Origin of the sequence: Luteolibacter sp. Y139, from assembly GCF_038066715.1 — a bacterium.
GTDB lineage: Bacteria > Verrucomicrobiota > Verrucomicrobiia > Verrucomicrobiales > Akkermansiaceae > Haloferula > Haloferula soli.
Map to the genome: position 1 here is coordinate 114,758 of NZ_JBBUKT010000002.1, position 115,343 is coordinate 230,100.

At 62.5% G+C, this 115,343-nt stretch carries 91 protein-coding genes and 1 pseudogene (2 of these 92 running past the window's edge); 32 read left to right on the plus strand and 60 right to left on the minus strand.

The window, feature by feature from the left end; genetic code table 11:
• Window positions 1-676, plus strand: partial view of a histidinol dehydrogenase gene (hisD, locus tag WKV53_RS05520; protein WP_341403357.1) — the 3' portion only. Its footprint begins 605 nt before the window's first position; the window shows 676 of its 1,281 coding nt (coding positions 606-1,281); its start codon lies off the left edge, out of view; it ends in the stop codon at window positions 674-676.
• A 326-nt stretch (window positions 677-1,002) separates the two neighbouring features.
• On the opposite strand, the gene WKV53_RS05525 is transcribed toward hisD, so the two are convergent.
• From WKV53_RS05525 to WKV53_RS05535, 3 genes are all read right to left on the minus strand, one after another.
• A complete protein-coding gene (locus WKV53_RS05525; protein WP_341403358.1) occupies window positions 1,003-1,857 on the minus strand; it encodes an ROK family protein in 855 nt (284 codons plus the stop codon).
• A gap of 7 nt (window positions 1,858-1,864) precedes the next feature.
• Window positions 1,865-2,494, minus strand: coding sequence for a bifunctional 4-hydroxy-2-oxoglutarate aldolase/2-dehydro-3-deoxy-phosphogluconate aldolase (eda, locus tag WKV53_RS05530; RefSeq protein WP_341403359.1), 630 nt, complete (start codon window positions 2,492-2,494; stop codon window positions 1,865-1,867).
• A gap of 148 nt (window positions 2,495-2,642) precedes the next feature.
• Entirely contained in the window at window positions 2,643-3,680 is a 1,038-nt protein-coding gene (locus WKV53_RS05535; RefSeq protein ID WP_341403360.1) for an alpha/beta hydrolase, read from the minus strand.
• A gap of 105 nt (window positions 3,681-3,785) precedes the next feature.
• On the opposite strand from WKV53_RS05535, the gene WKV53_RS05540 reads away from it, so the two are divergent.
• The gene (locus WKV53_RS05540; RefSeq protein WP_341403361.1) at window positions 3,786-4,208 is read left to right on the plus strand and encodes a YlbF/YmcA family competence regulator; all 423 of its coding nucleotides are present in this window, start codon (window positions 3,786-3,788) and stop codon (window positions 4,206-4,208) included.
• A 110-nt stretch (window positions 4,209-4,318) separates the two neighbouring features.
• Window positions 4,319-4,957 carry a DedA family protein gene (locus tag WKV53_RS05545; RefSeq protein WP_341403362.1) on the plus strand — a complete coding sequence of 213 codons (639 nt, stop codon included), beginning with the start codon at window positions 4,319-4,321 and terminating at the stop codon, window positions 4,955-4,957.
• A 3-nt stretch (window positions 4,958-4,960) separates the two neighbouring features.
• On the opposite strand, the gene WKV53_RS05550 is transcribed toward WKV53_RS05545, so the two are convergent.
• From WKV53_RS05550 to WKV53_RS05585, 8 genes are all read right to left on the minus strand, one after another.
• Window positions 4,961-5,962: an NAD(P)H-dependent glycerol-3-phosphate dehydrogenase gene (locus WKV53_RS05550; RefSeq protein ID WP_341403363.1), complete on the minus strand. Its 1,002-nt coding sequence runs from the start codon at window positions 5,960-5,962 to the stop codon at window positions 4,961-4,963.
• A complete protein-coding gene (gene plsY / locus WKV53_RS05555; RefSeq protein WP_341403364.1) occupies window positions 5,955-6,665 on the minus strand; it encodes a glycerol-3-phosphate 1-O-acyltransferase PlsY in 711 nt (236 codons plus the stop codon). The genes WKV53_RS05550 and plsY overlap by 8 nt, the downstream gene beginning before the upstream one ends.
• Before the next feature lie 54 nt (window positions 6,666-6,719).
• Window positions 6,720-8,522 carry a choice-of-anchor tandem repeat GloVer-containing protein gene (locus tag WKV53_RS05560; protein WP_341403365.1) on the minus strand — a complete coding sequence of 601 codons (1,803 nt, stop codon included), beginning with the start codon at window positions 8,520-8,522 and terminating at the stop codon, window positions 6,720-6,722.
• Window positions 8,523-8,669: 147 nt separating this feature from the next.
• Window positions 8,670-10,409, minus strand: a complete 1,740-nt coding sequence (locus WKV53_RS05565; RefSeq protein ID WP_341403366.1) for a choice-of-anchor tandem repeat GloVer-containing protein — start codon at window positions 10,407-10,409, stop codon at window positions 8,670-8,672.
• Window positions 10,410-10,558: 149 nt separating this feature from the next.
• Window positions 10,559-11,431, minus strand: a complete 873-nt coding sequence (locus tag WKV53_RS05570) for a transglutaminase family protein (protein ID WP_341403367.1) — start codon at window positions 11,429-11,431, stop codon at window positions 10,559-10,561.
• Window positions 11,432-11,464: 33 nt separating this feature from the next.
• The gene (locus WKV53_RS05575) at window positions 11,465-14,002 is read right to left on the minus strand and encodes a circularly permuted type 2 ATP-grasp protein (RefSeq protein WP_341403368.1); all 2,538 of its coding nucleotides are present in this window, start codon (window positions 14,000-14,002) and stop codon (window positions 11,465-11,467) included.
• Between the two features lie 73 nt (window positions 14,003-14,075).
• A complete protein-coding gene (gene miaA, locus WKV53_RS05580) occupies window positions 14,076-14,945 on the minus strand; it encodes a tRNA (adenosine(37)-N6)-dimethylallyltransferase MiaA (protein ID WP_341403369.1) in 870 nt (289 codons plus the stop codon).
• A 102-nt stretch (window positions 14,946-15,047) separates the two neighbouring features.
• Window positions 15,048-15,947: a hypothetical protein gene (locus tag WKV53_RS05585; protein WP_341403370.1), complete on the minus strand. Its 900-nt coding sequence runs from the start codon at window positions 15,945-15,947 to the stop codon at window positions 15,048-15,050.
• A 560-nt stretch (window positions 15,948-16,507) separates the two neighbouring features.
• Here WKV53_RS05585 and WKV53_RS05590 point away from each other — a divergent pair.
• The 3 genes from WKV53_RS05590 (at window position 16,508) to WKV53_RS05600 (ending at window position 19,054) form a co-directional block, all read left to right on the plus strand.
• Window positions 16,508-17,461, plus strand: coding sequence for a D-alanyl-D-alanine carboxypeptidase family protein (locus WKV53_RS05590; protein WP_341403371.1), 954 nt, complete (start codon window positions 16,508-16,510; stop codon window positions 17,459-17,461).
• A 56-nt stretch (window positions 17,462-17,517) separates the two neighbouring features.
• Window positions 17,518-18,591 carry a 6-phosphofructokinase gene (locus WKV53_RS05595; RefSeq protein ID WP_341403372.1) on the plus strand — a complete coding sequence of 358 codons (1,074 nt, stop codon included), beginning with the start codon at window positions 17,518-17,520 and terminating at the stop codon, window positions 18,589-18,591.
• 79 nt (window positions 18,592-18,670) lie between these two features.
• A complete protein-coding gene (locus WKV53_RS05600; protein WP_341403373.1) occupies window positions 18,671-19,054 on the plus strand; it encodes a hypothetical protein in 384 nt (127 codons plus the stop codon).
• 1 nt (window position 19,055) lies between these two features.
• Here the strand turns inward: WKV53_RS05600 and xseA are convergent, their stop codons facing one another.
• Window positions 19,056-20,420 carry an exodeoxyribonuclease VII large subunit gene (gene xseA / locus WKV53_RS05605; RefSeq protein ID WP_341403374.1) on the minus strand — a complete coding sequence of 455 codons (1,365 nt, stop codon included), beginning with the start codon at window positions 20,418-20,420 and terminating at the stop codon, window positions 19,056-19,058.
• 9 nt (window positions 20,421-20,429) lie between these two features.
• On the minus strand, window positions 20,430-20,825 hold the full coding sequence (locus WKV53_RS05610) for a DUF2721 domain-containing protein (protein WP_341403375.1): 396 nt from the start codon (window positions 20,823-20,825) through the stop codon (window positions 20,430-20,432).
• A gap of 128 nt (window positions 20,826-20,953) precedes the next feature.
• Here WKV53_RS05610 and WKV53_RS05615 point away from each other — a divergent pair, with 128 nt between their 5' ends.
• A complete protein-coding gene (locus tag WKV53_RS05615; RefSeq protein WP_341403376.1) occupies window positions 20,954-22,849 on the plus strand; it encodes an ABC transporter ATP-binding protein in 1,896 nt (631 codons plus the stop codon).
• A gap of 147 nt (window positions 22,850-22,996) precedes the next feature.
• On the opposite strand, the gene WKV53_RS05620 is transcribed toward WKV53_RS05615, so the two are convergent.
• The 6 genes and pseudogenes from WKV53_RS05620 to nuoD form a co-directional block, all read right to left on the minus strand.
• On the minus strand, window positions 22,997-28,372 hold the full coding sequence (locus WKV53_RS05620) for a LamG-like jellyroll fold domain-containing protein (RefSeq protein WP_341403377.1): 5,376 nt from the start codon (window positions 28,370-28,372) through the stop codon (window positions 22,997-22,999).
• Between the two features lie 401 nt (window positions 28,373-28,773).
• Window positions 28,774-30,180, minus strand: a complete 1,407-nt coding sequence (gene nuoF / locus WKV53_RS05625; protein ID WP_341403378.1) for an NADH-quinone oxidoreductase subunit NuoF — start codon at window positions 30,178-30,180, stop codon at window positions 28,774-28,776.
• An 88-nt stretch (window positions 30,181-30,268) separates the two neighbouring features.
• Window positions 30,269-31,909, minus strand: coding sequence for a cadherin-like beta sandwich domain-containing protein (locus WKV53_RS05630; RefSeq protein WP_341403379.1), 1,641 nt, complete (start codon window positions 31,907-31,909; stop codon window positions 30,269-30,271).
• Window positions 31,910-33,004, minus strand: a pseudogene (locus WKV53_RS28675) (RCC1 domain-containing protein); the annotation flags it as partial.
• Window positions 33,005-33,214: 210 nt separating this feature from the next.
• Window positions 33,215-33,787 carry an NADH-quinone oxidoreductase subunit NuoE family protein gene (locus tag WKV53_RS05635; RefSeq protein WP_341403380.1) on the minus strand — a complete coding sequence of 191 codons (573 nt, stop codon included), beginning with the start codon at window positions 33,785-33,787 and terminating at the stop codon, window positions 33,215-33,217.
• A gap of 15 nt (window positions 33,788-33,802) precedes the next feature.
• Complete coding sequence (gene nuoD, locus WKV53_RS05640) at window positions 33,803-35,050, minus strand: NADH dehydrogenase (quinone) subunit D (RefSeq protein ID WP_341403381.1); 1,248 nt, start codon at window positions 35,048-35,050, stop codon at window positions 33,803-33,805.
• 144 nt (window positions 35,051-35,194) lie between these two features.
• On the opposite strand from nuoD, the gene WKV53_RS05645 reads away from it, so the two are divergent.
• The 3 genes from WKV53_RS05645 to WKV53_RS05655 are packed head-to-tail and all read left to right on the plus strand — an operon-like array spanning window position 35,195 to window position 37,514.
• Entirely contained in the window at window positions 35,195-36,076 is an 882-nt protein-coding gene (locus tag WKV53_RS05645; RefSeq protein WP_341403382.1) for a sugar phosphate isomerase/epimerase family protein, read from the plus strand.
• 13 nt (window positions 36,077-36,089) lie between these two features.
• Window positions 36,090-36,968: an alpha/beta hydrolase gene (locus WKV53_RS05650; RefSeq protein WP_341403383.1), complete on the plus strand. Its 879-nt coding sequence runs from the start codon at window positions 36,090-36,092 to the stop codon at window positions 36,966-36,968.
• 60 nt (window positions 36,969-37,028) lie between these two features.
• Window positions 37,029-37,514 carry an Lrp/AsnC family transcriptional regulator gene (locus WKV53_RS05655; RefSeq protein ID WP_341403384.1) on the plus strand — a complete coding sequence of 162 codons (486 nt, stop codon included), beginning with the start codon at window positions 37,029-37,031 and terminating at the stop codon, window positions 37,512-37,514.
• 244 nt (window positions 37,515-37,758) lie between these two features.
• Here the strand turns inward: WKV53_RS05655 and WKV53_RS05660 are convergent, their stop codons facing one another.
• Together WKV53_RS05660 and WKV53_RS05665 are read right to left on the minus strand one after the other, a co-directional pair.
• Window positions 37,759-38,805, minus strand: a complete 1,047-nt coding sequence (locus tag WKV53_RS05660; protein ID WP_341403385.1) for a LysM peptidoglycan-binding domain-containing protein — start codon at window positions 38,803-38,805, stop codon at window positions 37,759-37,761.
• Between the two features lie 323 nt (window positions 38,806-39,128).
• Complete coding sequence (locus WKV53_RS05665) at window positions 39,129-39,884, minus strand: metallophosphoesterase (protein WP_341403386.1); 756 nt, start codon at window positions 39,882-39,884, stop codon at window positions 39,129-39,131.
• Between the two features lie 125 nt (window positions 39,885-40,009).
• Between WKV53_RS05665 and WKV53_RS05670 the strand changes: the two genes are divergently transcribed.
• From WKV53_RS05670 to WKV53_RS05680, 3 genes are all read left to right on the plus strand, one after another.
• On the plus strand, window positions 40,010-40,609 hold the full coding sequence (locus tag WKV53_RS05670; RefSeq protein ID WP_341403387.1) for a hypothetical protein: 600 nt from the start codon (window positions 40,010-40,012) through the stop codon (window positions 40,607-40,609).
• 135 nt (window positions 40,610-40,744) lie between these two features.
• Window positions 40,745-43,222 carry a serine/threonine-protein kinase gene (locus WKV53_RS05675; RefSeq protein WP_341403388.1) on the plus strand — a complete coding sequence of 826 codons (2,478 nt, stop codon included), beginning with the start codon at window positions 40,745-40,747 and terminating at the stop codon, window positions 43,220-43,222.
• On the plus strand, window positions 43,219-43,923 hold the full coding sequence (locus WKV53_RS05680; protein WP_341403389.1) for an RNA polymerase sigma factor: 705 nt from the start codon (window positions 43,219-43,221) through the stop codon (window positions 43,921-43,923). The genes WKV53_RS05675 and WKV53_RS05680 overlap by 4 nt, the downstream gene beginning before the upstream one ends.
• Here the strand turns inward: WKV53_RS05680 and WKV53_RS05685 are convergent.
• The 8 genes from WKV53_RS05685 to WKV53_RS05720 form a co-directional block, all read right to left on the minus strand.
• On the minus strand, window positions 43,920-47,843 hold the full coding sequence (locus tag WKV53_RS05685; RefSeq protein ID WP_341403390.1) for a CBM96 family carbohydrate-binding protein: 3,924 nt from the start codon (window positions 47,841-47,843) through the stop codon (window positions 43,920-43,922). The two genes, WKV53_RS05680 and WKV53_RS05685, sit on opposite strands and share 4 nt — an antisense overlap.
• Before the next feature lie 417 nt (window positions 47,844-48,260).
• Window positions 48,261-49,124 (minus strand): alpha-1,2-fucosyltransferase, encoded by an 864-nt coding sequence (locus WKV53_RS05690; RefSeq protein WP_341403391.1) that lies wholly within the window; start codon window positions 49,122-49,124, stop codon window positions 48,261-48,263.
• On the minus strand, window positions 49,121-50,320 hold the full coding sequence (locus WKV53_RS05695; RefSeq protein ID WP_341403392.1) for a hypothetical protein: 1,200 nt from the start codon (window positions 50,318-50,320) through the stop codon (window positions 49,121-49,123). Before WKV53_RS05695 ends, WKV53_RS05690 begins: the two co-directional genes overlap by 4 nt.
• A 16-nt stretch (window positions 50,321-50,336) precedes the next feature.
• Window positions 50,337-51,905 carry an MBOAT family O-acyltransferase gene (locus tag WKV53_RS05700; protein ID WP_341403393.1) on the minus strand — a complete coding sequence of 523 codons (1,569 nt, stop codon included), beginning with the start codon at window positions 51,903-51,905 and terminating at the stop codon, window positions 50,337-50,339.
• Window positions 51,906-51,922: 17 nt separating this feature from the next.
• A complete protein-coding gene (locus WKV53_RS05705) occupies window positions 51,923-52,855 on the minus strand; it encodes a hypothetical protein (RefSeq protein WP_341403394.1) in 933 nt (310 codons plus the stop codon).
• Window positions 52,824-53,189: a hypothetical protein gene (locus WKV53_RS05710; RefSeq protein ID WP_341403395.1), complete on the minus strand. Its 366-nt coding sequence runs from the start codon at window positions 53,187-53,189 to the stop codon at window positions 52,824-52,826. The genes WKV53_RS05705 and WKV53_RS05710 overlap by 32 nt, the downstream gene beginning before the upstream one ends.
• Window positions 53,186-54,127, minus strand: a complete 942-nt coding sequence (locus WKV53_RS05715) for an FkbM family methyltransferase (RefSeq protein WP_341403396.1) — start codon at window positions 54,125-54,127, stop codon at window positions 53,186-53,188. The genes WKV53_RS05710 and WKV53_RS05715 overlap by 4 nt, the downstream gene beginning before the upstream one ends.
• A gap of 144 nt (window positions 54,128-54,271) precedes the next feature.
• Window positions 54,272-54,661 (minus strand): hypothetical protein, encoded by a 390-nt coding sequence (locus tag WKV53_RS05720; protein WP_341403397.1) that lies wholly within the window; start codon window positions 54,659-54,661, stop codon window positions 54,272-54,274.
• A 180-nt stretch (window positions 54,662-54,841) separates the two neighbouring features.
• On the opposite strand from WKV53_RS05720, the gene WKV53_RS05725 reads away from it, so the two are divergent.
• On the plus strand, window positions 54,842-55,351 hold the full coding sequence (locus tag WKV53_RS05725) for a hypothetical protein (protein WP_341403398.1): 510 nt from the start codon (window positions 54,842-54,844) through the stop codon (window positions 55,349-55,351).
• On the opposite strand, the gene WKV53_RS05730 is transcribed toward WKV53_RS05725, so the two are convergent.
• The 13 genes from WKV53_RS05730 to WKV53_RS05790 all read right to left on the minus strand — a co-directional run bounded on the left by WKV53_RS05730 (window position 55,352) and on the right by WKV53_RS05790 (window position 64,579).
• Window positions 55,352-56,857, minus strand: a complete 1,506-nt coding sequence (locus WKV53_RS05730; RefSeq protein ID WP_341403399.1) for a nucleoside hydrolase — start codon at window positions 56,855-56,857, stop codon at window positions 55,352-55,354.
• A gap of 101 nt (window positions 56,858-56,958) precedes the next feature.
• Window positions 56,959-57,381: a GFA family protein gene (locus WKV53_RS05735; RefSeq protein WP_341403400.1), complete on the minus strand. Its 423-nt coding sequence runs from the start codon at window positions 57,379-57,381 to the stop codon at window positions 56,959-56,961.
• A 156-nt stretch (window positions 57,382-57,537) separates the two neighbouring features.
• A complete protein-coding gene (locus WKV53_RS05740) occupies window positions 57,538-57,891 on the minus strand; it encodes a hypothetical protein (RefSeq protein ID WP_341403401.1) in 354 nt (117 codons plus the stop codon).
• A gap of 79 nt (window positions 57,892-57,970) precedes the next feature.
• Window positions 57,971-58,243: a hypothetical protein gene (locus WKV53_RS05745; protein ID WP_341403402.1), complete on the minus strand. Its 273-nt coding sequence runs from the start codon at window positions 58,241-58,243 to the stop codon at window positions 57,971-57,973.
• Between the two features lie 85 nt (window positions 58,244-58,328).
• A complete protein-coding gene (locus tag WKV53_RS05750) occupies window positions 58,329-59,024 on the minus strand; it encodes a hypothetical protein (protein WP_341403403.1) in 696 nt (231 codons plus the stop codon).
• Window positions 59,025-59,257: 233 nt separating this feature from the next.
• A complete protein-coding gene (locus WKV53_RS05755; protein WP_341403404.1) occupies window positions 59,258-59,644 on the minus strand; it encodes a VOC family protein in 387 nt (128 codons plus the stop codon).
• Window positions 59,645-59,666: 22 nt separating this feature from the next.
• The gene (locus tag WKV53_RS05760; protein ID WP_341403405.1) at window positions 59,667-60,068 is read right to left on the minus strand and encodes a cytidine deaminase family protein; all 402 of its coding nucleotides are present in this window, start codon (window positions 60,066-60,068) and stop codon (window positions 59,667-59,669) included.
• A gap of 126 nt (window positions 60,069-60,194) precedes the next feature.
• Window positions 60,195-61,208 (minus strand): hypothetical protein, encoded by a 1,014-nt coding sequence (locus WKV53_RS05765; protein ID WP_341403406.1) that lies wholly within the window; start codon window positions 61,206-61,208, stop codon window positions 60,195-60,197.
• Between the two features lies 1 nt (window position 61,209).
• Entirely contained in the window at window positions 61,210-62,154 is a 945-nt protein-coding gene (locus WKV53_RS05770; RefSeq protein WP_341403407.1) for a carbohydrate kinase family protein, read from the minus strand.
• A gap of 27 nt (window positions 62,155-62,181) precedes the next feature.
• Window positions 62,182-62,862: a hypothetical protein gene (locus WKV53_RS05775; RefSeq protein ID WP_341403408.1), complete on the minus strand. Its 681-nt coding sequence runs from the start codon at window positions 62,860-62,862 to the stop codon at window positions 62,182-62,184.
• Window positions 62,863-62,910: 48 nt separating this feature from the next.
• A complete protein-coding gene (aac(6'), locus tag WKV53_RS05780) occupies window positions 62,911-63,378 on the minus strand; it encodes an aminoglycoside 6'-N-acetyltransferase (RefSeq protein ID WP_341403409.1) in 468 nt (155 codons plus the stop codon).
• 35 nt (window positions 63,379-63,413) lie between these two features.
• Window positions 63,414-63,848, minus strand: coding sequence for a hypothetical protein (locus WKV53_RS05785; protein WP_341403410.1), 435 nt, complete (start codon window positions 63,846-63,848; stop codon window positions 63,414-63,416).
• A complete protein-coding gene (locus WKV53_RS05790; protein WP_341403411.1) occupies window positions 63,845-64,579 on the minus strand; it encodes a phosphodiester glycosidase family protein in 735 nt (244 codons plus the stop codon). Before WKV53_RS05790 ends, WKV53_RS05785 begins: the two co-directional genes overlap by 4 nt.
• Window positions 64,580-64,741: 162 nt before the next feature.
• On the opposite strand from WKV53_RS05790, the gene WKV53_RS05795 reads away from it, so the two are divergent.
• Entirely contained in the window at window positions 64,742-68,935 is a 4,194-nt protein-coding gene (locus tag WKV53_RS05795; RefSeq protein ID WP_341403412.1) for a PVC-type heme-binding CxxCH protein, read from the plus strand.
• A gap of 158 nt (window positions 68,936-69,093) precedes the next feature.
• Here WKV53_RS05795 and WKV53_RS05800 read toward each other — a convergent pair whose 3' ends face one another.
• From WKV53_RS05800 to xylA, 5 genes are all read right to left on the minus strand, one after another.
• On the minus strand, window positions 69,094-70,566 hold the full coding sequence (locus WKV53_RS05800; protein WP_341403413.1) for a bifunctional 2-methylcitrate dehydratase/aconitate hydratase: 1,473 nt from the start codon (window positions 70,564-70,566) through the stop codon (window positions 69,094-69,096).
• 1 nt (window position 70,567) lies between these two features.
• On the minus strand, window positions 70,568-71,728 hold the full coding sequence (prpC, locus tag WKV53_RS05805; RefSeq protein ID WP_341403414.1) for a bifunctional 2-methylcitrate synthase/citrate synthase: 1,161 nt from the start codon (window positions 71,726-71,728) through the stop codon (window positions 70,568-70,570).
• Window positions 71,729-71,735: 7 nt separating this feature from the next.
• On the minus strand, window positions 71,736-72,578 hold the full coding sequence (prpB, locus tag WKV53_RS05810) for a methylisocitrate lyase (RefSeq protein ID WP_341403415.1): 843 nt from the start codon (window positions 72,576-72,578) through the stop codon (window positions 71,736-71,738).
• Window positions 72,579-72,651: 73 nt separating this feature from the next.
• Complete coding sequence (locus WKV53_RS05815) at window positions 72,652-74,463, minus strand: hypothetical protein (protein WP_341403416.1); 1,812 nt, start codon at window positions 74,461-74,463, stop codon at window positions 72,652-72,654.
• Window positions 74,464-74,632: 169 nt separating this feature from the next.
• Window positions 74,633-75,940: a xylose isomerase gene (gene xylA, locus WKV53_RS05820; protein ID WP_341403417.1), complete on the minus strand. Its 1,308-nt coding sequence runs from the start codon at window positions 75,938-75,940 to the stop codon at window positions 74,633-74,635.
• A 188-nt stretch (window positions 75,941-76,128) separates the two neighbouring features.
• On the opposite strand from xylA, the gene WKV53_RS05825 reads away from it, so the two are divergent.
• Window positions 76,129-80,955, plus strand: a complete 4,827-nt coding sequence (locus WKV53_RS05825; protein ID WP_341403418.1) for a lamin tail domain-containing protein — start codon at window positions 76,129-76,131, stop codon at window positions 80,953-80,955.
• A 10-nt stretch (window positions 80,956-80,965) separates the two neighbouring features.
• On the opposite strand, the gene WKV53_RS05830 is transcribed toward WKV53_RS05825, so the two are convergent.
• From WKV53_RS05830 to WKV53_RS05850, 5 genes are all read right to left on the minus strand, one after another.
• Entirely contained in the window at window positions 80,966-81,796 is an 831-nt protein-coding gene (locus tag WKV53_RS05830; protein ID WP_341403419.1) for a metal ABC transporter permease, read from the minus strand.
• 44 nt (window positions 81,797-81,840) lie between these two features.
• On the minus strand, window positions 81,841-82,641 hold the full coding sequence (locus tag WKV53_RS05835) for a metal ABC transporter ATP-binding protein (RefSeq protein WP_341403420.1): 801 nt from the start codon (window positions 82,639-82,641) through the stop codon (window positions 81,841-81,843).
• Window positions 82,638-83,039: a hypothetical protein gene (locus WKV53_RS05840; protein ID WP_341403421.1), complete on the minus strand. Its 402-nt coding sequence runs from the start codon at window positions 83,037-83,039 to the stop codon at window positions 82,638-82,640. Before WKV53_RS05840 ends, WKV53_RS05835 begins: the two co-directional genes overlap by 4 nt.
• Window positions 83,040-83,114: 75 nt before the next feature.
• On the minus strand, window positions 83,115-83,768 hold the full coding sequence (locus tag WKV53_RS05845) for a phosphoribosylanthranilate isomerase (RefSeq protein WP_341403422.1): 654 nt from the start codon (window positions 83,766-83,768) through the stop codon (window positions 83,115-83,117).
• 35 nt (window positions 83,769-83,803) lie between these two features.
• A complete protein-coding gene (locus WKV53_RS05850; RefSeq protein WP_341403423.1) occupies window positions 83,804-84,541 on the minus strand; it encodes a hypothetical protein in 738 nt (245 codons plus the stop codon).
• Between the two features lie 252 nt (window positions 84,542-84,793).
• Between WKV53_RS05850 and WKV53_RS05855 the strand changes: the two genes are divergently transcribed.
• Window positions 84,794-87,811, plus strand: a complete 3,018-nt coding sequence (locus WKV53_RS05855) for a sulfatase-like hydrolase/transferase (protein WP_341403424.1) — start codon at window positions 84,794-84,796, stop codon at window positions 87,809-87,811.
• A gap of 2 nt (window positions 87,812-87,813) precedes the next feature.
• On the opposite strand, the gene WKV53_RS05860 is transcribed toward WKV53_RS05855, so the two are convergent.
• From WKV53_RS05860 to WKV53_RS05875, 4 genes are read right to left on the minus strand one after another with little or no spacing between them, the layout of a single operon-like run.
• A complete protein-coding gene (locus WKV53_RS05860) occupies window positions 87,814-89,052 on the minus strand; it encodes a thymidine phosphorylase (RefSeq protein WP_341403425.1) in 1,239 nt (412 codons plus the stop codon).
• Window positions 89,049-89,450, minus strand: a complete 402-nt coding sequence (locus WKV53_RS05865; RefSeq protein ID WP_341403426.1) for a type II toxin-antitoxin system death-on-curing family toxin — start codon at window positions 89,448-89,450, stop codon at window positions 89,049-89,051. Before WKV53_RS05865 ends, WKV53_RS05860 begins: the two co-directional genes overlap by 4 nt.
• Window positions 89,447-89,674: an AbrB/MazE/SpoVT family DNA-binding domain-containing protein gene (locus WKV53_RS05870; protein ID WP_341403427.1), complete on the minus strand. Its 228-nt coding sequence runs from the start codon at window positions 89,672-89,674 to the stop codon at window positions 89,447-89,449. Before WKV53_RS05870 ends, WKV53_RS05865 begins: the two co-directional genes overlap by 4 nt.
• A gap of 47 nt (window positions 89,675-89,721) precedes the next feature.
• Window positions 89,722-90,519 carry an MlaE family ABC transporter permease gene (locus WKV53_RS05875; protein WP_341403428.1) on the minus strand — a complete coding sequence of 266 codons (798 nt, stop codon included), beginning with the start codon at window positions 90,517-90,519 and terminating at the stop codon, window positions 89,722-89,724.
• A 130-nt stretch (window positions 90,520-90,649) separates the two neighbouring features.
• Between WKV53_RS05875 and WKV53_RS05880 the strand changes: the two genes are divergently transcribed.
• The 7 genes from WKV53_RS05880 (at window position 90,650) to WKV53_RS05910 (ending at window position 101,814) form a co-directional block, all read left to right on the plus strand.
• Window positions 90,650-91,660: an AAA family ATPase gene (locus WKV53_RS05880; protein ID WP_345789640.1), complete on the plus strand. Its 1,011-nt coding sequence runs from the start codon at window positions 90,650-90,652 to the stop codon at window positions 91,658-91,660.
• Between the two features lie 20 nt (window positions 91,661-91,680).
• A complete protein-coding gene (locus WKV53_RS05885; protein WP_341403429.1) occupies window positions 91,681-92,610 on the plus strand; it encodes a DUF58 domain-containing protein in 930 nt (309 codons plus the stop codon).
• A gap of 3 nt (window positions 92,611-92,613) precedes the next feature.
• Window positions 92,614-95,439, plus strand: coding sequence for a PA14 domain-containing protein (locus tag WKV53_RS05890; RefSeq protein WP_341403430.1), 2,826 nt, complete (start codon window positions 92,614-92,616; stop codon window positions 95,437-95,439).
• A gap of 70 nt (window positions 95,440-95,509) precedes the next feature.
• On the plus strand, window positions 95,510-97,897 hold the full coding sequence (locus WKV53_RS05895; protein ID WP_341403431.1) for an MMPL family transporter: 2,388 nt from the start codon (window positions 95,510-95,512) through the stop codon (window positions 97,895-97,897).
• A gap of 79 nt (window positions 97,898-97,976) precedes the next feature.
• The gene (locus WKV53_RS05900) at window positions 97,977-99,206 is read left to right on the plus strand and encodes a DNRLRE domain-containing protein (protein WP_341403432.1); all 1,230 of its coding nucleotides are present in this window, start codon (window positions 97,977-97,979) and stop codon (window positions 99,204-99,206) included.
• Window positions 99,207-99,280: 74 nt separating this feature from the next.
• Complete coding sequence (locus WKV53_RS05905) at window positions 99,281-100,318, plus strand: methyltransferase (RefSeq protein WP_341403433.1); 1,038 nt, start codon at window positions 99,281-99,283, stop codon at window positions 100,316-100,318.
• Window positions 100,319-100,623: 305 nt separating this feature from the next.
• A complete protein-coding gene (locus tag WKV53_RS05910; RefSeq protein WP_341403434.1) occupies window positions 100,624-101,814 on the plus strand; it encodes a hypothetical protein in 1,191 nt (396 codons plus the stop codon).
• Between the two features lie 195 nt (window positions 101,815-102,009).
• Here WKV53_RS05910 and WKV53_RS05915 read toward each other — a convergent pair whose 3' ends face one another.
• The 3 genes from WKV53_RS05915 to WKV53_RS05925 all read right to left on the minus strand — a co-directional run bounded on the left by WKV53_RS05915 (window position 102,010) and on the right by WKV53_RS05925 (window position 105,293).
• Window positions 102,010-102,270 (minus strand): DUF2917 domain-containing protein, encoded by a 261-nt coding sequence (locus WKV53_RS05915; RefSeq protein ID WP_341403435.1) that lies wholly within the window; start codon window positions 102,268-102,270, stop codon window positions 102,010-102,012.
• A 26-nt stretch (window positions 102,271-102,296) separates the two neighbouring features.
• Window positions 102,297-103,289 (minus strand): LysR family transcriptional regulator, encoded by a 993-nt coding sequence (locus tag WKV53_RS05920; RefSeq protein WP_341403436.1) that lies wholly within the window; start codon window positions 103,287-103,289, stop codon window positions 102,297-102,299.
• A 78-nt stretch (window positions 103,290-103,367) separates the two neighbouring features.
• Complete coding sequence (locus WKV53_RS05925) at window positions 103,368-105,293, minus strand: hypothetical protein (protein WP_341403437.1); 1,926 nt, start codon at window positions 105,291-105,293, stop codon at window positions 103,368-103,370.
• 179 nt (window positions 105,294-105,472) lie between these two features.
• On the opposite strand from WKV53_RS05925, the gene WKV53_RS05930 reads away from it, so the two are divergent.
• The 5 genes from WKV53_RS05930 (at window position 105,473) to WKV53_RS05950 (ending at window position 110,544) form a co-directional block, all read left to right on the plus strand.
• The gene (locus WKV53_RS05930) at window positions 105,473-106,501 is read left to right on the plus strand and encodes a methyltransferase (RefSeq protein WP_341403438.1); all 1,029 of its coding nucleotides are present in this window, start codon (window positions 105,473-105,475) and stop codon (window positions 106,499-106,501) included.
• A 120-nt stretch (window positions 106,502-106,621) separates the two neighbouring features.
• Window positions 106,622-107,659, plus strand: coding sequence for an ROK family protein (locus WKV53_RS05935; protein ID WP_341403439.1), 1,038 nt, complete (start codon window positions 106,622-106,624; stop codon window positions 107,657-107,659).
• 168 nt (window positions 107,660-107,827) lie between these two features.
• Window positions 107,828-109,207, plus strand: a complete 1,380-nt coding sequence (locus tag WKV53_RS05940; protein ID WP_341403440.1) for an alginate export family protein — start codon at window positions 107,828-107,830, stop codon at window positions 109,205-109,207.
• Between the two features lie 52 nt (window positions 109,208-109,259).
• Window positions 109,260-109,805, plus strand: coding sequence for a PH domain-containing protein (locus WKV53_RS05945; protein ID WP_341403441.1), 546 nt, complete (start codon window positions 109,260-109,262; stop codon window positions 109,803-109,805).
• A complete protein-coding gene (locus WKV53_RS05950) occupies window positions 109,750-110,544 on the plus strand; it encodes a PH domain-containing protein (protein WP_341403442.1) in 795 nt (264 codons plus the stop codon). The genes WKV53_RS05945 and WKV53_RS05950 overlap by 56 nt, the downstream gene beginning before the upstream one ends.
• A 5-nt stretch (window positions 110,545-110,549) precedes the next feature.
• Here the strand turns inward: WKV53_RS05950 and WKV53_RS05955 are convergent, their stop codons facing one another.
• Window positions 110,550-111,578 carry a hypothetical protein gene (locus WKV53_RS05955; RefSeq protein WP_341403443.1) on the minus strand — a complete coding sequence of 343 codons (1,029 nt, stop codon included), beginning with the start codon at window positions 111,576-111,578 and terminating at the stop codon, window positions 110,550-110,552.
• A gap of 238 nt (window positions 111,579-111,816) precedes the next feature.
• Between WKV53_RS05955 and WKV53_RS05960 the strand changes: the two genes are divergently transcribed.
• The 3 genes from WKV53_RS05960 to WKV53_RS05970 form a co-directional block, all read left to right on the plus strand.
• On the plus strand, window positions 111,817-113,235 hold the full coding sequence (locus WKV53_RS05960) for a sulfatase family protein (protein WP_341403444.1): 1,419 nt from the start codon (window positions 111,817-111,819) through the stop codon (window positions 113,233-113,235).
• A 97-nt stretch (window positions 113,236-113,332) separates the two neighbouring features.
• Window positions 113,333-115,147 (plus strand): lectin-like protein, encoded by a 1,815-nt coding sequence (locus WKV53_RS05965; protein WP_341403445.1) that lies wholly within the window; start codon window positions 113,333-113,335, stop codon window positions 115,145-115,147.
• A 167-nt stretch (window positions 115,148-115,314) separates the two neighbouring features.
• Window positions 115,315-115,343 carry the start of a lectin-like protein gene (locus tag WKV53_RS05970; RefSeq protein WP_341403446.1) on the plus strand. The gene runs 1,801 nt beyond the window's last position, so the window shows 29 of its 1,830 coding nt (coding positions 1-29); the start codon lies at window positions 115,315-115,317; its stop codon lies off the right edge, out of view.

The window sequence follows — 115,343 nt, forward strand, 5'->3', positions numbered from 1 at the left end:
GGTGGACCGGTTGTTCGGTCCGGGGAACCGCTTCGTGGTGGAGGCGAAGCGCCAGCTCTTCGGTGCGGTGTCGATCGATCTGTTGCCGGGGCCGAGTGAGATTCTGATCATTTCGGATAAGACCGGGAACCCGGACTACATCGCTGCTGACTTGCTGGCCCAGGCTGAGCACGGTGGGGATAGTGTGATCGGTTTCATCACCGATTCGAAGGCCCTGATCGGGAAGGTGCTGAAGGCGGTGGAGCGGCAGCTTGAGACGCTCACTCGCGCGCGCTACATCCGTGACGTGCTGAAGCAGGCGACTTTCCTGCTGCATGTCCGCAACATGAGCGAGGCGATCGCAATCGCGAATGACTTCGCGGCCGAGCACGTGTCGTTCATTTGCGCGGAGGAGAAGAAGTGGCTGCCGCTGATTCGGACGGCGGGTGCGATTTACCTCGGGAATGATTCGCCGGTGGCGGTGGGGGATTTCCTCGCGGGGCCGAGTCACACCTTGCCGACGGGTGGGAGTGGACGTTCATTCTCCGGGCTGCGTGCGGACCAGTTCCAGCGGCGGACGAGCATCGTGAAGCTTGATAAGCGGTCAGTGAAGAAGTCGCTCGCGGTGGTGGAGGAGTTCGCGAGGATCGAGGGGCTGGATGCGCACGGTAGATCGACGGCGATCCGGTGTAAGTGAATGCTTTCCCGATCGACAAAAGAACAAGATGCCAATCCGGATCGATAAAGACGACGGATCGTTTGAGGGTATCGCACTTCTTTGCGATGGCGACTGGGAGCTGCCGTCTCAGTTGTATGCCCTTGAATCGTGGTTAACAGACAATGCGGCGAGCTTGCCAGATTGTGGAGCCATCGCAGACATTGGGTTTTCGATGAGGCCCGATGCGTCAGGTGGAGGCGGGGTATTGAGTGCGGAAGCGATGCGCCGTTTTGCGGATGCAGGCGTTTCAATCTGGTTTTCCGAGTATCCGCCAAGTGTGTGAACGGAGTGAAAGCCAAGCCAGATTAGACCGCAGCCAATAACAGCGCTCCTTTTATGCCTGCCTGCTGGCCGAGCATGGGAGGGACGATGTAGGGCTTCGCTTCGATAGGTGAGAAGTAGCCGGCGGCGATTTGGTTGAGGATGCGCTCGGTTTTCTCGTGGAAGCCTTCGGCCTGGGAGACGCCGCCGCCGATGATGACGCGTGATGGCGATACGATACCTAACAGGGCGAGCACGCCGTGGGCGAGGTACCATGCTTCGGTTTCCCAGGCGGGATGGTCAGCTGGGAGCTCCGCGGCGTCCTTGCCCCAGCGGGCGGCGATGGAGGGGCCGCTGGCGAGGCCTTCGAGGCAGTCGCCGTGAAATGGGCAGACACCGGGGAAGTCGTCGCCGGGTTTGCGCGGGACCTTGAAGTGGCCGGTTTCCGGATGGAGTGCGCCGTGGACCAAGTGACCGCCGCTGAGGATGCCGGCACCGATGCCGGTGCCGATGGTGATGTAGGCGACGTCGTCGAGACCTTGGGCGGCTCCGAGCCGTGCTTCGGCGAGGGCGGCGGCGTTGACGTCGGTTTCGATGGTGAGGCGGGCTTGCGGGAAAGCGGTGGCCAAGGTGTCGGTGATCGAGAAGCCAGCCCAGCCGGGTTTCGGGGTGGCGAGGAGCTTTCCGTAGGAGGCTCGACCGGGCACCACGCCGAGCGGGCCGAAGGCGGCGATACCGATGGCTTCCGGGGTGCCGCGTTCGTTAAGCCAGTCGATGGCGCGGCTGAAGGTTTCCTCCGGCGCAGTCGTGGGAAAGCGCCACTCCTCTTGCACGTCACCGGCGGCGGTGCCGATGGCCACTACGGTCTTGGTTCCGCCGAGTTCGATGCCTGCGATCATGATTCTCCTAACAAGCAGCCGCAGCGGCCAATGCCTCGCGGGTCAGACGGGAGATCTCATCCCATTTGCCCTCGTTGACAAGCTGCTTGTCCACCATCCACGAACCGCCGATGGCGGCGACGACCGGCAGCTTCAGGTAGTTCGCAAGGTTGGCGGAGGTGATGCCGCCGGTGGGGATGAATTTCAGGCCGGTGTGGCCGTAGGGACCGGCCAGGGCCTTGAGCATGCCGGTGCCGCCAGCGGTTTCGGCGGGAAAGAATTTCAGCAGCTTGCAGCCGAGGGAGAGTGCTTGCTCGACATCGCTGGGGGTCATGACGCCGGGGGAGAATTGCAGGCCGACGGCATTCGCCTTGGCGATGGTGCGCGGGTTCAAGCCGGGAGCGAGCCCGAAGACGGCACCAGCGTCCTTGGCACGCTGGACTTGCTCGTCTTCCAGCAAGGTGCCTGCGCCTAACAGGATTTCCGGAACGCTTGAGGCGATGCGCTTGATCGACTCCTCGGCCGCGGCGGTACGGAAGGTGATTTCCATGATATCGAGACCGCCAGCGAGGAGGGCTTCGGCGAGCGGCACGGCGTCATCGGCACGGTCGAGGACAACGACGGGGACGATGCGCTTGGAGAGGATTCGATCTAGCATGTGGACCAGTCTGAGAGAGTGGTGGCTTCTGCCAAGGTCGCGGCGTGCCAGTCATCGCTAAACGTGGAAACCCCTCCGGGCGTGCGGTGAGAGCGGGATTTCCTTCAATGATAGGCCCCGCTTTATGCCGGATTTTCAAGATGGGGATTCACTCCGTGCGTTCGATTGCTGCCGGAGAGGGATCGGGTTCGAGTGACTTGAGGAAGAATTGGGAGAGGTCCGCATAGAGGGCGAGCGAGCCGGTGGACAGGACCCGATTGTGATCGCCGCCTTTTACCACGCGGAATTGTTTCCGGTGATCGGGGACAGCGGCGAAGATCTCCTTCGCTTGGTCGATGTCGATGTAGGGATCGTGGTCGCCGTGGGCGATCATGACGGGCATGTGCAGTTTTGCGGCGGCTGCGACCGGCCGGACGTCGGCGGGCCAAAAGCCCGCCCGCAGCCTAGCCCCGCAGCCCACGCTGAAGGCGGCGACGGGGCAGCAGAAGTGGAGCGAATGGGGCAGGAGTTCTTCGGCGGAACGGAAGACCGGACGATCGAGCGAGGCAAAGGTGGAGACGCTGGCGACGGCAGTCCATTTCGCGGGCTCGCAAGCCGCGGCCTGCAGGGCGATGGCGCCACCTTGCGAGATGCCGAAGAGGAGGGCGGGCGAGGGCGGGAATTTGAACCGGGTGGTGGCTTCGGCCAGGACCTGCCCGGCGAGCTTGGATTCATTCAGGCCGAAGGAGCCGAAGGTGGCGGGGTGGTCGCCTTGGCCGGGAATATCGAGAAGCAGGCAGCGGAAGCCGGCGGCGCAGAAGCGCTCGCAAATCGGCAGGTGATCCTCCTTCCGGCCGCCGTGGCCGTAGAACATGACGATGGTGCCGAGCTGGGTTCCCCATGGCGGAACGGTGACGCCGCGGTGCTGGAGTTCGCCGCGGAGGAGGCGGCCCTTTTCCGCTTTTCCCGGTTCCCTCGTGCCGGTGACGAGCAGGCAGGGCGTCTGGTCGGCGGCGGTGAAAGGCTCGACCTTCAGGCCGAATTCGGGCGGCTGGGCCAGGATTTCGCGGTGGTAGTCCTGGAGCGGGCGGCGATTTGGCGACACCAGATGGCCGGAGCCCCACCAGCCGGTGACGACGAGGGCGACGGCCAATAGCACCAGCAGGATAACGGCGAAGACTCGGAGGACGCGGCGAAGTCGCTTCATCGGTGACCGCCTAGGAAACCCAGCCCGGTGAAATCCTCAAGTCGGCACCGTGAATTTCGCAAGATCGCGTTTGCCAGCAACGAGATCGGCGACTAGGGGATGCCCATGACATTGCTCGCCGAGACCTCCTCCGTGATGAACAAAACCCGCGAACTCTGCGCTGCGATCGCTGCGGATGAGCATTTCGCGAAGCTTCAGGGAGCCGTGGAGCGCTTCCTGAGCGATGACGGCGCCCGCCTGATGTACCAGACCGTGCACCAGCGCGGTGAGGAGCTGCACCAGAAGCAGCACTCCGGTGTGAAGCTGGCCCCGACCGAAATCCGCGAATTCGAAGCTGCCCGCGATGCACTGATGAGCAACGAGGTGGCCTCTGCTTTCCTCGATGCCCAGGACGAGCTCGAGTCGCTCCAGAAGACGATTGGCAAGTATGTGAACATGACCCTCGAGCTGGGCCGCGTGCCGACCGAGCAGGACATCGCCGAGTCTGAAAAGGGCGGCTGCTGCGGCGGCGGTTGCGGCTGCCACTGAGTTGGTGCCGTCTCCGACTTGAGACACTTTTATCGCGCGGGCGGCTTCTTTGCGGAAGCCGCCCGTTGCGTTTCCTTGCTTCCGGTCTGCCTGCCCTCTATCACCCGCGCGTGCTTCACGAACTGATCAACACGTGGTTCCACTGGGTGGAGCAGGGCGGCTACTGGGCGGTCATCGCTTTGATGGCGATGGAAAGTTCGATCTTTCCGGTGCCCAGCGAGGTCGTGATGCCGCCGGCGGCGTTCCTGGCAGCGCAGGGAAAGATGAGCCTGTGGGGCGTGATCCTGGCGGGCACCTTCGGGTCCTGGCTTGGCTCGGCGATCACCTATGGAGTGAGCCGTTGGCTCGGCCGGCCCTTCATCCTGAAGTTCGGAAAGTATTTCTTCATCAAGCCGGAGAAGCTCGAGCGTGCAGAAGTCTTCATGCAGCGCTATGAGGCGGGCGGGATCTTCTTCGCGCGGCTGCTGCCAGTGGTGCGGCATCTCATTTCGATTCCGGCGGGCATCGTGCGGATGCCGTTCGGGAAATTCAGCGTGATCACCGTGGTCGGATCGGCGATCTGGTGCGCCATCCTTTCCTGGTATGGCAAGGGGATCTACGAGCGGAATCCGAAGCTGATGGAAAGCCCGGATGAGCTGGTTCATGCGATCAAGCATGAGTCGATCGGCATGGTGGCCGGCATCGCCTTGCTCTGCGTGCTGTACTTCGTGGTGCTGCGCCTGACGGCGAAGAAGAAGGTCGAGGGCTGAGCGTCAGGTATTCTCCGGACGGGGATCGCGGCTCAGCAGCTCGTACATCGCATGCGCGGCGGGCTTGCCTTGATAGAGGATCGAGTAAACCGCGTCGATGATCGGCGTGCGGACGCCGGCCTTGGAAGCGGCGTCGTGAATCGAGAGTGTATTCGGCACACCTTCGGCGACCATGCCGAGCGAGGTGGTGGCTTCTTCGAGTGACTTACCGTGGCCAAGTGCGAGGCCGACGCGGTGATTGCGCGAGTGCTGCGAGAAGCAAGTGGCGATGAGGTCGCCGACGCCGGAGAGGCCAGCGAAGGTTTCCGCGCGGCCGCCGAGTGCGACACCGAGACGGGTCATCTCGGCGAGCGCGCGAGTGACGAGGGCGGCGATGGCGTTGTCACCGAGTCCGAGACCCGCAGCGATGCCAGCGGCGATGGCGTAAACGTTCTTGATGGCGCCGCCGAGTTCGATGCCTGCGAGGTCGTCGCTGGTGTAGCTGCGGAAATGTGGCGCGGTGAAGAGCTCCTGAAGATCGCAGGCGAGGGCTTTATCGGTCGCGCCGATGACCGCGCAGGTGGCGAGGTTGGCGGCGATTTCTTCGGCGTGATTCGGGCCGGAGACGACGGCGATGGGATTGTCCGGGAAGACGTCGTGGAGGATCTCGCTCATGCGCTCGCCGGTATTGCGCTCGATGCCCTTGGCGCAGGAAAGCAGGACGGTTTCGCGAGGAAGACCGGCGAGGTCATTGGCGCATTGGCGGGTGGCGGCGGTCGGCACGCCGAAGAGGACCAGCGAATGGCCCTTGGCATCGGCGAGTGTCGTGGAGGCGCGGACGTTTTCCGGCAGGACGATCTCGGTTAGATAGCGCGGGTTGCGGCGGTGAGTGTTGATCGACTCCGCGACAGCGGCGTCGCGTCCGATCATTACCACTTCGGAAAGCTTCGGCGCGAGCAAGACGGCCAATGCGGTGCCGAAGGAACCGGTGCCGAGGATGGCGGCGGAGGGAAATGCGTCAGGCATCGGTCTTCTTCTTGGGCTGGAAGCGGTTCTCGGTGCCGTTCATGAGGCGCTGGATGTTCGCGCGGTGTTTCCAGATCGCCAAGGCGGCGATAACGACGGAAAAGACAAATAGTGGTTTGTTCCAGTCACCCGTTGCGATCTTTCCGTGATACCACGAGCCGGAAATGATGATAAGAGGCAGCAGCGCGGCGGCGACGATGGAGGCTACCGATACGTAGCGGCTTACTTTGAAGGTGATCACCCAGACGAGGATCAAAAGGACCACTGCGGCGGGTGCCAAGGCGATGAGGACGCCAGCCGAAGTGGCAATGCCCTTGCCACCCTTGAAGCCGACCCAAGGTGAGTAGTTATGGCCGAGAATGGAGAGCAGGCCGGTGAGGACCTGAAGGGTCTGGGCTTTCCACTGGTCGACTGCCGGGAAGATATAGCCGTGGTCAAGAAGCCCGTGGAAGGTGAAGTTGGTGTCCTGGCCGACGAAGCGAATCAGGGTGTATGCGAGCAGGGTGGGGATGAAGCCCTTCAGTGCATCGAGGATCAGGCAGGTGATGCCGTATTTCTTCCCGACGACGCGAAGCACATTGGTGGCGCCGATGTTGCCGGAGCCGTGCTGGCGGATGTCGATGCCCTTCATCCGGGCGATGAACAGGCCGAAGGGGATCGACCCGAGAAGGAAGGCGATGAGCGGACAGAGCCAGAGCTGCATGGGCGCGGCTTGGGTAGTCGAAAGCGGGGGGGATGTCACCCCCCGATTCCGGCGTTACTTGCCGCCGACGGCCGTGCAAGTAGCGTGGTAGTCGGCTTCGCCGTTCCTGATGGTGGCGTCGAGACTGGCGGAGGGGCCGCGTTGGAGCTCCAGACGAAGGTTGAGCAAGGGTTGCTCCTTGGCGACCAGCGTGATGTTGGCGGTGTCGTCGACGTTCAGGCGGCCTTTGCCCTTGTATTTCACGCCGTTGAGGTCGAACGCGACGGTGAGCGAGTTGCCCTTGGCAAACTTCACGCTGAGAGGGGCAGCGTCGACCTCGCCGCCGCTGGCCAAACCGGAGAAGCTGCCGGTAACCGGAGATTCAATCGAGATGTAGCCCGTGGACAGGCCGCCTTGGCCGTCCGAGAGTTGATAGGTGATCACCCGGCCGGCTGGATACTGCTCCGCGGTGGTAAACTTCACCCGGGCTCCCTTTGACGTCGGGACAATCTCGGCGGTGCCTTCGCCGGGGGCCGCGCTCACGGCAGTCAGGCTCAAGCGATCGGAGTCCGGATCCTGATCGTTGGCGAGGACATCGATGACGACCTCACGTTTTCCATTCGTCGTCTTGGCGGGGAGCCAGGCGACATCGGGAGCGGCTACCGGAGCGAAATTCGCGGTGTCACCTTCGAGAAGCCGGAAGACGCGGGGCTTGGGAAGGGCGCCCTTGATTTCGGTAAGTTGTGCGAAGCCATACACCAGCCCATCAGTCCCTTGGCCCAGTGTCGGCCTGCATAGCCGGAAATTGGTGGGGAGGTGATGGATGATGCTCGTACCTCCCTCAGGGAGCGTGCGAGAGATGAACCCTCCGTTGTTCTGGCCTCCGGACGTCGATACCCCATAGATGCCGAGCGAGGTGGCCAGTGGTGCCCAGATCGTGCCGACATTACCCACGTGCATCGTGGCGAAATCGAGTTCCATGCCGATGGTGCCATCGAATCCGACGTGCAAGATGGCACCGTCAATGGTGACGAAGAATCCGTCGGTCACCGGGATCAAGGCGCTTGGGCTCTTCTTGTAAGGGTGGAAATCGCCGAGCACCGTGATATTGCCGCTATCCTCCAGACGGAAGAATGTGCCGTAGCTATAGCGGTATCTGCCGAAGGCCTGGACGGGGCCTCCCGAGCTGGTCGTCCCGTAGATTTTCCCGTCCTGACCAAAGACGAGATTGTTCGGATAGAAGGGCTCGAATCTGGCATCCGAAGGTACGGGCGCTTCCGGTGGAAAGGAAGGAGTGCGCTCGAAGGAGTGGATGGTCTGAAAGTTGCCATCCTGCGACAGCCGGAAAATCGTCCCGGAACCTTTGGGGCCGTTGTCTCCCATGATGCCGAGGAGGTCTCCATCGGGCAAGACGAGCAGTTTCGACGCTTCGGAGCCGTCCGTCGTCGCGTCGATGTCGTGAAGGACGCTGAGGACCCCATCAGGCGACCAGCGGAAGATGGTGCCTGCACCATGGGCGCCGCCATGGCTTGTGGTGCCATAGAACGAGCCGTCTTGACCGGCGACCAGAGAGCTGAGGGGGTTCGATCCGCTGGGGCTGGTAGAAGTATCCTCATCGGGTGCAGCAAACGTGAAGAGAATCTCCACGTTTTGGTCCGGAGCGAACCTGTAGAGGAAGCCCCCGGTGCTCTTTTGCGCCCACCGTGAGATGCCGTAGAAATGGCCATCGCCACGGGTCGCCAGGTTCCACATGGGGTCGATCGGCTGGTTGAGGACCTGAATGTCTTCAAAGGTGGCCGCCAAAGAGGCGGCCGGATTGAACGAAACGACCCCAGCGAGCAGGATGATGGAGGCGTGGAGAAGGTGGCGAGGTGGCATTAGTTGGAGGAAAGCTGTTGACTCAAGGATATTTGGTCAATGGCTTTCGTGTAACTTCATGGCCTGGTCCGGGCAAGCCGGGGGAAATCCTTGGAAGCTGTATCGCTCCCGCTTTCCGCGGGGAAAACGGGAGCGACAAGAGCTGTGCTAGTTGCTGCCGGACGCCGTGCAAGTGGCGTGGTAATCGGCTTCGCCGTTGCGGATCGTGGCTTCGATGCTGGCGGTCGTGCCGCGTTGAAGCTCAAGGTGGAGATTGAGCGAGGTCTCGTCTCGGGAGGATAGCGACAGGCTGGCGGTGTCGCCGGCGTCCAAGAGGCCCGTGCCCTTGTATTTCTTCCCGTTGAGCTCGAAGGTGGCCTTGATCTCGTTGTCCTTGTCGATTTTCAGGTCGAGGGGAGCATTTGAGACGCTGCCGCCGGTCGCCAGACCCGTGAAGCGGTCTTTGACCGGCGACTGGATCGCCACGTAGCCCTTGGAGAGACCTCCACGGCTGTCCGTGACCATGTAGGTGAGCATGCGGCTGGGCGGGTTTTCCTCTTGGGTGGTGAACCTCAGTTTGACGCCTTGCGGGGTCTCGAGGAGTTCGATGTGACCTGCTCCCTCACCATTGATGTGGGCGATCGTCAGAGGGTCGGAATCCGCATCCTGGTCGTTGGCGAGGATGTCGATGACGACCTCGCGCTGGCCATTTTTCGCTTTGCGGGGCAGCCAGGCCTCATCGGGAGCTGCCACGGGCACGAAATTGGGTGAAGTTGTGGATTCGTGAAGGCGGAAGAGGCGGGGGTAAGGCGGGTTTTCGCTAGAGTCGAAATCCAAGAGTCCGTGAGCCAGTCCGTCATTCCCTTCGACCAGCGCGGGGTGATACGGGCGGTGGTCAGCAGGGAAGGTTTGGACGATCGAGGTGCCTCCTCCCGGGATGGTGCGATAAATGAAGCCGCCGCCCTCAGGTCCTCCGGAGGGGGAAACGCCGTAGATGCCATGCGAGGTGTAGAGCGGGGTCCACAAATAGACATAGCCCAAATCCAAGAACCTGAAATCGGCTTCCACGCTGAGAGCTCCATTCAGGCCGATCTTGATGAGCGAATTCTGGGTGTTCCCGATGAAGCCGTCAGGGGTTACTTCCAGCCAGCTGATCTTATCCCGGAAGGGGTGGAACTCGCTGAGAACGGTGATGTCGCCATTGTCTTCCAAGCGGAAGAAATTGCCGTAGGTGAAGCGGGAGAAGAAGCCGGCCTCGATCGGTCCCCCAATGCTGGTAGTGCCGTAGATCCGTCCGTCCGAACCGATGGCCACATGGGTGGGCGACGAAGGGGGGTATTTCGCATCCGGGGGCACTGGGACGCCTGGTGGGTAGCCTGATGGAGCCTCGAAGGCGTGGACGGTTTGGAAGGATCCATCCAAAGACAGCCGGAAAATCGTGCCGCCGCCCAACGGTCCGCCGTCTGACATGACGCCGACAAGGTCACCGGATGGTGTGGCCGCCAGTCGCTGGACGCGGTAGCCCTCCGTCACAGGATTGACGTCATGAAGGACGCTGAAGACTCCATCGGGAGACCAGCGGAAAATGGTCCCGGCGGCGAAAGCACCTCCATAGGTGGTGCCGCCGTAGAATGCGCCATCAGGACCGGCAATCAGCGGGCAACTGGTGCCTGTGCCGGTTTGGTTGGTGGCACTCGCGTCATCGCTCTCGTCCAAGGCAAACAGGACCTCCGAGTTTTGGCCCGGAGCCACCCGGTAGATGTAGCCTCCTTGGTTTTCTTCCGACCAGCCGGAGAGCCCGTAGAAGTAACCATCGCCGCGGTTGACGAGGTTGACCATGGGCTGGATGACCTTATCGAGGGTCTGAATTTCCTCGTAAGTGGTCGCGGATGCGATCGTCGGAGACAAGGAAACGGCTCCGGCGAGAATGATTGAGCGGATGCAGGTGTTAGGGTGATGCACGCATGAAAGCTGTTGATGCGTGGGTGGTGGGTCAATAACTTTCCTGTAACTTATTTGAGTCTTTATTTATTATGAAGCTGGCGAGGACTCCCGGGTTAGATCGGGGTCACGTCCACCGAGACCTTCAGCGTGTGGCTCAGGCCGCCGACGGTGACGCCGCGGAGGGGTGAGACGTCGCGGTAGTCGCGGCCGGTGGCGACGGTGATGTGGCGTTCGCCGGGGCGGACGTTGTTGGTGGGGTCGAAATCGAGCCAGCCTTGGCCGGGCACGAAGACGGAGACCCAGGCGTGCGAGGCGTCGGCACCGACCAGCTTCGGCTTGCCTGGTGGCGGCAGGGTTTCGAGGTAGCCGGAGACGTAGCGCGCGGGCATGCCGATGGATCGCAGGGAGGCGATCATGATTTGGGCGAAGTCCTGGCAGACGCCGCGGCGGTTTTTCAGCACTTCGACGACCGGGGTGGCGACGGTGGTGAAGTCGGGGTCGAACTTGAACTCGTGGAAGATGCGTGCGTTGAAGGCGGAGACGGCTTCAAGCACGCAGCGGCCGGGAGTGAAATCCGGCCGGGCAAACTCGGCGAGTTCCGGAAGAACGGGGATCAGTGGAGAAGACAAGGCGAAGGCGCGGGCTTCGAGGGCGGCCGGTTCCTTGGATGTCTTGAGTCGGGCAGGCAACTGGTCCCATGGGCCGCCGGCTTCGAGTGGAAGCTGACCTGCGGATAGGACCTCCACTTCGCTCTCCGCCGTGATGATGAGTTCGGGGTGAGGGCGCTGGATGGAGAAGTAGTCGATGTGGTTGCCGAATGAATCACGGCGACTGCGGTGGAATTCCGGCAGGGGATCGATGCCCAGTTTCCACTTCAAGCAGCGCTGTCCCGGCAAGTCCAATGGCCGCAACCGGGCCTCATTGTGGCACAGGTTTGCGGGCGTGTCGTAGCGGTAAGTGGTCCGGTGGCGGATGCGGTAGCGCATGAACGAGGAGGAAGAGCGGAAGCGGGCAGGGACTTAGCCGTGCAGGAAGTGCGGGCGGTCGGCGTGGCGGAAATAGGTCAGGGTCAGCGCATTCGAAAGTTGACCGAGGGAGTGCAGCATGTGGTCGACGAAGGTCTCCAGCTTGCGGCGTCGTCCGCCATTGGTGCTGGTCAGCGTAGCGATGTCGGTGAGGCGCAGGCGGCTGGAGGTTTCCACGAGGATGCGCTGCTCGCTGGTCAATCGCGCGCCGTGTGCCTGGCGGGGCAGGCGGTCGATGTTTCCTTCAAGGCGCTGGATTTGATAGAGGAGTGAACGGGCGTTGTTCGGCTCTAACAAGAGGAGCTCGAGCACCAGTTCGATCCTCGGATAGGTGCGGTAGCGCTTGCGATAGGTGACCAAGCTGTCCGAGGCGGCGAGCACGGTTTCCATCACGAGAAGCTCTTCCTCCGGTGTGCGGGCTTCCACAAGGAAGTGGCGGATCACGGAAAGCTGGAACTGGGCGCGCTCGATCCGGCGGCCGGAGTCGAGCAGACGCCAGCCGGCGTCCCGGGTCATACTCTCGAGATTGAGACCCAGCAGCGCGGTGAGGTCGATGATCAGACGGTTCAGCGGGTCAGTGAAGTCATCGAGATCTGAAACGACATGGCCCGATCCTTCGATCCATTCGCGGATGATGGCTTCGATCACGCGCCACGAGTCGGGAGACCACAGGTCGCGCACGGCGTAGGCGGCATTCCGGAAGGAGCGAAGGTTGTAGGCCAAGGAGCCGATCCGCCCCGGCTGCGTGAGCAGGGACATGACCTCTTCCTCGTCGCTTACGACGGCGTGATCCTCCTCTTCATGAATTGGTGCTGCATTGGTCACACCTAACAGGCCTCCCATGAGGATTTCGCGATGGCGGCTGAGCTGGCTTTCATCGTCGCCGATGGATTCGACGAAGCTCATCACCGCGCGGCGCAGCAGGCGGGCGGTGCCTTCCGCGCGCTCGGCGTAGCGGCCGGTCCAGAAGAGGTTTTCACCGGAGCGGCTGGGTACGTTGCGCGAATCCGCGTCGCGGGCTGCGGCGTCGGCGGTGTCGTTCCAGAGGCTGACGAAGGGTTCGGAGTCGGTACCCTGGACCCAGGTGTCCTTCGAGGTGCTGCCGAGCTGACTGGAAACCACGAGTGCTTCCGGAGATGCCGCGACGCGGGTCAGGCCGCCGGGCATGACGATGTAGCGGCCATCGGCGGTGGCGGTGGCGAAGCCGCGGAGCACGCCGCGGCGAGCCTCGATCTGTGTGCCGTGGAGGCAAGGCTGGGTGGAGAAGCTGACTTGCTGTTGGCCGACGTAGCATTCCGGTGCGGCGAGGATTTTCGCGCGCAGGGTTTCCCGCTCCGCTTTGCTCAGCGTTCCGCCGAAGACGGAGCCGAAGGTCGGAGCACGGTGGATCGACTTCACAATGAGTGTGTCGAGGTTCGCGAGGACGTGATCGCAGGCTTTCTTCTCGCCGCACCACCAGGTGGCGGCTGCGGGGAGAATGAGTTCCTCGGTTCGCAGATGGCGGGAGATACCGGGAAGGAATGCCATGAGGCCGGGGTTCTCCAAGACACCGCTGCCGGGGTGGTTCACCACGGCGACATTACCGGCGCGCATTGACTCTAGCAAACCGGGCACGCCGAGCTGGGAATCTTCTTTCAGCTCCAGTGGATCGCTGAACCAGGCATCGACGCGGCGGATGATGACGTCGACGGGCTCCAAGCCACCGAGGGAGCGCAGCCAGACGCGGGCGTCGCGGACCGTGAGGTCATCGCCTTGGACCAGCGAGTAGCCGAGGTAGGAGGCGAGGAAGGCGTGCTCGAAATAGGTTTCGTTCTGAGGGCCGGGAGTGAGAATCACCACGCGTGGTTCGCGGGCACCGCTGGCGGTGGGGAATGACTCCAGCGTTTCGCGCAGCGTGCGGAAGAAGCCGGCGATGCGGCGGACGCCGCTGCGATGGAAGAGGCGCGGCATGGCGCGGGTCATGACGCCGCGGTTTTCCACGATGTATCCGCTGCCGGAGGGAGCCTGGGTGCGGTCATTGACGATCCACATGCGGCCGTCCGGACCGCGGGCGAGGTCCGCCGCGTAGAGGATGAGCTGGCGCTTCGAGGCGAGCTTCATGCCATGGCACGGACGAAGGTAGCCGCGATGGGCGTGGATGAGCTCAGGCGGAAGCCAGCCTTCGGCGATCAACCGCTGCTCGCCGTGGAGGTCGGTGAGGACGTGGTCGAGCAGCTCGGCCCGCTGGATGAGGCCGGCTTCGATGGTCTTCCAGTCCTGCTCGGAAACGACCCATGGAATGGCATCGATTTGCCAAGCGCGGTGCTCGCCATCGGGAGCGCCGTGGACGCTGTAGGTGACGCCGTTTTCGCGCAGGAGGCGGAGGATCTCGCCATTGGTGGCGATGGCCTGCTCGGGAGTGAGCCCGCCGAGCCATGAGGCGACGTGCGACCAAGACGGGTTCACGCTGCCATCGGCGGCGAGCATTTCGTCCCACGCGCCGCGGGCGTAGTCCGGTGGCAAGATGTTTCTCGGGGTGACCGCAGCCGGCATGACCGAGGATATGCCCGCATCCGCTTGATTTGGCAATGGTGGCGACTCCGGCGGCGTCATCGCGCCAGCCGTATCAGATGCCGTGCCGATCTTCCTTCAACCAGTGTTCGCGGCGGAACCAGGTGTCCTGGCGCTTGGCATACTGGCGGGTGGCGGCGTTGATGAGGGACTCGCATTCGGGGCGGTCGATCTCACCGGCGAGGTGGCGGCGGATTTCGCCGTAGCCGATGGCTTTTTCGAGGCCGGGTGCGGCGTTCCGGAGGGTGGCGACTTCCTGGATCGCGCCGCCATCCAGCATTTGACGGGTACGGCGGGCGATGCGGTCGTGGAGATCGGGGCGCGGGCGGGAAACGAGGATGCCACGGAGTTTTTCGGCCCTAGCGGATGAGGCGGCTTCCCAATCGTCGCGGAGGGTGGAGCAGGGGACTCCGGCGAGGAGGCAGACTTCCAGCGCGCGGGAGACGTAGCGGCGATTTTTCAGGTCGGTCCGGGCGGCTTCGACAGGGTCGAGGGCTTGGAGGCTGGTGACCAGGTCTTCGAGTGGGGCGGCGTCGAGTTCGGCGCGGAGGGTCGGTTCGCCGGGTGGAAGCGGGGATGGGCCGTGGGACAGGAATTTCAGGTATAGTCCCGAGCCGCCGGTGATGATGGGGGTTTTTCCGCGAGCGAGGAGTTCCTCGATGACTGGCACGACCAGCCGCAGGTAGGTCATGGCGTCGACCGGCTGGTCGGGGGAAAGGATGCTGTAGAGGTGATGCGGACGCTTTTCGCGGTCTTCTGGAGGCGGTGCGGCGGTCAAGACCTCGAGGCCGCGGTAGAGCTGGAAGGCATCCGCATTGACAATCTCGCCGTCGAGTTCGGCGGCGATTTCCAGGGCACGGGCGCTTTTGCCTGAGGCGGTGGGGCCGCAGACGAAGAAGAGGTGCTCGGGGGCGGGAAGGGTCATGCGGATGGGTCTAATAGGACCAAGAAGACCTCTATGCTGAGACAAAAACGCCCCGCCCGAAGGTTCCGGGCGGGGCGGGGAATGATTTGCGGAGGCTTCCGATCAGGCGGTCGGCTCTTCCGAAGTGGCCGAGGCCGCGGACTCAGCCGCGGCGACGGGCTCGGACTGGGCGACAGGCTGGGACGGGGCGGCGGGAGTCGAGTCAGCCGGGGCGGCGGTCTCTTCCTTCAGCGCGTCCTCGTGCTCCTTGGTCTTGGCACCGCTGACGACGAGCTGGCGGCCCATGAAGAACTGATCATGCAGTACTTCCACGGAGCGCTTGGCTTCGTCGACATTGAGCATGTCGACAAATCCGTAGCCCTTCGACTTGTGAGTGCGGCGGTTGTAGACGATCTCGACGTTGCGGACGGTGCCCACGCCCTTGAAGAGGTCCTTGAGGTCTTCTTCGGTGCAGTCGTAGGACAGATTGCCGAGGTAGATGCGAGCACTGGCGACATCGCCCCGTTCCGGGCTGCGGCGCTGGCGTTCTTCGCGGGGGGCGCGTTCTTCCCGTGGCGGGCGGTCCTCGCGAGCAGGACGGTCTTCGCGGGAACGTTGCTCGGACGGCTGCTTGGCGATGCGGACGTTCGACTTCGGCTCGCGTTGCTCACGTGGCGGGCCATCCTCGAAGCGGATGGGCTCGCGGCGTTCGCGCGGCGGGCGGACTGGCTCCTTGTAGAGGCCGAAGATCTTTTTGATCTTCTGCCAGAGGGTCAGCGGGGCGGGCTTGTATTCCTTGCGAGGTCCGCGATCAATACGATCACCGCGGTCGCCGCGTTCTCCACCGCGCTCGTTGCGATTGCGGTCTCCGCCACCATGGGAGCGTTTCTGGCCATGGTGCGAGTTGCTATTGTTGGGGTCTTGGTCCTGCCGGTTGCGATTCCGGCCTTTGCCTCCGCGGGAACGACGGCGGCGACGTTCTCCGTCGCCGGTGCCGCGGGTATCAGGTGTGGCGTTCGACATGTTTTCGTTTCGGTTGGCGGGCCGTTCTCGTGACGGCGGGCAGCCGCCCGCATTCGGGCGGGGCTGCAGGCTCGACCTGCCGTTTTCCGGGTCGACGGCTTTTTGGTGCCGGGAAGTTTCCGCCACTCGATGCGGGACGGGCGGAAAGTGTCCATGGACCCGGGAAAAGGCGGTTATCGCGCATTGGCCCGGTTTGGCAGGCATCTCCGCGGTATCCGCGTCCGCCGGAGTCCGATTGCGTCCGCCCAAGCGGAGCGCTGCTGCCAAAAACAGCGTTTTGGCCGGAGGCGGGCAGCCGGATGGGTGCGGGGCTGCCTGACGCGGGCAGTCTACGCTCCTTGGAATCAATGGCAAGGCGCGAATGGGCGGGTTTCCAAGAGTTTGCCGGGGAGTCGCGGAGGAATGCAGAGGGAGGAGAAATCCGGGGAAGGAACTCCAGTAATCCAGTATGCCTATATAGTGGAATTACTGGAGTGCTGGCTGCGGTGGAAAATGGCTCTGTCTGGCCCGGGGATTTGGGTTGAGCCGCGAGCTTGCCCCGGTAGAGTCCGGCCCGCCTGATGAAACGCGCGTTTTTGGTTCTCGTCGCCGTCCTTTTCGCCGCCGTCTCGCACGCCCAGGAAGGTGAAGCCTTCATGGTCGTCGAGGCGCACTCGGGGAAAGTCTTCTCTGCCGCGAATTCGGTGGTGAAACGGCCCATCGCTAGCCTCACGAAGATCGCCACCGGCGTGATCACCGTGGACTGGGCGGATGCCACCGGCACCGACCTGAGCAAGGTGGAGGCGGTCGTTCCGCCGTCTGTCCAAGCGGTGGGTGGGCCGAATCCGATGTCGCTCCAGCCCGGCGACCGGATTTCGCTGCGTGATGCTCTTTATGCTGCCCTGCTCGGCTCGGACAATCTCGCAGCCCTGACGGTGGCAAATCACGTCGGCCAGGAAATGCTCCGGGCCCGCGGCAAGACGGGTGATGGGGTGGCGGCCTTCGTCACCGAGATGAATGAGCTCGGCAAGGCGATCAACCTGACCAAGACGCGCTTTGTCACTCCCCACGGGCTGGATCCGGCGAAGGGAGGTGGATTCTCCACCGCGGCGGACGTGGCCAAGCTGTCGATCTACGCGATGCGCAAGCCGGGCTTCACCTTCATCACGCGTCAGAAGGATCGCCAGGTGACGGTGCAGGGAGCCGCCGGTCCGCGTTCTTTCAATGTGAAGAACACCAACGAGATGATCGGCGAACCGGGCATCCTGGGTGTGAAGACCGGAACGACCAATGCCGCAGGGCCTTGCCTGAGTGTCGCTTCCGATCGCGACCCGCTGGTGCGCGAGAAGCCGGATGGTGAAAAAGCTGTCACGCCGCGCCGCTTGATCGTCGTTGTGCTCAACAATCCGGATCGCTTCAACCGGGCGCGCGGACTGCTGCGCCAAGGCTGGGATTCCTATGATCGCTGGGTCGCCGCCGGAGCGCCGATCCAGGACCGGGAGAAGGAAATCCTGAACGTGCCGAATCCGCGCTGAAAGATGGCACTCTTTTGACTTATCGAACCTGTCTCAAACCACCAAACCCACCCGCGATGCGTATCGGTATTCTCAACAGCGGCGGCGACTGCCCCGGTCTCAATGCAGTGATCCATGGCGTCGTCGGCGCCGCGAGCCAACTCGGTTGGGAGGTCATCGGCTTCAAGGACGGCTTCGAAGGACTGCTGCCGCCGGGGGACTACAAGGTGCTGAAGCCGCAGGATACCCTGGGCATCCTCAAGCTGGGTGGCACCATTCTGGGTACCACCAACAAGGGCCACTTCGCGGCCAAGGTGGGCAAGGGCGACATCGCCGAGGTGCCGGCTGACATTGTTTCGAAGGCGAAGCGGACGATGGATCAACTGGAGATCCGCGCGCTGATCATCGTGGGTGGTGACGGTTCGCTGACCACCGGCCTGCAGCTCTATCGCGAAGGCTGGCCGATCATCGGGGTGCCGAAGACGATCGACAACGACCTGCGCGCGACTGCCATGACGTTCGGCTTCGACAGCGCGGTCAGCACCGTGGTCGATGGTCTCGACCGTCTGCATACCACTGCGGAGAGCCACAAGCGCATCATGGTGCTCGAAGTGATGGGTCGCCATGCCGGCTGGATCGCCCTGTGGGGTGGCATCGCTGGTGGGGCCGATGCGATCCTTCTCCCGGAGATTCCCTTCGATACCGAAAAAGTCGCGGAGCACGTGAAGCAACGCGATGCCCAAGGTCATCACAGCACGCTGGTGGTGGTGGCAGAAGGCGCGCACTTGCCGGACGGCGAGCTTGCGACCATCGCGGAAAATGCAGGCGGTGAAGTCCGTCTCGGCGGCATCGGTGAAATCATTGCGCGTCGTCTTGAACAGCTGACGGGCAAGGAAACGCGCTCTTGCACGCTGGGTCATCTTCAGCGTGGTGGTGCCCCGACGGCGCTGGATCGGATCCTCGGCACGCGCTTCGGTGTGATGGCGGTGAAGCTGGCTGAGGAAGGCCGCTTCGGCCGCATGGTGAGCTATCAGGCGTATCACGTGGACTCGGTGCCGATCGAGGAAGCGGTGAATCAGCTGCGACTGGTGGAGCCCGATGGTGAAATGGTCAAGGCCGCGAAGGCCGTTGGTATTTGCCTGGGGGATTGATTCGCGAATTGCCGGATTGAAGTTTTCCAAGGAGCGGGTAACCCAAGGGTTGCCCGCTCTTTTTTTCCGGGCACGCGCCATGAGCGAGAACCTTGGAACCTTTCACCGCTTGGGAGAGCCGGGAGGTCCCGGTTGTCCGGTTGGAGTTCTTCCGATAGCCCTTCGCGATGCTGAAGGTCGGCAGGCCTCCGGTAGTTTGTTAGACGCTGGGCCGGAAGCCACGGAGATTGAATTGCTCCGCACGATCGCATCACGCCTAGGCATCAAGTGGGGCAGCGACAGCCTCGGATGGTGGGCTGTGGTGAAGATCGAGTTTCCGACGTGGGCGGTCTGGCGTCAGGATGACCATGGCAATTCGTTCCTGGTCGAAGCCAATCTAACAAAGACGCAGGCCGAGGAACTTCAGGCCGAACTGGAGGCGAGGGGACACAAGCAGACCTACTGGGCGGCCGATGCTGCGTAGGCTATTTCACAGTGCTGCGGATCACACCGTCCTTGACCTTGGTGTGGATCTCTTCGCCTGACGCGACGTCGGCGGTGGAGCGGATGATGCGGCCGGTGGCGTCGAGGGCGATGGAAAAGCCGCGTTCGAAGGCGGACTCGGGGCCGAGTGTTCTGAGTAGCGAACGCAGGCGGTGGAGGCGTTGGTCGGAGTCGTCCAGGCGGCGAGTCGCGGCGCGTTCGAATTGGCCGCGGAGACGAAGGACGTGATCGAGCCGGAGCTGGAGTTGCCGCGCGGGATGGTGTGCGGCGAGGGTGCGGCCGAGTTCCTTGAGGCGTTGTTCGCGGTGACGGACGTTGCTTTCCAGGGCGGAGGAAAGAAGGCCGCGGAGGGAGTCGAGTCGAAGGACGGGCTCGCGTAGCAGGCGGTCGCCGCCACGGGAGAGGACGCCGCGACGGAGGTTTTCCAACATCATGGCGAGGCGCTCGGCGCGGTCGTGGACGCGGCGGGAGAGGCGGCGCTTGAGAATGCCGAGGCGGGCCTTGAGTTCTTCGCCGTCGGGGACTGCGAGTTCGGCGGCGGCGCTTGGCGTCGGAGCGCGGAGGTCGGCGACGAAGTCGGCGATGGTGAAGTCGATCTCATGGCCGACGGCGGAGATCACCGGGATCTGGCAAGCGGCAATGGCGCGGGCGACGACTTCTTCATTGAAGTTCCACAGGTCCTCGATGGAGCCGCCGCCGCGGCCGACGATGAGGACGTCACTACGAGGGATATCGTACTTCTCCGGATTCGACATCCGCTCGATGGCGCGGGCGATTTCGAGTTCGGCCCCTTTGCCTTGAACGCGGACGGGATAGAGGACGGGCTGCACCCATGGGGCTCGGCGTTCGAGGATATTGAGGATGTCGCGGATCGCAGCACCGGTGTCGGAGGTGATGATGCCGACGACGCGTGGGAAGGAGGGAATGGGCTTCTTCCGTGAGGTGTCGAAGAGGCCTTCGGCTTGGAGCTTACGCTTGAGGGCTTCGAAGCGGGCTTGCAGTTCGCCGACGCCGGCGCGTTCGACTCGTTGGACGATGAGTTGGAGTTGGCCGCGGGCTTCATAGACGCTGGGCTCGGCGAAGGCTCGGACCTTGACGCCGTCTTCCATGACCTCGGAGCCTGTGCGCTTTCTGGCGCCGAACATGGCGCATTGGATTTGTGCGCCATCGTCCTTGAGGGAGAAATACCAGTGGCCGCTGGCTTGCTTCTTGAGGTTGGAGATTTCGCCTTCGACCCAGACTTCGCCGAGCTCGATCTCCAGCAGGTTCTTCATCCGTCGCACGAGTTGCGTGACGGAGAGTGCCTTGGGTACTGGGGAAGGTTTTGGGGCGAAGAGGTCGTCCATGGTGGGATGTCAGCGCTTTTCTTGGACGGCGTTGAGGAGGATGCGGAGGGCACCGCCGGAGATCCAGACTTCGTAGCAGAGGCAGGCGAGGGAGCAGCCCATGAGGAGCAGGGCGGTGGTGAAGGCGGGGATGGCGATGGATTGCATGCCGGCGATCACGGCGAGCATGGCGACGACGCAAAGGAAGAGGCTGAAGGAGCCGAAGAGCTGCATCAGGCGAATGAGGGTGAGGCGGCGGCGGAGGTTGTCGATCTGGGCGCGCAGGAGGTCCTCGCCGTGCTCCAGCCAGTCCTTGTGAAGTTGGCGGATGAGGGCGGAGAGGTGGAGGAAGCGATTGGTGAAGGACAGGAAGAGCAGGCTGATCGCGGGGAACAGCAGGGCAGGGGTGGAGACTTCCAAGGTCACGCGAAAGGTCTAGCGGGCGGCGTGCCGGGTGGCAACCGTGGTCGCTTTGGCAAGCTTTTTCGTGTGTCGGGAGGTCATGTTACGGACTTGCTCCCGGGGGTCGGGGGGGTGAACCTCCGCCCCCACGGATGAAGCGATTCTATCCCTATTTCGCCCACCTCCGCAAAGTGAAGTCCACCTTCATTTGCGGGGTCATGGCGGGCATCATGTTCGCCATTCTCAGCGGCTTCGGCTTGCCGTTCATGGTCAAGACCGTCTTTCCGGTGATCTTCAACAAGGGGGAGCGGATCCTCGTGGTGGAGCAAGCGTTCGCGAAGCACGTCGGCGACGAGGAAGCCAACAAGCTGCTCGACTGGGCTTTCCACGATGAGATGGCGAACCTGAAGGCGACCGACAAGATCCGCCAATACTTCGTCGACCAAGTGGGAGAAAAGCGGGCACCGAAGGCGATGCTGATCGCTGCCTGCATCCTGATCCCGCTGGCGGCATTGCTGCGAGGGATCGCGGGGTTCTTCAATACCTACTGGATCACTGCGGCCGGCCTCAGTGTGCTGCGGGATATCCAGCAGTCGGTGTTCGTGAAGCTGCAGCGGCTGCCGCTGGGCTTCTTCAGCGGGCGGAGGACCGGTGACCTGATCAGCCGGGTGATCACCGACTCGAACATGCTGCAAGGCGTGGTCACGACGATCTCGAACGACTTGATCAAGCAGCCCTTCACGTTGATTGCGGCGCTCACCTTCCTGATCAAGGACAGTCTGGAGAACAAGGACTCCTTCTTCCTGATCATCTGCTTGCTGAGCATCCCGGTGGTGGTGGTGCCGATCCGCTTCCTCGGGAAGCAGCTGATGCGGAAGGCGGCGCACATGCAGCGCGAGTCCGGCGATAACTCGGCGGTGCTGGCTGAAACGCTGGGTGCGACCCGTGAGATCCGCGCCTTCAATCTGGAGGAGATGATGGGGCAGCGTTTCCTGAACGGCATCGGCCGCTGGACGAAGTTCCACCTGAAGGTGATCAAGTATCGCTACCTCACGCCGCCGATCATCGAGATGGTGGCGGCAGGTGTGGTGGCGTTCGCGCTGGGATATGGAGCTTCGCATCATCTTTCGCTCGAGCGTTTCATCGGCGTGGTGGTGGCGCTCTACATGTGCTACGACCCGATGAAGAAGCTCGGGGAGATTCACAATCGCCTGAAGCAGGGCGAGGCTTCGCTGGATCGTCTGGAGATGATCTTGAACGCGGAGGAAGGGGTGACCGATCCGCCGCAGCCGGTTTCGATTTCGAAGGTGGAGGGGCGGGTTTCGTTCAAGGACGTGAATTTCTCCTACAAGGACCAAGAGGGTCGGGAAATTCCTGCTCTCAGGGGGATCTCGCTGGAAGTGCCAGCGGGACAAGTGGTGGCACTGGTTGGGCCTTCAGGTGCGGGCAAGACGACCTTTGCGAGTATGATCCCGCGTTTCTATGACCCGGTGGAGGGATCGATCCGTTTGGACGATGTGGACTTGGGCGAACTGCGGCTGAAGGATCTGCGCGATCACATCACCATCGTGCCGCAGGAGGCGGTGTTGTTCTCGGGGACCATCTTTGAGAACATCAAGCTGGGGCGGATGAATGCGAGCGACGAGGAGGTGAAGGAAGCCGCGCGGCAGGCTCACGCTCATGATTTCATCATGATGCAGCCGCATGGCTATGACACCCAGGTCGGCGAGCGCGGGGCGCAGTTGTCCGGTGGGCAGAAGCAGCGTATTTCGATTGCGCGCGCTTTCCTGAAGAATGCGCCGGTGTTGATTTTGGACGAGGCGACTTCGGCGCTGGATTCGGAGGCTGAGTCACGGATCCAAGAAGAATTGGCTGACCTGACGCGTGGGCGGACCACCTTCATCATTGCGCACCGGTTTAGCACGATTCGTATTGCGGACCGGATCTTGGTATTTGAGGGAGGGAAGATTGTGGGGGATGGGACGTTCCAGGAGCTTCAGGAGAAGCATCATCTTTTCCGTAATCTGTTGGAGATGCAGAGGCATTGAGGAGAGGCGATCCCTTCACAATCTATCGGGCCTTCAGCCCTCCCCTCCATCTGCAACCAAAACCCCGGCCGATGGCCGGGCTGAGGGATTTCGCACCGTTGGTGCTTTTGAATGGGTGGCGACAGGAGTGTCGCCACTCCTTATGCTTTACGGCTCGGTGACTTGGAAGCGGTAGAACTTCTTCGGGCCGGATCCGGAGGGCAGGGGGATTTCGGTGAGGGTGTCGCTGGATTGGTAGGCGCTGTCGACGGCGGGGATGCTCCAGGGCTGCCAGTTGCTGAGGTCGCTGCTTGTCTGGATGGCGTAGTAGCGGTGCGACTTGCGGAGGAACTGGAGTGAGCCGTCGGCGATGGAGGCTTGCCATGGGGCACTGCCGGTGACGGGTGAGCTGCCTTGCAGATACTCGTCGTAGTTGCTGATGCCGTCGTGATCGGGGTCGGCGGTCTTGATGCCGTTCGGATCGTTGGCGGTGAAGAAGGTGGCACGCCATTGATCATAGAGCGGGTGATTCGGGAGGTCGCTGTTGATCCACTCGGTGATGAGCTGGATGTTCGCGGGGTCGACTTCGCTGCTGGCGAGCGGGGGCATGCGGGTGAAGCCATTGGTCACGGCCATGCGGTTGAGGACGATGCTGTGGGTGGTGTCGCCGGGGACAACGTATTTGTTCAATGGGTTGCCGCCGTTGCTTTCGGCGGTGCCGTTGATGAGGCCGGTTTGTTCCAAGGTCAGGTGGGCGCGGCCGTCCCACGAGCCGGCACCGGTGCCGCCTGCCTGGTGGCAGTAGGAGCAGTTCACCGCGAAGTAGGAGCGGGCGCGTTGCTCGATGGGATACTGGGTTTCGTCCGGCCGGATGTGGCGGGCGAGGGTGGCGACGGGATCGGGGGTGTTCGAGAGGAAGTTGTTCGCCGCGAGGACGTCGAGTTGGTTGCCGGTGTAGCCGTTGATGGTGTTGGTGAGATTCAGCTGGCGGGTGTTGAATGAGAGCGCATGGCCGGCTGCCGGGGTGTGGCAGGTGAGGCAGCTGGTGCGTCCGGGGATCTGCCAACGCTGGGTGTGTGGGGTGCCGTGGTCGTCGATGGCGAGGTCGAACTCGGTGCCGGCGTCTTCCACGAGATAGGCTTCGGTCTGGGCTTCATTCCACCGATAGCTCACGCCGTAGGAGCCGGTGTCGGTTTTCACGAGAACACGGGTCTCGATGCGCTTCTTGGTCGCGGGATTGCCGCGGCTGGTTTCCAAGTCGAAGTGCTTCACCCAGACGGTGCCGGTGGGGAAGGTCCAGTTGCCATCCTTGTTCCAGGTCATCTTGGCGGTGGCGTTTGGGATGGTGAACCAGCGGCGCTTGATGGCGTAGTCGCTCCAGAAGGCGATATTCGGCTGATAGGGAATCAGGCCGGGGGCGGGCGAAAGGTCGCTCAGGTCAGCAAAGAGGCCGGTGGCGGTGAGGGTGGTGGGGAAGTCGCCGACGACGGCGCTGCCGGTGCCGAGACGCATGACCTTGCCGGTGAGGTAGGCGCAGAAGAGGAGGTCCTTGTTGGAAGGATCCACGCCTTGGGAGGAAATGACGCCATAGGCACCGGGGAGGCCTGTTAGACGGGTGGTCGCACCGGTGGTGGTGTTCATCTGCCAGACGTGGCCGGAGACGGAGTCACTGAAGATGTAGCTGCCGACGAGCGACGGGTAGCGGGTGCCGCGGTAGACGTAGCCGCCGACGACCGAGTTGCCCTTGAAGGCGGCGTCGCCACCGGAGACGCCGGTGTGCATGTATTCGTATATGGGATTCAGCGACGTGAAGTTTGCCGGCGCACTGCCGAGGATGCCGGTGAAGGTGTGGAGGCCCTCGCGGTAGGCCCAACCGTAGTTGCCGCCTTTGACGATCTTGTTCACCTCCTCATAGGTGTCCTGTCCGACGTCGCCTTCCCAAAGGTCGCCGGTGGTCGAGTCGAAGGAGAAGCGCCAGCAGTGGCGGATGCCGGTGGCCCAGAACTCGGTGCGCACCGAGCCGAGTGAAGCGGAGTAGTCGACACCATTGTAGAGACCGTTCCAGGTGCCGCCGAGGCTGGTGTGAACGAAGGGGTTATCGGCCGGGACATTGAAAGCGGCCACGCCACCGGTGAGGGGGATGGAGGCGTGGGGATTCGGCAGAAGGCTGCCGGGCTTCTTGTCGACGTCCATGCGGAACATGCCGGAGTAGAAGTCGTCATTGATCTTCTGGCTGCGTGACTGTCCGGCGGTGGAGTTTTCACCATCGCCGGTGCCGTAGTAGAGGTAGCCATCGGTGGGGCCGAAGTGGAGGTCGCCGCCATTGTGATTGAGGCCGAAGTCGTCGATGTGAAGGAGGACGAGTTCGCTGGCAGGGTCGGCGACGGTGGGATTGGCGGCACTGCGGGTGAAGCGAGAGACGCGTTGGAAGTAGTTGCCGCTGACGTTCACCGTGTAGGCGACGTAGAAGTAGCCATTGGTGGCGTAGTTCGGGTGGAAAGCGAGGCCGAGGAGGCCGTTTTCCGGTTGGCCGGCGAGCAAGGGGCCGATGTTGAAGCCGGTGCCGAGGGTGGTGAGATCGAGGAAGACATTGGTGACGGGAGAGGTCGAGGTGACGTCGGCCACGCGCTTGATGATGCCTCCTTGCTCGCAGACGTAGAGCTGCTTGGTGTCGGCGGGGACGGGAGTGAGGCAGATGGGGCGGGTGAAGGTGAGGCCGGGCAGGGCATCGACGAGCTGCCAGGTATTGACCGGTGGTGCGTCCGGCATGGCGAGGTCCGCATTGGTGAGGCGTAGCGAGGTCGCGAAGTGAATGGTGACTGTGGCGGTCGAGGTGGTGCCGCTGACATTGCCGACGCGATAGGTGAAGGTCACCGGAGCAGCGCTGCTGCCGCTGTGGGCGTAGAGGATTTTGCCAGCGCTGATGGTGGCGGTTCCGTTGGCAGGAGGCGTGACGATTTGGAGCGTGTTCGCGAGGGCTTCGCCGGTGTCATTGGCCAAGACGTCGATGAGCACCTTCTGATTCGGATGAATGGTGGCCTCGTCATTGGTGGCAACGGGAGGCGCGAAGGTGGCACTGGGTCCAGCGGTGTAGGAAGAGCTGACTTCGGCGGCTGAGACGGCGCGATCGTAGATGCGGAGTTCGTTGAGCGAGAGGTTCGCATTCGAATCGGCGGCCCACATGGAGCGACCGATCCAGTTATTCACGTCGTGCAGGTCTGGCAGGCGGTAGGGGAGATCGACCGAGCCGATGAGTGCGCCATTGCGATACCACTTCACGAGGCAACCGGTGGAGCCGCTGGCGCCGCCGCCATCCTTCACGGTCATCACGTAGTGATACTGGGTGCCGGCGGTGGTGACGGAGGAGAGGTCGGTGTTATTGGTGACGGTGCTGCCGCCGGCGAGCTTGGCTTCGAGGCGATGGGAGCCGAGGGTGCCGCCGTTGTTGAGGGAGAGGAAGAGATTGTCGTTGGCGACGAAGTTGCCGGGGGCGGTGGTGGTGTCGATGATCTCACCGGTGGCGGCGCCGGGGCCGCTTGTTAGAGAGGTATTGCCGAAGTCGAAGAGGCGCTGCCAATTCTTCGACGACACGGGTGTGGCCCACGCTTCGAAGGTGAGATTGGGACGCGACGAGATGATGCCATTCGGCAGGTCGAGGTAGGCGGAGATGGCGGCGGCGGTTTGGTTGCCGGTGGAGGCAGCGCTTGGCAGAACAAGCTGAGTGCCGGTGAGGGTGGCGCCGTTGCCTTGGACCGTGGCGACTTCGCCGGTGGCGACGTCGAGGAAGGTGGTGCCAGCCGGTGCATTGCCGGCGGCGGTGTCGAAGCTCCAGCGGCGGGTGGGGATGGGTGCGGGCGCAGGAGGCTCGGCAGGTCCGACTGCGGGGTCGGGACCGGCGGTGAAGCTGGCGGTGATTTCTCCCTGGGTGATGGCGCGGCGATAGATGCGCAGCTCATTGAGCGCCATATTCGAGTTCGAGTCGCCTGAATACATCGAGCGGCCGATCCAGTTGTTAACGTCTTCCATTCCGCTGAGGTGGAACTGGAAGTCCATGGAGTTCTGGAGGACGCCATTGCGATACCAACGTGCCTGGCAACCATTGGCTCCATAGGTGCCGACGCTGTCTTCCACGACGAAGACGTAGTGGTACTGCGTGCCGGCGGTGGTGGCGGCGGTGGTGAAGGAATATTGCGCGGCGTTGCCGTCGTACTGTCCTTCGAGCTGCTGCGAATTCATGTTCGCGGCATTGTTGAAGGTGAGGCTGAGATTGTCGTAGGCGGTGGTGGTGCCGGGGCCCGCGGCGGTTTCGAGGATCTCGCCGGGTGCCGCGCCGGTGCCACTGGAGGTGACACAGCGGCCGAAGTCGAAGAGGCGTTGCCAGTTCTTCGATGAGAGCGGAGTGGCCCATGCTTCGAAGGTGACGCTGGGGGTCTGGGTGACGATGCCATTCGGCAGGTCGAGGTAGGCGGAGATGGTCGAGGCTGGCTGATTGCCAGTGGTGCTGCCGGGCAGGACGACGGCTCCTCCTGTTAGAGAACCGCCATTGCCGCGGAGGGTGGCGATCGCTCCGCCGATGCTATCGGTGAAGGTGGCGCCGGAACTGACGTCGGAGTTCGCCTGGGTGGTGAAGGCCCAGAGATTATTCGGCACGGGTGCCGGGTCGGGGGTGGGCACGCCGATGTTGTCGGGACCGGCCGCAATGTCGGCGGTGATTTCGGCGGGCGTCAGGACGTGGTTGTAGAGGCGGACCTCGTCGTAGGCGATGTTGGCGTTGTTGTCCGCCGTGTACATCGAGCGGCCCAGCCAGTTGTTGCGGTCCTGGATTTCGGAGAGATGGAAATCGACGTCGAGGGTGCTGACGAGGGTGCCATTGAGGTACCATGCCATTTGGCCGCCGCCGGTGCCGTAGGTGCCGGCTCCATCGGTGAAGGTGCAGAGGAAGTGGTAGCGGGTGCCGACGGCGAGGTTCGCGCCAGTGTTGCTGCCGAACTCGCCGGCACCGTCCAGGCGTCCGATGAGGCGCTGGGTATTGGCGGTGCTATCACGATGGGTCGCGAAGGCGAAGTCGTCGCTGGAGGTGGCGTTGTTGGGGGCCTGGGTGGCCGCGGGGGTGATTTCCCCGGAGAGCACCTGATTGCCGCCGCGAACCGCAGACGGGAGCGTACCCATCCGGCCGAAGTCGAAGAGGCGCTGCCAGTTCTTAATGGAAACCGGGGTGGCCCAAATTTCGAGGGAGAGATTGGTCTTGGTGGAGATCAGGCCGTTTGGCAGGTCGACGTAGGCGGCGATGTTCGCCGGGGTCTGGTTGCCGGTGGTGGTGCCGGGGAGAACGAGGGCCGAGCCATTGAAGGTGGCATTGATGCCGACCACTGCGCCCGGGGAGGTGCCGGTACTGTCCGTGATGACGGTGCCGCTAGGCGCGTTGCCGGCGGCATTGTTGAAGGACCAGCGATTGACGAGGTCCGCGCGTGCGCCTGTTAGAAGGGACGCGACGAGGAAGGCGTGTACGGTCAGCGAGAGCCCGTGCATCCGGCGGGAGTTCATGGTTTTTGCAGGTGGGTCGCGCTTGGAGGAGTTGGGTTCCGCGACTCATTGAATGAAAGCCCACTAGGGCGATCCTGCTATGACGGGATTTCCGCAGGTGGGGAATTCATACCCGTGACCCCGTTTTGGGCGAATTGGGCATCTTTTGCTCGGTTTCGGAGCAAGCGGAGGCGTTCTCCGGGCTGAGGAGGGTGTCGCGTTGATAAACACAGGAGCGCGGCCGGGACTACGCCGGTTCCGGTGTCGCTAGGCGACACGATGCTCTTCGGGGCTAGGCCATGGGCTGAAGCCCATGGCTACCATCCTTGACCGCAACGCGGTCGTTGAGCGGCGCGAGGAACTACGCGACCGCTGATCGGCGGGAAGGAGGGCTTTGTTGTGTGAGCCGGGCTGATGCTGCCTTACGCGTTCTGCAGGTAGCGGCGCTGCGCTTCCGCCTCGGCGTTGTGCGGTTCTTCCTCGTTCTCCGGCTTGGTGTCGGCGAGGAGTTCGTCGCGGAACTTCGCGATGATGGCTTCGACGGGCCAGGAGGAGGCTTCGCCGAAGGCGCAGATGGTGCGGCCGTCGATCTGGTAGGCGACGCTTTCCAAGGTCGCGATGTCCTTCGGCGAGGCTTCGCCGGCGACGAGGCGGTCGGAGATCTTCTTCATCCACATGGAGCCTTCGCGGCAGGGCGTGCACTGGCCGCAGGACTCGTGGGCGTAGAAGGCATTGATGTTATTCAACACCCAGGAGATCTTGCGGGTGTTATCGAGGACGATGACCCCGCCGGAGCCGGCCATGGTGCCGCAGGCAGCGAGGGAGTCGAAGTCCATCGGGATGTCCCAGAAGGAAAGCTTCAGGTCGGAACCTTCAGGGCCCTTGCCCTTGAGGGTAAATTCTTCTTCGCAGCGCAGGATCTTCGAGGACGAACCGCCGGGGATGACGGCCTTGAACTCGCAGCCGTCCTTCGGGCCGCCGCACATGTCGTAAAGCACCTCGCGCATGGTGACCTTGCCGACTTCGACTTCGAAGTAGCCGGGCTTCTTCACGTCGCCGGAGACGCAGAGGATGCGGGTGCCGGTGTTATTCTTCACGCCGAGCTTGGCGTATTCGTCACCGGTCATGCGGACGATGTGCTTCACGTGGCACAGCGACTCGACGTTGTTGACGATGGTCGGGCACATGTAGAGCCCGAGCGCGGCGGGGAAATAGGGAGGCTTGATGCGCGGATAGGCGCGCTTGCCTTCGAGCGACTCGATCAGGCCGGTTTCCTCGCCGCAGATGTAGGCGGCGGCACCACGGTGGACGTAGATTTCCACATCGAAGCCGGAGCCGAGGACGTTCTTGCCGACGAAGTTCTTCGCCTTTGCTTCGGCGATGGCCTTTTCAAGGATGATGGCGGCCTCGGGGAATTCCTCGCGGATGTAGATGTAGGCGACCTTGGCACCGACGGCGAAGCAGGAGATCACCATGCCCTCGATGAGCTGGTGCGGGTCCTGGTGAAGGATGTAGCGGTCCTTGAAGGTGCCGGGTTCGGACTCGTCCGCGTTACAGATCAGATAGACCGGCTTGGTATTGTTCGGCGGGATGAAGGTCCACTTGAGGCCGGTGGGGAAACCCGCACCGCCACGACCGCGCAGGCCGGACTTCTTCACTTCCTCGGTGATCGCCTTGGGCTCCATGCCCAGGGCCTTCTTCAAGTCCTCGTAGCCGCCATCGCGCAGGTAGCAGTCGATGGATGGATCCCAGCCCTCGCGATCGACGTTCTTGAAGATGAGGCGATACTCGCGGGAGTCAGGTTGCTTGCCAGCTTTGTAGGTGATCATCGGGCAGATTCGCGGGCGGAGTATGCTGTCCGGACGCGAGCGCGCAAACCTCTATTTTCCGGGAATCCACACCGGCCGGGGGAGCCATTCAGTCGATTTTGATCAGGAAAAAGGCGGTATTGCCCAGTGGGGAGACCTCGAATTTGAGGGTGCCTGCAGGGGTGATGGAAATCAGCGAGCTGGCGGGAATGGGAAAGTCGGAAAACCCCACCAGATCCGAGGACGATTTCAGTCTCAGCGTCAGGGCGAAGCGACCCGTTTCGGGATCCGGCCCGACCAGGGAGGCTTCCGGGTGGAGAGCCTGGAGCTGGTTTTGCCTGAAGAGTCCGGCGCCGTTGGCCGCCTGATTGTAGGTGTTCACCAAGGCGATTTGGCTTTGCTGCCAATTGAAATTCAAAGAGCTCATGTCGAACTCCGAGGCGTCGTTGAGACCGTCATTGTCGGAATCGGTCGTAAAGGATAGGGCCAAGCCAGAGAGGACGATGTCGTAGGGATTTTTCGAGGGGGCGTTGCTGGTGATGTGGAGATTGGCGGTCCTGTTCCCGGTCGGGCCGGGTGACGGGGTGAAATGTACCGTGAAAGAGGTGCTTTCACCGGGTTTGACAAGGGTGGAAGAGGGCGGGGATGTGGTGAAGTCAGCGGCGTTTGTCCCGTCGATGGAAATGCCGAGCGCTGAGAGATCTCCCGATCCTGGATTTGAAATCGTGAAGGTGAGGCTGATTGGACTGGTCTTGGTTGTCGTGCCGAAAGCCTTGGTTCCGCCGGGGACTACCGGAACTCCCGCGGGCTGCTGAACCGTGATATCCGGGCCGGTGAGCGTGGTGAATTGCGCAAGGGCGCTGTAGCCGGTACCGGCATTGTTTGTGGCATAGGCCTTGTAGGCGTAGGTGGTGCCCGATTGGAGGCCGTCGATCCCGGCGCTGAAGACGCCGGTGGAGCCGGTTACGATCTTCTTGGTAGTGCCCGTTCCGCCGAGGAGGGGGTCGCCATTCACGGAAGCGACAGAAAAGACAAAGCCGCGCTCGGTGATGGCTGAGCCGCCGTCGCTGGCGACATTTCCTCCGAGAGTCGGGGTGTAGACTCCCGACACCGTGGCAGTGGGAGAGTTCACTGAGGGGGGAAGGGCGGATCGATAGATCGTCAACATGTAGGTAACCATGTTGGTGCCGTCCTGTGAAGTGACGCTCACGGTGAAATCATTGCGGCCGATGATCAGGGATAGCGTTCCGCTCGAGGTGCCGATGGCGGCTGCGGCGCCATTGATGCTGATCGAAGCATTGGCATTCGCAGAAGTCGCGGTGAGAAGAAGGCTACTAGTCGCGTTTGGAACGGTGGAGGTATACTGGGCCTGACCACTAGAGAAGGCCGGGACAAGAGATCCCGTCGATAGGGCCAAGGAGGAAAGCAACGCGTTGCTGCTGAGGGTCGTGAATGACGCTGGTGCGCTGTAGACGGTGCCGGTGGCATTCGTGACGAAGGCCTTGAAGGTGTAGGCTGTTTCGGAAGTGAGATTGCTCGCGCTCACCGTGAAGACGCCGGTTGAGGCCGATGCGTTGATCTTGGTGACGTCCGTGCCTCCAATCAACGGGTTGGAATTGAACGAGGTCCGGGAAAGAACAACGCCGCGACCCGTGACGGACGATCCGCCATCGCTGGAAACATTCCCGCCGAGCGTGGCCGACGTAGCGGTGATATTTGTGGAGGTGGGGGCGCCCACGGCCAGCGGCATGACCTGAACCGGCGATGTGCGGTTCGTGGTGGATCCATCCCCCAACTGGCCAACTTGATTTTTGCCTGCGGCCCAGAATGATCCATCGCTTTTCAGGAAAAGGGTGTGGTTACCTCCAGATGAAACGGCATCGATACCGGTAAGGCCTGAGACTTGAACTGGAAGAGTCTGGCTTGATGCGGTCGACCCATTTCCAAAATTGCCACTGGAATTGCTACCGGCAGCCCACACGACCCCACTCTTGAGAAAGATACTGAAAGCATTGCCGCCCGAGAGGTCGGTGACCCCGCTGGTGGCTGAAGCCGGGCTACTCTGACTTGTTGTGGAACCGTTTCCGAGTTGGCCCGCATTGTTTTGTCCCACAGTCCAAGCACTTCCATCCACTTTAATGAACAGGCTGTGATTGAAGCCTGCTTCGACAAGCCTCACGGACGTCAGTCCCGAACCTGGGGTATTGCGATTTGTCGTATTTCCCAAGCCTAGCTGCCCATCAGAGTTGGCTCCGGTGCTCCATACCGTGCCGCTGACTAGAAACAGACTGTGCCCGTCGCCTGCCGAGATCCCCGAGACGCCGGCGATGTTCGACACTTGGACGGGAAGGCTGCTATTGGTGTTACTCCCGTTTCCTAGCTGGCCTAGATTATTCAATCCGGCTGCCCAAACGGTTCCATTTTGTTTTAGAAACAAACTATGGGCTGATCCGGCAGAAATCGCTTTCACTCCCGACAGTCCCGACACCTGTACGGGTGTGCTTTGATCGATCGTATTGCCATTTCCCAACTGGCCGTTCTCGTTTTCGCCCGAAGCCCAAACGGTGCCATCGGATTTGAGGAACAAGCTATGCTGAGAGCCGGCGGCAATCGCATCGACGTTTGTCATCACTGGAACCGGAGTATTCCGGCTGGTCGTGGTGCCGTCACCTAGACGGCCTTCGCTATTCAGCCCGCATGCCCATGCAGTGCCGTCGGCCTTCAAGAAGAGGCTGTGATTTTCCCCCGCTGCCACTGAGGCGACGCCGAACGCGTTTTGGTAAAAGCCGAAAAAGAGAAACAGTATGGGGAGGACTCCCGGAAATAAGAAATTTTTACATCTCATGGGAAGGCAACACTTTACCTACCCAGTACCGTGGACACCTGCAAGTGACCTTTCCGTTCCCTTGAGAATCTATCTATTTCCCGCTGCTGCTGCTCGATAGCACTTTCCCGGTGGACCTGTCCTCGCTGCCCTTATTCCGTATGAAGGATATGCCCACAAAGGCGGTACGTAGCTCCGCCTGATTGCTTTCTGTTAGCCTTGGCGAGTATTTTACTCGGCGTATTGGTCGAGCAGGCCTTGGGCCTTGTCGGCGGTGACGGCTTCGTGGAAGTCATCGTTCACGAGGCAGACGGGAGCGGTGCCGCAGGAGGCGAGGCACTCGGCGAACTCGACGGACCACTTGCCGCAGGGAGAGACGGTCACCGGATGATGGTGGGAGTCGGAGTGCGAGCGATCGATGCCGGTGAGTTCGCAGAGCTTTTCCATCAGCTCGTAGGAGCCGCCCATGGCGCAGGAGAGCGTGCGGCAGACGCGGAAGTGAACCTTGCCCGGGGCCGACTGGCGGAAGCCGGGGTAGAAGGTGACCACTTCCAGCACCTTCACCGGCTGAATCTCAAGGCGGCCGGCGACCCACTCGATCGCTTCCGCGGAGATGAAGCCGTGGTGGTGCTGGATGAAGTGGAGCAGCGGCAAGACAGCCGAGCGCTTCTGGTCCTCCGGGAACTGGGCGAGGCGGTTGTCTGCCTCAACTTCAAGCGCCGCGGTGGGCACGAAGGGTGGATAGAACTTCGAGCCGGGCGTCTCCGGCGAGGCGACGTTATCTTCGAGCAAAGACTGGGACATGACAGTCGGAAAGGTTCAGCGGTCACATTCGCCCATCACGAAATCGAGCGATCCGAGGACGGCCGGGACGTCGGAAATCATGTGGCCTGGCAGCAGGATGGACAGCGGGGAAAGATTGCAGAAGGAGGGGCTGCGGATCTTCAACCGGTGCGGCACGCCGCCGCCGGTGGAATGGATGTAGAAGCCGAGCTCGCCCTTCGGGTTTTCCGCGCCGAAGTAGACTTCGCCGGGAGGCGCATCGATGCCTTGGGTGGCGACGATGAAGTGGTGGATGAGCTCCTCCATCGACATCAAGACCTTCTCCTTGTTCGGGAGCATGCTCTTGGCCTCGGCGAGGTTCACCGGCCCTTCGGGCATGGTATCGAGCACCTGGCGGCAGATCTTGATCGACTGGCGGATTTCTTCCATCCGCACCTGATAGCGGGCGAAGCAGTCGCCCTCATCCGCCACGATCACGTCGAAGTCATACTTCTCGTAGCCGAGGTAGGGGCGATCCTTGCGCAGGTCGCGCGTCGCGCCGGAGGCGCGCAGGTTCGGGCCGGTGAGGCCCCAGGCGATCGCGGCTTCCTTCGAGATGATCCCGATGTCGCACATGCGGTCGCGGAAGATCTTGTTCTTGTCGAGCAGCTTGGAGACTTCGTCGATGGTGGTGTCGCACTCGTCGAGGAAGGTGCGCACTGCCTGCTCGAAGCCCGGAGGCATGTCGCGGAGCTGGCCGCCGACGCGGGTGTAGGAGGTGGTGAAGCGGGCGCCGGTGAGCTGCTCGCAGAGATTGTAGATCTTTTCCCGCTCCGTGAAGGTGTAGAGGAAAACGGTCATGGCACCCACGTCCATGGCGCAGACGCCGACGCCGAGGAGGTGGGAGGAAATGCGGGCGAGCTCGCAGCAGAGGACGCGCAGGGCCTGGCCGCGGGGCGGGAGTTCCCAGCCCATGAGCTTTTCCACGGCGCAGGCGTAGGCGACGTTATTGGCCAGCGGGGCGAGGTAGTCCAACCGGTCCGTGTAGGGCACGAACTGGTTGTAGTGCATGTTTTCCGCGATTTTCTCGTCGCCGCGGTGGAGGAAACCGATGTCCGGATCGGCCTTGGTGATGATTTCACCGTCCAATTCCAGGATCAGGCGCAGCACGCCGTGCGTGGCGGGGTGGGATGGGCCCATGTTCAGGACCATCTTTTCGCCCATCAAGTCCGTCGTTTCCTCGTGGTACTCGGCGGCCTTCGCGGCCACGTCGGGGGCTTGGTATTCGGTCGTAGAGCTGCTCATTGGGGAATCCCGGCGGCGGAATCAGGCCCCAAGTGAGGGTCCCGGGCAAGGCAGTTTGTGAAAATTTTCACAAAGTCCGGGGCATCCGGCAAATGCCGTCGCGCGCGCTTGCCATGGCGTTCCGGGCTGGCGAGCTTTGTCACTATGAAACGCCGCACCTTCTTGCGTTCCGCTGCCGTCTCGTCGCTCGCCCTGACCCCTGCCAGCCAAGTGCTGGCGGCGCTCGCTCCGGACAACAAGTACCGCAAGAACATCGGCATCCAGCTCTACACGCTGCGGGATGCGCTCGGGAAGGACGCGGCCGGGACGCTGAAGGCGGTGGCGGAGGCGGGCTACCAGCAGGTGGAGCCGTTCGGGTTCCCGAATTGCCAGCCGCTGCTGGATGGGGCGAAAGCGGCGGGGTTGGCGATGAATTCGGCGCACTTCGAGTGGGGCAGCGTGATCAGCCCGAAGGACGCCGCGATGAGCGATTTCCAGAAGATCATCGAGAAGGCCAAGGAAGTGGGGCTGAGCCACCTGGTCATCCCGTACCTCGCGGACGGCGAGCGGCGGACGCTGGATGACTACAAGAAGATCGCGGCCAATGCGAACAAGGCGGCCGAGCTGACCAAGGCGGCGGGGATCCAGCTCTCGTATCACAACCATGCGTTCGAATTCGAGCCGAAGGAGGGTGGGAAGCGCGGTTATGACATCTTCATGGAGGAGTTCGGCAAGGACATGAAGTTCGAGGTGGATGTGTTCTGGATCAAGGTGGCGAACCACGATCCGTCGGAGCTGATCACCAAGCTTTCGGGGCGGGTTTCGCAGCTTCACCTGAAGGACCTGAAGGCCGGGCTGAAGCTGCCGGAGTATGGGAAGATCCCGGATGATTCCTTCAAGGAGCTGGGGAACGGGATCATTCCGATGGAGCCGATCATCGCGGCGGCGGAGAAGGCGGGCGTGGTGCACTGCCACGTGGAGCAGGACCAGTCGCCGGACGCGATGGCGAGCATCAAGCAGAGCATCGCTTATCTCGGGAAGCTCTGATAGGGCTTCCACCATGCGACGGCTTGTCATTATCCTGACTGCCATTTCTTTGACAGGCTGCCTGACCCGGCGGGCTGCGGACGTTCTCACCGTGCCGCGGCGGGTGGTGGAGACGGGGCATTGGGAGAAGGAGACGGCGACGAGGCCGGAGCACTTCGAGGTGGAAGCGGCGGATGGGGTGGTGATCTCGGCGCTGGAGTTGCCTGCGAATCCGGGAGTGCGGAAGGTGGGCACGGCTTATCTGTTCCATGGATTCGGGAACACGAAGGAGCAGATGTTGCCGGTGGCGAAGCGTCTAACAGCGGTGGGGTTTCGTTGCGTCGCCTGGGACTCGCGGGGGCATGGGAAGAGCGGTGGGGAGCGGGCGAGCTATGGGATGCGTGAGGTGGATGATGCGTTGCGGGTGATCAAGGCGGCGCGGAAGAGGGATCGCTGGTCGCGTGGGAAGGATGTGTTCTGGGGGTATTCGATGGGGGCGGCGGTGGCGTTGCAGACGTTGCCGGAGGATTCGCGGGCGGAGGCAGCGGTGCTGTTGGCGCCGTTTGCCGATCTGAGTCAGATCATGCGGCATCATGCGGGGCAGATTTACAGTGGGGCGATGGTGCCGTTCCTGCCGTGGGTAAGGTCGAATGTGCGGAGTGCGGCGGGATTTGATCCGCGGAGGATCAAGCCGATCGAGAGTGTGCGTCGGACGGATGCGCGGTTGCTTTTCATCCATGGGGCGCGGGACGGGGTGATCCCGCCGGATCAGTCGGCACGGCTGCTGGCGGAGTGTGAGGAGGGGCAGGGGAAGCGGCTGGTGCTGCCGAATCTGGGGCACGGGGATGTGATGTGGAATCTGCCGGAGCCAGCCTACGAGGCGGCGGTGGATTTCCTGGTGGAGAAGCGCTGAGCGCGGGAGGGCGTCGTGGGTCTTGCGGAGGGCGGGGTGGCCCGCTAGAACCGCGCCGTCATGTCGATCGACCCGCTCCTGCAACTTCTCCGCCGCCAAGCCCGCTACAGCCACAAGGAGCTCGCCGAGCTCTTGTCGCTCAGCGAGTCAGAGGTGGCGGCGCGTCTGGCCGAGTGGGAGCGGAACGGCACGATTCTGGGCTACCAGGCGGTCATCAATCCGGACGTGGCCGGGGATGACGATGTGTCGGCCTTCATCGAGGTGAAGGTGACGCCGGAGCGCGGCGGCGGCTTTGACCGGCTGGCGATGCGCATCGCGCGCTTCGAGCAGGTGGTGAGCTGCTACCTGGCCAGCGGTGGTTATGACCTGATGGTGGTGGTGGAAGGCAGCGACCTGCGGGAGGTGGCGCGGTTTGTTTCCGAGAAGCTGAGTTCGCTGGATGGGGTGATTTCCACGGCGACGCATTTCCGGCTGAAGACTTACAAGGAGAACGGCTTTATCTTTGAGGAAACGCAGGGGCCGGAGCGGTTGGCGGTTTCGCCGTGAGGTGAATTCAGAGGCACGTCCGCAATTGTTCCTCTGTCGCTACGCGACACGTGTTCCGCATGGTTCTCGTCCGGGGACTGAAGTCCCCGGCTACCGTGCTTGACCGCTACGCGGTCGGGGAGACGCGTCGACGGAACGTCGACACCCCTTAAGTTTTAAAAGCGAAAACCCGCCCGGGACGAATCCCGGACGGGTGCCATGACCTTAGCGGCCAAAACCCAAGGAAGTCAGAGTTATTGAATTCTCAAGGCTGGGCGGGAACGTAGAACTCTGACCCCTTTGCAAGGACTGTACTGGGATTCAGGTTATGGCCGTTCAGGGCATTCAGTTTCGCGGTGTTCGTGCCGTGTGCTGCGGCAAAAGCACCGAAATCGATGGGGTCATTGATGGTGACCAGGCGAAGCTTGGGAGTGTTGCTCACCATCTGGCTGGCCGTTTCTTCCTCGGATGCAGGAGCGGACGGAGTGGCGGACGGGGAAGGGGCGGCGGCGGCCGTCTTCGGAGCGGGTGAGGCGGCTGGAGCTGAAGCCTTCTCGCTGACGGGCTTCGACTTGGCGGTGGCAGGAGCGGACTCGGTCTTGGCTTTGCCGCCGAGTTGAAGCGTCTGGCCGGCGCGCAGCTTATCGGCTTTGATCTGAGGGTTGGCTGCTTGGAGAGCCTTGTCGCTCAGGCCGTAGTTGTGAGCGATGCTGTAGAAGGTTTCGCCTGCCTTGACGATGTGGGTGCCACCTTGAGGAATGGGGGCTGGAGCAGGAGCGCCAGGGGCAGGGGAAGCGGCCTTTTTGTCGCTGGTCTTGGCTTTGCTAGCCACGGCGGCGGGAGCCTCGGCCTGGGCCTTGGCAGGCAGGCGCAGCTTTTGGCCGATCTGGAGGCCGGAAGGATTCTTGATCTTGTTCAGCTTCACCAGCGTTTCGGCGGTGGTGCCGTTGCGCTTGGCGACCTTGTTGAGGGTATCGCCAGCGCGGACGGTGGCGAAGGTGGCGGTGGAAGCGGCGGCCTTGGTGGCGGTGGAAGCGGCGGCCTTGGTGGCGGGCTCGGCGGCGGTTTCCTTCGTGGCCTCCTTGGTCGCAGGAGCGGCGGGCGCTTCAGCTTTAGCAGCGGGCTTGGCCGTTTCGATCACGGTCTTGGTCGAGAGGGCGGCCTGCGACTTGAGCTGGCTATTCTCGGTTTCGAGCGCGTGGATCTGCCGTTCCATTTCCGCGCAGCGACCTTGGAGAAGCTCCAGCTCGGATTTGGCGTTAGCCATCGGGGCGGTGCAGAGAAGGGCGGCGAGGAACGGAAGTGCTCTCATGACGGAGGAAGGAATTTCAAAAATTCCGGCCCGAAACAAGAAAAATTTAATAAAGCTTAATAATAAGCCTATAAGTGATTCTCATTCAACCGTGAGAAATCATGAGCCATTTGGCCTCAACTTGGCCGCAGGGAGAGGTCTTGGCAGCTTTGGCCGGGGCTGCCTCGGAGCGGGCGAGCCGGGACTCGGCGGAGAGACGAAGGCTTGGGAATCAGCTGGATGCAGCTCGGCGAGGTCTTCGCCCTTTTTGAAAAATGCGCCGTAATCAAAGCGGTCGTGGATGAGCAGGCGTGAGCATTTTCGGCCGGGCTGCGGGCGTGGTGCTACGGATCGAGGTCGATGATCAGCTCCGGATTGAAGTTCTTGTTGGGTTCGTCCGGGTAGGCTTGAGGATTGGCCACGATCCGGGTTTTTCCAATCAGGTAGTCGTTGCTGTGATGGATGTGTCCATGGATCCAGAGGGGCGGCTGATGCTCCAGAATGAATTCGTCCAGATGGGAGGCGTAGGCGCAGCTGATCGGTTCCACACGCCGTCTCGGAGGGAGAGAAAGGAGTGATGGCGCATGGTGGGTTACGATGATTGATCTGCCCGAATCGTGAGTCTCGAAGAAGCCCCTCATCGCGGTCACGCTCTGGAGGTGGAGGTTTCTGGTGTCGATGGGGGTAAGCCGTTTGTAGTTTCGGGCTGAGTTCCGGATTCGCTTGTAGTCGTTCATGGCGGCTCCGGCGACGCCGCAGCCGACCTGCCATTGGTCGATGAGGGCCATGTCGGTCCACAGCGTGGATCCGAAGATGTGCCAGCCATCGAGCGAGATCGCCTGGTTCTCCAAGACGTGGATGTTTGTCCCCTGCGTCTCCTCCCGCAGTCGCTCGGTGACACGGGGAAGCTTGTCCCCGTAGAACTCGTGGTTTCCACAAATGTAGACGGTGGGGGTGTCTCCGCAGAATTCCCTGATCCAAGGCAGGGCATTCTGCTTCGTTGCGATGTCCCCGGCGAGAATGATGAGATCGGCGTCCAACCGGGGCAGGTCGGTGGGGCCAAACTCACGATGGAGGTCGCTGAGGATTCGGATGCGCATGATTTGGGAGAGCCAACGGCGCCAAGAATGTCCGAGTCCGCGGGTTTTCGCTCAAGCCCGGGTTCTCCGGGATGTCGAAAATGCGCTTGGACCCCGGGCCGGGGCGGCCTAGCCTCACGCCGCCCATGGCTTGGTTCAAGAATCTCAAGGAGAAGCGCAAATACAGCAAGTGGATCGAGGACGGTCGGCCGGATCCGCCGCCGCCGCTGGCGAAGCGCGAGATGCTGCTGGATTACAAGAAGCGCCACGGGCTGCAGATCCTGGTCGAGACCGGGACTTTTAAAGGGGATACGGTCGAGGCGATGCGCGGGGAATTCCGTAAGGTTTACTCGATCGAGCTGGCGGAGAAGTTCTACGGCGAGGCCAAGGAGCGCTTTGCCGGTGTGGCGAATGTGGAGCTGCACCAGGGCGACAGCGGCAAGGTGATGCCGCAGATCGTTGCCAAGCTGGATGCGCCGACCTTGTTCTGGCTGGATGGCCACTACTCCGGCGGGGATACCGCTCAGGGCGATCTCAATTGCCCGGTGTGGGGTGAGCTTGAGGCGATCTTTGCTGCTGCGATGACGCAGCCCTTCGTGGTGCTGATCGATGATGCGCGCTGCTTCCGCAATGTCGGGTCGCAGGAGTATCCTGCGGTATCCGACATCGAGACGTGGGTGAAGGAGCGGCGGCCGGACCTCGGCATCGAGGTGGCGATGGACTGCATCCGCATCTCGCCGAAATAGCGCGTCGCAGAAAGTTTGTAACCTGTCGCATGCGGCGGTTCAGGAAGGAATCGCATGAATCCATCCTTCACACCGTCTGGTTGTCCTGAATGCGGCGCGCCGCTTGATGCAGCTGGGCTTTGCGCGCGCTGCCTGATGGCTGCCGCAGCGATGCCCACCGAGCCGGCAGTCGCCGCGGCGGGACCGGAACTCGAACAGGTAGCCTCCGCTTTTCCGCAGTTCGAAGTCCTGGGGCAGATCGGCCGCGGTGGCATGGGCTCGGTCTTCAAGGTGCGGCAGCCAAAGCTGAACCGCCTAGCCGCCCTGAAGCTGCTGCCGGATTCGCTGGCTGCCGATCCCGCCTTCGCCGGGCGCTTCGAACGCGAAGCCCAAGTGCTGGCGAGACTCAATCATCCGAACATCGTGGCCGTCTATGATTATGGCCAGGCAGAGGGCTTCTTCTACCTGCTGATGGAGTTCGTGGATGGAGTGAACCTGCGTCAGGCGATGAAGGTGTCGCGCTTCACGCCGGAACAAGCCTTGGGCATCGTGCCCAAGATCTGCGAGGCGCTGCAGTTCGCGCACGACGAAGGGGTGCTGCATCGGGACATCAAGCCGGAGAACCTTTTGTTAGACTCGCGCGGCCGGGTGAAGCTCGCCGACTTCGGGATCGCGAAACTGGCCGCCGAAGCGGAGATTCCCCATGGCTCGGAAAGCGTCGGCCATTCCCTGCTCACGCAAGCCGGAGCGGCGCTCGGCACTCCCAGCTATATGGCGCCGGAGCAGCGTGATCGTCCTTCCGATGTCGACCATCGCGCCGACATCTATTCGCTCGGCGTGGTCTTTTACGAACTACTGACCGGTGAACTCCCGCAGCAGTCGTTCACTGCACCATCGACGAAGTCCGCTGCCGATCCGCGGGTGGACGCGATCGTGCGGCAGGCTTTGGAAAAGGATCCGCACTCACGTCAGCGCAGCGCTGGTGAATTGAGGACGCAGGTCGAGACGCTTGCCGGCGAGCCATCGCAGGAAGAGCAGGGCGGGCATGCTCCGCGGGTTTGGTTCGCGCACGCAGCAGTCGCGTTCAGCCTCGCGGGCACCTGGATGAGCCGGGAGGTGACCTCCCCGAAGAGTGTGAGCCAGCGGCCGGTCACCGTCACCGCCATCGGGCTTGGCGAGCCGTGGCTTGCGGAACGTCGCTGGCTCGCGGATGCGCCGGTCGGAAGCTACAAGTGGGTGGGAGGTGTCGTCATCGCGCCGACGCCGTGGCAGCTTTCCGAAGTGGCGATGGTGCTTGCGGGCATCAGTTGGGCTTTGTGGTTCCTCTTCAAGCGACGTGCGGGCGAACGCCTCGATGCATTGCTGGCCAACGGGGGCCGAAAGCCATCGTTCGCTTCAGCCGGGTGGCTGTGGTTGGGAGCGTCCGCCTTCGGCATCTGGTTGCTCTTTGCGATCCTCGGTCTCGCGATGTTGCCGCCGGGCATGTGGAGATGGACCGGAGGAAACCTGCCGTTTTTCCTCCAGGATGTCTTCAAGGTGGCAGTGATGATTGCCGGGATATGGGTCACCGGGAACTTCGTGCGGCGTTGGAAGAATCCGAAGGAAGCGCTTCCTCCCCCAAGCTCTTGGCCGGCGCGCCTTGTGGTGACTCTTGGCGTGGTCATTCTCGCGGCGCTCTCGTTCAAGGTTGTCTGGTCGTCCGTGCGCCGCGAGCCAGCCAGAATCCCAACGCCGGCTGTCCAACGGGATGCATCGGGGCCCAAGTCCACCGCGGGATCATCTGTGGGGAGGCAGGACGATCCGCTTGGAGGAAAACCCGCCGAGTTGACCACGGACGTGCGTCTGGAGCTGATCGAAAAGACCAGCGTCATCGACGGCGACGAAGCGCGCGAGGTCCGGCAAGTGGCAGTGATTGCCGAAAAGCCGGGCTTTCTCCATCTCTGGGCCGATGGCCTTGATCCGCTGATCGTGCCCCTGCTTCCGGATGCCTCCGGGAAAGGCTATCGACGCAACCTCTTCTACAGCGTGGGCAAGGCCGAGCGGCCCCAGCTGAACTATCAGGTGATCACCGACAACACGCAGAAGGAGGCGAAGGACGCGGTCGATCTCGCGAACCAGCATATCACCTTCGACAAGATCGCGAAGAATTTCCGCGAGATCGCGGATCCGGTAGGCAAGTGCTTGCGAAACGTGCCGCTCGATCTGGTCCATCTGGGCGACTACTTTGACACGGGGTCGCTGTGGCTTGCCGTCTCGGACAGCGATGCTCCGCTCCAGCCGGAGCAATGGTATCTCCACATCTGGCACCCCACGTATTACTCGGAGCCTCCGTCATTGCCGGCCGGACTTCTCACGCACGGGATCACGATCGGAGCGATGATCAAATCCAATGACCAGACTGTCGGCCGCATTTCGCAGCGCGACGGTCGCTTCATGGCCGACCTCGCGTTTTCGCGAGGCTCCACTTCCTACTTCAAGGGTGAGCTGAAGCCGGAAGTTCCGCTCGAACCGACGGGCGTTGCGTTTTCAGGAGCTATCTGGCCGGTCCGCTTCGTCCTCACGAAGAAGAGCGAAGTCATCCCTTTTCTGGAAGAGCAACTGAAGCTCGATCAACAAAAGCGGAAGAAGCCGTGACCCGCTCGTTTCACACGACACGCTGGACGCTGGTGCGGAATTCGCATGGCGATACCGAGGAGGCGCGGGCCGCGCTGGCCGATCTTTGCGCGCACTATTATGAACCAGTCGTGGCCTTCCTCAGCCGTGAGGGCAGGGATCGCGATGAAGCGAGTGACCTCGCGCACGATTTCTTTTCCAAAGTGCTGGCCGGCGACTTTCTTGGCGAAGCCCAGCAGGAACGGGGACGTTTCCGAAGTTACCTGCTCGGCGCCTTGAAACACTTCATCGCGAATCGCCGGCGCGATGAGAATCGTGAGAAGCGCGGTGGCGGCGTGCAGCATGTCGAACTCGAATCGAATCACGGGATCTTGTGGCCGGAGGTGGAGTTCGATCGCAGGTGGGCAGTGTCGATCATCGAACGCTCGCTCGCCTTGTTGCAGACCGAGGAGGAGCAATCCGGACGTGGAGGCGTGTTCCAAATCATCAGGCCTTGGCTTGCGTCAGGAGAGATTCGCGAATCGCAGGAAGTCTGTGCGACGCGGGCGGATATGAGCACCGGTGCCTTGAAGGTAGCGATCCACCGCCTGCGGAAGCGCTTCCGGGAGATCGTCCGCGCCGAGATTGCCAGCACCTTGAACGACCCCGCGGATCTTGACGACGAGATGCGTTATCTGCTTGCAGCGCTCAGTCAGGGCGAACCGGCCCCGAATGAGGCTTAGTCATCCCATTCGAGGCGGTAGAAGGCCTGGGTAAGTGGTGGATCGGCGTCGATGTAGTCGACGACTCCATCTTCCGATGCGGTCACTGTTTTCAGGGTTTCCCAGTGAAGCAGATCGCTGCTGCGCTGGGTGCGATAGGATCGTCCGGCGACGCCCGCGATGCTGACCCGGATCCCTTGGCCGGCAATGCTGCGGATGGTGGTGGCTGGTGCCGATGGGGCGACGGCCTCAGATGCTGGCGGCGAGGTGATCGGCTGGGCGGCTGCGGCCGAGCCGCCCGTGAGCAGCAGGACCGGCCGCGCGGTGGTGGTCGCGTTTTCGGAGGATGCGAACGCGACGTCATAGGGTGATGCGTCGGCTTCGAGAACGAAGCTGTAGATGCCGGGGGCGGTGACCACGTCGGAGATGTCGAAGCTCACGGACTGGTCATTGCGAATGTCGGCCGTGATGGAGTCGAGTTCGGTACCTTTTGCGGGGGTATTGCTGCCGCTGATGGTGCTCTCGCTCCACGAGTTCGAAGTGGCGGCGAAGAGGCGCAGGGTCATGGTGCCGGAGGAAACGTCGTCGGCTTCCGTGAGGACCAAGGTGGCTGAGCTGACCGGGGAAACGGCGGCTGATAGATCGAATTGGAGGTAGCCAATGCGCTTCCGTGAGGTGCTTTCGATGCGGAGGTTGGTGTTGTTCCGATTGCTGCCGTTTTCGGTGTAGGCGTCGTGGGTGGCTTGAAACGATGTTTGAGTTCCACCGCTGGGGGAGCTGCTGATTACCACTGTCGTGTCGTCCGTGCTGCTCAAGGTGCCATCGGATCCGCTGAGTCGGAGCACGTAGGTGCCGGCGGCCGTGAAGGTGGCATTCGTGTCTGCTGAAGATGGACTGGAGAATGTCACTGTGGCGGGGCCGCTGACGCGTGACCATGCCACCGTGAGCGAGGAGCCGGAGGGCTGGCCGTCATCGCCGGCAGATGCGTCGATGGCGAGGACGGCCTGACCGCCGCTCAAGGTTGCAGTGCGATCGGGGCCGGCGCTGATGGCCGGTGCTTGATTGGCGGGGGGCTGGGGATTCACCGTCACGATCACGTCGTCGCTGGAGGTCAGGGCTCCATCGGTGGCTGTCAGGCGCAGGGTGTAGCTTCCCGCCTGAGGGAAGGTGACCTGGGTGCTGGGGGTAGTAGAGGATGAGAATGAAACGGCTGCCGGGCCGCTGATGCGAGACCACGTGGCGGCGAGTGACGAGCCGGAGGGCAAGCCGTCATCGCTGGCGTTCCCATTGAGCTGCACTTGAGCGGTGGAGGTGCCGATGGTGGTAGTTTGATCGGCTCCGGCGCCTACGACAGGTGCCGCATTCGACGGCGGAGCGCCGCCGGTGGTGATGACCAGTTGGGGTCGTGAGGCGACGGCTGAATTCTCGCTGGCAGCAAAGGCCACGTCGCGGCTGGATGAGTCGGCCTCAAGGATGAAGGTGTATGTGCCCGGCCCGGTGACAAAGGTGGAGGCATCGAATGAGATCTCCTTCCCGTCGGTGATGTCGCCGATGAAAGTGTTCAGCAAGGCTCCTTTGCCGGGTGCATTCGAGCTGGTGATGGTGGTTTGGGACCAGTTGTTAGAGAGGCCCGCGTAGAGCCGGAGGGTCATGGTTCCGGCCGAGTCGTCATCGCTTTCGGTAAGCTTGAGGGTGGCGCTGGTGGCGGAGGCGATGCCCTGGGCATTGAACTGGAGATAGGCGATGCGCTTGCGATCGGAGCTCTCGACTCGGATGGAGCTCACGTTGCGGTTGGTGCCGTTCTCGGTGTAAGCATCCTGGGTTGCGATGAATGATGATGTCCCGCCGCCTCCGGAGGACGAGGTAATGGTTATGGTCACGTCATCGCTGCCGGTGAGTTCGCCGTCGCTGGCGGTGAGGCGCAGCACGTAGGTTCCTGCGGCGGAGAAGGTCGCGTTGGTTGACTGCGAGGTGGACGTGGCGAACGAAACTCCCGTGGGTCCGCTGACGCGGGTCCAGCTCGTCGTTAGAGAGGATCCTGCCGGAAGGCCATCGTCGGTGGCACTGCCGCTTAGGGTCAGGGTGGCGGAGGTGCTGGTGAGAGTGCCGCTTTGATCCGGCCCGGCGTTCACGATGGGCGCTTGGTTGGACGGGGAGCCGCCGGTGGACTTGTCCACCAGTGCGATCCAGTCTTGGGTGGTGGAGTTTGGCGGTGATCCTAGGCTGACAGTGCCGCCGCCTGTCACGGAGCTGCCGGTGATCAGGCCTCCGCCATTGCGGGGATCGAGCCAACGAACGCGGAAGCTGCCGCTGGCGCCGGAGAGATTGAGGGTGGCTGTGCCGCCGGACCGCAGGTCGACCAGGTAGCTTTCCCCGGGCTTGGCGAGGCAGCGGTTGAGATTGTCACCGCTTCCGCTGATGAGCTCGTTGTGATTGCTCATGTCCTGGAAGGGGACCGCGCCGGACTCGAAGAAATCGATGGCGTAGCGGCAGTAGTTCCAGAAGGAATCGCGGCTGCGGAAGTCCTCGCAGGTGAGGTCGGAATTCGGCTTGCTGTAGCCGAAGTAGAATTCGATCCCAGCACCGCCTGCCATGAAGGAGGCCCACAGGGCATCGCGGCGGGCATCGGTGTGGCTGTTGCCGGCGTCATCGTCGGGTCGCAGGCTCAGGCTTGCGTCGCCGGGTTCATCGCAGGCCACGACCCAGGGTTTCCCTGCGGAGTCGGCGTTTTCGATGTATCTGAGGACGTTGGGGAAGGTGTCGCTGAAGTTCGAGGCGTTGGCTTGCCACGACATGCCGGTCAGTTCCGAGCCCGGTCCCATCAGGTCGAAGTGACTGTCGCCATTGTGAATGACGATGTGATGATGGTAGGGATCGGTGTCGTGGAAGTATTGTGCCCATGCCTTTTTCTGGGAGGTCGAAGCGTCGTTAATCTCCTCGCCGAGGTTCCAGTTGAGCGCGAGGTTGTGTCCGAAGCGCGCGATCAATTCGCGGTAGTAGAGCTTCCGCTGGTTGCCGAGATTGCCGCTGTCGAGAAGCAGTTCGTTCTCGGTCTCCTGGGTCTTGAAGTGGAGATACATCCCATTCCGGGTGCCGTGCTCGAAGACGATTTCCCATTGATCGAGCCGCGATACGTCGAGGCGATCGCGGGAGCCGTAGTCGACGTAAGGGAAGACGTTCTTGTCGTCGCCATTGATGTTCATAGTCAGGAACGAGAATGAATTCAGTCCCTTGGACGCGAGGTAGTTGATGGCGCCGATCAAGCCCTTGCCCTTGGTGCCCTGCCAGACGGGGTCGCCCGATTTCCAATCGCTCACATGGGGTTGCCAGGCCTTGATCATGTCGTCGCCCTGGCCGTCGGTCTTGAATTCGCCGTCGAAGTCGGCATAGGCGAGGAGGTTCTCGGGAGAGTCGACGCCGGCCTTCATGAAGTATTGGGCGGTGCCGGCGAAGCGGAGGTGGTGTTTGCCGACGTACTGCAGCATCCCCTTGCCGCGGAGGTCGCGGCCGGTCTTGTTCGTGTCCGCCACGGTGAAGCTGCCGCTGTCGCCATCGAAGAATCCGGCGCTAGTGCCGGAGCCCGGGGCTCCGGCGTAGACATTGGTGCCGCTGCGGAAGGATGTCTCGTAGGTCCATGTTCCGGTTTCATCCGGAGCGAAATGGGCGCGCCAGACATTGCCGGAAGTGGCGGAGGTATTAGCCGCATTGCCATCCGCCGCGTAGTAGCCGGGGACCACGTATGACTTGCCGCTGCCTGCGTGACGGAAGGTCACATCGAGCCGGTAGTTGGTGAAGGGATTGGGAGTGGCCGTTTCGCTGGTGGAGGGCCCAGTGAACGAGAGATTGACCTTATGCCACTTGCGCAGTTCTCCCGAGACTGAAGCAGCGTGAAGCTGCATCCAGATCCCGAGCAGGACGGAGAGAAAAACCGTCGTTCTCATGAGGTTGGAGTCGTTTTCCTGGTGGTTGAAAACGCTTCACGGATCTGGAGAGCCCATTGGGGGTAGTGGCCATGACACGGGAGAGGAAGAAGCTATGGATGTGCGATCACGGGTGAATGGGCGAACATCATCCTAGAGCGCAGGGGACGTGCCGAATGCCATGGGCAAGGTCTGGAGTCTTTGAGTGGCAAGGGTCGGATTGCCGAATCAAACTCGTGAAGATGAAATCGCGATGCGCTCTAACACGGCGATTTGCAACTCGTCGGCAAGTAGCATCCGCGAATTGCATGCGCGGCTGGTATCGCGACTATCCTGCTTGGAAGATTGGCGCGGCACCCAACGGGCGGAATGAATTGCCCGGATAAAAGGAGATGGTCCGGGCCACTTCCACTGCGCTCCACTTCCGCGCTCCCAGTCTTAGTGTTCCAGGCGATTTGGGACCTTCGTCCACTCCGATGCTGGCTTGAGGGGCCAGCCGGGATCGTTGGGGGTCCACACGCGCTTGTCGGCATGGCGGCGAAGCCATGCGGCCCACCAGCTGAAGGAGCTGTTGGCAATGATCGCATGGCGGCAGGCGGCCATCAGACGGAAGTCACGCAGTTCATCGCTATTGGGCTCCGAGACGTAAGTCACCGGTGCGCCGTGGAAATCGATGTATTGCTTCGCCCAATCGAGGTCGTCGCCGAAGACATAGAAGTGGCAGCTTCCCAGCGTGGAGATCGCGGCGCCGATACTGGATTCGTAGTAGCCGGAGCCGAGGCGCGGGGAGTAGCGGTCGCGGCGGATGTGGAGGAAGACGGAATTGGTCGAGCCGAGCAGGGCTTCGAAGTCGGCATCCGGTCCCTCGGGGAAGGGTGGCGGCTGGAGTTCCTTGCGGATGATCGAGGCGCGCTCGAAGAAATACTTTTCGCTCTGCCAATAGCCGTTGAGGCGGACGACCTGGCGATTGGTGACGAAGCCGGTGAGCTGGGTTTCCGGCTGGTCGCTCTCTTCGGCGAGGTAGGACTTGAAGGCCTGCGGCAGGAGCTTGTTGAAGGAGCGAATCGTCTTGTGATGCAGGCCTCTTGGGTCGCCGAAGCGCCAACGCGGCGTGGCCGGGGTGCCGGCAATGGGGAAGAGATCGAGCATGTAAGCGCGGCCGTAGCCGTCGCGCTTGTAGCCGGACACCTCATCAATCCACAGCTCGCGGCGCGTGCGAATCGCGTATGCACGGGCAGCAGCGTAGGCGAAGAGCTGGTTGCCCAGTCCACCTTTGATCATGGCGACGACGGCGCGGGTCACTTCTCGAGTGTGGGTGCTTGGAATTTGGCGAGCGACTGGCGGAGGAAGGCCACATCGTCCGGGTGGCGGGAGGCGTAGTCGTCGAGCTGGGCGCGGACCTTCTCGATCCGGGTGGAGATGCCCTCGGGCGTCAGACGCTCGCCATAAGTGCCGGGACCGTCCAGACGGTCGAGCATTTCCTTCCCGATGACAGGCGTGGCGTGGAAAAGATCGATCCAGTTCTCAATGTGGCCGGTTTTGTCGCCTGCGGCTGGCAGCGGCGGGGAATTGAGCGGGTGGCCATCGAGGAAGTCCCAGATTTCCACCGGGGGGGCGGATGGGGCGGCGGCATTGGAGCGGGCGGCGAGTTCGGCAAGGGCGCGGCGGTCCTTTTCGAAGTAGCAGTCGGGATCGCCGAGCTCGCGGTAGGCGAGCTGGAAGAGCGCGTGATTCGGCGTGAAGAAAATCACCAACCGCGCATCGGCTTCGCGGCACTTGGCGACAATTTCCTCCAGCAGTTTCATCTTCGCTTCCGACAAGCCGCCATTGGCGATGTGCGACTGCACCATGCGGTAGGTGGTGGAAAGGTAGAGCGAGGAGATCAACATCCGCTGATTCGCCGGGAAGGGGGCATCACGACGGAAGCCCTGAGGCGTGTGATCGGCCACCTTGCCCTTGATGGCGCGACCGACGGTCGCGAAGGATGCTGCCAGGGTGGAGATGCCGGCGTGATAGCGGAGCTCGCGTTCGAATGAATTCGCCTCCGGATCGAGCGGCGAGAGCGCGAAGTCGGTGACATTGATCTTCGGCGGCGGGGTGCTGATGTCGCCGGCATCGATGGCGAGCACGACCAGCCGGGGATGCTGCCGCTCGAAGTAGTAGCGGAACATCGCGTGGTTCTCGACGAGCAGGCCGGCATTGAGGCCGAGGTTCGCGCAGTGCAGGCCCTTGAAGGCGGGGTGCTTGGGGTCGAGTCCGATATCGACGCGCGAGGAGCCGAACATGGCTGCGTCCCAGGTGCCCGAGCGCACTAGGCCGGCCTTGGCGGTGCGGTTCCAGGTATTGTCGATCGGGCGATAGGGATCGAGTTGCGACAAGCTCCATGGCATGGGCGTGACGCGCCACGGATTCACGGTGGTATTGAAGACAAAGCCCGCCACCACGATGCCGGCGAGCAGCATGAGGAAAAACTTCTGGTAGCGTTTGAGGGCGCGCACGGGGAATCGGATCGAATCAGAACTGGAAGTAGATGAACTCGCTGACCTTGTCGAATTGGAGGCCGGTGGCGATGGCCAGCAGCACGGTGGCGGCGGCGAAGGCCTTGGTCGGGCGCCATTGCCACCAGCGACGGGTGCCACCGGCGGGGTAGGGTGCGCCGGAGACGCGGAGGGCGGGGCGGTAGCGGGCGAAGATCTCCTGGGTATTCGGCAGCAGCCACACGCCGATCAGGACGGGGATGAGCTTCAGCGGTTCGACGCTTTGGATGACGCGAGTGGCCTTGTCCGGCCAACCGCCGAGGCCATGCAGGCCGAACATGGAGGCGAGCAGGCGGCCAGCACTGCTGAAGTCGTGGGCGCGGAAGAAGACCCAGCCGACGAGCACGGCGATGAAGGTGAGCGCGATCGCGAGCGGCTTTGGCAGGGCGCTCCATGCCATTTTTTTCCGCAGGCCGAACCATGCGTGGTTCACGCAGAGGAACATGCCGTGCAGTGCGCCCCACATGATGAAGGTCCAGCCGGCACCGTGCCAGAGACCGCCGAGGAGCATGGTGAGGAAGAGATTCACGTAGCGGCGCGCGGGCCCCTTACGATTGCCGCCGAGCGGGATGTAGAGGTAGTCGCGCAGGAAGCGGGACAGGGTCATGTGCCAGCGGCGCCAGAACTCGACGATGGAGTCGGCCTTGTAGGGCGAGTGGAAGTTCAACGGGAAGCGGATGCCGAAGAGGCGGGCCGAGCCGAGGGCCATGTCCGAGTAGCCGGAGAAGTCGAAGTAGAGCTGGAGGGCGTAGGCGACGGCGCCGATCCATGCTTCGAGCATGGTTGGATCGCGGCCATGTTCAGCAGCGAGTCCGAAGATGGGCGTGGCGATGCGCGCGACATTGTCGGCGATGACGACCTTTTTGAAGAGGCCCATCAGGAACATGCCGAGGGCGACGGGGAAGTCGCGATGCCAGCCGTGCTGCGACTTGCGGAACTGCGGCATCATCTCCCGGTGATGGATCAGCGGGCCCGCGATGAGGTGCGGGAAGAAGGTGACGAAGAGCAGGTAGTCCGTGAAATGGTATTCCTCGGTCTCGCCGCGGTAGGCGTCGACGAGGTAGGCGATCTGGAGGAAGGTGAAGAAGGAGATCGCGAGCGGGAGGACGATGTCCGGGATGCTGGCCGGCCAGCCCGTCAGCGAATGCAAGATGCCGCCGAGGAAGCCGGCGTATTTGAAGTAGCCTAGTAACGCTAGGTTTGCGGTGACGCCGCCCGTGAGGAGCAGCTTGCCGGGCCGGGTGAATTTCAGGGCCGATAACCTACGGCCGAGGTAGTAGTTCGCTGTGCAGGAACCGAGGATCAGCAGGACGTACTTCGGGCTCCAAGGCTTCGTCGGGTCCGGATTCCAGACGCCGTAGTAGGCGAGGGACACCAGCACCAGCCAGCCGAGCACGACGCGGAAGGGCGCGCGCTTCAGGGCATTCCAGCCGATCAGCGCGATCGGCAGGAAAACCAGGAGGAAGGTGTAGGAGTTGAAGAGCACGAACGAGAGGTGGTGGAGCGTGAACGTGCCGTCCACGCCGTGTCGACGGAACGTCGACACTCCTTAAGGGCATGAGATCACGACAGCGTGAGCACTCCTGCTTTCTGGAGTTCGTCGAGGGCCAGTGGCATCAGGCGTTGTGAGAGGTGGGTGCCATCGTGGAAGAGCTTGATGTCCGCCTTCACTGCGGGTTCGTGGTATTTGCCGGCCAGAGCGATCATGGGGATGCCTGCCGCTTCGCAGTGCTCGCGCAGGCGGGCGGTGTAGGAGTAGGTGATGTCTCGCCGCAGTTCCCATGAGCCGATGAAGGGGAAGGTGGGACTGGAGAGGTTCTCGTCCTTCGGGATGATCTGGGGCGGGCCCCAGACGATGGGCTTGAAGCCGCGGGCGGCGATTGCTTGCGGGAGCTTCACGAACTTGGCGGCGGTATTTTCCACGACGTCGTCGATCTTGCCGCCGGCGATCACGGCCTTGGCCATGTGGATGCGGCAGTCGATCTCGCCGAAGGAGAGGAGCACCTTGCTGCCGGGCTTCACGTCCTTCTTGAGGAGGATCTCGATCTTCTCGCGGGAGCGTGTGGAGGAGCCAGGGTCGCCGGCTTTCCATGCGGTGGCTGGGCCGACGTGAAAGACGCGGAAGCAGGGCAACAGGTCCATGCCGCGATTGATCCAATGCGGCTTCCACAAGGCACTGCGGCGGTAGCGGATGAAGCGCAGGCGCTCCGCGCCAGCGAAGAACATGGTATTGCTATCGCCGATGCAGGTCAGTGGTTCCGGTGCCGTCTTCAGTTCACGGCCGAGATGCTTTTCTAACAATGCCTGCCGCCGCGCGTCGAAGGGCGTGGCCTTGGTGCGAGGCTTGCGGGTCAGGAGGGCATCGAGGTCATCTGCCAGCGAAACGACTTCCGCCAGGGTGTCAGCGGGTAACTCGGGAATCATGCCAGGACGGTGGTGGAAACGATCTGCCTGCGGGATTCCATCAAGCGTCTTGGTCGGGGATTCGAACTGCATGTCCCACGGGTGTTTCGGCACCGGCTTCCAAGGTTCCCCAGACTCCGGTGGGAGCATCCGGCAGATGAACAAAGATCTGCTCTCCGGTGGGAGCGGTGGCGACGAACGAGAGGGCGGTTCCGTCGTTGCTTACCGCGAGGTGATGCTCGCCGGCTTGCTTGTGGCTTTCGAGGATGGCGAAGGCCGGATCGTCGAAGCCATCGGTCTCCATGGGAAGGGCCATGAAGACGCACTCGGTTTCCCAAGAGCCCTCAATCGACGAGTATTCATCGGGCAGGTCTGCGGGGAGGAGAAAGCCGAGATGCTCTCCGTCCTGATTCAGTAGAGGGATCATGCGGCGCTCGGGCTGGATTCAATGACCGTCCACTGCGGGGCGAGCCAGTTTTCCGGCGATTGCTTGCCGACGAGGACAAGGTCCACGTGGACGCGGTTCGGGTCGCCGTGGAGCTTCGGGATGTCGGCGAAGCCTTCGACGCGTTTCAGTGTCTTCGTCCTGATGTTCGCGACGCGGTAGGTGTGGAAGCGCTGCTGCAGCCAGCCGAGATATTCCATCGGCGACTGGCCGGCCCAGGTGATGTATTGGGCATCGAACTCGATGAAGCCGACGGAGCGATTCACCGAGGCAAGTGTTTCCACGAATCCGCGGAGTGCCTTGCTCTCATAGCCCTCGATGTCCATCTTGAAGAGCAGCGTCTTGCCGCGTGCGACATCGAGCGGGACCACCGAGTCGATGGTCTTGGCGGCGAGCTTGAATTCGAGCGATTCCGGCCGGTCATTCATTTCGCGAACGGCGGAGGAGCTGCCGCTCCAGTCCGGATTCACGTAGAAGGGGATGTCCTCGGCGGGTGCGTCGGAGACGAGGCAATTCGTGATGGTCATGCGCTCGCCGGCGGGGTGGTCGGCGCGGCTTTTCTCAAGATGCGGGATGAGCCGGGGATTTGCCTCGAAACCGTAGAGCGTGGCGTTCGTCTCGTAGTCGGTGCCGAACATGCACTCGCCGTAGTTCAGGCCGACGTCCACGATGAGGTCGGGATGGAGGTGGGTCGTGAAGTCGCGCCAGAAGATGAGATTGTCGGAGACTTTTCCCCGCAGTGGCTCCTCGATGACCTTCTTGCGGGCGCAAGGGTCGCCCGGATCGATATAGATCCAGTGGTCGCTGCCATGCAGCTTCGCGCGCTCCGGGCGGAGCGTCCCGTAGCGGAGCAGGGTGAGGGGCTTGAGGTAGGCGCGTTTGACGGCTTTCTCCAAACGCTTGTAGGGGCTGACTTTCATGAAGCGGCGCGGCCGGGAGCATGAGTGGCTGCGTGGTGGGGGGCAAGCTCCGGGAAAGGCTCGCGAAAGGGAATCTCTGGTGATTGATTGTCAGTGGGTTTTGGGGCTCTCCAAGGCGGGGCGGGGCCGATGTGGCGTCTTGGCTCACGCTTCGCTGTGATAGGCCATCTTTCCGAGCTCTTGCAGGAATGCCGTGGAATCCTCGCCTGCCACCAAGACTCGGCCGCGGAGCGTGGCCTGGAGGTGGTAGCGCTGGATTTCGAAATTCACCTGAATGTCTCCCCGTGACTGTCGGGTGAGCGCGAGGAAGCATCCTTCGGTCAGGTTAATCCGCGTTTCATTGCGGTGGAGCGTCTTGAATTCGAGGAAGCTGCGTTTTGCTTCGTCGGACTGGTCGAAATGGGCCGTGCCATTGGAGCCGGTGAAAATGGAATCGCCGGAGCCGCAATGCGCGGAGATTGAGAAGCCCGAGTAGGGATCATTGTCGTCCCTGCGCTCAATCATGAGATAGCTTTCGTCGTCGCCGATTTTCATTTTCGGTGGGATGAGGATGTCCTTTAGCGGGGTATTGGCGATGATTAGCGGTGGCTTGGCGATTCGTTCGTTGCGCGACGTTAAGGGGTTGCTAATATCCAAGTGATGTTAGCAAACCGAGGTGCCGCTCCAAGCGCCCTTGGTTACGGAAGCGGCTTAGCGGTCCGTTGCTACGGTTTGATGGCTCTTTGCCTTGGTGGCTTCCAGCCCTTGGGTGCGGCACCTCAGATGACTGTTACGACAGGTATCGTAGATGCGGTGAAGAAGGCGTTGAATGAGCCCAAGCAAGTCTCGCCGCGAAAAGACGGTGAAGAGTGTCACTCAGCAAAGCCGAGCGTTGAGAAATTCTTGGCCGAGAGTTCCGGAGACATCGCCAAAGAACTGGAAGAGGCGAAGAAGGTTCTGGCGGAGCATGAGATCCGGCTGGCCTATACCATCGAAAAGGAAGGTGAGGCTCCCCAGCTTGATGAGGGTGCGCGTCCTCAGTTGGTGGTGAAGCTGTACAAGGGCTCAGAGAAGTACACGATGTATTTCCGGCTTACTGCCGGTTCCGATGTGCGGGTCTTCGCGCACCCGCCGATCCTGCCTTACCGGGAGCTGATCTATCACATCAGGGGCGACAAGTACGACAAGCAGGCCGTGGGGGCGTGTCTGGGCGAGGCGGTGGCCTATATCCTCGAACAGGGGTAGCTACTTGGTCGGCTCGTTCCCGTCGCTTGGCTCGGCTTTTTCGGGCTCGTCCGTTTTGGCAATGATGAGGCGGGTCAAGGAACTGAAGATTCCGAGTTCCTTGGCTGTGGGGTAAGCTTCCGAGAATGTGTCCGGTTCGTAGAAGTCCGCTTTGAGCTCCTTCTGCTCCGTTTTGATCGTGAGATATTGGTGGTCTCCATCTGCGATCTCCATCGTCATGGCGCTTTCCTTCTTTGCCTTCTCGAAGTCCTCTTTCAGGGACTCCGGGGTGATTGACCAAGCGTTGTTTTCGTCGACCAGGCGAATCACTTCGGGAAAGAGTCCTTCGATCTTTCCCTGGAGCTTGCGGACCGCCTTATGATCCTTGTCGGTATAGGTTTCGTAGCTGTAGGTGCCGTCCGGATAAATGTAGATGTCCGAGTCCACGCCCCACTGGCCATCCAAGTAGAGATGGATGTTTGAAGTGGATTCAGCCGGCTTGGTGATGTCCTGCGTTTCTTGGGACGAGGTTACCTTGGCGTAGAAGTCCTCGAACATGAGCCGGGTATCGATGTTCGTGTAGACGCGGATGTTCCGGCCGTCGGAGCGGTCGGCGTATTGGCCCTTGTCATCGATGCGGGGGGCGGGGCCTTCGATGAACTTGCTGGAGGATGGGTCGATTTCCCAAGACGATTGCAGGGCGGTGAGGAGGACGAGGGGGCTGTCACCCAAGACGTAGGCTTCTCCGAGGGATCCCTTGGCGCGCTTCATGAGGTCTTCGAGGCGTTCTAACAGGAAGCGGGGCAGAGGGGCGTTTTCCGGCTGCATGCGGTGCTTGAGCTCGGCATGGGAGACGAGGGCTTGACGGTAGGTATTGCGCGGGATTTGCCAGAGCGGGAGGTCGGATTGATTGAAGACGACCTGTGCGGCGATGCGGTCGATGCTGAGGTTATACTCGACGCGCGAGGCTCCGGGCGGTGGCGGGGTGCCGGGGTATTCGGGGCCGCCGATCCAGATGAGGCGAAGCTTGGTGGCGATCTTCGGTTCGGTGAGCCAGGCGCTGGCGGTATCGGTGAGGCCGGCGCCGCAGACGAGATAGAGGGGTTCCTTCGTATCCTCGCGCAGGGCTTCCTGGACGATGAACTTCACCGCGTCGTTCGGAACGGGGGTGTTCGCATCGGCAAGTGATTCATTGGCGCCTTTGAAAACCGGGACCTTGCCGGTGAGGTTCATGGCGGCGAGGAGCTGGTCTGCCATCTCCACGGCATGATCGGCGGTGCCGGGGTAGCCGTAGAATCCGCCGGCGTGATGGTGCGAGCCGATGATGCCGAGGACCTCGATGGAGGGAGAGAGGAGGTGATGCGCGAGTTGGAACAGGCCGTCCGGGTCGCCGCCGAAGTCGTTGTCGATGATGACGCGTGCGCGCTTTGCGATGGGGGCATCGCCAGTGGCTTGGGCTTGTGTGGACGGCGTGGCGAAAAGGCTCAGCGCGAGTGCAAGCGGGGCGAAGGAGAAGAAGCAGCGCATAAAAGGAGAGGTGAGCTTCGCCAGCTTGGGGTGAGCCGGGGACGTACCTCAAGTTCTCCGTTCGGGGGAGCTGCAGGCGAACGCGCTTATGTTGAAGGAGATCAGCCCGTTGGATACTTTTCGAATTTCGGCACTGCGGGGTCCATCTGATCCCATGGATGAGCGTCGCAGGTCCAGACATCGAGCTGCTGGGTGAACCAGCTGGGGTCGTCGAGGCTTGCCGTGCGGATCGCGGTGAATTGGAGCGCGGCGTCGGGTTTGACGACAACGGGTGATCCGCAATCGGGGCAGAAGCCACGGCGGGTCATACCGCCGGCCTCGCTGGGCGAGGCGTGGAAGCGAGGGGTGCCTTGCGAGAGCTTGAACGCCTCCGTGGGCACGAGCACGAACGATGAGAAGGGTCCGCCGCTGGAGCGCTGGCAATCGCGGCAGTGACAGTGGAGCATTACCACCGGTTCGGCGGTGGCTTCATAGCGGATCGCGCCGCAAGCGCATCCACCGGAGAAAGGAGCTTTGGTAGCCATGGGAATCGAGGTGTTGAGGATGGAGCGGAGTTTTGTTTCGTTCCATGGAGCTACGAACCGGCAGGCGGCTTCGGGACATCTGCGGACGAACCACCGGAAAAAATTTCCGGATGGTTGGCGCAGGCGCGGAGTCGGGGAATTTACGCCTGCGTTTCCTCAATACGGGTAGCAACGCGGCCCGTAGTAGCCGGGACCGTAGCGATAGGGCCCCGGGGCGTAGTAATAGTCGTGGTGATGGTGGCTGCCGATCGCGTAGCCAAGCAATCCCACGGCTGCCGCGCCCGCGACGACGAGGGCTGGGTCAACGCCGTAGCGGCCGGGAGGAGGAGCGGGCTGCTGTGGGGCGGAGTCGCTATAGGGGACATTGTAGCCCTTGGCATCCGGCGCGTAGCCGGAGGCGGACGTATTGTAAGCCGAGCCCGGCGGGTAGGCAGGATAGCAACCCACGCTGAGGGCGGTGACGCCCGCCAAGACTGCCTGCGCGGCGAGTTTCCGGAGAGGTGCTTTCATGCTCCTACCTCATCACGCGCGGCGGCAAATTCAATGATGAATCTGCATGGGCGGGTTTGCCTGGGGACGTCCCGTGATTTCAGGGCCAGCTGTCGTCGCGCTTGGCCGGGGCAGGCTCCTTTGGCGTGCGATCAGTGAGAGGAGCCGGGAGATCGCTAGCGGCGTAATTCAACAGGAACACGACAAAGCGCGCGGTGAAAACGATGCCGGCGACGAGGAGGGAGCCCTTGCCAAGCCATTCACGGGCTTCACCACGGATCGGAATGAGCTGAATGCCCGCGATCAGCATCAGGGCGCCGAAGATCAGCCAGAGGAGATCGCGATTCGGAGATGGGGCAGGGACGGGGTTCATGAAGCGCGATCCTGAGAGGGAACACGAAGTCCGGCCAGTCGAATGATATCATGGAATTCCATCCGGATTCCGGCGATGAGATCCCTTAGCGGCGGCGGCGAAGCAATCCGATGGATGCGGCGAAGCCGAGGATGGCGGGAATGGAAGCTTCCGGGACAGCGGCTGCGGAAGCGATGGAAACATCGTCGTATAGAACCGTGGGGAATGGGTAGCCGCCGGTGGTGGCCGCGAAGAAGAGGGCGATGGTACTAGAACCGTCGTAGGTGAAATTGACGCTGTAGGTGCCGGCCACGGAGTAGGTGGTGGACGACAGGAGGCTGGAGGTGGCGCTGCCCAGAGCCTGGAGATTTCCGGTCTGGCTATTCAGGATGAGCGCATTTCCGCTACTGTGGGCCATGTCGTAACCGGAGCCGGTCCAGACACCGACGGTGGCAGTATCGTTCGCGTCCCCGCTGTAGCCGAGGACATCGAAGGTGAGGGTGTAGGTGCCGGCGGAGGGAAAGAGTGCCGGGTCCAGCAGCACTGCCGCGCTGCGGAAGCCGCTGTCGCTGCTGACCTGAAGGCTGCCGGAGGTGAGAGACACGGTGGAGCCGGAGCGGACCCACTCGCCATAGGCAAGCTGGGAGCCGTAGTAGCCGCCCAGATAGGAGTTCGGCTTATCCGCAAGCGTGATGCTTGAGAAGTCCTGTGAGTAGACAATGGCTGCCGAGAGAGGCGAGGCCATGATGCATGCGAGCAAAGCGGAGCCAAGGAAGGCCCCCGCAAGGGAGACAGCTTTCATTCAGGGGTAGGGGTGGGGTGAGAACAGCAACAACAGCGCCCGGGGTGGTTGGCCTGGGAGGCCGGCGCGGCAGGAGAATAATCTAGGAGTTCCGGAATATCAATTTCCGACGCGCACCGAACCCCTTACGACTTCGCGTAGGATCCCCCAAGATTTGGCGTGCAGAGTGCCTTCCCCCTTCTCTTGGTTCTTCAAGATGTCTCGCCTTATCGTGGCGGATCTTGCGAACGAAATCAGGCGCGCTTTTCTTCCATGAGGCCGATCAAGTTGCCATCGGGGTCGCGCACGAAAGAGGCCCAGATCTCCTTGTCTGGCAGGCGCGCGCCAAGCTGCGGGTTACGCTCGTTTTGTGCTCCGCGAGCAAGAATCGCGGCATGGGTAGCGGCGATGTCGACGGCATTGAAGTAGATGATCGAATTGCCTCCGACGGTTCCCGCGCCCTGTGGTGTGCTCAGCATCACGCGGATCTTGCCGGCCATCAGGAACGCGAGGGTGGGCGATGGGCTGAAGAGAAATTCTAGGCCGAGGACATCGCGATAGAAGGGCAACGCCGTGGAGACATCGCTCACGGTGATGACGATCTGTTCGATTTCGGAGAGCTTCAGTGAAGGCGTCTTCATGGGAGGATGAGAGTGGGTTGGCCTAGATGAGCGGAGTGAGCTGGAGCCAGTGATGAGGGAGGAGGTCCACGAGCCTCACCGCACGGTCATCGCCGAGGATGACCATCGCATTGGCATTGCGTGGATCAATCTGGGCGAGGAATTCCCGGCACCGTCCGCAGGGGGTGAGAATGCGATCCTCCGCAACGGCGACGATGGATTCGATCTGGGTTTCACCTGCCTTGATCATCTCCGCGGCAGCAGCGTGCTCGGCGCAGAATCCGAGACCGCAGCTCAAGTGAATGCATACCCCCGTGTAAATGGCACCGGTGGAGGAGCGAATCGCCGAGGCGACGGACGCCGCGTCGTGGTCGGAGCGGCCCAGGATGAGATTCCGCACCAAGGGTTTTGCGGCGTTGATGAGTTCTTGGTGACGTGGATTCATTGATCAGGCTCCAAGCGATGAACCTAACGAGGGTCCATGCGGGGCACAAGAACTCGTGATATTGGGGTTTTACCTGACACGGGCGTAAGGTGCCGGTGCAGGGTGGCGGGCGTGGCTTGACGCCTCCTACTGCGCGTAGCTCAGCTCGACTGCTGTTAGCTTCAGGTCATCTTGCACGCTGCGTTTTGCAGGGATGCCGAGCTTCCCTAGAGCTGCATGATAAGACTTCACCGCCTCGACGGGCGAGAGATCGCCATCGGTGATCCGGCGGAGGTGGCGGACGAACTCGACGGGATGCTCGGCGTCCTTGATCTTGCGACCGAAGAGGGCGACGCGGGCGCCGTGCCTCTGGCCTTCGGCGATGAGCTTGAAGGCATCGTGCGTAGTGCCCGAGCTCCCTCCGAGGATGCCGACGATGAGGTTCTCGGGATCGTAGGCAGCGAGGTCTTCGATCGCGCCGGGGGAGAGGAAGGGGATTTTGAGGAAGACCGGGCCGTGGCCGATGGGAACGCCGGCGAGCGTGCGGCAGATCTGGTCATTGAGGAAATGCGGGAGGTCTGCGGGAGCGACGCGACTTTCGAGATTGGGGGCGAAGACTTCAAGGAAGTAGCGGAAGCCGAGACGCTGGGCTTCGAGGCGGAAGGCCTTGAAGGCGGTGATGCTTTCGCGGTCGGCTTCGAGGTCGTTGTTAAAGGTGATCGAGTAGAGGCCGAGGCTGATGTCGGGCTGGCCTTTGGCAGGCGAGGTCATGGCGAGCACTTCGGCAAGGTCGCAGGAGGCGAAGGGGCGTGAGGCTGACTCGCGGTAGCGCATGCCGCGGCCGCACCAGATGTCGGTGGTGTCATTGGCGCGGATCGCGGGGGTGACTTCGGTGCCATCGAAAACGCGCTCGCGGTGGGCGAGGAGGCTCATTTGCGAGACGGATCCTAACAGAATGTCGATGACGCCATCGGCGACGATTTCGCGGATTGATTGACGGAACTCCGGCATGCTGTGCCATGCCTTCTCCTGCGGTGGCCATGGAGTGCCCGGAGCGGGGATGCCCCAGGCCATGTCGGCGTCCTTGGCATCGGCGAGGATGAAGGCATGCGGGTCGCCGCGGCGGATGGCGGCGAGCTTTTCTAACAGGCGGGCTTTCATATCACGCGGAGAAGAGGGCGGCTTGGAGGGCGGCGGAAAAGCGATGGCGATCGGAGCGGGCGATGTCGAGATCCGGGATGCCGCGGCGGCCGCCCAGCGCGGTGGCGACGCGGGAGGCGACCCATGCACCGAACTCGAGGCGCAGGGGCAGGGGCCAGCCGCGCAGCAGGCCGACGCCGTAGCCGCCGTGGAAGGCGTCGCCGCAGCCATTGGTGTCGACGACTTCGACGGGGAAGCATGGCTGGTGGAGGATGCCTTCCGCGGTGAGGGCCCAGGAGCCGCGCTCGCCGTCCGTGACAATCATTTGGCCGCTGCCGAGATCGGCCAGGGCGGCGAGGCAATCGGCGGGTGATTCTTTTCCGGTGGCGGCGCGGGCGGTGTGAAGCGGCAGCAGGACATCGGTGGCGAGCGAGATGCACTCGTGGAGGAAGGCGGTGTCGCCGTGTTCGAGATCGATGATGCTGCGGCAATCGCTGCCGTGGGTGGCGCGGAGCATACCGAGCGCGGCGGGGGCGTCGTAGCCATCGACGAAGATGAGGCGTGCCTTCCGGATGGCATCGGCGGGGATGTCCTCGGGGTGAAGCCAGCCGTAATTACGGAGGTTATAGTAGACGGTGCGCTCGCCAGTGGTGCGGTCGATCTGGACCAGGGACATCGCCACTCGTTCGCCCGGTGCATGGATGATGAAGTCAGGGCGGATGCCGGCGGCGGCGAATTGGGAGCGGGAAAGCAGGCTGACGGGATCGTCGCCGAGCCGGGCGATGAAGGCGGTGGCATGGCCGAAGGCGGCGGTGATGCAGGCAGCTGTCGATGCGGGGCCTCCGCCCTGGACATCGAGCTCGTCGGTCTCGTATTTCCCGCCGACGACAACGCCGTCCGGCGGACGGGCGAGGAAGTCGACGGTATTGATGCCGGCGGCGATGACTTCGATGGAGGATTCCGGCATGGGTTTGTGGCGGTTGCTTGTGCCTGGTCAGTACCGCTCTTCGGGTTTCAGCAAAATCTTCCCGATCTCAAGGATCTTCTCGCCGGTGTTCTTGTAGACGAGGAAATCCCGAATCTTGTCGGCTCCCGACTTCGCCAAAGCATTCGGGGTCCAGATGTCGATCATCCGGTAGCCGTCCTTGTCGTGGATTTCGAAAATCCATCGGGATCCATCCAATCCACCTTGGGCCACGGCCATCTCAATGTCATTCAATGGCTTCCAAAATTCCTTTTGCAATAACGCGGCTTGAACGGCCTTTGCGGTTTCGGCGCCGAGTTTCCACGTCCTGTCGTCCACGATCTTCACGGGGCGATACTCCCTATCCATCTTCATCCGCACGGCTCTGACGGTGAATATTCCACCACGGTCGACAAAACGGACCGCGATGGGATCGTGGAAGCTACGCAGATAGGTGAAGCGGAAGACGCGCTCCACACCTTTCTCCAAGTCGGCTTTGACGGAAGGTTCGGCCATCGCGGACAGATACCTCGTGTAGTAGGATGCCTCGCCTTTCGGGAAATACTCCTTTCCCGAGGGATCGGGAAAGACCTTGAGGGTCTCGTCTTCCTGCGCGGGCTGTCCCTGTGAATCGTCTTTCACAGCGGGGGCGTCTTCACCATGAAGATGGGTGGTGATGAGCGAGAGAATGGCCAAGGTGACGAGTTTCATGTGGCTCTCTCAATCTGAGCGGATTCGTGAACGGGGCGGAAGCTGGAATTAGCTGCGTATCGATCGTTCGGGAAGAGGTTTTACGAAATGAACCGTTCGTCCGACCTCGGCAAATCCGAGTTTCGCGTGGAGGTTAATGCCTTCGAGATTTTCGAGCTCTGCGTCGCTGGCGAGTTCATTGAAGCCGCGGGCGACGGCCCATTGTTCAACGAAGTCCAGCAAGCCGCGGCCGATGCCGTGGCGGCGATACTCGGGGGAGACGAACCATCCTTCGAGGTAGGGAACGGGGGATGAGCGGGTGCCTTCGACGTGATCGTGGCGGAGGGAAACTTCGGCGAAGCCTGCGAGGGTTCCATTGATGTCGGCGACGGCGACGATGCCTTCGGACTTGAGGAGTTGTTCGATCTCAAGGCGATGGCGGTCGATGGGGCAATGAGGCCACAGATCGTAGCGCAGACTGAGCCATTGCGGACGGTCGGTTTCCCGGGCGATGCGATAGGTCGGGTGTTGGCTCATGGATAGGCAGCTCCGAAAGCTGTTCTCCCAGATCTTCATGTGGTGGGTTCGGTGGTCCATCCGAATCTGCCGCGGCCGCGGTGGGACCATTCCACCCGGACAGGAATCCAGCGCTGCGACTGGTCCTTTTGAAGATACACGCGCTCAATCGATGAGTCGGTGCTGTCGTCCTCGCAATGGGGATCATAGACTCGCACGCGGATCGTATCGGCGGCCACTTTCTTCGAGCTCACCTGAATCCTTGTCGGCACCGACTCTTGATAGTCGGTCCGGAAGAACACATAGCGCGTGGCCAGCACCTCCGGGCTTTGTTCTCCCTTTGCTTGGAGCGAGAGGAGATGGGACGCGGCATCCCTGTTGATCAGCCTATCCGCATAGTGGAATGGGATGGTGAGCTTCGCGTAGGTAAAGGCTGCAGCTCCCGCGACAGTGACAACGATGGCGAGGGTGACGATGGTGCGTGGTTTCATGGCTTCTCGTCCTTGTCCTTCACCACAGCGATGAAGGAGCCGAAGGGGCCGCTTTCTTTCGTGAGCGCTTCGCCCGAGCGCATCTGGCTGATGTCGCCGTCGAGGAAGAGCGCGTCGGAGCAGCCGAGGCTGGCGAAGAGCATGGCGAACTCGTAGAGGTTCGGGTATTTCGGCGAATGGATGTCGGTCATGGCGAGGACGACGGTGCCGTCCTTCGTGACGCCGATGCCATTGCGGTGAAGGCGGTTCGTCGAGGTGGCGCGGAATTTTGGGTGAACCTTGCCGTTTCGCAGGAGAAGCGGGCCGGATTGAACGGCGTGGCTCACTTTCACCCCGGGGAGTGGATATTCGGTGCTGTCGATGACGGCGGCGCCTTTGTCGCCGATGAGGAAGATGCCGTTGGGCTTGAGGAAGAAGTTGCCTTTGCCGTCGGCTAGATTGAGGGGGTGTAGTTCGCGGGTGTTTTGGGCGAGGAGGCCGCTGGGGACTCCGTGGGGCTCGTAGATGCCGCCGTTCATGAGGGTTTCCGGTGTTTCGCCGATGCCGGTGAGGTAGGCGGTGGCTTGGGGGAAGGTCTCGATTTGGCGGCCCTGAGTGTCTTTCCAGATGACCCGGACTTGGGCGGGCTTGGCGTGGAGGATGTGATAGGTGACGCCGTCGACGACTTTCTTTTCCGGTGCGGCCAGGGCCGGGAGAGTGCAGGCGGCAAAAGCGAGGAACCGGAGGAGCATGGGTGACTTTTTCGTGACGGATTGTGGCACGGCGAGGCGGGAATGGTGAAAATGTGGTGAAAGGAGGCTCGATTTCGGGACTACCTTTTCGGAGAGGAAGTAGGCCTATGTATTTCGGTAGGTGTAAACCGTGTGGGATTTGACGTAAACCAACCCCGACCCATGAGCCGACTTCTGATCTTCCTTGGCTGCACCCTTGCCGCTTCCGCCGCGCCGCGCTTCGAGTTCAAGGAGGGCGACCGGGTGGCGTTCCTCGGGGATGGCTTCATCGAGCGGGAGCAATACGAGGGCTGGATCGAGATCGCGGCGACGACGGACTTTCCGGATCGGAATGTGACGTTTCGCAATCTCGGATGGAGCGGTGACTTGCCGAATGGAGTGTCGCGTTGCGGGCTGAGCTTGCTCCAGGCGGGGATGGAGCCGCCGGAGGAAGGCTGGCGGCAGTTGCAGAACCAGCTCAAAACTTATCAGCCGAACGTGCTGGTGACGGGCTATGGCATGGCGGCTTCGCTGCCGGGCGGGCCGACGCCGGAGCAGTTCCGGAAGGATTTCGAGCGCTTGCTGGATGAGGTGAAGGACATGCGGGTACTGGTGCTGGGTGCGCCGCCGCGTTTCGCCCGTGCCGGCGATACGGATCAGGAGGTGAAGGCCCACGATGCCTCGCTGGAGGCGATCGATGGCGTGCTGCGGGAGGTGGCGGGGAAGCGGGGGCTGACGTTTGTTTCGCTCCAGTCACTGGATAAGCAGAAAGGGCTCTCGGACGATGGCATTCACCTGAACTCGGCCGGCTATCGGGCGACGGCGCGGTTGATCGAAAAGGAACTTGGCTGGGGTGCGGGACGATGGGACCAAGGCAAGCCGGCCGACGCGCTGCGCCACGCGATCCTTCGCAAGAACGAGTGGTTCTTCCATCGCTCACGTCCGGCGAACATGGCCTACATCTTCGGCTTCCGGAAGGCGGAGCAGGGAAGGAACGCGGGTGAGATCGTGGCCTTTGACAAGCTGGTGGCCGATGAAGATGCGCGCATTGCTGAAATGCGGAAGCTTTCCAAGGTGGTGCCCGCGCCTGAGGAGCGGACGATTTCCACGGTGGCGGCCCACACGCCGCAGCCGTCTCCTCAATTCACGGTGGCCGATGGCTACGAGGTCACGCTGTGGGCGGAGAATCCGCTGCTCTTCAAGCCAACGCAGATGAACTTCGACACGAAGGGGCGGCTGTGGGTGACGAGCTCGGAAACCTATCCGCAGATCGAGGTGGGCCAGACGGCGGATGACAAGATCCTGGTGCTGGAAGACCGCGATGGCGATGGCAAGGCGGAGACGTCGACACCGTTTGCGACCGGCTTGCTGATGCCTACTGGCGTCCTACCGGGCGATGGCGGCTGCTATGTGGCGCAGAGCACGGACTTGCTGCACTTCCGCGATACCGACGGCGATGGCAAGGCGGACGAGAAGCGCCGCGTGCTGAGTGGCTTCGGCACGGAGGACACGCACCATAACCTGCACACGCTGCGCCGTGGTCCGGATGGGAAGATCTGGATGAACCAGAGCATCTACACGCGCAGCGACACCGAGACTCCGCAGGGCGTGATGCGCCTGAAGAGTGGTGGCGTGATGCGTTTCGACCCGCGCAACAATCACATCGAGCCGGTCTTCTACGGCTGGTGCAATCCATGGGGACATCAGTTCGACCGCTACGGTCAATCATTCGTGACCGATGGTGCCGGTGGTGGAGGCATCAATTGGGCGGTGCCGGGCGCGATGTATTTCACCTACGCGAATGCACCGAAGACGCTCGATAGCATCAGCCCCGGCAGCTATCCGAAATTCTGCGGGCTGGAGATCATCGAGTCGCCGCATTTCCCGGATGACTGGCAGGGCTCGATGATCACGTGCGACTTCCGCGCGCATCGCGTGGTGCGCTTCGCTGTGTCCGAACAGGGCTCGGGTTACGCAGCGCAGGAGGTGGGCGACATCCTGCGGACGGATAGCGTGAACTTCCGGCCGATCGACGTGAAGATCGGGCCGGATGGCGCGCTGTATATTGCGGACTGGTCGAACCCGATCATCAATCACGGCGAAGTGGACTTCCGCGACCCGCGGCGCGACCGCGAGCACGGGCGCATCTGGAAGGTGACGAGGAAAGGTGCCGAGCTGAAGCCGGGGCCGGACCTCACGAAGGCGAACGATGCGACCTTGCTTGCGTCGCTGACGATGAATCATCGCCACCAGCGCGAGGCTGCCCTGACGGAGTTCGTTTCGCGCCCGGCTTCGCCGGCCCGGAACGCCGTCGTCGAGAAGTGGCTGGGTTCTGCCAAGGATGGTCGTGACCACCTGGCGGCCCTGTGGCTGGGTGAGGCCTTGGGTTGGAAGAACCCGAAGTTGTATGCCGAGGTTCTGGACGATCCGGATGGCAAGGTTCGTGCGGCCGGGGTGCGGGCGCTCGGTGACCGGCTGTCGGTGATGAGTCCGGATGAGGCATTTTCGCGGCTTGTGAAAGCTGCGGGTGATGAGGCCCCGCGGGTGCGTCTGGAAGCGGTGCGGGTTCTTGCCAAGCTGGACCGGCCCGAGGCGACCGATGCCGCCTTGCAAGCGCTCAAGCTGCCGCGCGATAGGTTCGTCGACTATGCCTTGTGGCTTACGGTGCGAGATCGTGGTTCCGCATGGCTGACGGCTTTGTTAGATGGGAAGCTGCCGCTGGATGGACGCGAGGCCTCGCTGGAGTTCGCGCTGGCGAATCTGCCGGGCGGGCAGGGGATGGCTGGCATTCGCAAGCTGATGCCGAAGCCGCTTCCTCGCGATGGTTCGGGCCCTTGGGTTGGGCTCGCGGTGAAGACGGCGGATCCGGTTTTGTTAGAGGCGGTTTATGCGCAGGCGCTGTGGGCGGGCTTTGACGCCAACGTGACCGCGAAGGTTCTCTCCGATCTGGAAACGGCGGTGGCGGGACGGGGCGTGAAGCTGCCGGACAAGACCGCGGAGCTGCGGACGATGTTTGTGGCCGAGAATCCCAAGGTGGTGGCGGCGGCGCTGCAATTGGCGGGTGCGCTGCGCGTGACGGCATTGCAGGGCGATCTGGCGGCTGCGGCGGCGAAGGCAGATGCTCCCGATGCGGTGCGGATGGCGGCGCTCCATGGGCTTTCGTATTTCGCGGATTCGGCGGCGCGCGAGGCGCTGGTGGCGGTCGCGGGTTCCGGGTCGTCGTCACTGCTGAAGCGCTGTGCGGCGCTGGCGCTGGTGAAGAATCACCGGGCGGATGCGCTTGCGGCCATTCGTGCGGTGCTGCCGGAAATGACGGATGCGACCGAGGCCCGGTCGTTCTGGCAGCAAGCGCTTTCACTCAGCGGACTCTCGGCCGATCTGGCGAAGTCATTCCATGAGCAGCCGTTGGATCCAAAGACCGCTTCGCTGAACTTGCCAGCGGTGCCGGACATCGATGAGCACGCTGCGTTGTTAGAGGCGCTGCGGAAGCAAGCGGGTGCCGCGGCTGGCGGACCGGCGAAGGACTCGATCCAGAGGCTCGTTGCATTGGCGGGAGAGAAGGGCGATGCTTCCCGGGGCGAGCTGATCTATCGGCGTCCGGCGCTGGTGTGTGCCACGTGCCATGCTGTCGGCGGTGCGGGCGGGAAGGTGGGTCCGGACCTGACGTCGATCGGGGCGAGTGCGCCGTTGGATTATCTGGTCGAGTCGGTGCTGCTGCCCGGCGCGAAGGTGAAGGAGGGCTATCACGCGGTGATCTTCGAGACCCGTGATGGGCGGACGATCATGGGGCGCTTGCTCAAGAGCGGCGGTGGGCAGACGATCATTGCTGATGCGGCTGGGCAGGAGATCACCTTGGCGGATGAATCGATCGTGAAGCGGACGGACTCCGGTAGCCTGATGCCTGCGAACCTGATTGCTTCGATTTCGGAGCAGGAGCAGGCGGATCTTTTCAAGTTCCTGTCGCAGCTCGGCAGGCCTGGTGACTTCGATGCGACGAAGAGCCGGGCACCGCGGGTGTGGGCGTTGCTGCCGGTGAAGGGAGCGCTTTCGGCCGGTGCGGAGAAGGGAGATTCCTCGCTGCCGTGGATGGCGGTGAATGGGACGGTGAACGGGCGACTGGTGGCCAGCGAGGCGGCGGCGTTTCTGGGGGATGCGAAGGAGGCCTTGGCGGCCTCGCGGATCGAGCTGGCGGCGGCAGCGGAGGTTTCCATTACGCTTCCCGCGAATGCCTCGGCGGCTTGGGCCGATGGTGCTCCGGTGGCGGGTGGAAAGGCTCAGCTCGGAGCTGGAAAGCATGTCGTCGTCGTGCGCTATAAGCCGGACGGAAATGATTTCCGCTTTGAGGCTTCGGCGGGGACCTTCTTGCCGGTGTGGTGATGTGTGGAGGGAGAGCGGCGTGATTGTATCGGATCCGCGGGGAGCTAGTTCCTGTGTCGCGATGCGACACGGGGCGTGCTGTGGTTAGATCCGCGGGCTGAAGCCCGCGGCTACCGTCCTTGGTCGCTACGCGACCGGGGAACCGGGAGGCACGGTTGTTAGATAGTGAAGGCCGAGACGAAATTTGGCACCGGCATGGTTTCGAGGGCGGCGCGGTCGGTGAAGATGTTCATCAATCTCTCCGCCCGTTCTTCTCCGTAGTGGGTGGCAAAGGCGGAATGGGCCTTGGCTTGGAGGAGTGGGATTCCTTCGCTCCGTCGGCGGCGGTGGCCGACGGGGTATTCGACTTCGATCTTCGCTGTCGAGGTGCCGTCATTGAAGAAGACCTGAATGGCGTTGGCGATGGAGCGCTTGTCGGGATCGAGGTAGTCGCGGGAGTAGGCATTGTCTTCGGTGACGGTCATTTTTTCACGCAGGGCATCAATGCGTGGGTCGGTGGCGATCTTGTCCTCGTAGTGGTCGGCAGTGAGTTCGCCGAAGATCAGGCCGATGGCGGTCATGTATTGGAGGCAATGGTCGCGGTCGGCGGGATTGTGGAGCGGGCCGGTTTTGTCGATGATGCGGATCGCGGATTCGTGGGTGGTGAGTTCGATGCGTTCGATGGAGTCGAGGCGATGCTTGATGAGCGGATGAAGCTGCATGGCGCACTCGACGGCGGTCTGGGCGTGGAACTCGGCGGGGAAGGAGATCTTGAAGAGTACTTGTTCCATCACGTAGCTGCCGAGGGGTCGGGCGAGTGTCACGGGATTGCCTTTGAAGGAGACGTCTTGGAATCCCCAGGTCTTGGCGCTGAGCACGGAGGGGTAGCCCATTTCGCCGGTCATGGAAATGACTGCGAGGCGGACGGCGCGGCTGGTGGCGTCGCCGGCGGCCCAGGATTTGCGTGAGCCGGTGTTCGGAGCGTGGCGGTAGGTTCGCAGGGCGGAGCCATCGAGCCAGGCGTGGGAGATGGCGTTGATGACTTGCTCGCGGGTGCCGCCAAGCATGGCGGCGGTGACGGCGGTGGAGGCGATGCGCACTAACAGAACGTGGTCGAGGCCGACGCGGTTGAAGGAATTGTCGAGCGCGAGCACGCCTTGGATCTCGTGGGCCTTGATCATGGCGACGAGGACATCGCGCATGGTCAGGGGCTTGGCTTTCAGGGTGGAGGAGAAGGCGGCAACCGGAGTTTCGGCGGTGGCATTGCGCGAGAGCCAGTCGGCGGTGGCGAGGATGGCGCCGAGATTGTCGGAGGGGTGGCCCCATTCGGCTGCGAGCCAAGTGTCATTGAAATCGAGCCAACGGACGAGCGTGCCGATATTGAAGGCGGCTTGGACGGGATCGAGTTCGAAGGAGGTGCCGGGGACGCGGGCGCCATTGGTGATGGAAGTGCCGGGGACGACTGGGCCGAGGAGCTTGGTGCAGGCGGGGTAAGCCAAGGCCATGATCCCACAGGCGAGGGTGTCGGCTAGGCACCAGCGGGCGGTGTCGAAGGCTTCGTCGCTGGTGATGACTGCGTCCAGTGCGTAGTCGGCGAGGGTGGTGAGAAGCGGGTCCGGCGCGGGGCGGATGTTGGAAATGGCGGAGGACATGTTAGCGCTGGTCGATGGGAGGAATGGGGCGAGGCTCGGGGCCGGTGTAGTTGGCGCCGGGGCGGATGAGTTTGCCGTCGATGCGTTGCTCGATGACGTGGGCTGCCCAGCCGGTGACTCGGGAGATCACGAAGAGCGGGGTGAACATTGCGGTGGGCACTCCGAGCTCGTGGTATGCCACGGCGCTGAACCAATCGAGATTGGGGAACATCCGCTTTTCTTCCCACATCAGGGTTTCGATGCGCTCGGCGATGGCGAAGAGGTTTTCGTTGTCGTTCTGGGCGCAGAGGTCGCGGGCGATTTCCTTGATGATGGCGTTGCGGGGATCGCAGACGGTGTAGACCGGGTGGCCAAAGCCGATGACGATCTCCTTGTTGGAAACGCGGCGGTGAATGTCTTCGGCGGCTTCGCCGGGACTCTGGTAGCGCTGCTGGATCTCGTAGGCGACCTCGTTGGCGCCGCCGTGCTTGGGGCCCCGGAGAGCGCCGATGGCTCCGGTGATGGCCGAATGGAAATCGGTGCCGGTGCCTGCGATCACCCGCGCGGTGAAGGTGGAGGCATTGAACTCGTGCTCGGCGTAGAGGATGAGCGAGCGGTCGAGGGCGCGGATGTGAGACGTCGTTGGCGGTCGTTGATGAAGGAGGTGCAGGAAGTGGGCGGCTATGGTTGTGTCGTCCGTTTCAACTTCTATGCGCTGGCCGCTGGTTGCGAAGTGGTACCAGTAGAGCAGCATGGATGGAAAGCAGGCGAGCAGCCGGTCGGCGAGCGCGCGAGCAGCCGGTGCGGAGGCTGCGTTTGCGCCGGATGAGGGGAGTTGCTCGGTTTCGAGATTGCCGAGCATGGAGCAGCCGGTGCGGAGGACATCCATGGGGTGGGAGTCCGGCGGGATCTGCTCTAGGACCGAGCGCAGGCCGGGAGGCAGACCGCGGAGAGATCTGAGCTTTGCGGTGTAGGCTGTTAGTTCGGTGGCAGTCGGGAGGCGCTCGTGGATCAGCAGGTGGGCGATCTCCTCGAAGGTTGTTTGGTTGGCCAAGGCACCGATTTCGTAGCCGCGGTAGTGGAGGTCATTGCCGGTGTGGCCTACGGTGCAGATGGCGGTATTGCCCGCGACGACGCCGGAGAGGGCGACGGATTTTTTCGGGGGATGGAGTGGATCGGACATGGGTTTGTCAGGTGGGAGGTTGGTAGCCCAGGATGTCGTAGAGTTCGGCGCGGGTTTGCATGCGGTCGATCACGGCTTGCTGGGTTCCGTCGCGGCGGATGGCGGAGAATACTTCGAGCGACGCGGCTGCAGCAGCCCGAGATGAGGAGAGGGGATAGAGGACCATGGCGACGCCGGCGTCCTTGAGTTCCCCTAGGGTGAAATAGGGTGTCTGGCCGAACTCTGTTAGGTTGATCAGGACGGGTGCGTCGACAGCGCTTGTGAAGGCGCGGATGTCATCGAGTGAGCGGAGGGCTTCGGCGAAGATCATGTCGGCACCGGCGGCGAGGTAGGCTTTGGCGCGTTCGATGGCGGCGAGGAGGCCTTCGACGGCGGCGGCGTCGGTTCGTGCGATCACGACGAAGCTGTCGTGAGGTTTCCCCGAAACGGCGGCTTCGATGCGGCTGAGCATCTCTTCCGTGGCGACCAGGTGTTTTCCGGGGAGATGGCCGCAGATTTTAGCGGGCACTTGGTCCTCGATGTGGACGGCTGCTGCACCGGCGGCGGCTATTTCGCGGACGGTCATGGCGGGGTCATCCCAGCCGGTGTCGATGTCGACCAGCAGGGGAAGAGCGACACGGCTGGTGATGCGGCGGACGTCGATGAGGACGTCTTCCAACGTTGTCAGCCCGGTGTCGGGGAGGCCGTAGGAGTGATTCGCGACGCCGGCTCCGGAAAGGTAGAGGGCGCTGAAACCCGCGCGCTGTGCCAGCAGGGCGGCGTAGGCATTCAGGGTGCCGGCAATTTGGAGGGGTGACTCGGCCCGCAGGGCGTCACGAAAGCTCGGGCGGGAAACGGGGGCGGGAGTCACCCTAGCAGGAAACCGGAAGCATGGTGCGGGAGGCAACCGGAAACTCGTCCGGCTTTGCGGAGCGGCAGGAGCGCTAGTCGTCGTCGAGCACCGTGACGGCAACCGAACGGGTGGTGAGGCCGGAGGCGGTCAGAGAGACCGTCGGGGATTCGTTGAGGAGGTCCGGGTCATTCACGCCATTGACGGTGACGGTCTGGGAGATGGCGTAGTTCGCGGGCGTGAAGGTGAGGGACGTGGGCGACACGGTGGCAGCGCCGGTGTCAGAGCTGCCGACATTCACGGTCACGTTGGCGGCGGGTTGGAAAGCCAGACGCACGGTGAAGGTTCCGCTGCCGGCCTCGCCGATAGTGAGGCTGGGGGAGGAGGTCAGGATGTCTTGCACGTCGTCATCGGTGACGGTCACGCCGACGGTGCCGCTGGTGGCACCGGGCGCCGAGGCGGTGATGGTGACTGACTCGTTGAGGAGGTCGATGTCCGCGACGCCGCTGACCGTGATGGTCTGGGGTGTGGCGTAGTTTACGGGGGTGAAGGTGAGGGTGGGCGGAGACACCGTGGCGGCGCCGGTATCGGAGCTGCCCAGGCTGACGGTGACATTGCTGGAGGGTTGGAAGGCTAGGCGCACGCCGGAGGTTCCAGAGCCTGCCTCGCTGATGGTGATCGAGGTGGGAGAGATGATCACGGACTGGGTGTCGTCGTCGGTGACGGTCACGTTCACCGTGCCGCTGGTGGCTCCGGGTGCCGAGGCGGTGATGGTGACTGACTCATTGAGGAGGTCGATGTCCGCGACGCCGTTGACGGTGATGGTCTGCGGCGTGGCGTAGTTCGCGGGGGTGAAGGTTAGGATGGACGGCGAGACGGTGGCGGCGGTGGTGTCGGAGCTGCCCAGACTGACGGTGACGTTGCTGGAGGGTTGGAAGGCGAGGCGCACGCCGGAGGTTCCGGAGCCTGCTTCGCTGATCGTGATCGAGGTGGGGGAAGTGATTAAGGCCTGGGTGTCGTCATCGGTGACGGTGGCGGTAACCGTTTGGCTCCCGAGTCCGGCGGATGAGAGGGTGATGGTGACGGACTCGTTGAGCAGGTCCTCATCGGCCACGCCGTTGACGGTCACGGTTTGGAGAGTGGCCCAATTGGTGGTGGTGAAGGTGAGCGATGATGGCGATGCGGTGGCGGCTGAGGTGTCGGAACTTCCGACCGTGACGGTGGTAGTAGCCGGTGGCTGCGCGGTAAGTCGCACGCCGAAGGTGGTGCTGCCGGCTTCGCCGAGGGTCACGGAAGCGGTGGAGGTCTCGATGCCGAGGACATCGTCATCGGTGACCGTCACGTCGACGGTGCGGCTGGTGAGTCCGGTCGAGGAGACGGTGACGGTTACGCTTTCATTGGTGGCGTCGGCATCGGCGACGCCGTTAATGGTGACCGTTTGGAGGATGTTCCAGTTGGCGGTGGTGAACGTTAGGGACGATGGCGATGCCGTAGCGGAGGAGGTGTCCGAGCTGCCGAGGGTGACGGTGGTGGTTGCTGCGGGCTGATAGCCGAGGCGGACGCCGAAGGTTCCGCTGCCTGCTTCGTTGATGCCGAGGCTGGTGACGGTGACCACAATCGAGGGCATGGGCGTTCCGCGGACCCGGAAGAAGCCTCGCACGCCGGAGACTGGCACGGTGGCTTGGATGACTCCGTCTGGATCCACGGGGAGCGATGTCCAGTCGGTCCAGCTGGCAGGGGCGAGAGACGATGACCGCTCGATGGTTGCGGTGCTGCCCGGCTCGAGCTGGATGCAGGTCAGCTCGCCGGTTTTGAGGAACGAGGTGATTTTGGGGCCTTGTTGGGCGGATGCGGGCGCGGCCAAGAGAAGGAGAAGCAAGAGGAGGAATGCGGGAGGCACCTTCATGAAGCCCGGTTCTATCTGAAAATGGGCTGCTTGGCTGTTTGTTTTTGGGGTCAATGACGCGTCGACGGGACGTCGACACCCCTTAAAAATGAAACGGCCCGGGACTTGCGCCCCGGGCCGTTTGGCACCCGTTGGAAGGTGACGTTTCAGCGGGCAAGCCCGCCTCCGGTCACAGAAGGTCGTTGAGAATGTTTTCCAGCAGTTCCTGGCGGCCGGAGGCGATGACTGGCTCGGGCTGGCTCTTCACCCACTCGGTGAGCTCTTCGAAGCTGGACTTGCCGGCTTCAATCTTGGCACCGATGTCGGTATCCCAGCTCGAGTAGCGCTTCTTCAGCATGTCGCCGATGCGGCCGTCAGCGCGGACTGCGGCGGCGACCTTGAGGCCGCGGGCGAAGGCATCCATGCCGCCGATGTGGGCGTGGAAGAGATCGATGGGCTCGTGCGACTCGCGGCGGCGCTTGGCGTCGAAGTTGAGGCCGCCGGTGGTGAATCCGCCCATTTCGAGGACCTTCAGCATCACCTTGGAGGTGCCGTAGAGGTCGGTCGGGAATTGGTCGGTGTCCCAGCCGAGGAGGGTGTCGCCTTGGTTTGCGTCGATCGAGCCAAGTGCGTTGGCGGCGAGGGCGACGGTGAGCTCGTGCTCCATCGTGTGACCGGCCAGCGTGGCGTGATTGGTCTCGATGTTGAGCTTGAAGTGGTCGAGCAGGCCGTATTCGCGGAGGAAGTTCAAGCACGCGGCCGAGTCGGAGTCGTATTGGTGCGTGGAGGGTTCGCGGGGCTTGGGCTCGATGTAGAACTGGCCGGTGAAGCCGATCTTCTTGGCGTAATCGACGGCCATGTGCATGAGCGCGGCGAGGTGATCTAGCTCGCGCTTCATGTCGGTATTCAGCAGAGTGGCGTAGCCTTCGCGGCCACCCCAGAAGGTGTAGCCTTCGCCGCCGAGCTTGTGGGTGGCGTCCATGGCAGCCTTCACCTGCGCGCAGCCGTAGGCGAACACGCGGGCATCCGGCGAGGTGCCGGCACCCTGCGAGTAGCGCGGGTGGGAGAAGAGGCAGGCGGTGCCCCAGAGGAGCTTCTTGCCGGTGGCCTTTTGCAGGCCGCCGAGGTGATCGACGACGGCGTTCAGGGCTTCGGTCGACTTGATAAAGTCATTGAGTTCCGGCGCGATGTCGCGGTCGTGGAAGCAGTAGTAGTCGATATCGATCTTATCAAGGAACTCGAAGAAGACGTCGGCGCGCTTCTTGGCGTTGTCGACCGAGTCGGAGTAGTCATCCCAGGGCATCACCGCGGTGCCGCCGCCGAAGGGGTCGGACAGGCTATTGCGCATCACGTGCCAGTAGGCGGCACCGAAGCGCATGTGATCGCGCATGGATTTCCCTTCGATGAGCTCGTCGGGATTGTAGTGTTTGAAAGCAAGCGGGTTCTTCGACTTGGGACCTTCGTAGGCGATCTTGGGAATCTCAGGGAAATGAGCCATGGGTGAGTTCGCCAATACGCGCTCGGCGGGGGCTCGTCCACCTCGGAATTGTGTATGTTTGCGATTGGGGTGTCGCCCCAATCACCCCGCGGGGAGGATTTCGGCCATGCAGAGGCGCTAAACCGGCCTTGCTCCTGCGACGTGGAAATCAAAGCCTCCCTAAAGATCCAAAGATAGAGTCCCCATTAATGCCCCTCATTCGACTGTATTTCAGCCTCTTTTTGGTGACATTTCTGCCATTGAAGGCGGATCCGGTGATCAGCGAGTTTTGCGCCAGCAACCAGAGCGGGCTGCGGGACGAGAACGGCGATCGTCCGGATTGGGTGGAAATTTACAATCCTGACGCGACGTCGGCGGACCTCACAAACTGGTATCTGACCGACAATGCGACGGAGAAGACCAAGTGGCGTTTCCCGGCGGTGACGATCGCTCCGGGCGGGCGGTTGGTGGTGTTTGCGTCGGGGAAGGACCGCCGGGTGGCGGGGCAGCCCTTGCACACGAATTTCTCGCTGTCTGCCGACGGGGAATACCTGGGGCTGATCAAGGCGAACGGGATCGGGGTGGTATCCCACTACTCGCCGACCTATCCGCCGCAGTTCGCGGATATCTCCTATGGGCTGCCGTCCAATACCACGCAAACGACGCTGGTTGCGGAAAACGCCACGAGCCAGTGGATCGTGCCCACTTCGGCGAGCAGTCCAGCCGCGACCTGGAAAGATCCGGCTTACATTCCGACCGGGTGGACCTCGTCTGCGATGGGCCTCGGCTATGACCGGGACGTCAATGGGGTGAACTACACCACGCAGATCGGAGGGAACACGGATTCGGCGATGACGGCGGCGAATAACTCGTCGTGCTATGTGCGGGTTCCCTTCACAAAGGCGGCGGGCAGCACGGTGGCGAGCCTGATGCTGCGGGTGAAGTATGACGATGGCTTTGCGGTGTGGTTGAACGGCCAGCCCTTGCTTTCGGGCGGGACGCAAGTCCGGCGCAATGCTCCCAATCCGCTGGCATGGAATAGCAACGCGACCGCGGCGCATGCGGATGCGGCGGCGGAGGTCTTCGAGGATTTCAATGTGACCGAAAGCGCCAACCTGCTGGTGGATGGCAACAACGTGCTGGCATTCCATTTCTTCAATCGTCAGGCGAACACGACGGATGCCTTCCTGCGGGCGGCGCTGGTGGCGGATGTGAACTTGCCAGGCAATGCGCCGGCTCCCGGGTATTTCTCTACGCCCACGCCTGGCGCGGCAAATTCCGGGGTGTCGGGGCTGGTGATTCCGCAGCTGGTCACCTTCTCAAAGGATGCGGGCACCTATACCACGAACTTCAACCTTACGCTGTCCGGCTCGATTTCCGGGCAGCAGATCCGCTACACGACCGACGGGAGCATGCCGACCGCGGCATCGACGCATTACAGCGGCGGCTTCCAGATCAACAACAGCACGGTGGTGCGGGCCCGCATCTATGATCCGGTGACCGGTGCACTCGGCTTTGTGTCCGCGGCGAGCTACGAGAAGCTGGACACCACCCTGTCCAACTACAAGTCGGCCGGTGCTGCCTTCAAATCATCCTTGCCAGTGGTGGTGCTCAACAACCGGGGCATCGGCGAGATTCCCAATGACAATGTCGCCCGCAGCGCGCGGCTGCAGGTCTATGACCGGGATGCGACGGGGTATTCCTCGCTGGCGGCCGGCTCGGTTCCGTCGCTGACCCGGAACGTGAACGTGAAGCTCCGGGGCAGCAGTTCCTCGAGCTTTCCCAAGAAGTCGTATGGCATCGAGTTCCTCGACGAGAGCGACGCGGAGTCGGATGCGGGGATGCTCGGCATGCCGGAGGGTTCCGACTGGGCGCTGATCAGCTGCTATGATTTCGACCGGGCCTTCATGCGCAACGCATGGATCTACGAGATGAGCCGGCGGGCGGGGCGCTGGTCGCCGCGTACGCGGTTGGTGGAGGTTTATTTCAATCAGGATGGCGACACGCTGGAATATGGGGACTACCGCGGTGTCTACATCCTCTGCGAGACGATCCGCCGCGGCAGCGATCGCGTCGATATCGCCGGTCTGGAGCCGGGGGACGTGACCAGCCCGAATGTGACGGGCGGCTACATCTTCAAGGTGGATCGCAAGGACACCGATGAGTTCTCGTGGAGGACGACTAGGGCCCTGCCTCTTTCCGGCACCGGTGGCGATGGCCTGGTGATTTATCGTCCGAAGCTTCCCGATCTGCCGACGCAGCAGTCGTCGTATCTGGTAAACTACTTCCAGACCTTCGAGAACACCTTGTTCAATGAAGCGGCGGCCAGCTTCAGCAGCCGGAATTACCGCTCATACATCGACTCCGCTTCCTGGGCGGATCACAATATCTTCTGCTCGATGACGAAGAACGTCGATGCCCTTCGACTGAGCGCTTACATGTACAAGGATCGCGGCGGGGTGATGGTGGCGGGTCCACTGTGGGACTTCGACCGCTCGGCGAACTCCACGGATGCTCGTGACGACGTTACCACGACGTGGGTGGGCACCAGCGACGCAACGAACTACTTCACGTATGGGTGGTGGGAGAAGCTGTTTGCGGATGTCGAGTTCCGGCAGCTCTACGTGGACCGCTGGCAAGCGATGCGCCGTGGCTCGCTTTCCACCGCAAGTTTCCAAGCACTGCTCGATGGCTACCTTGCCGAGTTCAAGACGGCGGATGCGGAGAACCCGGCGATGCGGGATTACGCCAAGTGGTATGGTTCGGCGACCTCGAACAATATCACGACCGAGACCAACAACCTGAAGTCCTGGCTGGCGAGCCGTGCCGCGTGGATCGACTCGCTGTTCGCTGTGCCGCCGGTGATTGTGCGTCCGCCGAGCGTGGTGACGGCAGGCGATACGACGACGATCACAGTGCCTCCGGGTACGACGGTTTACTACACCGTCGATGGCAGCGATCCACGCGCGACCGGTGGCGGAACGTCTCCGACCGCCACTGCCTACAATGGCACGGCGATCCCGATTCCCGCGACGCGTTTGATCAAGGCACGCACTCTTCGCACGGGCAGCTTTGCCACGCCGGCGACCAACTGGAGCGGTCCGGTGGAGGCGCTTTATCTGGTGGATGAAGCTTACGCTGCCGCGTCCAACCTGCGGATCAGCGCGGTAAACTATCATCCGCTGGAGCCGACGGCGGCCGAGTCGGCGGCGCGTCCGGGGATTACCGGTAGTGACTTCGAATGGATCGAGCTCAAGAACGTCTCGGGCACACCGGTGAATCTGGACGGTGTGTCCTTGGCAGAGGGAGAACCGGTCGCAGCGGTGACGCTGGGGCCCTTCACGCTCGCACCCGGCGAACGGGCGCTGGTGGTGAAGGATCCGGCGGCCTTTGCCCTGCGCTATGGCAGTACGGCAGCGGCAAGGATTGCCGGACGATGGACGGGCGACGGGAGCATGAGCAATAGCGGTGAAGGAATCACCCTGCTCGACCGGGCTGGCCTAGCCATCGCGGTCTTCGAGTACGGTGATGGTGGCAGTTGGCCGGGTCGCGCCGACGGGTCGGGGAGTGCCTTGGAATACGTGGGTGCCGGATGGACCACGGTGGACTACGAGAACCCTGCAAACTGGAATTCCAGCAAGGCGGTTCATGGAAGTCCTGGCATCAATGTGGCCGGCGCGGCTTCGACGGTCGTGATCAACGAGATCCTCGCCAACCCCTCGTCGCCGCAGCTTGATCAGATCGAGCTCTTCAATGCCGGTGCGAGTCCGGTCAACATCGGGGGCTGGTATCTTAGCAATGCCGATGCCCTGACGGAGACGGACTACCGGCAGTACCGCATTCCGAATGGCACGATCATTCCTGCGGGTGGGTATCTCGTTTTCAGCGAGACGCAGTTCAATCCGAATGGCTCGTGGAATCCATCGCCCGGCACGCCCGGGGTCGGGGAGTTTTCGCTGGATGGCTATCGAGGTGGTTCGTTGTGGCTGATCTCGGCCGATCCGGTGAGCGGGAAGCTTTATAACTTCGAGCAGAAGGAGGACTTGACGCCGGTGTCGGCTGGGATTGCCTACGGTCGTTCGCCGAATGGCAGCGGTAGCTTGAAGCTGCTGGCGGTGTTCACGCCGGGGGCGGCGAACAGCGCGGCGCGAGTGGGGCCGGTGCAGGCGACTGAAATCCACTACTATCCATCCGGCACGACGCCGGAATTTGTTGAGCTTTCGAATACCGGCGCTGCCACCGAATCGCTGGATGGCTGGACGCTGCGTGGGGATGTGGATTTCGACTTTCCGGCGGGATTCACGATCGCCCCGGCTGAAGCGATTGTGATGGTGGCTTTCGATCCTGCGCTCCAGCCGAGCCTGGCCACGTCTTTCCGCAGCCAGTATGGGGTGGCTGCGGGTGTCCGGCTGATTGGTCCATGGTCGGCGGCCGATAGTCTCGGTGATACGGGTGGGACGGTGCGCCTGCGACGCAAGGTGGCAGCGCCGCCGGATGAGCCGGGCTTTATCGGTCTGATGATCGAGGATGAGGTGAACTACCTCGCGCAAGCGCCGTGGCCAACGACGGCGTCGGGCACCGGCTCATCGATCCGTCGGGTGAGTGTCCGCAAGGAAGGCAGTGATCCCACTGCATGGACGGCTGCGACGCCGGCTCCGGGTAGTGGTGTGCTCGGCTACTATGCGTGGCGTTTGGCGAATCTCGGTGCAGGACCTACCGGTGAACCAACAGCGGATCCGGATCGGGACGGACTCGCGAATTTCGTGGAGTATCTGATGGGCAGCAACCCTTCCTCACGGAACTCGCTGGCTTCCGGTATCGATGGCAGTGGCTTGAAGTTCGAGCTGAACTACACGCTGCGACGAGATCGTGATGACGGTGTGCTTTCAGCGACCCAATCGACGGACTTGAACGTGTGGGTGCCTGCGGCCAATGACGAGATGATCTCGACGGATGGCGTCACGGAACAACGTCGTGCATGGTTGCCGCTCGGAGGAAAGGGCTACCTCCGGCTTGAAGCGTCCGAAGTTCCCTAACCGGATTCACTCACCGCCGCGCTGCGATCACTCCGTAGCGCGGGCTGAAGACCCAGGCTAACAGGAACAGCACGCCGAGCAGCATCACGATGACCGGGCCGGGTGCCATGCCGAGCGGGCCGGAGAGTAGCACGCCGGCTGCGGCACCAATGGCACCGAGTGCGCCACCGCCCCAGAACAGGGCCGAGGTGCGGTCGGTGAGCAGGGAGACTGTGGCTGCCGGTGCGACGAGCATGCCGACGGAGAGGACGCAACCGACGGCTTGAAGCGAGGCGACGAGTGACAGGACCAGCAGGGCGAACATCAAGTACTGGATGAATCGTACGGGGACGCCTTGGGCTGCTGCCACGTTCGGCTCGAACATGGTCAGGAGCAGCGGACGCATGAGCAGATTCGCGACGATGAGGGTGAAGGCGCCGATGCCGAAGGCGACCCAGAGGTCGGCATTGCCCACGGCCATGATGTCGCCGAAGAGCCAGTGTTCGAGTTCCTGCCGGGTATCGAGCCGTGGTAGCAGCGCGACGCCGGCGGCGAAGGCGCTGGTGTAGATGACGGCCAATGCGGTTCCTTGCGCGACGCGATTGCCACGAGCCACCGCGACGGAGCCGAGGCCGACCATTAGCGATGCAAACAAGGCGCCGACGAAGGCGCTCAGCTGGGTCAGCGCGCCGGTGATCAGGATGCCGACGGTGATGCCGGGCAGCATGGTGTGCGAGAGGGCACTCACCGAGAGCGCATTCCGCCGCAGGATCACGATGCCGCTGAAGAAGCCATTCGTGAAGCCGATCAGCACGGCGGCGGCGAGGGCGCGCTGGTAAAAGGGATTGGAGAGAAGGTCCAAGGTGGGAAGAGATGGCAGATCGCGGATGCTAGATCGTAGATATTCTAGAGCGCGGAAGCGACGGCCGGTTGTTGGGTGGCGCGGTCTTCGTGGTCGCTGATGTGGCCGAAAGCGCGGTCGATGTTGGCTTCGCTCAAGGCTTCGGTGGCGGCGCCGAAGGCGAGCGGGCGGGTCTTTAGCAGCAGGGCTTCGTCGAAAAGCTTGGGTGCGGTGGCGAGGTCGTGGTGGGAAGCGATGACGAGGCGGCCTTCGTGCGAGAGCTTGGCCAACAGGTCACCGAGTTGGCGCGAGGCATTGCGGTCGAGACCGGTGAAGGGTTCGTCTAACAGGAGGACGTGGGCTTCCTGGGCGAGGGCCCGGGCCAGGAAGGTGCGTTGTTGTTGGCCGCCGGAGAGTTCGCGGATCTGGCGTTTCTGGAGATCGAGCAGATCGAGTGCGGCGAGTGCGGCATCGACGGCGGCATCGTCCTCGTCGCGGAAGCGCCGGAACATGCCGGTCTGCGGATAGCGGCCCATTTCGACAAGGCCGCGGACGGTGATAGGGAAGGACCAGTCGACCTCCTCGCGCTGGGGAAGGTAGGCGAATTCTCGGGACCAGCGTTTCACGGCGGAGCCGCGCCAGCGGATGCTGCCGCCGGTGCGTGGGACGAGGCCGGCGATGGCCTTGAGCAGCGTGCTCTTGCCGGCACCGTTCGGGCCGACGAGGGCGACGCGATTGCCACATGAGGTGGCGAATGAAACGCCATCGAGCGCGAGCGTGTCGCGGTAGTGGACGCGCAGCGAGTCGATCACCAGCTCGTGGTGATGCGCGTGGTGGGCGCAGCAGTCGTGGTGTTCGTGGCTCATGGTTCCCAGATATCGTCGATGTCGGCAGGTGCGCTGAAGACGTGCTCGCGGGTTGCCTGGCCGGGGATTTCCAGACGGAGCTGGGCGAAGCGGTGGCCGGCGGTGGTATCGGCCCACTCGACTTTGAGGAAGATGGTGGGCTGGTCCGAAGAGAGAGAGAGCTTGCCGGTCAGGGGACCGGCGGTGTTTTCGAAGGCGAGCGGTTCGCCACCTGCCTCAAGGCTCACCCGTTTGGCGGTGCCGGAAAGCAGCAGTTCGAAGGTGGCGAGGTTCGCTTTGAATGGCTCGGACTTCTCGACGGGCGGCGGAGCGGTCACCTGCGGCGTCGCGGGCGCGGTGAGGCGGGCCAGCCCGATGCCTGCCAGCAGCAGGACGGCTAGAACTACCAGAGTTCGCATCAGGGGTGAGCCACGCATCGTCGCGGGAATCCTTCACGCGGAAAGGTCGCAGATGCAAGCGATTTGCGGTATGCGCTATTCTCCACAGGCGGCCAGCAGCGCTTCCACCTTCGCGAAATCCTTGATGCCGGGGCTTTCCTCGGCTCCGGAGGCGACGTCGAGGGCGGCGGGGCGGACGGCGGCGATGGCTGCGGCGACGTTGTCCGGGGTGATGCCGCCGGCGAGGATGACCGGGAGCCCCGGGTTTTCCTCCACGAAGCGGCGGGCCAAGGTCCAGTCGATGGTCTCGCCGGTGCCGCCGTAGACGCCGGGTGCGTGGGCATCGAGGAGGATGCTGTCGGCTTGGAATTCATGGGCGCGCTGGAGGTCCGCCAGGGCGCGGACGCCGAGGGCCTTGATCACGGGGATGCCGGCTTCCTTGAGGCGGACGACGTCATCGGGCGTCTCGTCGCCGTGGAGCTGGACCACGTCGATGAGGCCTTCGCGGACGAGCTTGGCGGGCAGCTTGAGATCAGCATTCACGAAGACGCCGACGCGGAGGATGCGGCCTTCGAACTCCTTGAGGAATCCGGCGCGTTCCGGGGCGAGGTAGCGCTTCGAGTGTGGCCAGAAGTTGGCACCGAGGGCGTCCACGCCGAGCTCCACCAACCGCAGGGCGTCGTCGGCGAGGGTCACGCCGCAGATTTTCAGCGAAGTCGGGGATGGGGAGAGGAAGCGGTCCGGGCTCACGCCGGGAGTGTGGCGCGGGATGGCGCGCTGCCAAGCTAGTCCTTCGGGTAGATCTCGGCATTCGAGGCTTGGAACTCGGCTTTCAGGCGGACGTTGAGTGTGGAGAGGTCGACGAGCTTGAAGCCGGTGAATTTCCAAGCGCCGTCGTGGCCATCGTGGCCGATGCCGGCGAGGAGGTGGACGGCATTGTCGGTGATCTTCAGGGTTTCGACCTTCGGCTCGAAGTAGAAGGTCCGCAGTGTGCTGTCCCAGGCGTTGTCCTCAATGAGCTTGGGATCGAGGTAGAAGACGTCGCCGGTGGGCTCGTGGACGATGCGGAGGTCAGGATAGCCGCTGCGCTGGGCCTTGCCTAGGCGGTTCGGCGGGACGCCGCAGGAGAGGTCGGGCTCGGCATCGAGGCTAGCGTGGAGGGCGTCCTCGAAGAAGCGGGAGGCTTCGTTGATGCGGCGGAGCGAGCGGAGAGGAGAGTTTTCGGCGTTGAGGGATTCGATGGCCTTGGCGAGGGCGGCTTCGATGGCTGCCTTGGCGCGGCGATGGCTGTCGCGTTCGCCGAGCGGGATGACTTTCTTTCCGGAGGTGGCTTCGGCGACGGTGGCGAAGGAGAAGATGCGGTGGTCGAGGTTTTCGTGGAGGAGTTGTTGGATAAGTCCGGCGTCGGTGGCGGATGCGGATGGAGGTGTGGTTTGGGTAGCGGAGTTCCGTCCCATTTTCCAAAAGCTGCCTGCGACGAGCACGAGCAGGATTGCTTCTGTTCCCAACCACTTCCACTTCATGAGTGGGTTTATTTGGAGAGGGTGGCTTTTTGGCAAGTCCGCCCTGTGCGCGGGCAGGACTCCAGTAATCCAGTATGTATAGATACTGGAATTACTGGAGTTCACCGGGTGACAGGATGTCGGGCGGAATTTGATTAAAGCGGGGAACACCGTAGGGTCCTGCGAGACATCTAGGTGGGCTTTCGTCCACAACCCAGAAACCCGAAACACGCCTCTCATCCGCCCTTGGCGCGGGTGAGGAAATCTCCGGCCATGCGATCTCTCCGCTTTCTTGTTCGTTCTCTCCTGCTCGTTTCGTTGGCGGTCTTGCTGCCGTCCGCGGGCCGGGCTTTCACGTTGGATTTCCAGCTCTCGCAGAATGCGGATTTGGAGCAGGGCGCTGCGCCGGGTGGGAATGATCTGGGGACGACGACCAAGACCCGCACGGGGATTGCGACGCCGGATGGTGCGACGATCGATTTCACGGTGGTTTCGGCACCGGGCAATTTGAACTCGGCGGATGTGGGGATCGGGGTGATGGGTGGGACTTCGGACCGGATGGGGACCGGGGAGTCGGTGACTTTTACCTTCAGCCGGAAGGTGGTCCTGAATGGCTACACATTGAACATGTTCAACGGCACGGACAACTCGACATGGCAGACGACCACGTCGGGGGCCGCGCAGACTTCCACTTCGGCGAGCGTCACGGGGCTCAATGCGGTGATCGAGCCGGGGGAAGCGCTGACGTTTTCCTCGACTGCGGGTGATGGCATCCGGCTGGGCACGCTGGTGCTGACGGTGCCGGTGCTGCTGGACTTCCAGCTGGCGAAGAATGCGGATCTTGAATCCGGCTCGGGTCCGGGGGCGACCGATCTGGGCGTGACGACGCGGACCCGCAGCGGGATACCGGCGGGTGATGGAAGCTTTATCAGCTATACCGCGGTCTCGGCTCCGGGGACTCTCAACTCGGCGGACAACGGGATTGGTGTGACCGGTGGCACCGGGGTTGCCCGCTTGGGCATCGGAGAGTCGGTGACCTTTAGTTTCAACCGGCCGGTGACGGTCCATGGGTATACGCTGAATGAACTTGGTGGCACGGATAACTCGACTTGGCTTTCGCCTACTTCCGGTGGGACTCAGACGGCTACGACGGCGGTGGTGAAGGGGCTATCGCTGCCGCTGCAGACGGGCGAGACTCTAACCATTTCCAGCACGGCGGGGGATGGGGTTCGGATTGCGACGCTCACGCTCACCGTGCCGCCGCTGCCGGTGACACCGGATGACCGGTATCAGGTGCTTCATGACAGCACCGCCAATTCGCTGGATCTGCTGCGTAATGATGGTTCGGGTGTTGCGTTGGTTTCGCTCACGCAGCCTTCCCATGGCACTGCATCGATCAGCGGGAGCAATGTGCTCTACACACCTGCGCCGGGCTACACGGGGCAAGACACGTTTACCTATACGACGAATGCCGCCAGCGGCGGGAACACTTGGACCGTGACCGTCAGCGTGCGGGCTTATCCGAATTTCGTGATGGTGCTCGCGGATGACCAGGGGTGGACGGGGACCTCGGTGCCGATGGATCGCAATCGCTCGGATACGAAGAGCGACTACTACAAGACGCCGAATATCGAGACATTCGCGGCGCAGGGGATGCGCTTTCCGCGTGGCTACTCGGCGCATCCGAATTGCTCGCCGTCCCGCTATGCGCTTCTAACAGGCAAGACGCTGGCGCGTTTGAAGATGACGGATATCGTCGGCCGCAGCAACGCGCAGGTCTCCGGGCAATACAAGCTGATCACGCCGGGGAAGGCGACGGATGCGATCCAGGCGACGATGACGACGACGCCGGAGCTTTTGAAATCCATCGCGGGGGCCGGCTACTCGGCGGCGCACTTTGGCAAGTGGCATCTCAATGGCGGTGGTCCGGCTTCGCATGGATTTGACGCGGATGCGAACGACGGGGCGACGGGTAACGGAGAAGGGGATACCGGGACCGAGCCGATCAACAGTGATGCGAAGCGCAGCTACTCGATCACGGATCGCGCGCTGGCTTATCTGGATAGCCGTGTGGGTGGTGGCACGCCTTTCTACCTGCAGGTTTCGCACTATGCGGTGCATGAGGCGATCCAGTGCACGCAGGCTTCGTATGATGCCTTCGCGGGTGTGACGCCGGGCGTGCGCCACAACAATCGCTACTATGCGGCGATGACGCGCGACCTGGATCTCAATGTTGGTCGTGTCCTTGCGCGGCTGGATGAACTGGGAATTCGCAATAGCACCTACATCATCTATCAGGCGGACAACGGCGCGCCGCAGAACATGTCGGACAATACGCCCTTGCGTGGCTACAAGCCGGAGCTTTGGGAGGGTGGGATCCGGGTGCCGACGTTCGTTCGTGGTCCGGGGGTGAAGGCGGATTCGCAGTGTGATCAGCCGGTGAGCGGGATCGATTGGCTGCCGACGATTTGGGAATGGGCGACGGGTTCGCAGGTGGGATTGCCGGCGCAGGTGGATGGGGGAAGCGTGGTGGCCACGATTCGTGATGCTTCGCTGGCGACGCCGGTGAGCACGCCGATTCACCGGGATGGCGCGATGATCGTCCATTCACCGCATTACATCGGTCCGATGCCGTGGCCGAATGATTGGCAGGATACGCCAAAGGACATGCGGCCACGATCGGCGATCATTGCGGGGGGCTACAAGCTGGTGGCCAACTACGAGAAGGGGTCGCTGGAGCTGTATGACCTGGCGAATGAGGCCGGCGAGATTACGAATCTCAGTGAGAGCCAGCGTGCGGTCCGTTGGCAATTGTGGGTGCGCTTGCGGGACTATTTGAAGCAGGTGAGTGCGCAGATGCCGACGCTGGATCCGAGCTATCCCGGGACTTCGCAGGGGGATTTTGTCCTACCCGCTGCGACGGGTCCGCTAGGGGATGCGGATTCGGATGGGCTGGATGATGCGTGGGAGTTCCGCGAGCTGCTGACCTACACCTTCGATGGGAATGACGATGAGGATCAGGATGGGGTCAGCAATGCTGCGGAGCTTGCGCAGGGGACAGATCCGCTGATTCCGAATGCGCTGGCGATCACGTCATTGAGCCAGCCTTCGGCGAACCAGTTGAAGCTGGTTTGGAATGCGACCCCGGGTGCGAGCTTCGTGGTGGAGTCTTCGACGAATCTGGTCGATTGGAGCCCGGTTCAGAACGTCACGGCGGGGGAAGGGCATAGCGCCGAGTATATCGCGACCGTGGGGCCGGATCATGAGTTCTTCCGGGTTCGTCGTCTCTGAGGCTAACCGATGCGAATGGCTTTCTCTAACATGGCCTCGGCGATCTCGAAATCGACGGCGGTGCGGGCGTGGATGCGGCAGAGGGGATGGCCCTGGTGGATGTGCTCGCCGCATTTGACGAAGTGATCGAAGCCGACGGCGTGATCGACGCCATCGGTGGCGCGGGCTCGGCCGGCGCCGAGTTGGAGGGCGGCTTGGCCGACGAGGCCGGCATCGACGGAGAGGACGGTGCCAGTGTCCGGAGCGGGGAAGTCACGGATGAGCGGGGCGTGATGGATTTTCGCGAGATTCGGCAGGTCGGCGGGATTGCCGCCGTGAGCGGCGACGATTTCGTCGAACTTCTTGCGGGCAGTGCCGTCGTCTAACAGGCCCTCCAGTTCCTTGCGGGAGACGGGGGAGATTTTTTCGGATAGATCGAGGACGAGCTTGCGCAGGTCGGCAGGGCCGCGGCCTTCGAGGCATTCGATGGACTCGATGACTTCGAGTGAATTGCCTACGGCGCGGCCGAGGGGTTCGCTCATGGGATTGAGGATGGCGTGGACTTCGACGCCCATTTCCTTGCCGACGGCGATCATGGAGTCGGCGAGCACGCGGGCATCGTGCTCGGTCTTCATGAAGGCACCGGTGCCGAACTTCACATCGAGCACGAGCGAGTCGAGCGACTCGGCGAGCTTCTTCGACATGATAGAGGCAGTGATGAGCGGGATGGAGGGGACGGTGCCGGTGACGTCGCGGAGGGAGTAGAGCTTCTTATCGGCCGGGCAGAAGCGGTCGGTCTGGCCCATCATGACGACGCCGATTTTTTCTAACAGATCCTGCGCTTCCGGGATGGAGATGCCGACCTTGAAGCCGGGGATGGCTTCCAGTTTATCCAGGGTGCCGCCGGTGATGCCGAGGCCTCGGCCAGAGACCATGGGGACCCAGACGCCGGTGCAGGCGACGAGGGGCGCGAGGATGAGCGAGACCTTGTCGCCGATGCCGCCGGTGGAGTGCTTGTCGACGACCCGTGGATGGGCATCGCGGTGGTGAAAGACGTCGCCGCTCTCCAGCATGGCCCGGGTGAGGGCGGCGGTCTCCACGGCGTCCATGCCGCGGAAGAAGACGGCCATGGCGAAGGCGGACATCTGGTAGTCCGGGATCTCGCCGCTGGTGTAGCCTTCGATCAGCTTGCGGATTTCCGCGGGATCGAGCGTCTCGCCTTCGCGCTTGCGGGCGATGAGGGTGGGGACGTGGAGTTTCATGGGATGGGGGCGGTGTTTTCGCGGAGCCAAGCGGCGAATTCCTCTTCGGTCACTTCTCCGGATGCGAGCGAGAGATAGTAGGGATACTTTTCTTCTTCGCTGGCGGTTGGGATGAGGCCGTTGCGGATGAGGAAGGTTTCACAGGCGACGGCTGCGGCGCGTTTATTGCCATCGAGGAAGGGATGATTTTTCGCGAGGCCGAAGGCGTAGGCGGCGGCAAGCTCACAAAGGTCGGGCTTGGGCTGGGCGTAGCTCCACTTGTCCAAGGGGCGATTGAGCGCGGACTCGAGCATGCTTTCATCGCGCACGCCCGGCTTGCCGCCGTGCTCGGCGAGCTGGCGGGCATGCATCCGATGGACGAATTCCAGACGGAGCCAGACCGGTTCCTTCGAGGTCATTGGGCCAGCTTCCGGAGAAGGTTGCGGTTCTCGCGCATGACCTTTTCCGCGATCTCCATCTGGCGCTCGACCTCGTCATCGTGCGGGGAGATTTCGAAGCCGTTCGGCGTCTCCGTGAGGAACAGGGTGTCGCCCTTTTCGACCCGTAGTTTTTCGAGGACTTCCTTTGGCAGGATGACTCCGGCCGAGTTGCCGATGCTGGTAATCTTCAATTTCGCGGTCATGGCGGCACGTTATAACAAATGTTCTACGTGTCCAGCCGCTTGTAGGGTCAGTAGCGGGTGAGGCCTGCCGGGAAGATCATGTTCAGGAGCAAGGTCAGGAAGAAATTAACGATCAGGATTGCCAAGGCCGAGTAGACCATGGCGCGGGTGGTCGAGCGGCCGACGCCGACGGCTCCGCCGCTGGCTCGGAGGCCCTGATGGCAGGAAATGGCGACGATCAGCAGGCCGAAGACGAGGCCCTTGATGAGGGAGATCGAGACGTCGGTGAGGTCCGTGTGCTTGGTCATCTGGCTCATCCAGTAGGCTGGATTCACATTGAACGGACCGGTGCCGACGATGACGGATGCGCCGATCCCGAGTGCCGCCGATTCGCCGATCAGCAGGGGGATGGCGAGCACCATGGCGATGACGCGTGGGGTGACGAGATAGTCCACGGGATGCACGCCCATGGAGCGGAGGGCATCGACTTGCTCGGTGACCTGCATGGTGCCGATTTCCGCGGCCATGGCGGCACCGACCCGGCCGGCGAGCATGAGGGCGGTGACGGAGGGGCCGAGCTCGCGGAGCATGGCCACGCTGACCAGGGCGCCGGCCCCGGTTTCCATGTTCAGGACGCTGAATTGGAAGAGCGATTGCGCCGCCAGCACGGCTCCGGTGAAGGCCCCGGTGACCATGACGACCGGCTGGGAGCGATAGCCAATCTCGACGATCTGCTGCATCACGATGCGCCAGCGGATCTTCCCCTTCACGAAGGACTCCGAGATTCCGCTGACGAGGATCGAGACTTCCCCGAGATAGCGGAGAAAGCCCGTCACCAAGCCGCCGAGGAACTGCAGGAACGCCACGACGGTGAGGCTAACGGGGCGAACTGCCACTTGGCCAGCGCGACGGTGAAATCCGTGGCTTTGGGAAAAATGACAGATCCGGATTTTTAGACTGCAATTTGCTGAAACCACCCGGCGTAGTGGCCGGATCATGAGCAACGGCGACGACAAGGCGGCGGTGGAAAAACTCCACGCGACCTACCGGCAGATGAAAAGCGAGCTGGGACGCGTGATCGTTGGCCAAGAGCAGGTTGTGGAGCAGGCGCTGATGGCGATCTTCTGCCGGGGGCATGCGCTGCTGGTGGGGGTGCCCGGCTTGGCCAAGACCCTGCTGGTCTCGACGCTGTCGCGGGCGCTCGATCTCGGCTTCAAGCGGATCCAATTCACGCCCGACCTGATGCCGGCGGACATCACCGGCACGGATGTGCTGGAGGTGGATCCGGAGACCGGTCGCCGGGGCTTCCGCTTCGTCCACGGGCCGATCTTCACGAATCTGGTGCTGGCAGACGAAATCAACCGGACTCCGCCGAAGACGCAGGCGGCCTTGTTAGAAGCGATGCAGGAGCATCATGTGACGGTGGGCGAGCACACGCTGAACCTGCCGAAGCCTTTCTTCGTCCTCGCGACGCAGAATCCGATCGAGCAGGAGGGAACCTATCCCTTGCCCGAGGCGCAGCTCGATCGCTTCCTTTTCAACATTCTCGTCGACTATCCCAGTGAGGAAGAGGAGCGGGAGATTATCCGGCGCGTGACGAGTCCGAGCGACAACGAGATCACGCCGCTGATGAACGCGGAGGAGATCATCCACCTCCAGCAAGTGGTGAAGCGGGTGCCGGTGGGAGATCATGTGATCGACTTCGCTGCCAAGCTCGCGCGGGCGACGCGACCGAAGGATGCTTCGGCGCCGGACTTCGTGAAGGAGATGGTGGGCTGGGGAGCGGGTCCTCGCGCGGGGATCAGCTTGATTTCCGCGGCGAAGGCCCATGCTGTGCTGCGGGGGCGCTTCCACGCCACGACCGGGGATGTGGCTGCGATTGCCACGCCGGTGCTGAGGCATCGGGTGCTGACCACCTTCAATGCGGAGGCGGCGGGGGTGACCAGCGATGATGTGATCCAGCGGCTGGTGAAGCACCTGGCTCCGCGTGAGGAATTGGTGGTGTAAGGTCTGCTGGCCGATTCTTCATGAGTGACTCGCTGAAGCTTCCCGACTGCATGCGCCTGCTCCCTGCGGAGACGATGGGCGTGATGAAGCGCCTGGAGTGGTATGCCCGCCGACGGATGCAGGGGACTCTAACAGGCCGTCACAGCTCGCCGGACAAGGGGTTCTCGGTTGAGTTCGCCGAGCACCGCGAGTATGTGCCGGGGGATGATCCGAAGGATCTCGACTGGCGGGTGATGGCGAAGAGCGACCGGAATGTGATCCGGCAGTACATCGAGGAGACCAACCTCCGTGCGACGCTGGCGGTCGATGTCTCCGGATCGATGAAATACACGGGCGATCATGCCGCGAAGGTGGGGGAGACGGCGCTGTCCAAACTGGAATATGCCAAGCATCTGGCGGCTGCACTGGCCTATCTGTTCGTGAAACAAGGTGATGCCGCGGGGCTGGTTACTTTCGACAAGGAGGTCCGCAGTTTCATGCGGGCTGGCAGCCGACCGAGCCAGGTGCGGCGCATCCTGGAGGATCTCCATGCCGCCGAGGCGGGTGCCGACACGGATGTGGGCGGGGTGCTTCACGGCGTGGCCGAACGTATTCCGAGGCGTGGGCTGGTGATCGTGATCAGCGACCTTTTCGACGATCCGGCGAAGATCATCGAGGCGCTCCATCACTTCGATTTCCGGCAGCATGAGCTGGTGATTTTCCACCTGATGGCGGAGGAGGAGTTGACGTTTCCCTTCAAGAACTTCCAGAGGTTCCGGGATCTGGAAGGGGTGGAGGCGATGCTGCGGATCGACCCGCAGGCGGTGAGGGCGGCTTATTTGGAGAAGATCCGCGACTTTGTGAAACGGATCGATGCCGCGTGTGGAAAGCTAAGGGCTGACTACGTGGCGGTGAACACGAATACTCCGCTGCGGGATACCCTGCTGCGCTATCTGGGAGGGCGGAAATAGGAGATGCTGTTCCTGAATCCATGGCTCTTGGCTGGTCTGGTGGCGGTGGCGATTCCCATCATCATCCATCTGGTCCGGCGTCAGGCGGCGAAGCCGATTGAGTGGGGGGCGATGCGGTTCCTTTTTGACACGGTGGCGATGCGGCGCCGCAAGATGGAGTGGGAAGATCTGCTGCTGATGGCGGCGCGGTGCCTTTTGTTAGGGTTGGTGGCGCTTGCGATTGCGCGGCCCTTCGTGCCGCCGGATTCGAGTGTGCCGTGGTTGTTCGTGCTGCCGGCGGTGCTGGTCGGGATTGCCTTGTTAGGGGCGTCGTTCGTTCTCAGCGGAAAGGCGAAGTGGATCCTCCGCATCTCCTCGCTGGTTTTGATTTTCGCCGCCGCGGGACTTGTCCTGCTTGAGCGCACGTTGAATTTGAAGCGCTTCGAGGCGAGTGGGCGCCGCGATGTCGCGCTGATCATCGACGCCTCGTCATCGATGGACCTGTCGATGGATGGGAAGACCGTCTTCACCAGGGCGGTGGAGGAGGCGAAGCAGCTGGTGAAGGAAGCACCGCGCGGGACGGCATTTCTGGTAGTGCTGGGTGGTCCGGCTCCCGAGGCGAAGACGGCGGCTCCGCTGACGCATCGGGCGGATGTGCTTGGGGTGCTGGATTCGCTCAAGCCGATCGGCGGGACCTTCCGTGCGCATGAGGCTCTCGGTGTCGCAACGCTGGGGCTGGCGCAGGGGACGAATGCCTCGAAGGAGATCGTGGTTTTCACCGATGCGCAGCGGGCCGGGTGGCGCTTTGACAATCCAAATGCGTGGGATGGCCTGGGCGAGGCGTGGAAGGCGATGCCGGCGAAGCCGAAGCTGGTGCTGCGGGATTTCGGCGTTCCTAACAGCCTGCGCAACGTTTCCATCGCGAGCATCGAGCCTTCGCGCCGGATCGTCGGCACGGATCGCGAGGTGATCCTGCGGGTGACGGTGGAGAATACCGGCACCGAAGCGGTCACTCCGGGACCGGTGAGCATGGAGATCGGCGGGGCGAAGACGGGGGAGAAGCCGGTGGGGCTATTAGTCGCCGGGCAGAAGGAAACCGTGGAGTTCCGGCATCGCTTCGCGAAGGCCGGGCCGCAGGCTGTGGTCGCTCGCATTGATGGCCGCGATGATCTGGCTTCCGATGACAAGGCGGAGCGGGTCGTTTTGGTCAGGGGGAACTTGCCGGTGCTGCTTGTGGATGGAAATCCGGCGGGGTCGTTTTTCGAGCGTGCGGCTGGCTACTCGGCCCTTGCCCTGGCGCCGTCGCCTGACCTACGGCGTGGCAAGACGGCGGGTGACGCTTATCTGATGGATCCGGAGGTGGTTCCTGCGCCGGAGCTGAAGGAAGAGGATCTGGAGGGGCGGGCGGTGATCGTGCTTGCCGATGTGCCGCGCTTGCCGGAGCGGCTGGCTTCGAAGATTTCCGCGAAGGTTGCCGATGGCGCGGGCTTGTTCGTGATCGCCGGTCCCCGTGCCGAGGCCGCATTCTACAATCAATGGACTGCCGGGGATGGGCCGCTGCTGGCGATGGCGCTCGGGGATGTGGCCGTGGATCCGGAAGGCACGTCGCCTGCGCCTGCCACCTTCCTTCACGAAGCGGTCGCGCTTTTCAAAGACGAGAAGAACTCCGATCTGGCCACCGCCAAGGTGAAGCAGTGGCGCAAGACGGGCGAGCCGACCGGCGGGGTGCAGGCCGCGGCCTTCCTCAATGGGGATCCTTTCCTCGCGGCGAAGAACTACGGGAATGGTCGTACTTTGCTCGCCACGTGTGCTTTCGATGCGCGGTCGGGGAATCTGCCGGCGCTGCGCGGGTTCGTGCCATTGCTGCACGAGCTGGTCGCCTGGACTGCGGGGAGCGGGACCGAATTGAACGTGGAGGCGGCGTGGAGCCCATCGGTCGCGCTGCATGGTTCAAGCGGGGGGCTGACGGCCAGCTATTGGCCGAATCGCGAATGGAAGGGGAAGCCGAAGTTCGTCCGCACCGATCCTGCCATCGACTTCCGCTGGGGTGACAAGCAGCCCGACAAGCGGCTGCCGGCGGACCGCTTCTCGATCGAATGGCGGGGCCAGTTGGTCCCACCGGTGAGCGGGGAATATGAACTGACCGCCGAGGCGGATGATGTGATCCAAGTCCGGATCGGTGACGGCAAGACCTTTGAGACGGGCTGGGGTCGGAAGGAACTTGGCAAGATCACGCTGGAGCAGGGGAAGGCCATTCCTTTCCTGGCGACGTACTATGAGGAAGGGGGCGATGCCTATGCCCGGCTCTACTGGACGCCGCCGGGCGGGATGCGCCAGATCATTCCCACGCACGCCTTCCGGCCGGAAAAGGTCCGTGAAACCGGTGCGCCGTTGCGGGTGATGGATCCGACCGGTTTGCCGCGTCAGGCGGTGTTGCGTCCTGCGCGGGTGGGGCGTGAGCTGGCGATCGACGGGGCGGCGGTGCCGGGGATCTATCAGGTCACGCCGGACGAAGAGCTGCAGGCGCTGCTGAATCTTCCTGCCGGGGCTGCGATGCCGGTGGCTGTGATCCGCGATGCGGGGGAGAGCCAATTCGAGCCGCGCACGCTTGATGATCTCGCGATGATCCGCAAGCACTCCGATCTGCTGCTGCCGACCTCGGTCGGTGACATCGTGGGGGTGCTGCAGGGGAAGGGCTTCGGCCGGGAGATCTGGAAGGTGCTGGCGGTAGCGGGTTTCGTGCTGTTCCTGTTGGAAAGCGTGCTGGCCCGGTGGGTTTCCCGGAACCGGCGCACGGCTGAGGATGTCCGCGTGGATTTCGGGCAGGATGCGGTGTGGGGTCGGCGTTGAAGCGTTCTTCCCGGTAGGGGGCCAGTGAAGGCACTTGGCACCTTTGGCCGGGATCTCCATCCTTCCTCGCATGCGGAAATGGTGGCTTCACCTCATGCTCCTCGCGGCGGTCGCCGTCGCGGCGCTGGGGATCACGCGGTTGAGATTCGACACGGATATCCTTTCGATGCTTCCCGGCGAACTGCCGGAGGTGAAGGGGCTGAAGGCGCACCATCAGGCCTTTGCGCGGCAGGATGAAGCGATCCTGCTGCTAGAGAAGGAGGATGGAGTTGAGGATGACGAAGGGCACACGCCGGCCAAGCTGGCGGAGTCGCTCGCGGCCCAGTTGGAGAAGGACGGGGTGGTGAAGCGCGCGCGCTGGCAGCCGCAGTGGACGGCGGATCCGCAGGGGTTATCGGAGCTGCTCGGCTACCTTTGGCTGAATGCCGATCCGGCTGAGGTGCGTGCGCTGGCCGACCGGCTCTCGCCGGGCAAATCGCAGGCGACGCTTGATGCGGCGCTGGAGGAGCTCGCGACGTCGCTTTCCGGGCAGGATCTGGCGATGCTGGCGCATGATCCGTTTGGCTTTCTCGCGCATCCTGCGGTGGCGGATGTGCTGGGTTCATCTGGCGGAGGAGGTGGTGGTGCGACTTTCTCAAGTGGGGATGGCACGGCGCATCTGATGTTCCTGGACGCGCCGAAGGATGTGCCCGGCTATCGTGAGGCGGGGGCTTGGCTGGACTCGGTCCGCGCCTCGATTGCGAAGTGGCACGCTTCGTCTCAAACGAAGACGCGGATTTCGATCACCGGTGAGCCGGCGTTCTCCTCGGAGATTGGGATGGCGATGGAGAAGGATATGAGTGGGTCGATCGGGCTGACGCTGACGCTGATCGCGCTCTTGTTCTGGTGGATGCAGCGGCGGTTGATGTTGCTGCACGGATTGGTCATCACTCTGTGCCTGGTGTTTGCGGTCGCGCTGGGAGTTGCCGGGTGGGTTTATGGCGAGCTTTCGATCATGGCGCTGGCTTCGGCGGAAATCCTGATTGGTCTCGCCACTGACTACGGGCTCGTCATTTGCCAAGAGGCGAAGGTGGCCGGGCATGATGAGAAGAAGCTTCTTCATGCGAGCGGAAAGCCGGTGCTGTGCGGGGCGCTTACGACTGCGATCGTTTTCTCTGCGCTCAATCTCGGTGGCTTGCCGGGGATGGCGCAGCTTGGCTCGATCGTTGGTTGGGGGTTGCTGGCTGCGGGTGTGCTGATGATCGTTTTCTATCTGCCGTGGGTCGCGAAATACGGGGTCGATCGCGCGCCGGCGGAGGATGAGGCCAAGTGGATTCCCCGCCGCCGGAAGTCCTGGATGCTGACTGTGGCCATCAGCGCTCTGGCCCTGGGTGTCCTCGCATGGAAGGGGATGCCGGGCGTGGAGTTCGACTCCAAGATCATGCGCCCGCGGAATAGTACGGCGATGGAGGGCTTCGAGCGGATGCGGGAGAAATTCCCGGACAAGGATCCGCGGTTACTCCGGGTCGTGGTTCAAGCACCCGACGATGCGACGATGCTTGCTCGTCTTGGTGAGGCGCAAGCGCGGTTCGCTGCCGCTGGCAAGGATGGGGTGCTGCTGGAATCCAGCCTGCCGGCCGCGTGGTGGCCGGATCCGGTGAAGCAGAAGGAGAATCGTCCTGTGCTGCTGGCGATCGCCCGTGATGCGCCGCGGCTGCTGGCGGCTGCCGATGCCACCGGCTTCAGCGAGGAAGGGACTGCGCTGGGACGACAGATCCTCGGTGTCCTGGAGAAGGCGGAGCCGGGTTTCTATCCGACATCGCCTGCGGCGCGGGAGATCATGCGGCTTTTCCTGCAGCGCGATGAGAAGCAGGGCGGGGGGCTGGTGCTTGGATCGGTCTTGCCGGATCCATCGGTCGATCCGCTGACGCCTGGCTACCCGCGGCTGCGTGCGCTGAACTCGGAGGGCATCTGGCTGAGTGGCTGGAGTCTTTTCAAGCCTGCGATCGCAGGGCTGGTGAAGGATGACATGACCCGGATGCTGCTGCCGATGGGAGTGCTGCTGTTGGCCATGATGTTTATCATCTTCCGGAGGATCCGCGACGTCGCCTACGCGCTCTTCACGATGGTGGTGACCATTTTGGTGATGCTTGCCGCCATGACGGTGTTCGGGCTGAAGTGGAACTTTGTGAACCTGATGGCCACGCCGCTGCTGTTAGGCACCGGGATCGACTACGCGATCCACGTGACCCTGACGCTCAAGCGGACTGGGATGTGCTACAAGGAACTGTGGAATGGCACGGGCAAGGCCTTGCTCTTCTGCGGTGTGTCCAACGTCATCGGCTTCGGCTCGCTGATCTTTTCCGCGAGCGATGCGCTGGTGAGTCTGGGGCAAGTTGCGGTGATTGGCATCGTGCTCTCGATGGCCTTTTCGCTGTTCCTGTTGCCGGGGTGGCATTCCCGGGGTGCGCGGCTATAGAATGTTAGAGATCGACTACTCAGGAAATGATTGACTGTTTTATCGGGAACATAGAAATGATCTTCAGTTGAACAATTGTATGAATCATAAGTTTTCCCTCCCCGTTGTTGCCTTGGCGGGAATTGCGATGCCGGTGCTTTCCGCCATGACGCTTCCGGTTTCGGAAGATACCTCCACCTCCTCAAACAAGAAGCAGGCTGAAATGAAGCTGCTCACTCCGGCCGCGGGAGTTGGATCTTCGCTTGGAGTCACCAGCACCCGGACAGCGTTCCTGCGCTTCGATGCGGGGTCTCTCGCGGACACTCTTCCTTCCTCCGAGGTGTCCAGTGCCGTGCTGATGGTGTATTTACCCACGGTAACTGAAGCGGGTGATCTCTCCCTTCACGCAGTTACGCAGGATTGGACTGAATCGGTGACAGGAAATGTGGCTCAGCCTGCTTTTGCTGATACGTCCCTTGCCACGATCCCGTCCTCCTCGGTAGTCGCCAAACAATTCATCCTGATCGATGTGACGCAGCAGGTGAAAGCATGGCTTGGAACACCGGCCAGCGATTTCGGTTTCGCCCTGACCGCGACCGGCACCACGAGAGTCCAATTCGCCTCAAAGGAAGGGGCCTCCCTGGGTTATCCGGCGTTCCTGCAAATCGAGAGGAGCCGCGTGATCGGCAACGAGCAGCTCGGCTCGGAACTCGACGCGGCCAAGATCGGTGATGGAAGCGTGGACAATGACGAACTGGCCGCTCTCGACGGTGTCACTTCGACGCTCCAGCCGCAGATCAACGGTCTGGGAGCGAGCATCACGGGGCTTCAGAACAATCTGGCAGGTAAAGTCAGTAAGGCGGGCGATACCATGACCGGAGCGCTTGTACTGCCCGCAAATGGTCTGACGGTGGGCGGGAACCAGCTTGCAGTGGCGGATGGAAAGGTGGGAATCGGAACGAATTCGCCATCTGCTCCGCTAGAGGTGCGGGGCAGCATCAGGCTGGGAACCACTGGCAACCTTCTTGCCCCCGGCGGAGAAGAAAACCTTCGCATCGTCCGGGGCTCTTACACCTTCCTGAATGGAGTTTTGAGCTTGTCGGGCGGGAGCGGATTTTCGGTCGTGAAGTCGGGCAGTGATGTTGCCCTTACTTTCACGACGGCATTCTCGGCTCCGCCGACCATCACCTGTTCGCAGGAAGTACTGCCCCCTAACAACACCATCGTGTCCAGCGCACTTCTAAACGTCACAGGGTCCGGAGTGACTTTCGGAAGCGCGGCCTCTTGGTCCGGAATCACGTGGCATTTCGTCGCGATTGGTCCTCGCTAAGGCAGTTGGCCGTTTGGATGCCCGAGACGGGAATGCCTTGTGATGGCCATGGAGAGGCATTACTCCCATTGCCTATGAGTTCCTTCCTCAATCAATTCCCGACGACGGACCCTGGTGGCATTCTGGAGCTTCGGGACCGCCAGTTTGCGGCGGAGCTGATGGCCACGGCCTTGCTGCATTTCGATCTGTTCACGTGGCTGGAGGCGAATCCGGGTGCGTCCACGAGCGAGATTTCGGAGAAGCTCGGGATCAAGGAGCGGCCTGCGGATGTGATGCTGACGCTGTGTCAGGCGTATGGGCTGGTGGCTGGTCATCCGGAGGCGGTGCGTCTTACCGCGATGGGACGTGAGCATTTGGTGAAGGAGTCGCCGTGGTTTCTGGGGCCTTACTTCGTGCCAGTGCGGGACACGCCGGTGGTGCGGGGATTTCTCGATGTGCTGAAGACCGGCAAGCCGGGGAATTGGCAGGCGAAGAGCGATGGGAAGGATTGGCACCAGTCGATGCTGGATCCGGAGTTTGCCCGTGAGTTTACCGCGCTGATGAACTCCCGCGGGTTGGTCTTCGGGCAGGGGCTGGCGAGGGGGCTGGCTCCGCTGTTAGGCGAGCGGCGGACGTTGCTGGATGTGGCGGGTGGTTCCGGGATTTATTCATCGACACTCGTGGCGTATCATCCGCAATTGCAGGCGACGGTGTTGGAGCAAGCGCCGGTGGATGCGATCACGAGAGCAGAGATTGCACGTCACGGGCTTGAGGGCAGGGTGGAGGTGGTCACGGCGGACATGTTTGCGGACGCATGGCCGGAGGTGGACATTATCCTGCTCTCGAATGTGCTGCATGATTGGGATTTTCCCGAGGTGCGCCGGTTGTTGGAGAAGGCGGCGGAAGCGCTGCCGTCCGGCGGCCTGTTAGTGATTCACGATGCCTTCATTCGCGACGATAAATCCGGGCCGGTGGCGGTGGCGGAGTATTCGGCCTTGCTGATGAACATCACCCAAGGGAAGTGCTACTCACCGGCCGAGTTCGGTGGCTTGTTAGAGGACTTGGGATTCGCGGTGGGAGCCTATCAGGACACGGTCGCCAACCGGGGATTCATGACCGGGGTGAAATTGTGATCGTTGCCCGGACGATCCGATCAAAGTCCTAGAGGCCTCGGGTAAGTTCTCCTCATGCTCTGGCGCCGGAAAGGGACGGGCATCATCCCGGTGTATCGGATGCTCAGGTATTTGTATCTTTCCGCCAAGTTGACACGAAAGTTTTCGATTTTTGGCCAAGATTCCGGTGGAGGCTGCGTTGGGCCGCGGTGATGAGAACCCCATCGAATCCAATTTCTCCTTCAGCCCCTGCTTCTGACCCTTCCGCGAAGCGACCTTCATTCTTCCGCCGGTTCGGTGCGGGTGCCTTCTTCATTTCCCTGGCGGTGCATGCAGTGTTCATCCTGCTTGCGATCTTTGTCTTCTTCCGATGGATCGATCCACCCAAGGAGGATTTGAAATTCCTTCCAGGCGGAGGTGGGGGTGGGGGTAATGAGGGGGCCAAAGCCCATCAGATCGAGACCCGGAAGCGACAGCTGAGCAATTCGGTCCAGTCCAAGAAGCTAGTGGCCTCGGCATCGGCCAGCTTCACGCTGCCGGATGCGCCGGAGATGTCCGACCCGGGCCTGCCGATGATGGCGGGGCTGGAAAGCAGTGCAGGGTCCGGCGGCGGAGCGGGTGGTGGAAGCGGGGGTGGCATTGGTACCGGCAATGGCACGGGGACCGGACCGGGCAGTGGTCCGGGTGTGGGGAAGGGCTTTGTCTCGACGACGCCATTCGGCTCGAAGGAGGCTAGGTCGAATGCGCTAAAAGGGTATCTTTACGACTTCAAGCAATCTCCGGATGGCAAGCCGACGCCGGGCTATCAGGTCGACATGCAGCATACGGAGGAGTATACGAAGCGGGTTGCGGAGGCGATCCAGCGGGACTTCCGGGAGAGTGCGTTCAAGGGCTACTTCAAGGCTCCGGACGCACTTTATCTGACCCAACTTGCGGTTCCGATCACGGCGGCATCCGAGGGGCCGAAGCTCTTCGGAGGCGAAGGGAAGATGCAGCCTTCCGGATGGCTGGCGCACTACCATGGAAAGCTGAAGGCTCCCAAGGCGATGAACTTCCGGTTCGTGGCCTTTGGCGACGATTGTGTCATCGTCAAGATCAAGGGGCAGACCCGCATGATCGCGGCCTGGCCACCGCTGCGGTCGGCGCTCTTCGGCCGATGGCAACCGTCCGATCCGGACAAGGAGTATGCGAGTCCGTGGGGTGAGGGATGGAAGATGACGATCGGCGACTGGATCAACCCGCGGGCTGGCGAGATTTTCGACATCGATATCGCGGTGGGTGAGTGTCCGGGCGGGCACGTGTCCTTCCTGCTGTTGGTCGAGGAGAAGAAGGAGACCTATGCGCACGGTGCCGATGGCCGTCCGATCCTGCCGATTTTCACGACGGAGGAGGTGACCCAAGAGAACCGTGCTCGCATTGACCGGGACTTTGCGAAGTGGGGGACGTTCGATTGGGACAAGGTGGTGGTGTTTGGCAGCGGGGGTGAGGGGGATCGATTTGGGGATCCGCTGCGTTAGGTGAAGGCGATGCAGGCTTGGGGAGTGGTGGCGGAGTGCCTTGAAGATCTGGCCGAGAGACGCATGAGGTTTCCTTTCAGGACACGATGCCCGCGCTGATGTTACCCGGCACTTCGTGCCGGGCTTTTATGACCCGTGCCTTTGGCACGAAGAGGCTGGGATCGTTGGCAGCGGTTCCTTGTTCGCAACCGGTCGTCAGCTTGCGGCGATGAGGACTGCATTGCCGGCGATGGTTCGCGAGAAGCCGAGATGGACGACGATGTCGCCGTCCAAGGCTTCGATGACGAGTCGGCCGGGGCCTGCGAGTTCCACGGGACTGGACGAGGTCAGGATGAAGTCCTCGGCGGTGCCTGACAGGGTGACCCAGGCGGAGCCATTGCGGGTGGTGAGCCGGAGACGATCGTCCGACGAGAGATCGAGCGACTCCACCTCACGGCGTGTGAGGGAGATTTTCATGAGAAAGAAGGTGAGCTGTTAGGCGGTCAGCGGTGGCTGCGGCCTTTGGGGCGAGCGGAGCGGATGTCGCGAGACAGGGGCGGAAGTGCCTGTGGTTCCTCCGGTTTGTCCCAGAGACCGAGGATGACTTCGCGAGCGGCGGCGATGGCGGGGCGGTCGGCGTTTTCGCGGAGGTAGCCGACGCAGAGGTTCACCGTGGTGCGGAAATGGGGCAGGGCGACGATGCGGCCGCGATACTCCGGGGAGTCTATGTGATTCACCGCGGCGAGGGTGAGGCCGAGGCCTTCTGCGACGAGGTTGAGAACGGTGAGGCATTCATCCACGCGGAAGCGCTGTTGGAGCTTCAGTCCCTGGTCGGTGCAGATGGATTCGATGGCGCGGAAGTAGGAGCATGCCTGGGAGACGAAGATCCATGGCTTGGTCTCTAACAGCTTCCAATCGGGCGAGGCCAATTCGCGAGCCCATGCGGCGGGGGCAGCGATGCAGAGTTCGATGGGCTCCAGGGCGTGCCACTCGATGCGGGGGAATTCGCAGACGCCTTCGAAGAAGCCGATGGCGATGGCTCCTTCGTCGATGCCTTCGAGAATGGTGCCGCTGCTGCCGTTGACCAATTCGTAGCTGAGTTCGGGATGGGCGAAGGTGAGCGCGCCGAGGACATCGACGATCTTGAGGACCTCGGGCCGGTTGTTGAGGCCGATCACGAGTTCGCCGGAGACGTTGTCGCGCAAGTGCTCGGCGCTGTGCTTGAAGTCGCGCGCCGCGTCGACGATGCGGCGGGCTTTTTCTTGGAGCAGTAGACCCTCGCGGGTGAGCGACATCCCGCGGGCACTGCGTTCGAAGAGTTTCACACCGAGTTCTTCCTCGAGTTGCTTCACCTGTGCGCTGACCGCGGGCTGGCTGGTGAAGAGTTTCTCCGCGGCGCGAGTGAGGTTGCCTTCTTCGGCAATCGTGAGAAAGGTGCGGAGTTGGTAGAGTTCCATGGCGGCGGTCGGGCTGCGGTCGACGTCGGCAATCTTCACGATATCGGGCCGTTCGCCCAATCGCCTTTTTGGAACGGGGGCATCGGGATCGGTGATGGCTCGTTTCCGGGCTGACAATCAGCGTCTTTTGACGCGCAGGAAGCCTTTGGGCTGAAGGGGATTGAAGAAACCGCTGTAGCGGAGCAGCCGCCCGTCCGCTTTGAAAATGCCGGGGACGGGCGAGAAGGTGGCGAGGTCGTCGCTGGTTTCGACTTCGAATTCCATGCCCGGCGGAGGACTCCATGTGACGTGAAGCGAGCGTGGTGGTCCGGAGTCGCTGGAGAGCACCTTGAGGGACGGCTGGCTTTCTGCCGGGGTGTTTGGCGCGGTGATGAAGTGAGTGGTCACGACTTCGTCATAGTCGCGGGTGCGGGTGACGGGGTGATAGATGTCGATGTAGACATCGGCGGGGCCTGCGGCTTGCCATGAATTCACATCGCCGGGAGTGCCGGTGAAATCGGTGCCGAGGGTCCAGCCATTGGTATCGATGATGTCCGGGAGTGGAGTGCTCTGGGTGGAGCGGAGCGTGCGGACGCGGGTCTGGGCGGCGATCACCGTCTCGCCGGGATTGGCCCAGGTGAGAGCCTGACGGATGGTGCCGGTGGTGACGCCATCGGGAAGGGGCTGCTGAAGATCGAGCTGGTGATTCAGATAGCGGCGGGTCACGCGGACGATGTCGTGACCTACCACGGAGTTTTCCACGCGATGCAACTGGCCGGTTTGTCCGGGATCGCCCGATGCCTCGCGATAGAGGACGTGAACCAGGTGTGCGGCTTCGGTTTCGGTGGTGAGTGAAACTTTCTCGACGCGGTCGGCTATGACATCGTTCGAAGTCAATGCCGTCCATGTGGCGGGATTGGAGGGAGTGCCGGAGTAGTCGACGCCAGCCACGGCTCCGTGGGAGTCTATGCTTTGGGTGACGGTGACTTCGGTTTCATCGGGCGTGTCCGTGGTCGTATGGAGAGCCATGCCGGCATTGCCTGGGGTGACCTTGGCGGCCAGCACGGTGGCGTCTGCAGGATCGACTCCGGAGGGGACGTGGTCCGGTGCGAAGTAGACCTTGTCCCAAGTCGCCAGGGTATCGGTCACCTCGGTGACGATGGTAAACTTGGGATTCTGGATGACTTGTCCGGTGCCGTCCGGAGCGATGAGGTGATATTGAATGGATTGGTCGAGGTAACGTTGTCCTTCCTCGGTCTCCTGATGAGAGGTGACCTGGATGCTGCTATCGCCGATGGCAATCCATGTGAAGTAGTCATCGGGGTCGCCGATGTAGTCGATGCCGAACTGCGCGCCGTAAGAGTAGATGGTCTCGGTAGTTTCTCCGTAGCCGTGACCCAGCGACAAGACGCCGTAGCCGGTAGCCAGAGGGACTTCCTGGCCGGGCGAGGCTCCGGCGAGCGCCTGCTGGACGAATTCCGCGGGGATGAAGGCGGGGACGGTAGTGGGGCTGTATTTCAGGGTCGGCGAGGCTGCTTCGACGAGGTCGGTGGGCTTGCTGAAACTCCAGGTGTCGACGTCCACGGTGGAGCCGATGCCGCCGGAGGAGGGCCGGGGTTTTCTCACGAACTCCTGCACGGTGAAATTCCGGCTAGTGCTGAGGCGGGTGGCCTGAAGGCGGACATCGATGGTGAGGTCCTCTGCGCCGGGGACGACCCAGCTTTCGTAGTCGAACGGATCACCGGAGAAGTCGATGCCATAGAGTGCGCCATTCGGATCCACGATGGTGGTCGTGGAGGCCAGAGTGTCGCCGACAAAGCGATGCTGGGTGGTGGAGGAAAGGATGCCCTTTTGCAATGGGGTCAGGCCGTTCAAGGCGGCATTGATCTGCTGCTGGGTGTAGACTCCCGGCGGAGCGTGGGCGGGGTAGAATCCCTTGGCGATGACTTCGTCGCCGAGGATCTGATGCTCCAAGAGGTCCGGGAGCACCTCCGATTCGACGTGAAGTGTGCCGCTGAAGCAGGGGGACGAGAAGGCAAGCAAGAGGAGGGGGCGGGCATTCATGGCGGGAGGGGACTTGAGGGGGAGGGCGGTCCGCAGGTGCCTCTCTGGAGCGGAACCGTGATCTGCCATTAAGAAATGCAGGGGTGGGGATGTCAAATTCTCAGGGCTATCCCGGTGACGCGTCCGCACCATCTGAAGGCTCGCCAGCGCTGGCCGCCGTATTTCAGGATGTAGCTGTCATGAACGCCCCTCAGGAAAACGACGCTCCGCCGGTTCACGCGCAATTGATTCAGATGGCAATGGCGCATTGGGTCTCGCACGTGGTGCATGCCGCCGCGAAGCTGGGACTGGCCGATCATCTGGCGGATGGGCCGCAGGATGCGGCGGCATTGGCGGGGCTGACCCAGACTCATGCGCCCTCGCTTTATCGGCTGATGCGGACGCTCGCGAGCCTCGGCATTCTGGCTGAAGATGAGTCGCATCGTTTCGCGCTGACGCCGATGGGTGAAGCGATGAAGACGGGTGCTCCGGGATCGGCGCGGGCGACGATCCTGACGGTGGCGAGCGAGCCGTGGGTAAACGGGTTCGCGCAGTTGCCGTATTCGCTGCAGACGGGGCAAAGCGGCTACGAGAAGATGTTTGGCATGCCGATCTTCGACTGGCTGGCGCAGCGGCCGGAGGAGGCGTCGCTATTCAGCGAGACGATGGTGGGCATTCACGGTGGCGAGCCACCGGCGGTGCTGGCGGCTTATGATTTCAGCGGATTGGGGACGATCGTGGATGTGGGTGGGGCGACGGGGGATCTGCTGACGACGATCGTGGGGCACTACCCGGAGATGCGCGGCATTCTCTATGATCTGCCGCACGTGGTTAGTGATGCGCCGCCGCTGATCGAGGCGCGCGGGCTCACGGATCGGGTGCGGATTGAATCGGGAAGCTTCTTCGAGCAGGTGCCGGCGGGCGCGGATGCTTATCTGATGTCGCATGTGATTCACGATTGGTCGGAGGAGCAGTGTCTCACGATCCTGCGAAATTGCCGGCGTGCGATGCATGCGGAGAGCCGGTTGCTGATCATCGAGATGGTATTGCCCTCGGGCAACGTGCCGCATCCCGGCAAGATGCTGGACATGATGATGCTGGTGGGCCCCGGTGGGCAGGAGCGCACGGAGCAGGAATACGCCGGGCTGCTGGCAAAGGCGGGGCTGAAGCTGAGCCGGGTGGTTCCGACGGCCTCGCCGGTGAGCGTGGTGGAGGCGCGGATCGCTTGAGAGCGGGAAAAACACCCGTGATTTGAGGGAAAAGGGACCTCCGGCGATGCCAAGATTTCACTTGCGGCGGGCTTGTTTGCCGGCGGGTGGCTCCCTAGCTTCGCGGCGACCTACCTACTCATGAGCGAACCCATTTACATCGGCATCGATAGCGGAGCCACCACGTCGAAGATTGCGGCGGTGCGAAGCGACGGCTCGATCTTCCCGAGCGAGCTACTGCAACGCCCCACCAGTTCCGAAGGCGGCACGGCCGCGGTGATCGGCGCGTGGATCGGCGCGATCAACGAATTCCTGGCGCAGCATGGCTTGGCCTGGGCGCAGGTGGAAGGCGTCGGTCTGGCCGTGCCCGGCCCGCGCCGCAGCTATGGCGTGCTGGATACCTCGCCGAACCTGCCCGCGGAATTCGATGGCTGGAATGTGGAGCACGACCTGCGGGTGGCGCTCGAGCGCGAGTCCGGCCGGATCCTGCCGCTGGCGCTCGGCAACGATGGCAATCTGGGCGGCGTGGCTGAAGCTCATCGCGCCCGTGGGACCGAGGCGTGCAGCGTGGTTATGCTGGCTCCCGGCTCGGGTCTCGGTGGTGCCTATGTGGATGCCTCCGGGATGCCACTCGACGGCGATACGCTGGCGGGGATGGAGACGGGGCACTTGGCGGCGCCTTTGCAGCTTCTGGGCACGGACGCGCTGACTTGCGGTTGTGGCCGCGACTGGGGGTGCTATGAGATGTACACCAGCCTCGCCGGCCTGCCGGGACTGCTGGAGCGCGCCTTGCCGCGTTACCCCGGTCACGTCTTGGCGGATCCTTCGCTTGGGAAAAAGGAGCGCGTGCTGAAGCTGCGCGGTCTGGCTCAGGATGGCGATGCGCTGGCGCTGGAATTGTTCGATTTGCAGGCGAAAGCGATGGGCTTGCTGGTGGCCGAGCTTTCAATGGCGGTGGACCCAAGTTGCTTCGTTATTGGCGGAGGTCTGATCGATCCCGATGCGACCACGGTGGAATTCCGCGAGCGCTACCTCGGCGGGATCCGCGATACGGCGCTGAAGTATCTGTGGCCGACGCAGCGGGAGATGCTGCGGATCGTGCCGGCGACGCTTGGCGAGCTTTCGCAGGCAGTGGGTGCGGCGCTGGTGGCGCGGCACATCGCCAGGGAGGCGTCCTGAGGGGTGCGCCTGGCACCGGAATGCCAGAGGTGATTTAATAAGATGATGCCACAGCGGTCCTGAGAGGCCGCTGTGGCATCTTCATGCCGGCGTGGCATGAAGAGGATTCAATCAACTGACGCGCGTTCTACTTCACAGGAGAGATCGTGCCGTTAGGCTTCGCGGACCATGCAACGGGCCATCCTTCCCTGTGTCCTTCTTCCGTGCCTCGGTAGCGCCTTTGCGGCTCCTGAGAAAACCGAGCCGACTTTGCTGAATGCCCAGCTGATCGAGTGGTCGCCGGCGTTCACGCCATGGGACATCGGGGGGGAGTTCCGGGCACGGTATGAGATGAAGGACGATGCGGGGGTGGTGGCGAATACCGATTTCGTCGATGGCATCGCGAAAGGACGTGATGCGAACTACCTGCGTGAGAAGCTTCACCTCGGTTACAAGGATGACTGGTTCTCGTTCTTCATCGAGGGACGCGATGCCTCCGGTCATGAGGATGTGAAGGCCGATGATGTCTTCGACATTCACCAGGCGTATGTGGTGCTGGGCAATGCGAAGGAATTCCCGCTCACGGCGAAGATCGGCCGACAGGAGCTGGTGTATGGCGACGAACGCTTCCTCGGCAAGGGCGACTGGAACAACACGGGCCGGTCCTTTGACGCGATCAAGCTGCGGCTCGAGAATTCCTTCGGCTGGCTCGATGCCTTCACCGGGCGGGTGGTGATTCCCGATGATGGCAATTTCAATGTCAGCAATGACTACGACTACCTTTCGGGTCTCTATGGCGGCACCAAGAAGCTGATCCCTTGTCAGGAGACGCAGTTCTATTTCCTGGCCCGCAACTATGGGGTGAAGGGGCCGAACTCGAATTCGGCGGGCAATCCGGGGTCGCCCTCGACGCAGCGCGATATCTACACGATCGGCACCTTGTGGAAGTCCGATCCGGAAGCTTGGGGTGCATGGGACTACACCTTCGAGACGGCGTATCAGTTTGGCAGTGTCTACAATCGCGCGCAGAACCGCCGGCTGGATCAAAGCTCCTATGCGGTTTTCCTGCAGGGCGGCTACACGTGGAAGGATGTGTGGGGCAAGCCGCGCCTCGGCTTCGGCTATGACTATGGCTCGGGCGACAGCAACTCCAAGGATGGCAAGGTGGAGACGCTGGAGAACCTCTTCGGCACGCAGCACCGGCCCTATGGCCTGATGGATCTCATGAGTGCACGGAACATGCACATCCCCAAGCTGACCTTCTCGGTGAAGCCGGTCAATGGGTTGAGCCTGAATGCCGATCTGATGGCCTTCGTGCTCGCGGACACGAGCGACCTTTTCTATCCGGAATCGGGTCCCGGTCGTACGGGGAACGGCTACGGCATCAATCCGAATGCCGGCTCCTATGCGGGCACCGAGCTCGACCTCTACGCCAACTACAAGGTGAACTCGTGGGCGAACCTGCAGCTCGGCTACGGCCACTATTTCGTGGGTGACTACGTGAAGGACTCGGTGGCGGCCACGACGGATGCCGACTGGCTCTACACGCAGGTCATGCTGACGTTCTAAGCGACTCGCAGTGGGATTGACCGCGAAGGTCGGAGCGGTTCCAGTGAGAGCCGTGAAGTCCGATGGAAATGCTGCGCGCATCTTTGCCCTGGAACGTCCCGATCCGGCGCTGTGGAAGCTGTATGTAATCCGCGCAATCCTGAGCGGGCCGGGGATGCTGATCGCATTCCCGTATCTGTATTTCCGCTACCACACGTTGCGGTATCGTTTCGATGACGAAGGGATTCACATGAAGGTGGGGATCCTGTTCCGGCGGGAGGTGAATCTGACTTACGCGCGGATACAGGACATTCACCTGCGCTCGGGATTCATTCAGCGCTGGCTGGGCCTGGCCGATGTGCAGGTGCAGACGGCTTCGGGGAATGCGGGGGCGGAGCTGGTCATCGAAGGGTTCCGTGAATTCGAGCAGATCCGGGATTTCCTGTACATGCGGATGCGTGGGGCGCGTGGTGGCGAGCAGGCTGCGGGTACGCATTCAGGAGTGCCTGCTATCGCGGGCGAAGCGCCGACGGGAATGGTGGAGGTGCTTTCGCAAATCCGCGATGAGCTACGCCGGACGCGCGAGGCGCTCGAACGGAAAGGAGGGGGCGATGTATAGCTTCTTCCGTGAGCTTTGTGAGAAGTGGCTGCGCATTCCGGCGGAGCCGGAGGCACCGCCGGGCGATGAGAGCTCGGCACGCGTCTTCCGTGCGGCTCCGAAGTATCTGAAATACCTGCGCGTGATGTGGGGCATCCGGAATGGCTTGGCGATGATAGGCGCGCTGACTCCGCTCACCGTGATTTCGATCGCGCTGGCGGTAAATCATGAGGGGAGTGCCTCGGCGGTGATAGCGGGCGTGGAGGTCGTGGTGTTAGGCCTCCTGATTTGTCAGGCCTTGTTCTCGCTGGCGCTGGTACAGCTCGATTATGAGAAGCGCTGGTATCTGGTCACGGATCGAAGCCTGCGAATTCGCGAGGGGGTGGCCACGGTGCGCGAGATCACCTTCACCTTCGCGAATATCCAGAACCTCTCGGTGACGCAGGGGCCGATCCAGCGTTGGCTGGGCATTGCCGACTTGAAGGTGGAGACGGCAGGTGGAGGAAGTGTCGTGGGTCAGCAGCAGCAACCCGGACTGAATCTTCATACCGCGTATTTCCGTGGCATCCACAACGCGGAGGAAGTGAAGCAGCTGATTTCAGAGCGCATGCGGGTTCACCGGGATGCGGGTCTGGGCGATCACGAGGACCGGCATGTGGTGCCCTCTGTTCATGAGGGAAGCAGCACGGTACAAGAGGTGCTGGAGGCGATGCTAACAGAAGCGGTGGGATTGCGCCGGGCGGCCGAGGGGAATCCTTGAGCGCTTCATGGGTCGGTGACTTTCAGGCGCAGGAAACCCTTGCTCGCGATCGGGATGCTGAAGACGTGCTGGCCGCTGGTGCCGGTGTCGGTGACGGGTGTCCAGCTTGCGGCCTGCAAGGTGGTGGAAGACTCGGCGCCGTAGGTGATGCCGGAGACGCCGGCGGGTTGAGGAAAGCTGAGGGTGAACTTTCCTGCGGCGATCTGTCCGTGAGGGAACAGGTGAGCGCTGTTCTGTTTGGGATCGAGGCCAAGGGCGAACTCGATGAGGTTGACCAGGCCGTCCTTGTCGAAATCGAAATCGTCCGCGGCATTGCCGCTGTTGGCGGTGGTGCCGAAATTCGTTTGCCGCCAGGTTTCGATGGCGGTCACCAGTGGCAGGACGAAGCTGTCGCCATTGTTGCGGACCACGGTTGCTGGATTGGTGCCCAGCGCGTAGTCGGCAAGGTTGGTCGTGCTGAGAGCGCTCGAAGCGCCGGTGAAGCGAATGGCTTGGGCTCCGGAAGTGGGAAGGCTTGATGCAAAGGGTGGGCCGAAGTTTCCGTTCGAATCGTTGGTAGTCGCACCGGTGTTGGAACCGGTGTAGGCAGCGCCTCCCCAAGCCAGGGACCAGAGAATACTGCCGGGAGTTGCTACCGTTCCGGCATCGTCTTCAAACGTGATCCGGCCGGCGGAGAGGTAGGAGGCGGGGATCGGCGTCGCCAAAGTGAAGTCGGGTGAAAAGGTCGGTGTCACCGTTTGCACGGCGGTGGTGAAGGCGGCCGTCGCCAAAAGGACCCGTGAGCCTGCGGATGACACGCTGACGTCCGCGGCAATGTCGAGGAGGAGGATCCGATTGCTGCCAGTGGCGTCGGCTGCCCACACCTTTGTGTTGCTGACCAGATTCTGTCCGGGGGAGCGCATGCGCAGTTGGACGGCTTGGGCGGCAGAGTTGCCATTGAGGCTGCCGATAACCTGCTCGACCTGCATGAGGTGAAAGCTGGCAGATGCCTGCGTTACGAAGGCGGCGCAGGCGAGGAGTAGGAGCGCTTTCATGAGGCAATGAGAAGAAGGATCCGGTAGAACCTGACATCGCGGCGCCGGAATGCCAGTCGAGAGAGCAATGTGAGGAATTCGTCAGAGCCGTGAGTACCGACTGGCAAGAGGTCCATCCGTGCAGAAAGCGACGGCATTCCGGCGCTCCTCTGCCGGTGGGCGCTTCAAGTCTTTCCGGATTGCCGGAACAGGAGGAGGATTGGAGAAACAAAGAAGGACACGTTGTTCGACCCAAGCCATGATCCTGCGCTCTCTCGTTGCCGTCGCCCTGCTCTCGTCGCTCGCCGCCGCCAAGGCTCCGCCGAATATCGTGCTGGTGCTGGTGGATGACATGGGGTGGGGGGATTTCTCGTGCTTCGGGAACAAGGAGGCGTCGACGCCGAACATCGACCGGATGGCGAAGGAAGGGATTCGTTTCCGGCAGTTTTACGTGAACTCGCCGATCTGCTCGCCGTCGCGTTGCGCGCTGACCACGGGGCAATATCCGCAGCGCTGGAAGATCACGTCATTCCTGGAAAACCGGGCATCGAACGAGCGCCGTGGGATGGCGCAGTGGCTGGACCCGCAGGCTCCGACACTGGCCCGCTTCCTCCAGAAGAAGGGGTATGCGACGGGGCACTTCGGCAAGTGGCATCTGGGTGGCCAGCGGGACGTGGACAATGCGCCGGCGATCACCTCCTACGGCTACGACCAGAGCCTGACGAACTTCGAGGGGATGGGGCCGAAGCTGCTGCCACTCACGATGAAGCCCGGCGACAAGGAGCCGGGGAAGATCTGGCAGGAGGCGACGCGGCTGGGCAAGCCGGTGACGTGGATGCTGCGCTCGAAGATCACCACCGGTTATGTGGATGCGGCGATCCCATTCATCGACGAGGCGGTGAAGGCAAAGAAGCCGTTTTATGTGAACCTGTGGCCGGATGATGTTCACTCGCCGTTCTGGCCACCGGTGGAGTCGTGGAAGCAGGGCAAGCGCGAGCAGTACCTGTCGGTGCTAGAAAACATGGACCGGCAGTTCGGGAAATTCTTCGACCACATCCGGGACACGCCCGAGCTGCGCGACAATACAGTGGTGATGATCTGCTCCGACAATGGGCCGGAGCCGGGTGCGGGATCGGCCGGGGAATTCCGCGGGGTGAAGGGGACGCTGTGGGAAGGTGGTGTGCGTTCGCCGCTCATCGTGTGGGCTCCGGGATTGATCGCTAAGGAGAAGGAAGGCTCGGTGAATGACGTTTCTGTTTTCGCGGCGTTCGACCTTGCGCCGTCGATGCTGAAGCTGGCGGATGCGCCTGTTCCGGAGGGGGTGAAGTTTGACGGGGAAGATCTTTCGGAGACGATGTTAGGGAAGTCCGAGGCGTCGCGGAAGGCGCCAGTGTTCTGGCGTCGTCCACCGGACCGGAAAGTGGTGGGACAGCCGGGGCGGCGTCAGCCGGACCTGGCGGTGCGGGAAGGGAATTGGAAGCTGGTGTGTGAATATGATGGGTCGGAGAGCAAGCTTTTCGATCTGGCGACGGATCCGGGGGAGGCTAAGGATCTGGCTCAGGACAAGGCGGACGTCGCCGCGCGTTTGTCGAAGGCAGCGGTGGAGTGGAGCCAGTCGATGCCTGCGGACAAGGGGCCGGAACTCGGGGCAAAGAAGAAGGACGGAGACGAAGAATGAGCGTGGCAGGCCGGGGTCTGCCATCGTAGATGATTGAATAAGTGAGGCTGATCGGGAGTCCATTCCCGACCCGTGGCACTTATCTCTTAGCGAACCCATGAATCGACTTTCCCTTCTGTTGACCGCGCTGGTGGCGGTTCCCGCTTCCCTCCAAGCTGCCTGGCCGGATGGGACGCTTTTCACGGCGCCCTTTGGTCCGGGCGGGACGTGGAACCTGTATCAAGCGGTGAGCAAGCCGATGACGTGGACGGAGGCGCAGTCAGCGGCTGAACGGCTCGTGGATCCGCTCGGCAAGACTGGCAAACCGGGACACCTGGTGTGCATCAGCAGCGCGGCGGAGAACATGTTCGTCTATCAGAGGGTGCAGGGCTTCTACATCTGGACCGGACTGACCGACAATGAGAAGCGCGGAGGCAAGGAGGCCCGCGACGACCGCAATGGCGGCTGGCATTGGATAACGGGCGAGCCTTACACCTTCCAATCGTGGCGGAGCTACGAGCCGAATGAAATGGAAGCGACCGGAGAGGATGCGGTGTCGATCGGGGCGTCCGGCCGATGGCTTGACATGCCGAATGGCGCCGACGGTCAAACGGAGAACAAGCAGGCCTCGATGATCGAATGGGAAACGCGCTCGCCGGAGCCGGTGGCGGGGGCTGTGAAGCTCGAGCGAGTCTTGCCGGAGAAGTGGTCCGTGGATCTTTCCGCGTGGAAAGGAGAGGTGATCGGTGAAGGGCCGTGGACGGTGATGAGTTCGGTCGGGCTGGACACCTTCAGCATCCAGACGGTGGCCCAAGGCTTGGACGAACAGATTCATGCGATGCAGACGGCCTTCCGGATGCCGCGGTTGAACTACCACGTGGAGCACATCACGCTCTTTGCCGGTGGTTGGGTGGAGATCAAAGATTTCCCCGCGTTTCCGATGAGGGCAGGTCCTTGCGGGGCACTTCATGTGGCCAAGGTGAAACTGGACAAGCCAGGGACGTGGAGCATCAACGTCCATGGTGATGACTACTTCGCGGTGCGCTTTCCCGGGCACAAGTGGAAGTCGGTCAGGGGGCTCGCCGGGATCGATCCGCTGGATGCGGAAACGATGTATTATGAGTGCGAGTCGGCAGATGGTTGCGGGATCGGTGTGATCGATCTGCCAGCGGGAGAGAGTACCATCGAGGTGATGCTGGGCAATCGCGTCAACGACAGCATGATCCAAGTGCTGGCGGCACCCGGTGAGCAGACCATGGACGGCTCGACCGATCAGTGGCGCTTGCCCGGGCACAAGGCGGCGGGCGATCTGGCGTGGCCGGGTGTTAGCAGCAAGGGCTGGACCGTCATTCGCAAGAAGCCACCGGTGGGTGCGAAGCCGATGGAGAAGCTGATGGATGGGATGGCATTGCCCGAGAATGCGCCGGCAGTGACGGCGGAGGGAGTGGAGAAGATCAACTACATCGACTCGGACGGGGCGAGTGACATCGAGTTTCCGAATCCGGTGGAGCTGCCGGGCGATGAGCCGGGGCCGCAGGACCAGTTCGTGGTGATGGCCCAGGCCGAACTGGTGATCCCGCGCGATGGGCTCTATCACATCGGCATTCAGTCGGACAGCCGCTGTGCGCTGCGGATCGCCGACCAGCAGTGGCTGCGAATCATTCGCGATACGTCTTACCACGTGAAGGTCGAGGGTGACACGATTCATACCGAGAACCCGGATCGCAAGAGCACGAACGGGCAGCTCTTCGCGGAGATCGAGCTGAAGAAGGGCAGCTATACGATCGAGGCGTTCTATGTGAATGTGAAGGGGCCGACCTCTCTGGCGGTCTTCGGCGCGCCGGCGGGATACGCTCCGCGGCTGCTGGCGAAGGATGGCGCCAAGATCGAACCGGACATCGATGGCTTGCCGCTGGTGATGCCTGCAAAGTGACAAGGTCGCCGCGGAAGGTGCAAGTTGAGCGATCCCGGGGGACGGGAGTGAAAGCTGGCCAAGAGCGTTCTTGGCAAGGTGAGGCGGGTTCCGTAGTTGATTTCGATAGGTAGACCCGGTTTGGAACTTATCAGTTCCGCCGCCCCAAGCCACCCAACCGTCAACCCATGAATCGTCTTTCTCTCTTGCTGGTCGC

What these genes read in the sequence shown, in the direction of transcription:
- WKV53_RS05525 (WP_341403358.1), bottom strand. Translation starts at nt 1,857, where the DNA reads ATGATCGCAGGCATCGAACTCGGCGGAACCAAGACCGTAGTGGCCATC.
- eda (WP_341403359.1), bottom strand. Translation starts at nt 2,494, where the DNA reads ATGCTAGATCGAATCCTCTCCAAGCGCATCGTCCCCGTCGTTGTCCTC.
- WKV53_RS05535 (WP_341403360.1), bottom strand. Translation starts at nt 3,680, where the DNA reads ATGAAGCGACTTCGCCGCGTCCTCCGAGTCTTCGCCGTTATCCTGCTG.
- WKV53_RS05540 (WP_341403361.1), top strand. Translation starts at nt 3,786, where the DNA reads ATGACATTGCTCGCCGAGACCTCCTCCGTGATGAACAAAACCCGCGAA.
- WKV53_RS05550 (WP_341403363.1), bottom strand. Translation starts at nt 5,962, where the DNA reads ATGCCTGACGCATTTCCCTCCGCCGCCATCCTCGGCACCGGTTCCTTC.
- plsY (WP_341403364.1), bottom strand. Translation starts at nt 6,665, where the DNA reads ATGCAGCTCTGGCTCTGTCCGCTCATCGCCTTCCTTCTCGGGTCGATC.
- WKV53_RS05560 (WP_341403365.1), bottom strand. Translation starts at nt 8,522, where the DNA reads ATGCCACCTCGCCACCTTCTCCACGCCTCCATCATCCTGCTCGCTGGG.
- WKV53_RS05570 (WP_341403367.1), bottom strand. Translation starts at nt 11,431, where the DNA reads ATGCGCTACCGCATCCGCCACCGGACCACTTACCGCTACGACACGCCC.
- WKV53_RS05575 (WP_341403368.1), bottom strand. Translation starts at nt 14,002, where the DNA reads ATGCCGGCTGCGGTCACCCCGAGAAACATCTTGCCACCGGACTACGCC.
- miaA (WP_341403369.1), bottom strand. Translation starts at nt 14,945, where the DNA reads ATGACCCTTCCCGCCCCCGAGCACCTCTTCTTCGTCTGCGGCCCCACC.
- WKV53_RS05585 (WP_341403370.1), bottom strand. Translation starts at nt 15,947, where the DNA reads ATGTCGAACGCCACACCTGATACCCGCGGCACCGGCGACGGAGAACGT.
- WKV53_RS05590 (WP_341403371.1), top strand. Translation starts at nt 16,508, where the DNA reads ATGAAACGCGCGTTTTTGGTTCTCGTCGCCGTCCTTTTCGCCGCCGTC.
- WKV53_RS05595 (WP_341403372.1), top strand. Translation starts at nt 17,518, where the DNA reads ATGCGTATCGGTATTCTCAACAGCGGCGGCGACTGCCCCGGTCTCAAT.
- WKV53_RS05600 (WP_341403373.1), top strand. Translation starts at nt 18,671, where the DNA reads ATGAGCGAGAACCTTGGAACCTTTCACCGCTTGGGAGAGCCGGGAGGT.
- xseA (WP_341403374.1), bottom strand. Translation starts at nt 20,420, where the DNA reads ATGGACGACCTCTTCGCCCCAAAACCTTCCCCAGTACCCAAGGCACTC.
- WKV53_RS05615 (WP_341403376.1), top strand. Translation starts at nt 20,954, where the DNA reads ATGAAGCGATTCTATCCCTATTTCGCCCACCTCCGCAAAGTGAAGTCC.
- WKV53_RS05620 (WP_341403377.1), bottom strand. Translation starts at nt 28,372, where the DNA reads ATGAACTCCCGCCGGATGCACGGGCTCTCGCTGACCGTACACGCCTTC.
- nuoF (WP_341403378.1), bottom strand. Translation starts at nt 30,180, where the DNA reads ATGATCACCTACAAAGCTGGCAAGCAACCTGACTCCCGCGAGTATCGC.
- WKV53_RS05630 (WP_341403379.1), bottom strand. Translation starts at nt 31,909, where the DNA reads ATGCCGCTGGCCGTGGGCGCCCCCACCTCCACAAATATCACCGCTACG.
- WKV53_RS05635 (WP_341403380.1), bottom strand. Translation starts at nt 33,787, where the DNA reads ATGTCCCAGTCTTTGCTCGAAGATAACGTCGCCTCGCCGGAGACGCCC.
- nuoD (WP_341403381.1), bottom strand. Translation starts at nt 35,050, where the DNA reads ATGAGCAGCTCTACGACCGAATACCAAGCCCCCGACGTGGCCGCGAAG.
- WKV53_RS05645 (WP_341403382.1), top strand. Translation starts at nt 35,195, where the DNA reads ATGAAACGCCGCACCTTCTTGCGTTCCGCTGCCGTCTCGTCGCTCGCC.
- WKV53_RS05650 (WP_341403383.1), top strand. Translation starts at nt 36,090, where the DNA reads ATGCGACGGCTTGTCATTATCCTGACTGCCATTTCTTTGACAGGCTGC.
- WKV53_RS05655 (WP_341403384.1), top strand. Translation starts at nt 37,029, where the DNA reads ATGTCGATCGACCCGCTCCTGCAACTTCTCCGCCGCCAAGCCCGCTAC.
- WKV53_RS05660 (WP_341403385.1), bottom strand. Translation starts at nt 38,805, where the DNA reads ATGAGAGCACTTCCGTTCCTCGCCGCCCTTCTCTGCACCGCCCCGATG.
- WKV53_RS05665 (WP_341403386.1), bottom strand. Translation starts at nt 39,884, where the DNA reads ATGCGCATCCGAATCCTCAGCGACCTCCATCGTGAGTTTGGCCCCACC.
- WKV53_RS05670 (WP_341403387.1), top strand. Translation starts at nt 40,010, where the DNA reads ATGGCTTGGTTCAAGAATCTCAAGGAGAAGCGCAAATACAGCAAGTGG.
- WKV53_RS05675 (WP_341403388.1), top strand. Translation starts at nt 40,745, where the DNA reads ATGGCTGCCGCAGCGATGCCCACCGAGCCGGCAGTCGCCGCGGCGGGA.
- WKV53_RS05685 (WP_341403390.1), bottom strand. Translation starts at nt 47,843, where the DNA reads ATGAGAACGACGGTTTTTCTCTCCGTCCTGCTCGGGATCTGGATGCAG.
- WKV53_RS05705 (WP_341403394.1), bottom strand. Translation starts at nt 52,855, where the DNA reads ATGCAGTTCGAATCCCCGACCAAGACGCTTGATGGAATCCCGCAGGCA.
- WKV53_RS05710 (WP_341403395.1), bottom strand. Translation starts at nt 53,189, where the DNA reads ATGATCCCTCTACTGAATCAGGACGGAGAGCATCTCGGCTTTCTCCTC.
- WKV53_RS05715 (WP_341403396.1), bottom strand. Translation starts at nt 54,127, where the DNA reads ATGAAAGTCAGCCCCTACAAGCGTTTGGAGAAAGCCGTCAAACGCGCC.
- WKV53_RS05720 (WP_341403397.1), bottom strand. Translation starts at nt 54,661, where the DNA reads ATGAAAATCGGCGACGACGAAAGCTATCTCATGATTGAGCGCAGGGAC.
- WKV53_RS05725 (WP_341403398.1), top strand. Translation starts at nt 54,842, where the DNA reads ATGGCTCTTTGCCTTGGTGGCTTCCAGCCCTTGGGTGCGGCACCTCAG.
- WKV53_RS05730 (WP_341403399.1), bottom strand. Translation starts at nt 56,857, where the DNA reads ATGCGCTGCTTCTTCTCCTTCGCCCCGCTTGCACTCGCGCTGAGCCTT.
- WKV53_RS05735 (WP_341403400.1), bottom strand. Translation starts at nt 57,381, where the DNA reads ATGGCTACCAAAGCTCCTTTCTCCGGTGGATGCGCTTGCGGCGCGATC.
- WKV53_RS05740 (WP_341403401.1), bottom strand. Translation starts at nt 57,891, where the DNA reads ATGAAAGCACCTCTCCGGAAACTCGCCGCGCAGGCAGTCTTGGCGGGC.
- WKV53_RS05745 (WP_341403402.1), bottom strand. Translation starts at nt 58,243, where the DNA reads ATGAACCCCGTCCCTGCCCCATCTCCGAATCGCGATCTCCTCTGGCTG.
- WKV53_RS05750 (WP_341403403.1), bottom strand. Translation starts at nt 59,024, where the DNA reads ATGAAAGCTGTCTCCCTTGCGGGGGCCTTCCTTGGCTCCGCTTTGCTC.
- WKV53_RS05755 (WP_341403404.1), bottom strand. Translation starts at nt 59,644, where the DNA reads ATGAAGACGCCTTCACTGAAGCTCTCCGAAATCGAACAGATCGTCATC.
- WKV53_RS05760 (WP_341403405.1), bottom strand. Translation starts at nt 60,068, where the DNA reads ATGAATCCACGTCACCAAGAACTCATCAACGCCGCAAAACCCTTGGTG.
- WKV53_RS05765 (WP_341403406.1), bottom strand. Translation starts at nt 61,208, where the DNA reads ATGAAAGCCCGCCTGTTAGAAAAGCTCGCCGCCATCCGCCGCGGCGAC.
- WKV53_RS05770 (WP_341403407.1), bottom strand. Translation starts at nt 62,154, where the DNA reads ATGCCGGAATCCTCCATCGAAGTCATCGCCGCCGGCATCAATACCGTC.
- WKV53_RS05775 (WP_341403408.1), bottom strand. Translation starts at nt 62,862, where the DNA reads ATGAAACTCGTCACCTTGGCCATTCTCTCGCTCATCACCACCCATCTT.
- WKV53_RS05785 (WP_341403410.1), bottom strand. Translation starts at nt 63,848, where the DNA reads ATGAAACCACGCACCATCGTCACCCTCGCCATCGTTGTCACTGTCGCG.
- WKV53_RS05790 (WP_341403411.1), bottom strand. Translation starts at nt 64,579, where the DNA reads ATGCTCCTCCGGTTCCTCGCTTTTGCCGCCTGCACTCTCCCGGCCCTG.
- WKV53_RS05795 (WP_341403412.1), top strand. Translation starts at nt 64,742, where the DNA reads ATGAGCCGACTTCTGATCTTCCTTGGCTGCACCCTTGCCGCTTCCGCC.
- WKV53_RS05800 (WP_341403413.1), bottom strand. Translation starts at nt 70,566, where the DNA reads ATGTCCTCCGCCATTTCCAACATCCGCCCCGCGCCGGACCCGCTTCTC.
- prpC (WP_341403414.1), bottom strand. Translation starts at nt 71,728, where the DNA reads ATGTCCGATCCACTCCATCCCCCGAAAAAATCCGTCGCCCTCTCCGGC.
- WKV53_RS05815 (WP_341403416.1), bottom strand. Translation starts at nt 74,463, where the DNA reads ATGAAGGTGCCTCCCGCATTCCTCCTCTTGCTTCTCCTTCTCTTGGCC.
- xylA (WP_341403417.1), bottom strand. Translation starts at nt 75,940, where the DNA reads ATGGCTCATTTCCCTGAGATTCCCAAGATCGCCTACGAAGGTCCCAAG.
- WKV53_RS05825 (WP_341403418.1), top strand. Translation starts at nt 76,129, where the DNA reads ATGCCCCTCATTCGACTGTATTTCAGCCTCTTTTTGGTGACATTTCTG.
- WKV53_RS05835 (WP_341403420.1), bottom strand. Translation starts at nt 82,641, where the DNA reads ATGAGCCACGAACACCACGACTGCTGCGCCCACCACGCGCATCACCAC.
- WKV53_RS05840 (WP_341403421.1), bottom strand. Translation starts at nt 83,039, where the DNA reads ATGCGAACTCTGGTAGTTCTAGCCGTCCTGCTGCTGGCAGGCATCGGG.
- WKV53_RS05850 (WP_341403423.1), bottom strand. Translation starts at nt 84,541, where the DNA reads ATGAAGTGGAAGTGGTTGGGAACAGAAGCAATCCTGCTCGTGCTCGTC.
- WKV53_RS05855 (WP_341403424.1), top strand. Translation starts at nt 84,794, where the DNA reads ATGCGATCTCTCCGCTTTCTTGTTCGTTCTCTCCTGCTCGTTTCGTTG.
- WKV53_RS05860 (WP_341403425.1), bottom strand. Translation starts at nt 89,052, where the DNA reads ATGAAACTCCACGTCCCCACCCTCATCGCCCGCAAGCGCGAAGGCGAG.
- WKV53_RS05865 (WP_341403426.1), bottom strand. Translation starts at nt 89,450, where the DNA reads ATGACCTCGAAGGAACCGGTCTGGCTCCGTCTGGAATTCGTCCATCGG.
- WKV53_RS05870 (WP_341403427.1), bottom strand. Translation starts at nt 89,674, where the DNA reads ATGACCGCGAAATTGAAGATTACCAGCATCGGCAACTCGGCCGGAGTC.
- WKV53_RS05880 (WP_345789640.1), top strand. Translation starts at nt 90,650, where the DNA reads ATGAGCAACGGCGACGACAAGGCGGCGGTGGAAAAACTCCACGCGACC.
- WKV53_RS05885 (WP_341403429.1), top strand. Translation starts at nt 91,681, where the DNA reads ATGAGTGACTCGCTGAAGCTTCCCGACTGCATGCGCCTGCTCCCTGCG.
- WKV53_RS05890 (WP_341403430.1), top strand. Translation starts at nt 92,614, where the DNA reads ATGCTGTTCCTGAATCCATGGCTCTTGGCTGGTCTGGTGGCGGTGGCG.
- WKV53_RS05895 (WP_341403431.1), top strand. Translation starts at nt 95,510, where the DNA reads ATGCGGAAATGGTGGCTTCACCTCATGCTCCTCGCGGCGGTCGCCGTC.
- WKV53_RS05900 (WP_341403432.1), top strand. Translation starts at nt 97,977, where the DNA reads ATGAATCATAAGTTTTCCCTCCCCGTTGTTGCCTTGGCGGGAATTGCG.
- WKV53_RS05905 (WP_341403433.1), top strand. Translation starts at nt 99,281, where the DNA reads ATGAGTTCCTTCCTCAATCAATTCCCGACGACGGACCCTGGTGGCATT.
- WKV53_RS05915 (WP_341403435.1), bottom strand. Translation starts at nt 102,270, where the DNA reads ATGAAAATCTCCCTCACACGCCGTGAGGTGGAGTCGCTCGATCTCTCG.
- WKV53_RS05925 (WP_341403437.1), bottom strand. Translation starts at nt 105,293, where the DNA reads ATGAATGCCCGCCCCCTCCTCTTGCTTGCCTTCTCGTCCCCCTGCTTC.
- WKV53_RS05930 (WP_341403438.1), top strand. Translation starts at nt 105,473, where the DNA reads ATGAACGCCCCTCAGGAAAACGACGCTCCGCCGGTTCACGCGCAATTG.
- WKV53_RS05935 (WP_341403439.1), top strand. Translation starts at nt 106,622, where the DNA reads ATGAGCGAACCCATTTACATCGGCATCGATAGCGGAGCCACCACGTCG.
- WKV53_RS05940 (WP_341403440.1), top strand. Translation starts at nt 107,828, where the DNA reads ATGCAACGGGCCATCCTTCCCTGTGTCCTTCTTCCGTGCCTCGGTAGC.
- WKV53_RS05950 (WP_341403442.1), top strand. Translation starts at nt 109,750, where the DNA reads ATGAGCTACGCCGGACGCGCGAGGCGCTCGAACGGAAAGGAGGGGGCG.
- WKV53_RS05955 (WP_341403443.1), bottom strand. Translation starts at nt 111,578, where the DNA reads ATGAAAGCGCTCCTACTCCTCGCCTGCGCCGCCTTCGTAACGCAGGCA.
- WKV53_RS05960 (WP_341403444.1), top strand. Translation starts at nt 111,817, where the DNA reads ATGATCCTGCGCTCTCTCGTTGCCGTCGCCCTGCTCTCGTCGCTCGCC.
- WKV53_RS05965 (WP_341403445.1), top strand. Translation starts at nt 113,333, where the DNA reads ATGAATCGACTTTCCCTTCTGTTGACCGCGCTGGTGGCGGTTCCCGCT.